Annotated in this window: 101 protein-coding genes, 1 tRNA gene and 4 pseudogenes (1 of these 106 running past the window's edge); 50 read left to right on the top strand and 56 right to left on the bottom strand. The window is 67.4% G+C overall.

Going from position 1 to position 115,343, the window contains the following annotated elements:
- Window positions 1-1,522, top strand: partial view of an ATP-dependent DNA ligase gene (locus BN973_RS24790; RefSeq protein WP_051641476.1) — the 3' portion only. It extends 758 nt beyond the left edge of the window; 1,522 of the gene's 2,280 nt are visible here — the last part of the coding sequence; its start codon lies beyond the left edge, outside the window; its stop codon occupies window positions 1,520-1,522.
- Window positions 1,519-3,453: a fumarylacetoacetate hydrolase family protein gene (locus BN973_RS24785; protein ID WP_036471369.1), complete on the top strand. Its 1,935-nt coding sequence runs from the start codon at window positions 1,519-1,521 to the stop codon at window positions 3,451-3,453. The genes BN973_RS24790 and BN973_RS24785 overlap by 4 nt, the downstream gene beginning before the upstream one ends.
- Before the next feature lie 60 nt (window positions 3,454-3,513).
- On the opposite strand, the pseudogene BN973_RS31830 reads toward BN973_RS24785, so the two are convergent.
- Both BN973_RS31830 and BN973_RS24780 read right to left on the bottom strand, forming a co-directional pair.
- Window positions 3,514-3,677 (bottom strand): annotated as a pseudogene (locus BN973_RS31830) (IS30 family transposase); the annotation flags it as partial.
- A 99-nt stretch (window positions 3,678-3,776) separates the two neighbouring features.
- Window positions 3,777-4,592, bottom strand: a pseudogene (locus BN973_RS24780) (SAM-dependent methyltransferase); the annotation flags it as partial.
- A gap of 81 nt (window positions 4,593-4,673) precedes the next feature.
- Here BN973_RS24780 and BN973_RS24775 point away from each other — a divergent pair.
- Entirely contained in the window at window positions 4,674-5,474 is an 801-nt protein-coding gene (locus tag BN973_RS24775) for an enoyl-CoA hydratase/isomerase family protein (RefSeq protein ID WP_198048997.1), read from the top strand.
- A 4-nt stretch (window positions 5,475-5,478) separates the two neighbouring features.
- On the opposite strand, the gene BN973_RS24770 is transcribed toward BN973_RS24775, so the two are convergent.
- The 4 genes from BN973_RS24770 to BN973_RS24755 all read right to left on the bottom strand — a co-directional run bounded on the left by BN973_RS24770 (window position 5,479) and on the right by BN973_RS24755 (window position 9,601).
- Window positions 5,479-6,345, bottom strand: a complete 867-nt coding sequence (locus BN973_RS24770) for an LLM class flavin-dependent oxidoreductase (RefSeq protein ID WP_036471366.1) — start codon at window positions 6,343-6,345, stop codon at window positions 5,479-5,481.
- Between the two features lie 97 nt (window positions 6,346-6,442).
- Window positions 6,443-7,216, bottom strand: a complete 774-nt coding sequence (locus BN973_RS24765) for an STAS domain-containing protein (protein ID WP_232232142.1) — start codon at window positions 7,214-7,216, stop codon at window positions 6,443-6,445.
- Window positions 7,217-7,475: 259 nt separating this feature from the next.
- Window positions 7,476-8,690, bottom strand: coding sequence for a DUF4873 domain-containing protein (locus BN973_RS24760; protein ID WP_084163538.1), 1,215 nt, complete (start codon window positions 8,688-8,690; stop codon window positions 7,476-7,478).
- Window positions 8,687-9,601, bottom strand: coding sequence for an AurF N-oxygenase family protein (locus BN973_RS24755; protein WP_198048958.1), 915 nt, complete (start codon window positions 9,599-9,601; stop codon window positions 8,687-8,689). The genes BN973_RS24760 and BN973_RS24755 overlap by 4 nt, the downstream gene beginning before the upstream one ends.
- 86 nt (window positions 9,602-9,687) lie before the next feature.
- Here BN973_RS24755 and cobF point away from each other — a divergent pair, with 86 nt between their 5' ends.
- The 4 genes and pseudogenes from cobF to BN973_RS24740 all read left to right on the top strand — a co-directional run bounded on the left by cobF (window position 9,688) and on the right by BN973_RS24740 (window position 12,187).
- Entirely contained in the window at window positions 9,688-10,437 is a 750-nt protein-coding gene (cobF, locus tag BN973_RS24750) for a precorrin-6A synthase (deacetylating) (RefSeq protein WP_036471362.1), read from the top strand.
- 43 nt (window positions 10,438-10,480) lie between these two features.
- Window positions 10,481-10,723: pseudogene (locus BN973_RS32045) on the top strand (DNA-formamidopyrimidine glycosylase family protein); the annotation flags it as partial.
- Window positions 10,724-10,873: 150 nt separating this feature from the next.
- The gene (locus BN973_RS31820) at window positions 10,874-11,344 is read left to right on the top strand and encodes a zinc finger domain-containing protein (RefSeq protein WP_232232230.1); all 471 of its coding nucleotides are present in this window, start codon (window positions 10,874-10,876) and stop codon (window positions 11,342-11,344) included.
- A 93-nt stretch (window positions 11,345-11,437) separates the two neighbouring features.
- On the top strand, window positions 11,438-12,187 hold the full coding sequence (locus BN973_RS24740) for an SDR family oxidoreductase (RefSeq protein WP_036471358.1): 750 nt from the start codon (window positions 11,438-11,440) through the stop codon (window positions 12,185-12,187).
- A 3-nt stretch (window positions 12,188-12,190) separates the two neighbouring features.
- Here BN973_RS24740 and pgi read toward each other — a convergent pair whose 3' ends face one another.
- A complete protein-coding gene (gene pgi / locus BN973_RS24735; protein ID WP_036471356.1) occupies window positions 12,191-13,855 on the bottom strand; it encodes a glucose-6-phosphate isomerase in 1,665 nt (554 codons plus the stop codon).
- 109 nt (window positions 13,856-13,964) lie between these two features.
- Entirely contained in the window at window positions 13,965-14,351 is a 387-nt protein-coding gene (locus BN973_RS24730; RefSeq protein WP_407067542.1) for a chorismate mutase, read from the bottom strand.
- 236 nt (window positions 14,352-14,587) lie between these two features.
- Between BN973_RS24730 and pcrA the strand changes: the two genes are divergently transcribed.
- A complete protein-coding gene (pcrA, locus tag BN973_RS24725) occupies window positions 14,588-16,930 on the top strand; it encodes a DNA helicase PcrA (protein ID WP_036471354.1) in 2,343 nt (780 codons plus the stop codon).
- Window positions 16,931-17,025: 95 nt separating this feature from the next.
- On the opposite strand, the gene BN973_RS24720 is transcribed toward pcrA, so the two are convergent.
- A complete protein-coding gene (locus tag BN973_RS24720; protein WP_407067541.1) occupies window positions 17,026-17,589 on the bottom strand; it encodes a hypothetical protein in 564 nt (187 codons plus the stop codon).
- Window position 17,590: 1 nt separating this feature from the next.
- Entirely contained in the window at window positions 17,591-18,688 is a 1,098-nt protein-coding gene (locus BN973_RS24715; protein WP_036473019.1) for a M23 family metallopeptidase, read from the bottom strand.
- A gap of 264 nt (window positions 18,689-18,952) precedes the next feature.
- Here BN973_RS24715 and sucC point away from each other — a divergent pair, with 264 nt between their 5' ends.
- From sucC to BN973_RS24700, 3 genes are all read left to right on the top strand, one after another.
- On the top strand, window positions 18,953-20,116 hold the full coding sequence (gene sucC, locus BN973_RS24710) for an ADP-forming succinate--CoA ligase subunit beta (RefSeq protein WP_036471352.1): 1,164 nt from the start codon (window positions 18,953-18,955) through the stop codon (window positions 20,114-20,116).
- A 12-nt stretch (window positions 20,117-20,128) separates the two neighbouring features.
- Window positions 20,129-21,043 (top strand): succinate--CoA ligase subunit alpha, encoded by a 915-nt coding sequence (gene sucD, locus BN973_RS24705; protein WP_036471351.1) that lies wholly within the window; start codon window positions 20,129-20,131, stop codon window positions 21,041-21,043.
- Between the two features lie 116 nt (window positions 21,044-21,159).
- Window positions 21,160-22,683 (top strand): acetyl-CoA acetyltransferase, encoded by a 1,524-nt coding sequence (locus BN973_RS24700; RefSeq protein ID WP_036471350.1) that lies wholly within the window; start codon window positions 21,160-21,162, stop codon window positions 22,681-22,683.
- A gap of 88 nt (window positions 22,684-22,771) precedes the next feature.
- Here the strand turns inward: BN973_RS24700 and BN973_RS24695 are convergent, their stop codons facing one another.
- Window positions 22,772-23,620: an LLM class F420-dependent oxidoreductase gene (locus BN973_RS24695; RefSeq protein ID WP_036471349.1), complete on the bottom strand. Its 849-nt coding sequence runs from the start codon at window positions 23,618-23,620 to the stop codon at window positions 22,772-22,774.
- A 285-nt stretch (window positions 23,621-23,905) separates the two neighbouring features.
- Between BN973_RS24695 and BN973_RS24690 the strand changes: the two genes are divergently transcribed.
- The 6 genes from BN973_RS24690 (at window position 23,906) to BN973_RS24665 (ending at window position 32,007) form a co-directional block, all read left to right on the top strand.
- Complete coding sequence (locus tag BN973_RS24690) at window positions 23,906-24,757, top strand: DUF5336 domain-containing protein (RefSeq protein ID WP_036471348.1); 852 nt, start codon at window positions 23,906-23,908, stop codon at window positions 24,755-24,757.
- Window positions 24,758-24,796: 39 nt separating this feature from the next.
- Window positions 24,797-26,221: a cell division protein PerM gene (locus BN973_RS24685; RefSeq protein ID WP_036471347.1), complete on the top strand. Its 1,425-nt coding sequence runs from the start codon at window positions 24,797-24,799 to the stop codon at window positions 26,219-26,221.
- Between the two features lie 137 nt (window positions 26,222-26,358).
- Window positions 26,359-26,988 carry a phosphoribosylglycinamide formyltransferase gene (purN, locus tag BN973_RS24680; protein WP_036471346.1) on the top strand — a complete coding sequence of 210 codons (630 nt, stop codon included), beginning with the start codon at window positions 26,359-26,361 and terminating at the stop codon, window positions 26,986-26,988.
- Window positions 26,985-28,568: a bifunctional phosphoribosylaminoimidazolecarboxamide formyltransferase/IMP cyclohydrolase gene (gene purH, locus BN973_RS24675; protein WP_036471345.1), complete on the top strand. Its 1,584-nt coding sequence runs from the start codon at window positions 26,985-26,987 to the stop codon at window positions 28,566-28,568. The genes purN and purH overlap by 4 nt, the downstream gene beginning before the upstream one ends.
- A 63-nt stretch (window positions 28,569-28,631) precedes the next feature.
- Window positions 28,632-30,026, top strand: a complete 1,395-nt coding sequence (locus BN973_RS24670) for an ATP-binding protein (protein ID WP_036471343.1) — start codon at window positions 28,632-28,634, stop codon at window positions 30,024-30,026.
- Window positions 30,019-32,007: a vWA domain-containing protein gene (locus BN973_RS24665; RefSeq protein WP_036471341.1), complete on the top strand. Its 1,989-nt coding sequence runs from the start codon at window positions 30,019-30,021 to the stop codon at window positions 32,005-32,007. Before BN973_RS24670 ends, BN973_RS24665 begins: the two co-directional genes overlap by 8 nt.
- On the opposite strand, the gene BN973_RS24660 is transcribed toward BN973_RS24665, so the two are convergent.
- From BN973_RS24660 to BN973_RS24620, 9 genes are all read right to left on the bottom strand, one after another.
- Entirely contained in the window at window positions 32,004-33,383 is a 1,380-nt protein-coding gene (locus BN973_RS24660; protein WP_036471339.1) for a WS/DGAT/MGAT family O-acyltransferase, read from the bottom strand. The two genes, BN973_RS24665 and BN973_RS24660, sit on opposite strands and share 4 nt — an antisense overlap.
- A gap of 3 nt (window positions 33,384-33,386) precedes the next feature.
- Entirely contained in the window at window positions 33,387-34,868 is a 1,482-nt protein-coding gene (locus BN973_RS24655) for a condensation domain-containing protein (RefSeq protein ID WP_036471337.1), read from the bottom strand.
- A 341-nt stretch (window positions 34,869-35,209) separates the two neighbouring features.
- A complete protein-coding gene (locus BN973_RS24650; RefSeq protein WP_084163536.1) occupies window positions 35,210-35,812 on the bottom strand; it encodes a DUF1707 SHOCT-like domain-containing protein in 603 nt (200 codons plus the stop codon).
- A 74-nt stretch (window positions 35,813-35,886) separates the two neighbouring features.
- The gene (locus BN973_RS24645) at window positions 35,887-36,693 is read right to left on the bottom strand and encodes an enoyl-CoA hydratase family protein (protein WP_036471333.1); all 807 of its coding nucleotides are present in this window, start codon (window positions 36,691-36,693) and stop codon (window positions 35,887-35,889) included.
- Window positions 36,693-37,859 (bottom strand): acyl-CoA dehydrogenase family protein, encoded by a 1,167-nt coding sequence (locus BN973_RS24640; RefSeq protein ID WP_036471331.1) that lies wholly within the window; start codon window positions 37,857-37,859, stop codon window positions 36,693-36,695. Before BN973_RS24640 ends, BN973_RS24645 begins: the two co-directional genes overlap by 1 nt.
- On the bottom strand, window positions 37,856-39,838 hold the full coding sequence (locus tag BN973_RS24635) for an acetyl/propionyl/methylcrotonyl-CoA carboxylase subunit alpha (RefSeq protein ID WP_036473018.1): 1,983 nt from the start codon (window positions 39,836-39,838) through the stop codon (window positions 37,856-37,858). Before BN973_RS24635 ends, BN973_RS24640 begins: the two co-directional genes overlap by 4 nt.
- Before the next feature lie 5 nt (window positions 39,839-39,843).
- Window positions 39,844-41,376, bottom strand: a complete 1,533-nt coding sequence (locus BN973_RS24630; protein ID WP_198048996.1) for an acyl-CoA carboxylase subunit beta — start codon at window positions 41,374-41,376, stop codon at window positions 39,844-39,846.
- Between the two features lie 59 nt (window positions 41,377-41,435).
- A complete protein-coding gene (locus tag BN973_RS24625; RefSeq protein WP_036471328.1) occupies window positions 41,436-42,584 on the bottom strand; it encodes an acyl-CoA dehydrogenase family protein in 1,149 nt (382 codons plus the stop codon).
- Window positions 42,581-44,302 carry an acyclic terpene utilization AtuA family protein gene (locus tag BN973_RS24620; RefSeq protein WP_036471326.1) on the bottom strand — a complete coding sequence of 574 codons (1,722 nt, stop codon included), beginning with the start codon at window positions 44,300-44,302 and terminating at the stop codon, window positions 42,581-42,583. The genes BN973_RS24625 and BN973_RS24620 overlap by 4 nt, the downstream gene beginning before the upstream one ends.
- Window positions 44,303-44,551: 249 nt before the next feature.
- Between BN973_RS24620 and rpmF the strand changes: the two genes are divergently transcribed.
- The 5 genes from rpmF to BN973_RS24595 all read left to right on the top strand — a co-directional run bounded on the left by rpmF (window position 44,552) and on the right by BN973_RS24595 (window position 49,270).
- On the top strand, window positions 44,552-44,725 hold the full coding sequence (gene rpmF, locus BN973_RS24615) for a 50S ribosomal protein L32 (protein ID WP_036471323.1): 174 nt from the start codon (window positions 44,552-44,554) through the stop codon (window positions 44,723-44,725).
- Between the two features lie 120 nt (window positions 44,726-44,845).
- On the top strand, window positions 44,846-45,529 hold the full coding sequence (gene mprA, locus BN973_RS24610) for a two-component system response regulator MprA (protein WP_036467912.1): 684 nt from the start codon (window positions 44,846-44,848) through the stop codon (window positions 45,527-45,529).
- A complete protein-coding gene (locus BN973_RS24605) occupies window positions 45,529-47,088 on the top strand; it encodes a HAMP domain-containing sensor histidine kinase (protein WP_036471321.1) in 1,560 nt (519 codons plus the stop codon). Before mprA ends, BN973_RS24605 begins: the two co-directional genes overlap by 1 nt.
- Window positions 47,089-47,162: 74 nt before the next feature.
- Window positions 47,163-48,710 (top strand): S1C family serine protease, encoded by a 1,548-nt coding sequence (locus BN973_RS24600; RefSeq protein WP_036471319.1) that lies wholly within the window; start codon window positions 47,163-47,165, stop codon window positions 48,708-48,710.
- Complete coding sequence (locus BN973_RS24595) at window positions 48,710-49,270, top strand: MogA/MoaB family molybdenum cofactor biosynthesis protein (protein WP_036471317.1); 561 nt, start codon at window positions 48,710-48,712, stop codon at window positions 49,268-49,270. Before BN973_RS24600 ends, BN973_RS24595 begins: the two co-directional genes overlap by 1 nt.
- Window positions 49,271-49,293: 23 nt before the next feature.
- On the opposite strand, the gene mscL is transcribed toward BN973_RS24595, so the two are convergent.
- From mscL to BN973_RS24575, 4 genes are all read right to left on the bottom strand, one after another.
- Window positions 49,294-49,755, bottom strand: a complete 462-nt coding sequence (gene mscL, locus BN973_RS24590) for a large-conductance mechanosensitive channel protein MscL (RefSeq protein ID WP_036471315.1) — start codon at window positions 49,753-49,755, stop codon at window positions 49,294-49,296.
- Between the two features lie 64 nt (window positions 49,756-49,819).
- The gene (locus BN973_RS24585) at window positions 49,820-50,500 is read right to left on the bottom strand and encodes an SAF domain-containing protein (protein ID WP_036471313.1); all 681 of its coding nucleotides are present in this window, start codon (window positions 50,498-50,500) and stop codon (window positions 49,820-49,822) included.
- 66 nt (window positions 50,501-50,566) lie between these two features.
- Window positions 50,567-50,899, bottom strand: a complete 333-nt coding sequence (locus tag BN973_RS24580) for an FmdB family zinc ribbon protein (protein ID WP_036471311.1) — start codon at window positions 50,897-50,899, stop codon at window positions 50,567-50,569.
- Between the two features lie 74 nt (window positions 50,900-50,973).
- Window positions 50,974-51,579, bottom strand: coding sequence for a 5-formyltetrahydrofolate cyclo-ligase (locus BN973_RS24575; RefSeq protein WP_036471309.1), 606 nt, complete (start codon window positions 51,577-51,579; stop codon window positions 50,974-50,976).
- A 76-nt stretch (window positions 51,580-51,655) separates the two neighbouring features.
- Between BN973_RS24575 and BN973_RS24570 the strand changes: the two genes are divergently transcribed.
- The 5 genes from BN973_RS24570 to BN973_RS24550 all read left to right on the top strand — a co-directional run bounded on the left by BN973_RS24570 (window position 51,656) and on the right by BN973_RS24550 (window position 55,978).
- A complete protein-coding gene (locus BN973_RS24570) occupies window positions 51,656-52,570 on the top strand; it encodes a UTP--glucose-1-phosphate uridylyltransferase (RefSeq protein ID WP_036471307.1) in 915 nt (304 codons plus the stop codon).
- 97 nt (window positions 52,571-52,667) lie between these two features.
- Window positions 52,668-53,960, top strand: a complete 1,293-nt coding sequence (gene glp / locus BN973_RS24565; protein WP_036471306.1) for a molybdotransferase-like divisome protein Glp — start codon at window positions 52,668-52,670, stop codon at window positions 53,958-53,960.
- A 21-nt stretch (window positions 53,961-53,981) separates the two neighbouring features.
- Window positions 53,982-54,635, top strand: a complete 654-nt coding sequence (locus BN973_RS24560; protein WP_051641475.1) for a GNAT family N-acetyltransferase — start codon at window positions 53,982-53,984, stop codon at window positions 54,633-54,635.
- Window positions 54,636-54,847: 212 nt separating this feature from the next.
- A complete protein-coding gene (sepX, locus tag BN973_RS24555; RefSeq protein ID WP_051641637.1) occupies window positions 54,848-55,855 on the top strand; it encodes a divisome protein SepX/GlpR in 1,008 nt (335 codons plus the stop codon).
- Window positions 55,856-55,905: 50 nt separating this feature from the next.
- Window positions 55,906-55,978 (top strand) — tRNA-Ala (locus BN973_RS24550).
- A gap of 14 nt (window positions 55,979-55,992) precedes the next feature.
- Here BN973_RS24550 and BN973_RS24545 read toward each other — a convergent pair.
- On the bottom strand, window positions 55,993-57,225 hold the full coding sequence (locus BN973_RS24545; RefSeq protein ID WP_036473014.1) for a cytochrome P450: 1,233 nt from the start codon (window positions 57,223-57,225) through the stop codon (window positions 55,993-55,995).
- 106 nt (window positions 57,226-57,331) lie between these two features.
- Between BN973_RS24545 and BN973_RS24540 the strand changes: the two genes are divergently transcribed.
- Entirely contained in the window at window positions 57,332-57,532 is a 201-nt protein-coding gene (locus BN973_RS24540; protein ID WP_036471304.1) for a hypothetical protein, read from the top strand.
- A gap of 4 nt (window positions 57,533-57,536) precedes the next feature.
- On the opposite strand, the gene BN973_RS24535 is transcribed toward BN973_RS24540, so the two are convergent.
- The 7 genes from BN973_RS24535 to BN973_RS24505 form a co-directional block, all read right to left on the bottom strand.
- The gene (locus tag BN973_RS24535; RefSeq protein WP_036471302.1) at window positions 57,537-59,075 is read right to left on the bottom strand and encodes a molybdopterin-dependent oxidoreductase; all 1,539 of its coding nucleotides are present in this window, start codon (window positions 59,073-59,075) and stop codon (window positions 57,537-57,539) included.
- A complete protein-coding gene (locus BN973_RS24530; protein WP_036471299.1) occupies window positions 59,072-60,175 on the bottom strand; it encodes an NAD(P)H-dependent amine dehydrogenase family protein in 1,104 nt (367 codons plus the stop codon). Before BN973_RS24530 ends, BN973_RS24535 begins: the two co-directional genes overlap by 4 nt.
- Window positions 60,176-60,204: 29 nt before the next feature.
- On the bottom strand, window positions 60,205-61,443 hold the full coding sequence (locus tag BN973_RS24525) for a thiolase family protein (RefSeq protein WP_036471297.1): 1,239 nt from the start codon (window positions 61,441-61,443) through the stop codon (window positions 60,205-60,207).
- A 92-nt stretch (window positions 61,444-61,535) separates the two neighbouring features.
- On the bottom strand, window positions 61,536-62,552 hold the full coding sequence (locus BN973_RS24520) for a cation diffusion facilitator family transporter (protein ID WP_051641474.1): 1,017 nt from the start codon (window positions 62,550-62,552) through the stop codon (window positions 61,536-61,538).
- On the bottom strand, window positions 62,549-62,947 hold the full coding sequence (locus BN973_RS24515) for an ArsR/SmtB family transcription factor (RefSeq protein WP_036471296.1): 399 nt from the start codon (window positions 62,945-62,947) through the stop codon (window positions 62,549-62,551). Before BN973_RS24515 ends, BN973_RS24520 begins: the two co-directional genes overlap by 4 nt.
- A gap of 120 nt (window positions 62,948-63,067) precedes the next feature.
- Window positions 63,068-63,907 (bottom strand): mycofactocin-coupled SDR family oxidoreductase, encoded by an 840-nt coding sequence (locus BN973_RS24510; protein ID WP_036473011.1) that lies wholly within the window; start codon window positions 63,905-63,907, stop codon window positions 63,068-63,070.
- Window positions 63,904-65,844, bottom strand: coding sequence for a heavy metal translocating P-type ATPase (locus tag BN973_RS24505; protein WP_051641473.1), 1,941 nt, complete (start codon window positions 65,842-65,844; stop codon window positions 63,904-63,906). The genes BN973_RS24510 and BN973_RS24505 overlap by 4 nt, the downstream gene beginning before the upstream one ends.
- A gap of 96 nt (window positions 65,845-65,940) precedes the next feature.
- On the opposite strand from BN973_RS24505, the gene BN973_RS24500 reads away from it, so the two are divergent.
- Together BN973_RS24500 and BN973_RS24495 are read left to right on the top strand one after the other, a co-directional pair.
- Window positions 65,941-66,294, top strand: coding sequence for an ArsR/SmtB family transcription factor (locus BN973_RS24500; protein WP_036471292.1), 354 nt, complete (start codon window positions 65,941-65,943; stop codon window positions 66,292-66,294).
- A 110-nt stretch (window positions 66,295-66,404) separates the two neighbouring features.
- Entirely contained in the window at window positions 66,405-66,656 is a 252-nt protein-coding gene (locus BN973_RS24495) for a hypothetical protein (RefSeq protein WP_036473009.1), read from the top strand.
- On the opposite strand, the gene BN973_RS24490 is transcribed toward BN973_RS24495, so the two are convergent.
- Window positions 66,653-67,396 (bottom strand): class I SAM-dependent methyltransferase, encoded by a 744-nt coding sequence (locus tag BN973_RS24490; protein WP_036471291.1) that lies wholly within the window; start codon window positions 67,394-67,396, stop codon window positions 66,653-66,655. The two genes, BN973_RS24495 and BN973_RS24490, sit on opposite strands and share 4 nt — an antisense overlap.
- Before the next feature lie 142 nt (window positions 67,397-67,538).
- Between BN973_RS24490 and BN973_RS24485 the strand changes: the two genes are divergently transcribed.
- From BN973_RS24485 to BN973_RS24465, 5 genes are all read left to right on the top strand, one after another.
- Window positions 67,539-68,501: a permease gene (locus BN973_RS24485; protein ID WP_051641472.1), complete on the top strand. Its 963-nt coding sequence runs from the start codon at window positions 67,539-67,541 to the stop codon at window positions 68,499-68,501.
- Window positions 68,498-69,202: a TIGR03943 family putative permease subunit gene (locus BN973_RS24480; RefSeq protein ID WP_036471288.1), complete on the top strand. Its 705-nt coding sequence runs from the start codon at window positions 68,498-68,500 to the stop codon at window positions 69,200-69,202. The genes BN973_RS24485 and BN973_RS24480 overlap by 4 nt, the downstream gene beginning before the upstream one ends.
- A 166-nt stretch (window positions 69,203-69,368) precedes the next feature.
- Window positions 69,369-70,370, top strand: coding sequence for a GNAT family N-acetyltransferase (locus BN973_RS24475; RefSeq protein ID WP_139830290.1), 1,002 nt, complete (start codon window positions 69,369-69,371; stop codon window positions 70,368-70,370).
- A gap of 26 nt (window positions 70,371-70,396) precedes the next feature.
- Entirely contained in the window at window positions 70,397-71,068 is a 672-nt protein-coding gene (locus tag BN973_RS24470; RefSeq protein ID WP_036471286.1) for a DUF5642 family protein, read from the top strand.
- Window positions 71,069-71,096: 28 nt separating this feature from the next.
- Window positions 71,097-71,756: a DUF5642 family protein gene (locus tag BN973_RS24465; RefSeq protein ID WP_036471285.1), complete on the top strand. Its 660-nt coding sequence runs from the start codon at window positions 71,097-71,099 to the stop codon at window positions 71,754-71,756.
- Here the strand turns inward: BN973_RS24465 and BN973_RS24460 are convergent.
- A complete protein-coding gene (locus BN973_RS24460) occupies window positions 71,753-72,391 on the bottom strand; it encodes an alpha-ketoglutarate-dependent dioxygenase AlkB (protein ID WP_036471284.1) in 639 nt (212 codons plus the stop codon). The genes BN973_RS24465 and BN973_RS24460 overlap by 4 nt on opposite strands.
- Window positions 72,392-72,477: 86 nt before the next feature.
- Here BN973_RS24460 and arcA point away from each other — a divergent pair, with 86 nt between their 5' ends.
- Entirely contained in the window at window positions 72,478-73,689 is a 1,212-nt protein-coding gene (arcA, locus tag BN973_RS24455) for an arginine deiminase (RefSeq protein ID WP_036471283.1), read from the top strand.
- Between the two features lie 101 nt (window positions 73,690-73,790).
- On the opposite strand, the gene BN973_RS24450 is transcribed toward arcA, so the two are convergent.
- A complete protein-coding gene (locus BN973_RS24450; protein WP_036471281.1) occupies window positions 73,791-75,359 on the bottom strand; it encodes a dolichyl-phosphate-mannose--protein mannosyltransferase in 1,569 nt (522 codons plus the stop codon).
- A 24-nt stretch (window positions 75,360-75,383) separates the two neighbouring features.
- On the opposite strand from BN973_RS24450, the gene rsmI reads away from it, so the two are divergent.
- A complete protein-coding gene (gene rsmI / locus BN973_RS24445) occupies window positions 75,384-76,220 on the top strand; it encodes a 16S rRNA (cytidine(1402)-2'-O)-methyltransferase (protein WP_036471279.1) in 837 nt (278 codons plus the stop codon).
- On the opposite strand, the gene BN973_RS24440 is transcribed toward rsmI, so the two are convergent.
- The 4 genes from BN973_RS24440 to BN973_RS24425 all read right to left on the bottom strand — a co-directional run bounded on the left by BN973_RS24440 (window position 76,217) and on the right by BN973_RS24425 (window position 80,494).
- Window positions 76,217-77,470 carry an aminodeoxychorismate synthase component I gene (locus BN973_RS24440; RefSeq protein ID WP_036471278.1) on the bottom strand — a complete coding sequence of 418 codons (1,254 nt, stop codon included), beginning with the start codon at window positions 77,468-77,470 and terminating at the stop codon, window positions 76,217-76,219. The two genes, rsmI and BN973_RS24440, sit on opposite strands and share 4 nt — an antisense overlap.
- Window positions 77,471-77,514: 44 nt before the next feature.
- Window positions 77,515-78,408 carry an RNA polymerase sigma-70 factor gene (locus BN973_RS24435; RefSeq protein ID WP_036471277.1) on the bottom strand — a complete coding sequence of 298 codons (894 nt, stop codon included), beginning with the start codon at window positions 78,406-78,408 and terminating at the stop codon, window positions 77,515-77,517.
- Window positions 78,405-79,583: an NAD(P)/FAD-dependent oxidoreductase gene (locus BN973_RS24430; RefSeq protein ID WP_036471276.1), complete on the bottom strand. Its 1,179-nt coding sequence runs from the start codon at window positions 79,581-79,583 to the stop codon at window positions 78,405-78,407. The genes BN973_RS24435 and BN973_RS24430 overlap by 4 nt, the downstream gene beginning before the upstream one ends.
- 116 nt (window positions 79,584-79,699) lie before the next feature.
- On the bottom strand, window positions 79,700-80,494 hold the full coding sequence (locus BN973_RS24425; protein WP_036471275.1) for an FkbM family methyltransferase: 795 nt from the start codon (window positions 80,492-80,494) through the stop codon (window positions 79,700-79,702).
- 215 nt (window positions 80,495-80,709) lie between these two features.
- Here BN973_RS24425 and BN973_RS24420 point away from each other — a divergent pair, with 215 nt between their 5' ends.
- The 4 genes from BN973_RS24420 (at window position 80,710) to BN973_RS24405 (ending at window position 87,020) form a co-directional block, all read left to right on the top strand.
- The gene (locus BN973_RS24420) at window positions 80,710-82,266 is read left to right on the top strand and encodes a hypothetical protein (protein WP_036471274.1); all 1,557 of its coding nucleotides are present in this window, start codon (window positions 80,710-80,712) and stop codon (window positions 82,264-82,266) included.
- A gap of 135 nt (window positions 82,267-82,401) precedes the next feature.
- Window positions 82,402-84,261: a putative bifunctional diguanylate cyclase/phosphodiesterase gene (locus BN973_RS24415; RefSeq protein ID WP_036471273.1), complete on the top strand. Its 1,860-nt coding sequence runs from the start codon at window positions 82,402-82,404 to the stop codon at window positions 84,259-84,261.
- Between the two features lie 7 nt (window positions 84,262-84,268).
- Entirely contained in the window at window positions 84,269-85,954 is a 1,686-nt protein-coding gene (locus tag BN973_RS24410) for a hypothetical protein (protein ID WP_036471272.1), read from the top strand.
- A 22-nt stretch (window positions 85,955-85,976) separates the two neighbouring features.
- Window positions 85,977-87,020, top strand: coding sequence for a glycosyltransferase (locus BN973_RS24405; RefSeq protein ID WP_036473007.1), 1,044 nt, complete (start codon window positions 85,977-85,979; stop codon window positions 87,018-87,020).
- 12 nt (window positions 87,021-87,032) lie between these two features.
- Here BN973_RS24405 and BN973_RS24400 read toward each other — a convergent pair whose 3' ends face one another.
- The 9 genes and pseudogenes from BN973_RS24400 to BN973_RS31195 all read right to left on the bottom strand — a co-directional run bounded on the left by BN973_RS24400 (window position 87,033) and on the right by BN973_RS31195 (window position 99,463).
- On the bottom strand, window positions 87,033-88,571 hold the full coding sequence (locus tag BN973_RS24400; protein WP_232232228.1) for an O-antigen ligase family protein: 1,539 nt from the start codon (window positions 88,569-88,571) through the stop codon (window positions 87,033-87,035).
- A gap of 29 nt (window positions 88,572-88,600) precedes the next feature.
- Window positions 88,601-90,004, bottom strand: coding sequence for a tyrosine-protein kinase domain-containing protein (locus BN973_RS24395; protein ID WP_036471270.1), 1,404 nt, complete (start codon window positions 90,002-90,004; stop codon window positions 88,601-88,603).
- Window positions 90,005-90,095: 91 nt separating this feature from the next.
- Window positions 90,096-92,051 (bottom strand): hypothetical protein, encoded by a 1,956-nt coding sequence (locus BN973_RS24390; RefSeq protein ID WP_036471269.1) that lies wholly within the window; start codon window positions 92,049-92,051, stop codon window positions 90,096-90,098.
- Window positions 92,052-92,294: 243 nt separating this feature from the next.
- Window positions 92,295-94,304 (bottom strand): glycosyltransferase, encoded by a 2,010-nt coding sequence (locus BN973_RS24385; RefSeq protein WP_036471267.1) that lies wholly within the window; start codon window positions 94,302-94,304, stop codon window positions 92,295-92,297.
- A complete protein-coding gene (locus BN973_RS24380) occupies window positions 94,301-95,764 on the bottom strand; it encodes an oligosaccharide flippase family protein (RefSeq protein WP_036471266.1) in 1,464 nt (487 codons plus the stop codon). Before BN973_RS24380 ends, BN973_RS24385 begins: the two co-directional genes overlap by 4 nt.
- 10 nt (window positions 95,765-95,774) lie before the next feature.
- Window positions 95,775-97,280: a sugar transferase gene (locus tag BN973_RS24375; RefSeq protein WP_036471265.1), complete on the bottom strand. Its 1,506-nt coding sequence runs from the start codon at window positions 97,278-97,280 to the stop codon at window positions 95,775-95,777.
- A gap of 203 nt (window positions 97,281-97,483) precedes the next feature.
- Window positions 97,484-98,011: pseudogene (locus tag BN973_RS24370) on the bottom strand (dTDP-4-dehydrorhamnose 3,5-epimerase family protein); the annotation flags it as partial.
- Window positions 98,012-98,096: 85 nt separating this feature from the next.
- Complete coding sequence (locus BN973_RS24365) at window positions 98,097-99,290, bottom strand: PPE family protein (RefSeq protein WP_036471264.1); 1,194 nt, start codon at window positions 99,288-99,290, stop codon at window positions 98,097-98,099.
- Window positions 99,287-99,463 (bottom strand): hypothetical protein, encoded by a 177-nt coding sequence (locus tag BN973_RS31195; protein ID WP_156959188.1) that lies wholly within the window; start codon window positions 99,461-99,463, stop codon window positions 99,287-99,289. The genes BN973_RS24365 and BN973_RS31195 overlap by 4 nt, the downstream gene beginning before the upstream one ends.
- A 334-nt stretch (window positions 99,464-99,797) precedes the next feature.
- On the opposite strand from BN973_RS31195, the gene BN973_RS24360 reads away from it, so the two are divergent.
- Together BN973_RS24360 and BN973_RS24355 are read left to right on the top strand one after the other, a co-directional pair.
- Complete coding sequence (locus tag BN973_RS24360; RefSeq protein WP_036473003.1) at window positions 99,798-100,478, top strand: TetR/AcrR family transcriptional regulator; 681 nt, start codon at window positions 99,798-99,800, stop codon at window positions 100,476-100,478.
- Between the two features lie 118 nt (window positions 100,479-100,596).
- On the top strand, window positions 100,597-101,298 hold the full coding sequence (locus BN973_RS24355) for a TetR/AcrR family transcriptional regulator (protein ID WP_036471263.1): 702 nt from the start codon (window positions 100,597-100,599) through the stop codon (window positions 101,296-101,298).
- A gap of 142 nt (window positions 101,299-101,440) precedes the next feature.
- Here BN973_RS24355 and BN973_RS24350 read toward each other — a convergent pair whose 3' ends face one another.
- Both BN973_RS24350 and metG read right to left on the bottom strand, forming a co-directional pair.
- Window positions 101,441-101,806, bottom strand: coding sequence for a PAS domain S-box protein (locus BN973_RS24350; protein ID WP_084163657.1), 366 nt, complete (start codon window positions 101,804-101,806; stop codon window positions 101,441-101,443).
- Window positions 101,807-101,940: 134 nt separating this feature from the next.
- Entirely contained in the window at window positions 101,941-103,497 is a 1,557-nt protein-coding gene (metG, locus tag BN973_RS24345) for a methionine--tRNA ligase (protein ID WP_036471261.1), read from the bottom strand.
- An 18-nt stretch (window positions 103,498-103,515) separates the two neighbouring features.
- Here metG and BN973_RS24340 point away from each other — a divergent pair, with 18 nt between their 5' ends.
- The 3 genes from BN973_RS24340 (at window position 103,516) to rsmA (ending at window position 106,531) form a co-directional block, all read left to right on the top strand.
- Entirely contained in the window at window positions 103,516-104,376 is an 861-nt protein-coding gene (locus tag BN973_RS24340; RefSeq protein WP_036471260.1) for a TatD family hydrolase, read from the top strand.
- Window positions 104,377-104,558: 182 nt separating this feature from the next.
- A complete protein-coding gene (locus BN973_RS24335; RefSeq protein ID WP_051641471.1) occupies window positions 104,559-105,647 on the top strand; it encodes a resuscitation-promoting factor in 1,089 nt (362 codons plus the stop codon).
- Window positions 105,611-106,531: a 16S rRNA (adenine(1518)-N(6)/adenine(1519)-N(6))-dimethyltransferase RsmA gene (gene rsmA / locus BN973_RS24330; protein ID WP_036471258.1), complete on the top strand. Its 921-nt coding sequence runs from the start codon at window positions 105,611-105,613 to the stop codon at window positions 106,529-106,531. The genes BN973_RS24335 and rsmA overlap by 37 nt, the downstream gene beginning before the upstream one ends.
- A 10-nt stretch (window positions 106,532-106,541) precedes the next feature.
- Here the strand turns inward: rsmA and BN973_RS24325 are convergent, their stop codons facing one another.
- Window positions 106,542-107,072 carry a glycosyltransferase gene (locus BN973_RS24325; RefSeq protein ID WP_051641470.1) on the bottom strand — a complete coding sequence of 177 codons (531 nt, stop codon included), beginning with the start codon at window positions 107,070-107,072 and terminating at the stop codon, window positions 106,542-106,544.
- A complete protein-coding gene (locus BN973_RS24320; RefSeq protein ID WP_036471257.1) occupies window positions 107,069-107,524 on the bottom strand; it encodes a glycosyltransferase family protein in 456 nt (151 codons plus the stop codon). Before BN973_RS24320 ends, BN973_RS24325 begins: the two co-directional genes overlap by 4 nt.
- Before the next feature lie 121 nt (window positions 107,525-107,645).
- On the opposite strand from BN973_RS24320, the gene BN973_RS24315 reads away from it, so the two are divergent.
- The 4 genes from BN973_RS24315 (at window position 107,646) to BN973_RS24300 (ending at window position 112,654) form a co-directional block, all read left to right on the top strand.
- Window positions 107,646-108,758 carry a Gfo/Idh/MocA family protein gene (locus BN973_RS24315; RefSeq protein WP_036471255.1) on the top strand — a complete coding sequence of 371 codons (1,113 nt, stop codon included), beginning with the start codon at window positions 107,646-107,648 and terminating at the stop codon, window positions 108,756-108,758.
- Window positions 108,755-109,657: an aldo-keto reductase family protein gene (locus tag BN973_RS24310; protein ID WP_036471254.1), complete on the top strand. Its 903-nt coding sequence runs from the start codon at window positions 108,755-108,757 to the stop codon at window positions 109,655-109,657. The genes BN973_RS24315 and BN973_RS24310 overlap by 4 nt, the downstream gene beginning before the upstream one ends.
- A gap of 66 nt (window positions 109,658-109,723) precedes the next feature.
- Window positions 109,724-110,677, top strand: coding sequence for a 4-(cytidine 5'-diphospho)-2-C-methyl-D-erythritol kinase (locus BN973_RS24305; protein WP_036471253.1), 954 nt, complete (start codon window positions 109,724-109,726; stop codon window positions 110,675-110,677).
- A 339-nt stretch (window positions 110,678-111,016) separates the two neighbouring features.
- Window positions 111,017-112,654, top strand: a complete 1,638-nt coding sequence (locus tag BN973_RS24300; protein ID WP_036473000.1) for a fatty acyl-AMP ligase — start codon at window positions 111,017-111,019, stop codon at window positions 112,652-112,654.
- Window positions 112,655-112,795: 141 nt separating this feature from the next.
- Here BN973_RS24300 and pth read toward each other — a convergent pair whose 3' ends face one another.
- The 4 genes from pth to BN973_RS24280 all read right to left on the bottom strand — a co-directional run.
- Window positions 112,796-113,371, bottom strand: a complete 576-nt coding sequence (gene pth / locus BN973_RS24295; protein ID WP_036471252.1) for an aminoacyl-tRNA hydrolase — start codon at window positions 113,369-113,371, stop codon at window positions 112,796-112,798.
- A 12-nt stretch (window positions 113,372-113,383) separates the two neighbouring features.
- Window positions 113,384-114,046, bottom strand: coding sequence for a 50S ribosomal protein L25/general stress protein Ctc (locus BN973_RS24290; RefSeq protein WP_036471251.1), 663 nt, complete (start codon window positions 114,044-114,046; stop codon window positions 113,384-113,386).
- Between the two features lie 141 nt (window positions 114,047-114,187).
- Window positions 114,188-115,057, bottom strand: a complete 870-nt coding sequence (locus BN973_RS24285; RefSeq protein WP_036471250.1) for an oxidoreductase — start codon at window positions 115,055-115,057, stop codon at window positions 114,188-114,190.
- Between the two features lie 56 nt (window positions 115,058-115,113).
- The coding region (locus BN973_RS24280) for an LpqN/LpqT family lipoprotein (protein ID WP_198048957.1) at window positions 115,114-115,343 on the bottom strand (230 nt) is incomplete at its 5' end.

The raw sequence follows: 115,343 nt of genomic DNA, 5'->3' as shown, positions 1-115,343 counted from the left end.
CCGCACCTGGGAGGAACTCGACGACCCGGCGCTGACCCAGTTGCGCTACGACGAGGTGCTGGCCCGAGTGGCCCGTGACGGCGATCTGCTGGCGCCGCTGGACGCCTCAGAAATCGGAGCGCCGGTCGCGGACCGGCTGACCAAGTACCGCAGCATGCGCGACGCGGCAAAGACGCCCGAACCCGTACCGCACGCTAAACCCACCGCGGGCCAGGGCAATACGTTCGTCATCCAAGAGCATCACGCCCGCCGGCTGCACTACGACTTCCGGCTGGAGCGAGACGGCGTCCTGGTGTCGTGGGCGGTGCCGAAAAACCTGCCCGAGACGACGTCGGTGAACCATCTCGCGGTGCACACCGAAGACCATCCCATGGAATACGGCACGTTCGAGGGCGTCATTCCCAAGGGGGAATACGGCGCGGGCAAGGTGGTCATCTGGGATGCCGGAACGTATGACACCGAGAAGTTCAATGACTCCGCCGAAAAGGGGGAGGTGATCGTGAATCTGCATGGCAGCCGAATTTCCGGGCGCTACGCGTTGATTCAAACCAGCGGTGACCAGTGGCTGGCGCACCGGATGAAGGACCAGAAGGTCTTCGAGTTCGACGAGGTCGCCCCGATGCTCGCCACCCATGGCTCGGTGGCCGCGCTCAAGGCCGGACAGTGGGCGTTCGAGGGGAAGTGGGACGGCTACCGGCTGCTGATCGAGGCGGACCGCGGCAAGGTGCGGGTGCGGTCGAGGAGCGGTCGTGACGTCACCAAGGAGTATCCCCAATTAGCCTCGCTCGCAGAAGATCTCGCCGATCATCATGTGGTGCTCGACGGCGAGATCGTGGCGCTGGACGAATCGGGTGTGCCCAGCTTCAACGAGATGCAGAACCGCAACCGCGCCACCCGCATCGAGTTCTGGGCGTTCGACCTGGTTTACCTGGACGGTCGCTCGCTGCTCCGGGCAAAATACTCCGACCGGCGCAAACTCCTGGAAACCCTCGGCAGCGCAAGCAGTCTCATCGTCCCCGAGTTGGTGCCCGGCGAGGACGGCGCGCAGGCTCTCGAGCATTCCCGTGCGCACGGCTGGGAGGGCGTGGTCGCCAAAAAGCGCGACTCCACCTATCAGCCGGGCCGACGATCGGCATCCTGGGTCAAGGACAAGCATTGGAGCACACAGGAAGTCGTCATCGGTGGCTGGAAGGCCGGAGAGGGTGGGCGCACCAGCGGCATCGGCTCACTGATGGTCGGCATTCCCGGCAGCGGCGGGCTGCGCTTCGTCGGCAGGGTCGGCACCGGCTTCACCGAACGCGACCTGGCCAATCTGAAAAAGACGCTGGCGCCGCTGCACACCGACGAATCGCCCTTCGACGCGAGGCTGCCCACCCGCGATGCCAAGGGTGTGACGTTCGTCGAGCCGGTTCTGGTCGGCGAGGTGCGCTATAGCGAGTGGACACCGGATGGCCGCTTGCGCCAACCGAGTTGGCGTGGAATGCGACCTGACAAGAAGCCAAGTGAGGTGGTGCGCGAATGAAATGGGTGACCTTTCGAGGAGCCGACGGCGAGCGGACCGGGCTGCTCTCCGGTGATGCGATCCACCCGATGCCGCCGGGGGTGACGCTGCTCGACCTGATCGGGCGCGGCGCCGAGGGGCTGCGTCAAGCCGGTGCGCAGGCACGGCGTTTCGACCCGGTAGGTCTGGATGACGTGACGCTGCTGGCGCCGATCCCGCGGCCTCCGTCGATCCGGGATTCGCTGTGCTTCCTGGATCATATGCGCAATTGTCAGGCCGCCGTGGGCAACGGACGGGTCCTCAGCGATACCTGGTATCGCATCCCGGCGTTCTACTTCGCTTGTCCGGCAACTGTTCTGGGACCATACGACGACGCGCCGATGGCTCCCGGCAGCGCGTGGCAGGACTTCGAATTGGAGATCGCCGCGGTCATCGGAACCTGCGGCAAAGACCTGACGGTCGAGCAGGCCGAACAGGCCATCATCGGCTACACCATCTTCAACGACTGGTCGGCGCGCGACTTGCAGCAGCTGGAAACCCAACTGGCGATCGGGCAGGGCAAGGGCAAGGACAGCGGAGTCACGCTGGGGCCGTACCTGGTGACGCCCGACGAGCTCGAGGAGTATCGCCGTGACGGCAAGCTCGACCTGCAGGTGACCGCGTTGGTCAACGATCGCGTGATCGGGTCGGGCTCGACGGCCCAGATGGATTGGAGCTTCGGCGAAGTCATCTCCTACGTCTCGCGCGGCGTGCAGCTCACGCCCGGCGACGTCGTCGGCTCCGGCACGGTGCCCACCTGCACGCTCGTCGAGCACCTCAGCATGACGGAGCCGGAATCCTTTCCGGGGTGGCTGCGCGACGGCGACGTCGTCACGCTGCGGGTGCAGGGCCTGGGGGAGACCCGGCAAACCGTGCGGGCCAGTAGCCCGCCGCACCGGCTGGCGCCCCGGCCCAATCCGGAGGCCGCACCCGCGCCGAACCGCGTCAACCGGGCGCCCGCCCGGGTGCCCTACACCCGCGGGCTGCACGAGGTCGCAGACCAGGTGTGGGCGTGGACATTGCCGGACGGCGGCTACGGCTGGAGCAACGCCGGTCTGGTCAGCGGCGACGGTGCCTCACTACTGGTCGACACCCTGTTCGACCTGGCGCTGACCCGCGAAATGCTCACCGCCATGCAGCCGTTCACCGAACGCGCGCCGATCACCGACGCGCTGATCACCCACTCCAACGGCGACCACACCCACGGCAACCAACTGCTCGACCCGTCGGTGCGCATCATCGCCGCGCAGGGCACGGCCGACGAGATCGAGCACGGGATGGCACCCGAAATGTTGGCGATGGTGCAGACCGCCAATCTCGGCCCGGTCGCGACGCCGTACACGCGAGACCGGTTCGGGCCCTTCGACTTCAGTGGCATCCGGGTACGCAACGCCGACCAGACGTTCGACCGCGAGCTGTCCATCGAGGTCGGCGGGCGCCGGATCGAGCTGCTGAATCTCGGTCCCGCGCATACCGCCGCCGACTCGGTTGTGCACGTGCCCGACGCCGGAGTCCTGTTCGGTGGCGATCTGCTGTTCATCGGCTGCACCCCGATCGTGTGGGCGGGCCCGATCGCCAATTGGGTCGCGGCCTGCGACGCGATGATCGCCCTGGACACGCCGACGGTGGTGCCGGGGCATGGCCCGGTGACCGATCCGGACGGAATCCGCGCGGTACGGGGCTACCTCGTGCACGTTGCCGAGCAAGCCAAGGCCGCCTATGACAAGGGACTGTCGTGGGCCGAGGCCGCCGACACCATCGACCTCGGCGAGTATGCGACCTGGCTGGACGCGGAGCGGGTGGTCGTCAACGTCTATCAGCGCTATCGCGAACTCGATTCGGACACACCGCAATTGGAGACGATGGCGTTGCTGGTGATGCAGGCCGAGTGGCTGGCCAAACGCTCGGCGTAGCCGCGAAACTGTAACTGGCAACACATTTCCCGACTCAAAGTCAAGTGGTGGATGCAACATTTAAGCGGCTTGGCTGATCAGGGTGGTGAGGCGTTGTGCGGGTGTGTCGAGGTCGAGGGTGGTCGGGGTCGGTTGTTGAGTTTGTCCTGAACTCGTTTGAGGTCGGCCTTGGAGTAACCCGATAGGTCGGTTCCCTTTTCGAACCAGAACCGCAGTAGCCGGTGTAGAGACCAAAGCACAGCGGTTGCGAAGCCGACGTTGGTCGCGGGGCCCGTCTCATCGGCCGTCTCCAGTTCCGGCAGCCCGGCGGCGGTCAAGAGGTCGTGCAGCCGGTACCGGATCACGTCCCACCCGCGGTCGCGCAGATGTGCGGCGACATCGGTGTGTTCCCCGGGATAGATCAACTCGGCGTAATCCAACTCGAATCCATGCCGCGCCAGGCTGTCCGTGATCTTCTGGGCCTGTTCCAGGGAGTCCTCCGAAGATCCGATGACCGAACCATGATCGGCGGCCAGGCGGCTGCCTTGGGCGCTCAGCGCAATAACGTTGTCCAGCAGCCGAACCTCGGCCTGCGGCGGCAGGAATCCGATCAGTACTCCCTCGGCGAGCCACGCGGTGGGCTGGGCAACGTCGAAACCGGCGGCTTGCAGCGCGGCCGGCCAATCCTCGCGAAGGTCGATACCGACGGTGCGGCGTTCGGTGGTGGGCTTCGCCCCGATCTTCGACAGCGTCGTGGTCTTGAACTCGATCACCTCCGGCTGGTCGATTTCGTAGACGGTCGTCCCGGCCGGCCAGGAAAGCCGATAGGCGCGGCTGTCCAGCCCGGCCGCAACGATCACGACCTGCCGTATGCCGGCGTCGGCGACCTGCGCGAAATACTCGTCGTAAAACCGGGCGCGGGCGGCGAACATGTCGGTCATCCGCGGGATGCCCAGCGCGCCGTCGTCACCCTCGAATTCGCCGGTGGCCACCCGGGTGAACAGGTCGATACCGACGGCGCGGACCAGCGGTTCGGCGAACGGATCGCTGATGACTGGGTGCGGCCGGTTGGTCGCGGCCGCGCGCGCGGCGGCGACCAGCGTGGCGGTGGCCCCCACACTGTTGGCCAGGTCCCAGGTGTCGCTCTCGCTGCGCGCCATGTCTCTCCTTCGATATCGAGTCAATTGCGGTATGCCCGCTAGGTAAACAACGACGTCGCATACGGTTTCGATATGCCTGCAGTGGAACTGGAAACTCTCGAGGACAACATCGCCTGTATCACGCTGAACCGCCCCGAGCGTCTCAACGCGATCGACGGGTCGCTGATCGACGGCGTGGACGCCGCCCTGGACGTGCTCGGCAGCGGCCAATACCGGGTCGCGATCATCACCGGCGCCGGACGCGGATTCTGCGCCGGCGCCGATCTGAGCGGCACCGGCCAGGCCTGGACCCAGCCCGCCGGTCCGGCCACTCCGCCGTTCAAGGTCAAATACGACGCCCAGGTTCGGCTGGCCAACCTCTACACCCGGATCTACGAACTGGACATCCCGGTGATCGCCGCGGTCAACGGTGTCGCGGTCGGGGGTGGCTTGGCCTTCACGCTGGTCAGCGATATCCGGGTGGCGTCCGAACAGGCCCGGTTCGGCTCGGTGTTCATCAAGGCCGGCTTCTCGTCGATGGACATGGGCACCAGTTACCTGCTGCCGAAAATCGTCGGCGCCGGCGTGGCGCGCGAGCTGATGCTGACCGGCCGCATCATCGACGCCGACGAGGCCTACCGGATCAAGCTGGTGCACGAGGTGGTCGCGCCGGACGACCTGATGCCGGCGGCGGTGCGCAAGGCCCGCGAGATCGCCGAGAACAACGCTTACGGCGTGTGGCAGACCAAGATTGGCCTCAACGCGGCGCTGGACGCGCCCAGTTTGCGGCACGCGATCGAGATCGAGAATCGCACTCAGATCCTAAGCGGTTTCACCAACAACCCGGTCGAGGCCGCCAAGGCGCACATGGAGAAGCGGGCGCCCAAGTGGGATCCCCTGTGAGGCGTTAGACCTTCGCGATGACGTTCTCGGCGAACATCTCGAGGTTGCGGATCTTGCTCTCCAGCGGCTCGGTGTCGTTGCCCTTGATGTAGGGGATGCGGAATCCGACGATGGCGTCGGTGACACCCTTGTCCTCCAGCCGCTTGATGCCGTCGACGGTGTAGGCATCGGCCGAGATCACGTGAATCTGGAACGGCCCGGTCTTGCCCGCCTCTTCGCGGTATTGCTTGAGCTTGGCGAGCAGCCCGTCGAGTTCTTCGGGGTCGCCGCCGCCGTGCATCCAGCCGTCCAGCCGGGCCGCGCGGCGCAGCGCGGCGTCGGCGTGCCCGCCGATCAGGACCGGGATCGGCTCGGTCGGAGCCGGCGTCATCTTCGTCTTGGGGATGTCGTAGAACTCGCCGTGGAATTCGAAGTAGTCACCGCTGGTGAGGCCCTGGATGATTTCGATGCACTCGTCCATGCGCTTGCCGCGCCGGGCGAACGGCACACCTAGCAGTTCGTAGTCCTCCGGCCACGGGCTGGTGCCGACCCCGAAGCCCACCCGGTTGTTGGTCAGCGCGGCCAGCGATCCGATCTGCTTGGCCACCAGCGCGGGCGGCCGGATGGGCAGCTTGAGAACGAAGAAGTTGAAGTGCAGCTTCGTCGTCACCGCGCCCAACGCCGCTGTCAGCACGAAGGTTTCGATGAACTCCTTGCCGTCCAGGAATTCGCGGTTGCCGTCGGGCGTGTACGGATACTTCGAGTCGGACTCGAAGGGGTAGGCGATGCTGTCGGCGATCGTCATCGCGTGGTACCCGGCCGCCTCGGCGGCTTGGGCCAGCGGGATGTAGTACCGGTGGTCGGTCATCGCCTCTGCGTAGGTGAACCGCACGTCATCCGCCTTCCTTGTGGGGGCCGTCACACGACACTAGAACGTGTTCTAGTTTGGCTTGCGAGCGGGTCCCCCGCAGCGGGATGAGGCGACCCGGCTAGAGCTGGTTTTCGGGGCCGATAACGGCCCACACCGTCTTACCCGATGGGGTCGGCGTGCTGCCCCACGCGCGGGACAGCGCATCGACAATCGCCAGCCCCGACACGTCGATGCCTTTGTCCGGCGACGGCAGCCGCACGGCGGCCGCCGTGCTCTCGTCGGATACCGCGATCGTCGCGGTTTCGCCGTCGGTCTCGATCCGCATCTTCGGGACGCTACCGGTGTGCTCGAGCACGTTCTCCACGAACACATTGACGACCACCAGCGCGACCGGGATGAGCCCGGATTTCTTCCAATCGGTTAGCCACTCGCGCACCAGCCGGCGTGACTCACGCAGACTGGTCAGGTTCGCGGGCAGCTCGGCATCGGCGCGCTGGATGGTCTGACGGGTGAGCTTGCCCAGCGCTTTGATGGCCCCTTTTTCCGTCGAGTAGACCGGCATGAAGCGCGAAACCTCGCTGCGGGTGATCGCCTCGCGGGTCGTGCGGTGCGCACTGACCAGCACAATCGGGACCTTCGTCTTGGTGCCGAGCCCTAGATGGGCACTGATGAAGGCCGACCATGCCGACTCCGCGGGCACCTTGAGCTCGCTGATGTTGACGATGACGGCCGTCGGCTCTTGCAGCGTTGCCTTGGAGATGCTCTCGCGCAGCGCCCCGGAGTTGCTGGCGTCAAGCACACCGCCGACGGTCAGGACGGCGATCGAATCGTCCGTCCGCGTCGCAACGGCCAGCGAACTCGGCGACTCGGCTACCGCACTCACGCTAGGCACTCCTTTCCGTCTAGGACATTATCCCTGCTTATAGCGCTTCGCGATGCAGCGGTTTGTGGGGCGCGTGTCCTAATTGCGGTTAGGGCACACGAATCCTAGCCCGGTCGGAAAGCAACCGAACGTATCGATCCGGCATTCCATCTCCTGCTCCTCGAATTCCCATCCGGCAAACCAAATGAGGAACCGCCCCCCGGCGGCAGAGACTTCTCACGTTAGTTCAGTGGCATCGATGCCACCAGCGCACAGAATTCCGGGCCGTTCAGGATTGCGTCATCGCATAGGGGGGAGCGCCCACGCCGGCGACCGCATGCGTGCCCCAGGGCGTCTGTTCGACAATGCGGGCCGCCGCGCTGTGGTCGCCCACCGTCAGCGTCGCCGTTCGGGCCTGCTTGAGCGCGTCGTCCGGCAGGGGCTGGCCCGGGGAGCCAAAAAGCGTGCCCTGCCAGTGGTAGCGGCCGTCGATCGGGTCGAGGCGTCCGGCCAGCCGCACCCGCACCTGAAGGGACATGCCGGCGATGGTCAGTGTCGCGATGCCGTCATAGATCTCGTCGTCGCCGGGAGCACCGGCCGACAGGTCGAACGCCGATGCGACCCGGAATGCCGGAGCGGCTTGCAGATGGGCGCGCTCGTTGAAGACCTGCTGACTGCTGCGCAACACCTCGATTCGAGTGCTGCCGCTGCGTTTCATCATCTTGAGACATTCGACGACGTAGCGAGTTTGCGCATCGACATCGGGCCCGGTGATCGAGAAGTAGTTGGGGAACCCGTGCATCGCGACGCCCAGAAAGGGTTCGGTGCCGTCGACCCAGGCCTGTTTGACGGACACCCCGCCGGTGCCGATCAACTCGGCAGCCGCGTCGGCGATCCTGAACCCGGTGCCGTAGATGATCGCGTCGGCTCGGTGATCGACACCGTCACGGGTGCGGATGCCCGACGCGGTGATGGCGGCGATCGGCGAGGTCACCAGCGCTGGCCGAGAAGGCCGGCGGCCCAGCGCCGCTCGAGCCTGGCGGCGCAGCCAGCGCTTGACACGGGTTGGCGGCAGTGGCAATTCGGCGACGATGCGGCGCGGCGGGTGCGCGAAGACGGTGACCGAGGCCGCCGCGGCGGTCAGCGGTGGCAGGTGGTAACCGGCGGCGGAGTCGGTACCGATGACCGCGACGTGCTTGCCGGTCGGATCGAAATCGGCGTCCCACTGCGCCGCGTGAAACGATGCGCCGTGAAAGTCGTTGCGACCAGCCAGCTCTGGTGTCCATACGGCGAGCATCGGCTGCTGGGCGGCGATGACCGCCGAGCCGTGCAACGTCTCGCCGGCGGCGGTGCGTGACTCCCAGGTGTGGGTCTCGTCGTCGAAGCGCGAGTGGACGACCGGTGATTCATCGAGGACGACGATGTCGGTGATGCCCGCCGTCAGTAGTTCGGTTGCGACGCCGCGGCCCCGGGCTCCGATGACGATGACCTGCGTCGGGCTCACAGAAAGTTGGTGCGCTTCCAGCCGCGACGCGCGATCGGCCCCAGCAGGCCTATCTCGTTCAAAAACGCTGCGAGCGGGGTGAATCCGGCCGTCTGCATCTCGTGGCGGTGCGGGCTGCTGCGCGCGATCGCGCGCGCCCGTTTGGGGTCCAGCCCGACCCGCGCGTAAGGGATCGGATTGCTGAACAGGAAACGGAAGAAGTACCCGCCGAGTCCGTTGAAGTTGGCCATGAACAATTTGTTGAACCGCGGCATTGTCTGTGCCCGCTTGCGGGCGCCGTCGCGGGCGAACTGGATGTGGCGCGCCTCTTCGGTGACATGAATCCGCATGAGCCGCTGAATGATTGGCTGCAATTCGGGGTCGTCCATCATCTGCCGTTGCAGCGAATCGAAAATCTCTTCGCCGATCAGGGCGGCAATCCACAGCATGGAGCCGCGCTGGAAAATCAGCGGAAGCGTGTTGATGATGTAGCGGTGCAGCCGTCGCGGCTGTATCGGCTTGGCGCCGATGCGCTCGATGGCCTTGCCGAACATCACCATGTGCCGGGTCTCGTCGCCCAGCTCGGTCAGCTTGTAATGCGTCGACCGGCTGGTCGGGTCCTCGTGCAGAATCGTGCGCAGCAGTGACTGGTTGAGCATGTTCTCGAACCAGATTCCGGCCGACAGCGTGTTGACCAATTCCTGGCGGGACAGCTCGATCTGTTGCTCGCGGGTCATCTCGTCCCACATCGGCGTGCCGTACAGCGACACCAGCCGGGGCGGCAGATAGAACTTGTCCGGGTCCAGCGGGGCATCCCAGTCGATGTCGACGATCGGTTCGTAGGACTTCTTGACCGAACCCTTGAGCAGCCGCTCGGAAAACTCTTCACGACTCGGCCCGCCTGGCCTCACCGCAATAGTCACGGTACCCATGGTACCGGGTACTTGGGGGTCCCGACTAGATGTTGGAGGTTGCGATTCGGCAATCTGACGGTGGAACGACTGTCAGGAGGTAGCGGGTGAGTCGGCATATCCACGTGATCGGCATCGGCGCCGGGGACCCCGACCACGTGACCGTGCAGGCGATCGAGGCGCTCAACGACACCCAGGTGTTCTTCGCGATGGACAAGGGCGAGGCGAAGAGCGACCTGATCGCACTGCGGCGGGAGATCTGCACCCGGTTCATCCGCGAACCGGGCTATCGCTTCGTACAGTTGCCCGACCCGAAACGCGCGAGCGAAGGCGACTACCGGGAGGTGGTCGCCGACTGGCACGCCGAGCGCACCAAGATCTGGGCGCGGGCCATCGCGACCGAGCTGGGTCCCGACGGCGTCGGGGCCTTTCTGGCCTGGGGCGACCCGTCGCTGTACGACAGCACGCTGCGGATTCTCGACGCCATCGGCAAACAGGCGGCCGAGGTCGAGTTCACCTACGACGTCATCCCGGGCATCACCGCCGTCCAGGCGCTGACCGCCCGGCACCGCATCCCGCTCAACGACGTCGGGGAACCGGTGCTGATCACCACCGGGCGCCAGCTGCGCAGGCACGGGCTGTCCGGCTCGGCGGTGGTGATGCTCGACGCCGACTGCACGTTCGCGACCTGCCCGGCCGACACCAGGATCTGGTGGGGCGCCTACCTGGGTACCGACGACGAGCTGCTGGTGGCGGGCACCGTCGGCGAGGTCGGCGCGCGCATCGCGGCGCTGCGTTCGCAGGCCCGCGAACGGCACGGCTGGATCATGGATACCTATCTATTACGGGCGCCGTGAGCCGCGATGGACACTTCACAGTCGCGATCGGCAAACTGAAGGGGTGCCCGAACTGCCCGAGATCGAAGCGCTGGTCGACCACCTGCGGCGTCATGCCGTGGGTTCGACCATCGGTCGCGTCGACGTCGGGGCACTGTCGGTCCTGAAAACCTTCGATCCGCCGATCAGCGCGCTGCACGGCCAGACCGTCACCGGAGCCAACCGGTGGGGTAAGTACCTGGGGCTGCAGGCCGGGAAGCTGCTGGTGATCGCGCACCTGTCGCGCGCGGGCTGGCTGCGCTGGTCGGACAACCTCGCCGCCGCGCCGTTGCGACCGGGCAAGGGGCCCATCGCGCTGCGGGTGCACCTCGGCACGCCGGGGCAGGCCCCGGGCTTCGACCTCACCGAGGCCGGCACCCAGAAACGGCTGGCGGTGTGGCTGGTCGACGATCCGGAGCTGGTGCCGGGGATCGCCGCGCTGGGCCCCGACGCCCTGGATCTGAGCGCCGACGACCTGGCCGGGGTGCTGGCCGGCAATACCGGGCGGATCAAGACCGTCATCACCGACCAGAAGGTGATCGCCGGGATCGGCAACGCCTACAGCGACGAAATCCTGCACGTCGCCAAGATCTCGCCGTTCGCCACGGCCGGGAAGCTGACCCGCGAGCAGCTCGTCACTCTGCACGACGCGATGATCTCGGTGCTGACCGACGCGGTGAACCGTTCGGTCGGCCAGGGCGCGGCGACGCTCAAGGGCGAGAAGCGGTCGGGGCTCCGGGTGCACGCGCGCACCGGGTTGCCCTGCCCGGTGTGCGGGGACACCGTGCGGGAAGTGTCGTTCGCGGACAAGTCTTTTCAGTACTGCCCGACCTGTCAGACCGGCGGCAAGGTGCTGGCCGATCGGCGCATGTCACGGCTGCTGAAATGAGCTTGGGCCCGAACGTCGAGTTGTCGCGCTAGTCAACGGGCGGATGTTCCCCTCGATCGTCGCGAACTTGACGCCTGTCGATATGCTGCCCGGGTGACTCGCCAGAAGATCCTCATCACCGGCGCCAGTTCCGGCTTGGGCGCCGGCATGGCGCGCAATTTCGCCGCCAAAGGTCGCGACCTGGCGCTGTGCGCCCGTCGCACCGACCGGCTCGATGAGCTGAAAACCGAGCTCTCGCAACAGTATCCAGCGATCAAGATCGCGGTCGCCGCGCTGGACGTCAACGATCACGAGCAGGTGCCGAAGGTCTTCGCCGAACTGCGCGACGAAATCGACGGCCTCGACCGCGTCATCGTCAACGCCGGTATCGGCAAGGGCGCCAAGCTGGGCTCGGGCAAGTTGTGGGCCAACAAGGCGACCATCGAGACCAACCTGGTGGCCGCGCTGGTGCAGATCGAATCCGCGCTGGAGATCTTCACCAAGACCGGTTCGGGGCACCTGGTGCTGATCTCGTCGGTGCTCGGCAACACCGGCGTGCCGGGTGTCAAGGCCGCCTACTGCGCCAGCAAGGCGGGACTGAAGTCGCTGGGCGAGTCGCTGCGTGCCGAGTACGCCAGGGGTCCGATCAAGATCTCGACGATCGAGCCGGGTTACATCGAGTCGGAGATGACCGCCAAATCGGCGAGCACAATGCTGATGGTGGACAACGAAACCGGCGTTCGGGCGCTGGTCGACGCCATCGAGCGCGAGCCTGGCCGGGCGGTGGTGCCGCGGTGGCCGTGGGCGCCGCTGGTGCAGCTGATGCGGGTGCTACCGCCGCCGCTGACCAAGCCGTTCGCCTGAGCCCTAGCTGACCCGCCCGCGTTCGGTCCGGTAACGACGGACCAGGGCATCGGTCGAACTGTCCGACTGCGGGGCCGGGGAGGTGTCGCTGGTGAGCACCGGAAGCAACGCCTTGGCCTGCGTCTTGCCCAACTCGACGCCCCACTGATCGAACGAGTCGATTCCCCACACCACGCCCTCGGTGAACACCTGGTGCTCGTACAGCGCGATCAGCTGTCCCACCACCGACGGCGTAAGCCGTTCGGCCAGAATCGAAGTCGACGGCCGGTTGCCGGGCATGACCTTGTGCGGCACCACGTCGGCGGGCGTGCCCTCGGCGGCGATTTCTTCGGCCGTCTTGCCGAACGCCAGCACCTGCGTCTGCGCGAAGAAGTTGCTCATCAACAGGTCGTGCATGCTGCCGGTGCCGTCGGCGGTGGGCAGGTCGTCGGTGGGCTGGCTGAAGCCGATGAAGTCGGCCGGTACCAGCTTGGTGCCTTGATGGATCAATTGGTAGAACGCGTGCTGGCCGTTGGTTCCCGGTTCGCCCCAATAGATTTCACCGGTTTCGGTGGTGACCGGTGTGCCGTCGGCGCGCATCGACTTGCCGTTGGACTCCATGGTCAGCTGCTGCAGATACGCGGCGAAGCGGGCCAGGTCGTTGGAGTAGGGCAGCACCGCCCTCGACTGCGCGCCCAGGAAGTTCGAGTACCACAGGCCGATCAGGCCGAGCAGCGCCGGCGCGTTGGACTCCAGCGGGGCGGTCTTGAAATGTTGGTCGACGATGTGGAACCCGGACAGGAAGTCGGCGAACGCTTCCCGCCCGATGACGGCCATCACCGACAGGCCGATCGCCGAATCGACGGAGTAGCGCCCGCCGACCCAATCCCAGAAGCCGAACATGTTGTCGGTGTTGATGCCGAATTCATCGACCAGGCGCTTGTTGGTCGAGACCGCGACAAAGTGCTTGGAGACCGCGGCGTCGCCGAGCGCATCGGTCAGCCAGCGGCGCGCGGCCGTCGCATTGGTCAGGGTTTCCAGCGTCGAGAACGTCTTCGACGCGACGATGAAAAGCGTTGTCGCCGGATCCAAATCGGTCAGCTTTGCGACCAGGTCCGCGGGGTCGACGTTGGACACAAACCGAGCCGAAATTCCCGCGTCGGCGTAGTGACGCAACGCCTGATACACCATCGCCGGACCCAGATCCGAACCGCCGATCCCGATGTTGACGACGGTGCGGATTCGTTCCCCGGTGGCCCCGGTCCATTCGCCGGTGCGCAGCCGATCGGTGAAATCGCCCATTGCGTCCAGCACGCTATGGACATCCTCGACGACGTTTTGGCCGTCGACCACCAACTCGGCATCCCGGGGCAACCGCAGCGCGGTGTGCAGAACCGCACGATCTTCCGAGGTGTTGATGTGCACACCGGAGAACATCTGATCCCGACGCTCTTCGAGATTGGCCGCCCGCGCCAGATCGATCAGCAGCCGCAACGTCTCGCGAGTGACGCGGTGCTTGCTGTAGTCGATGTAGAGATCCCCGACCGTAACCGTCAGATCGCGGCCACGGTCGGGGTCGTCGTCGAAAATTTGGCGCAGGTGGGTCTCGCCGATTTGCTCGTGATGCCTACGCAGGGCGTCCCACGCCGGGGTGGCGGTGATGTCGGGGATGGTGAGCACGGAGGTCATGGTTCGACCCTAGTGCCGACTCACGGAGCACAGCCACCGCTACCGGACAGCACGATCTGCCGCGGCAAAACAGAAATTGGCGGTAAAGACTCCTCGGCTTCGAGGATTGTCAGTGACCGAGCCGGCCCCTGCCCAAGCGCAGCAGCAGCATCGCCAGGTCCTTACCCTCCGGACCGAGTTCGCTGTAACGCTGGATGACCTTCATTTCACGGCTGTGCACCAGGCGCGTCCCCCCGGACGCCATCCGAGCGCGGCCGATCTCCCGCGAAACTTCGGCACGCCTTCGGACGGCCGCAAGAATCTCGGCATCCAACCGGTCGATCTCGAGGCGCAACTCTTCAATGTTCGCCAACTGTTCAATGTCGATCATCTCGACGCTCATCCCTGCTACCCCCGTGTTGTTTTGATGTTGTTCTTTTCGTCTTGTTCGCTTTTGGGCCTGCAAACGTTTCGCGCTCTGGAAAAAGGTCGAGCCCTGAATCCGGAAGCGGACCACAGGGCTCTAGCAATCACAGCTAGACCATGGGCACCGCGGGGCGATACCCACAGAAAAATCGGCGACGCCACTCGAGGATCGAGAGGCGGCGATGGAGCTGCGTATTGTCCATGTAACGAGTGTGCCACACCCACGGACACGCGGGAGCAAAACGAAAAGTTGACCCCACACGACCCTGCTATGGGGCCGTGGCCTGGGCACTTGCCGTCGGTGGTCGGCGGTAAATTGAGTCAGACATGACTGTGCACGCTACCGATGCCAAGCTCGCCGCCGAGATAGACCAGCTGCTCGACGGACTGAATCCGCAACAACGCCAAGCCGTCGTACACGAGGGCTCGCCCCTGTTGATCGTGGCCGGCGCGGGTTCGGGGAAGACCGCGGTGCTGACGCGGCGGGTGGCCTACCTGATCGCCGCGCGCGGCGTTGGGGTCGGACAGATTCTGGCGATCACCTTCACCAACAAAGCCGCAGCTGAGATGCGTGAACGGGTGGTGCGGCTGGTCGGAAACCGTGCCCGCGCGATGTGGGTGTCCACCTTCCACTCGACCTGCGTGCGCATCCTGCGCAACCAGGCCACCCTGATCAAAGGCCTCAATTCCAACTTCTCCATCTATGACGCCGACGACTCGCGTCGGTTGCTGCAGATGATCGGGCGCGACATGGGTCTGGACATCAAGCGGTACTCGCCGCGGCTGCTGTCCGTCGCGATCTCCAACCTCAAAAACGAGCTCATCGATCCGGATCAAGCTGTGTCCAAACTCACGGACGAATCCGATGACTTGGCTCACACCGTCGCCTCCGTCTACGGCGAATACCAACGGCGGCTGCGGGCGGCGAACGCGCTGGACTTCGACGACCTGATCGGCGAGACCGTCGCGGTGCTGCAGACCTTCCCCCAGATCGCCCAGTACTACCGGCGCCGGTTCCGGCACGTCCTGGTCGACGAATACCAGGACACCAACCACGCTCAGTACGTGCTCGTGCGGGAATTGGTCGGACGCGAAGACGGCGATTCGCCCGACGGCGACGTGCCGCCCGCGGAGTTATGTGTAGTCGGCGATGCCGATCAGTCGATCTACGCGTTCCGGGGCGCCACCATTCGCAATATCGAGGAGTTTGAACGCGACTACCCGGACGCCACCACCATTCTGCTGGAGCAGAATTACCGCTCGACGCAGAACATTCTTTCGGCGGCCAATTCGGTCATCGCGCGCAACTCCGGGCGCCGGGAGAAGCGGCTGTGGACCGACGCCGGTGAAGGGGAGTTGATCGTCGGATATGTCGCCGACAATGAGCACGACGAGGCCAGATTCGTCGCCCAAGAAATTGACGCGCTCGTCGAACAGGGTGAAATTACCTATAACGATGTAGCCGTCTTCTACCGCACCAACAATTCGTCGCGGTCGTTGGAAGAGGTGTTCATCCGGGCCGGCATCCCCTACAAGGTGGTCGGGGGAGTGCGGTTCTACGAGCGCAAGGAAATCCGCGACATCGTCGCCTATTTGCGGGTGCTGGACAACCCGGGCGACGCGGTCAGCATGCGGCGCATCCTCAACACGCCGCGCCGGGGCATCGGCGACCGGGCCGAGGCGTGTGTGGCGGTCTACGCCGAGAACACCGGCGCCAGCTTCGCCGACGCGTTGGTCGCCGCCGCCGAAGGCAAAGTGCCGATGCTCAATTCCCGTGCGGAGAAAGCGATTTCGGGATTCGTCGAATTGCTCGACGAGCTGCGGGGTCACCTCGACGACGACCTCGGCGATCTGGTCGAGGCGGTGCTGGAGCGCACCGGATACCGCCGCGAGCTGGAGTCCTCGACCGATCCGCAGGAGTTGGCCAGGCTGGACAACCTGAACGAACTCGTCAGCGTCGCACACGAATTCAGCATCGACGAGGCCAACGCTGCCGCGCTCGACGAATCCGGGCAAGCCCTCGAAAACGAAGACGTGCCCGAAACCGGTGTGCTGGCGTCGTTTCTGGAGCGGGTCTCCCTCGTCGCCGACACGGACGAGATTCCCGAGCACGACGCCGGCCTGGTGACACTTATGACCTTGCACACCGCCAAGGGTCTGGAGTTCCCGGTGGTGTTCGTCACCGGCTGGGAGGACGGGATGTTCCCGCACATGCGGGCCCTCGACGACCCGACCGAGCTCTCCGAGGAGCGCCGGCTGGCCTACGTGGGCATCACCCGCGCCCGGCAGCGGCTGTATGTGAGCCGGGCTATCGTCCGGTCCTCCTGGGGGCAGCCGATGCTCAACCCGGAATCGCGCTTCCTGCAAGAGATTCCGCAAGAGCTGATGGATTGGCGGCGCACCGCGCCGGCCCCGTCGTACAGCGCGCCGGTGAGCGGCGCCGGACGGTTCGGGACCCCGCGCGCCGCGCCCGTGAGCCGCTCTGGAGGGGCGAGCAAACGTCCGCTGCTGGTGTTGGCGCCCGGCGATCGCGTGACGCACGACAAGTACGGGCTGGGCCGCGTCGAGGAAGTCTCCGGCGTCGGCGAATCGGCGATGTCCTTGATCGATTTTGGCAGCTCCGGGCGGGTCAAGCTGATGCACAACCACGCCCCGGTCAGCAAGCTCTAATTCGCTGCGCCGAGCGTGCTCTCATGGCGGAAAAATGGCGAAATCGTCTCCATGAGAGCACGTTCGGCGGAAAGATGGCGGGCGGCGAACGGGACTTACTCCTGCAGCCAGCGTTTGGTCTGCGGATGCAGCGCCAGCACCACACTGGCGATCGGCAGCAGCGGGAAGGCGTGCACGATCCACGCGACGCGGGCTCCCGCGATGAAGACGCCGCCGTAGGTCAGCACCGCGACGACTGCGCCCGTCGTGATCAGATAGCGGCCCAAGGCGCGACGCTGCAGCAGCATGATCACGCCGGAGATGGTGGCGGTCGCGAACACCAGCGCGAGAAACGCGATCGCGATGCAGAACAGGCGGTCGGTGCGCCACCAGCCGGCGATCAAATCGGTGGCCACCACCGAGGTGGCCCAGCCGCTGACGATGCTGACCGCGGCGGCCGCCGGCACCGTCCGGGGAGTGGATTCATCGACCGGGCGATCCGGCAAGGCACCGCGCGCGGACGCCCGGGTGGCTCCCTGATCGGGTGCGGCCTGCCGTGGCAGGTGCGTGGTCGGGCTTTCCGGGATCGACGGCATCGGCCCGCTGGGGGCACGCCGAATGATCCGGGATCGTGATTCGGAGGGTGGGTCACTAGATGCGGGGTCGTTCGGCGCGGTCACCTCAACCAGCGTAATTGCCGACGAAAATTCCTCGCTTGGCCAGCCACGGGACCGGGTCGATGCGTTCGGTGCCGCCTTGCAGCACCTCGAAGTGCAGGTGTGGGCCGGTGGAGTTGCCGCGGTTGCCCATCGTGGCGATCTGGTCGCCGGCCATCACGCGCTGACCGACGCTGACCAGCGTGGTGTTGATGTGGCCATACAGCGTGACGGTGCCATCGGCGTGCAGCAGCTTGACCCACATGCCGTAGCCGGCGGTCGGGCCGGCGTCGATGACGACGCCGTCGGACACCGCCACGATCGGCGTCCCGATCGAGTTGGCGAGGTCGATGCCGGCGTGCAGCACGCCCCACCGATAGCCGAAGTTCGACGTGAAGATCCCGTGGGTGGGCATGACGTACAGCGGCTGCTGCAGGCGCGCCTCGCGCTGGGCGCGGTCGTTGGCGAAGGCCACGCCCTTGGCGAGTTCCTGATTGTGCAGGGTGTTGGCCGCGGGCTGGACGGCGATCACCTGGGCACCGCGGGTCGCGTTGCCGCCCGATCCGCCGGTCAGCGCCGACGCGTTGGCGGTCAGCACGGTCTCGGCCTTGGTGGTTTCGGCTTGACTGGTCGCGGTGTGCGCCGCCGCGGCCGCGGCGCCGGCGGCCATCGCCGAGATCAACACGCGGCCCTTGGCCGCACTTGTCGGTTGCTTGCGGTGCTGCCCGCTGCGGCGGGCCACACCCGCCACGTCGATGTCGTCAGAGCTAGGGTCGGCGCCGAGCTTGAGGGCGAGCTGGACCAGGGATTCGTGGGGGTCGGCGGGGGCGGTGGCGAGGGGGGCGGGTGGCGCTAGCGGCAGCGGGGTCAGGTCGTCGATCTCGTCGAGGTCGTCGAGTTCGGGTGCGAGCAGCACCTGCGCTTCGTAGTCGAACGTCGAGTCGTTGCTGAGGTCCAGGTCGTCGAGCTCACCGAAGTCCGCGAAGTCCAGGTCGTCGAAGTCGAAGCCGTCCAACGGCAGAATTTCGGTGACTTCGTTCTGGTGCGGTTGCGCCCACTGGTCGCGGTGATGGCGACCGGCTCCCGACAACGCAGGAGTACGCGCGAGACGGTGTTGGGACAAGCTGAGATGTCCTCGTATCGTGACCATAACGTTATCTGGACTTAAGGACGTTATCCGTTCACGGATCCGACTGGCAACCTCGGGGACCGATTGTGAACTGGATCACGTTTAGCCGTTCCCGGCGTGTCGTGACCTGCGCCACATGGGTGGATGCGGCGGTCGCGGCTATTCGGCGGGTGGTTACAGTTCCACCGTGCGAGTTGCCGATACCGGCACCGCCGAGCTGTAGGCCTTGCAAATAACTCGAGCGAAGACAGTGAGTTCATGGACCTTTTCGAGTATCAAGCGAAAGAACTGTTCGTTAAGCACAACGTACCTACTACGCCCGGTCGTGTAACCGACACCGCTGAGGGCGCAAAGGAAATCGCGACCGAGGTGGGCGCCCCGGTGATGGTCAAGGCGCAGGTCAAGGTCGGCGGCCGAGGCAAAGCGGGTGGCGTCAAATTCGCCGCGACACCCGATGACGCCTACGAGCACGCCAAGAACATCCTCGGCCTGGACATCAAGGGCCACATCGTGAAGAAGCTGCTGGTCGCCGAGGCCAGCGACATCGCCGAGGAGTACTACATCTCGTTCCTGCTCGACCGCGCCAACCGCACTTACCTGGCGATGTGCTCGGTCGAGGGCGGCATGGAGATCGAAGAGGTCGCCGCCACCAAACCCGAGCGGCTGGCCAAGGTCCCGGTGGACGCCGTGACCGGTGTCGACCTGGCGACCGCCCGGTCGATCGCCGAGCAGGGCCACCTGCCGGCCGAGGTGCTCGACGCCGCGGCGAACACCATCGCCAAGCTGTGGGAGCTGTTCGTCGCCGAGGACGCCACGCTGGTCGAGGTCAACCCGCTGGTGCGCACGCCCGACGGCCAGATCCTCGCCCTGGACGGAAAGGTCACCCTGGACGCCAACGCGGACTTCCGGCAGCCCGGCCACGCCGAGTTCGAGGACCGCGACGCGACCGATCCGCTGGAGCTCAAGGCCAAGGAACACGACCTCAACTACGTCAAGCTCGACGGCTCCGTCGGCATCATCGGCAACGGCGCGGGCTTGGTGATGTCGACGCTCGACGTCGTCGCTTACGCCGGCGAGAAGCACGGCGGGGTCAAGCCGGCCAACTTCCTCGACATCGGCGGCGGCGCCTCGGCCGAGGTGATGGCCGCGGGCCTCGACGTCATCCTGAACGACAAGCAGGTCAAGAGCGTGTTCGTCAACGTGTTCGGGGGCATCACGTCCTGCGACGCCGTCGCCAACGGCATTGTGACCGCGTTGAACATGCTCGGCGACGAGGCCAACAAGCCGCTGGTGGTCCGGCTCGATGGCAACAACGTCGACGAAGGCCGCAAGATCCTCGCCGACGCCAACCACCCGCTGGTGATCCAGGCCGAGACCATGGACGCCGGTGCCGACAAAGCCGCCGAGCTGGCGAACAAGTAAGGGAGTCAAGAAATGTCGATCTTCCTGAACAAGGACTCGAAAGTAATCGTCCAGGGCATCACCGGCGGTGAGGGCACCAAGCACACCGCGCTGATGCTGAAGGCCGGCACGCAGGTGGTCGGTGGCGTCAACGCCCGCAAGGCCGGTACCACCGTGTCGCACGTCGACCCGGTCGGCAAGGACGTCGAACTCCCGGTGTTCGGCAGCGTCGCCGAGGCGATGAAGGAGACCGGCGCCAACGTATCGGTCGTCTTCGTGCCGCCGAAGTTCGCCAAGGACGCGATCATCGAGGCCATCGATGCCGAGATCCCGCTGCTGGTGGTCATCACCGAGGGAATTCCGGTGCAGGACAGCGCATATGCGTGGGCCTACAACCTAGAAAAGGGTGGATCAAGGGCCCCGAAGACGCGGATCATCGGGCCGAACTGCCCGGGCATCATCACGCCGGGTGAGGCGCTGGCCGGCATCACCCCGGCGAACATCAGCGGGCCCGGTCCCGTCGGCCTGGTCTCCAAGTCCGGCACGCTGACCTACCAGATGATGTACGAGCTGCGCGATTTCGGCTTCTCGACCTCGATCGGTATCGGCGGTGACCCGGTGATCGGCACCACCCACATCGACGCGATCGAAGCCTTCGAGAAGGATCCCGACACCAAGGTCATCGTGATGATCGGCGAGATCGGCGGTGACGCCGAGGAGCGGGCGGCCGACTACATCAAGGCCAACGTGTCCAAGCCGGTCGTCGGCTACGTCGCGGGATTCACTGCGCCGGAAGGCAAGACGATGGGCCACGCGGGCGCGATCGTGTCCGGCTCGTCGGGCACCGCGGCCGCCAAGAAGGAGGCCCTGGAGGCCGCCGGGGTGAAAGTGGGTAAGACGCCGTCGGAGACCGCGGCGCTGGCCCGGGAGATCCTGCAGAACATCTAGTGCTTTGCCGAGACTGCGGTCAGGTCGCGCTGTCACTTAGGCGACTTGGCCGCAGTTTCGTTTCGGCCCCTGCCATCGGTTAGCCTGTCGAACTAACAGTTGCCAGGAGGTTTGTCATGCCGGTGGATCCGCGCACCCCGGTGCTCGTCGGCGTCGGCCAGTTCACCGAGCGCATCGACGACCCCGACTATCGGGGCATGTCGGCGGTCGACCTCGCGACGGCAGCGGTGCGGGAAGCGCTTGCCGACACCGGCGTCAAAGGCGTTGCGCAGGCCGTCGACACGGTCTTCGGGCTGCGGCAGTTCGAGATCTCCGGGCCGATGCCGGCCGCGCTCGGCAAGTCGAACAACTACCCGCGCTCGGTGATGAACCGTCTCGGCGGCAACCCGGCCCGCGTGGTGCTCGAACCCGTCGGTGGGCAGGGTCCGCAGAAGCTGGTCACCGAGGCCGGCAACGCGATCGCGGCGGGCGGCGCCGACGTCGTGCTGATCATGGGCTCGGAGCCGGGGTCGACGGCGCGCTACTTCGCCAACCGCGACGATAAGCCCGACTTCACCGAACACGTCGAGGGTCAGCTGGAGGATCGCGGCCACCAGATCTTCAGCTACATCGACGATTACACGATTCAGCACGGTCTGACCGGGGCGCCGGTCCAGTACGGGCTGCTGGAAAACGCCCGCCGCGCCCGTCTCGGTCACAGTGTGGCCGGCTATCGGCGCGAGATGGCCGAGCTGTTCGCCCCGATGTCGAAAGTGGCTGCCAAGAACCCGTTTTCGTCATCGCCGCTGGAGCGGACGGTCGACGAGATCATCACCGTCACCGACGACAACCGGATGATCTGTGACCCGTACCCCCGGCTACTCGTCGCCCGGGATCAGGTCAATCAGGGCGCCGCGGCGGTGCTGATGTCGGTGCAGGCCGCGACCCGCCTCGGGGTCGCCGAGGACAACTGGGTTTATCTGCACGGCCACTCGGACATGGTCGAGCAGGCGATGCTGGACCGCGTCGACCTCGGCGCCAGTCCGGCTGCGGTCCATGCGGCCCGAGAAGCATTGCGGGTAGCCGGAATTGGCGTCGACGACATCGCCACATTCGATCTGTACAGCTGCTTTCCGTTTCCGGTGTTCGTGATCTGCGAGGCCCTGGGCATCGACGGGGACGACCCGCGCGGGCTGACGCTGACCGGCGGGTTGCCGTACTTCGGCGGTCCCGGGAACAGCTACTCGCTGCACGGTATCGCCGAGACGGTCCGGCAAATGCGGGACAGGCCAGGGCAATTCGGGTTCGTCGGCGCCAACGGCGGCATCATGAGCAAGTACTCGGTCGGCATCTACTCGACCACACCGGTGGACTGGCGTACCGACAACTGCGCGCAGCTGAAGAAGGAGATCGACGCGCTGCCGAAGGTCGACGTCACCAAGACGCCCGACGGCGCGGCGACGATCGAGACGTACTCGGTGCGCTACGACTGGCCGATCCGCACCGGCATCATCGTCGGCAGGCTCGCGGCGGACAACACCCGATTCATGGCGACCACCGACGACGACGACCTCGTCGCGTTGATGAGCGGCGGCGATCCGCTCGGGGCCGAGATCTCGGTGTGGACGACCGACAACGGCAACCGGGCCTCGCTCGCGTAGCCTCGCGACACTTAAACCACGCACACGACACCTTCGTAAAGCCTCGCCGTGGTTTAAGTCTCGGCGGGCGACGGCGTACGACGGGGGACTAGACCATCGAGGAGAGCTTGCCCGCCAAACGCTCCACGTAGGCGGTGACCTCGTCCTCGGACTTGTCCGGCAGACCGAACAGCACCTCGGTCACCCCGAGCTCGGACCAGTGCGCCAGCTTCTCGGGCACCGGCTTGAAGTCCAGCGCCACGATTTGCGGGGCGCCGTCGCGCCCCGCCGCCGCCCAGGTGTCCTGCAACAGCTTCACCGGCTCGTCGATGTTGAAGTCGCGCGGCGTGGTGATCCAACCGTCGGCGCTGCGGGCGATCCACTTGAAGTTCTTCTCGTTGCCCGCGGCACCCACCAGCACCGGAAGGTGCGACTGCACCGGCTTGGGCCAGGCCCAGCTGGGCCCGAACTTGACGAACTCGCCGTCGTAGGAGGCTTCCTCCTGTGTCCACAGCGCGCGCATCGCTTCGAGGTACTCGCGCAGGCAGGTGCGGCGTCGTCCGGCCGGCACGCCGTGATCGGCCAGTTCGTCGGTGTTCCAACCGAATCCGACGCCCAGGCTGACCCGGCCACCGGATAGGTGGTCCAGCGTGGCGATGCTTTTCGCCAGCGTGATCGGGTCATGCTCGACGGGCAGGGCCACCGCGGTGGACAGCCGCACCCGCGACGTCACCGCGCACGCGGCGCCCAGGCTTACCCACGGGTCCAGCGTGCGCATGTACCGGTCGTCCGGAAGCGACTCGTCACCAGTGGTCGGGTGCGCCGCCTCCCGCTTGACCGGGATATGCGTGTGTTCTGGCACGTAGAACGTCTTAAAGCCGTGGTCGTCGGCGAGTTTGGCGGCGGCCGCCGGAGTGATGCCACGGTCACTGGTGAAAAGCACTAGCCCGTAATCCATGCACAGAATTAGAACGTGTTCTACCTGCGCCGGGCAACCCGCCCCCCGGCCAAGCGTCTCCAAGACGGGGTGCCGCGACGATCCGCCCTGGTTGCGCGCGGGGGCCGGTCGCTCCGGCACGGCCGCCCGAACGTGCGCTAGCGTGGTTGATCGATCGCGCGTAACGCAAGCGCGGGCACGTCTTGGCGTTTGAGTACGGCGGGCCCTGGAAGCACAGCGTCGCACCGCAACGCCTGCGTGGCGCCTGTCGAGGTCTTGAAGGCACTGGAAGCAACAGGAGGAGTCATGACCTACTCGCCCGGGAGTCCCGGCTATCCGCAAGCGCAGCCCGGCGGCTCCTACCCCGGTGCCACGCCGTCGTTCGCGAAGACCGACGACGGCGAGAGCAAGCTGCCGCTGTACGTCAACATCGCCGTGGTCGTGCTCGGCCTGGCGGTTTACCTGCTGAACTTCGGACCGACCTTCGTGCTCAGCGCCGACCTGGGTCCGGCGTCCGGCGGCCGCGCCGGTGACGCCGGGACCGCGGTGCTCGTCGCCGTCCTGGCGACGCTGCTGGCCGGACTGAGCCTGCTGCCCAAGGCCAAGAACTACGCGGGCGTAGTGGCGGCCGTCGCCGTGTTGGGCGCGCTGCTGGCGATCGCCGAGGTCATCAACACCCCGGCCGGATTCGCCGTCGGCTGGGCCATGTGGCCGCTGGTGGCGGCCAGCGTGCTGCAGGCCGTCGCCGCTGTCGTCGTGCTGCTGCTCGACGCCGGCGTCATCACCGCGCCGCCGCCGCGGCCCAAGTACGACCCCTACGCGCAGCAGTACGGCCAATACGGGCAGTACGGGCAGTACGGAGGCCAGCAGCACGGCGGCTACTACGGTCAGCAGGGCCCGCAGCAGCACAACCCGCAGTCGGGGTACGGATCGCAATATGGCGGCTACAACCCTTCGAGCCAGGCCCCGACCCAGAGCGCGATCCCGACCGGCGGCTTCGGCGCTCAGTCCCCGCAATCCGGGCCGCAGCCGGCGGCGCAGCAGCAGGGTCCGACGACGCCGCCCACCGGTTTCCCGAGCTTCAGCCCGCCCCCGTCGGTCGGCGGTACGGGTGCCTCCGAGCAGCCCGGCGACCAGACACCCTCTGCGCCGGCCTAACCGCGGGCTCTCGCGCCTCGTCGGGCACGTGCGCCAAGAGTGAACAGGGTGGCAGAAAGCGAGAACCGGCCAGCGGGTGCTCGTCAGGCGCGCGACCTCGTCCGGGTCGCGTTCGGCCCCGCGTTGCTGGCGCTGGTCGTCATCGCCGCGGTCACGCTGCTTCAGCTGCTGATCGCCAACAGCGACATGACCGGCGCGCTCGGGGCGATCGCCAGCATCTGGCTCGGCGTGCACAAGGTGCCGATCTCGATCGGCGGTCGCGAGCTGGGCGTCTTGCCGCTGGCGCCAATCCTGTTCATGGTTTGGGCGACCGCGCGAACCACGGCGCGGGCCACCACCCGCTATTCGTCCTGGCTCGTGGTCCGTTGGGTCGTCGCCTCGGCGCTGGGTGGGCCCCTGCTGATCGCGGCGATCGCGCTGGCCGTCATCCACGACGCATCCACGGTGCTCACCGAGCTGCAGACACCCAGCGCGCTGCGCGCGTTCGCCAGTGTCTTGGTGGTGCACGCGATCGGTGCCGCGATCGGGGTGGGTTCGCGGGTCGGCCGACGGGCAATGACGGCGGCGTCACTGCCCTTCTGGCTGGTCGATTCGCTGCGTGCCGCGACCGCCGGCGTGCTGGCGCTGGTCGGACTGTCGGGGTTCGTGACGGCGGGGTCGCTGATTGTGCACTGGGCGACGATGCAGGACCTCTACGGGATCACCGATTCCATCTTCGGCGAGTTCAGCCTCACCGTGCTTTCAATGCTCTACGCGCCCAACGTGATCGTCGGCACGTCGGCGGTCGCGGTGGGATCCAGTGCTCATATCGGGTTTGCGACGTTCAGTTCGTTCACCGTTTTCGGCGGTGACATTCCGGCGCTGCCCGTCCTGGCCGCAGCGCCGGCGCCGCCGCTGGGGCCGGTGTGGGTCGCACTGCTGATCGTCGGGGCGTCGTCGGGTGTGGCGGTCGGCCAGCAATGCGCCCGGCGTCCGCTCCCGCTGCTTCCGGCGCTGGCCAAGCTGCTGGTTGCCGCTGTGGTCGGGGCGCTGATGATGTCGCTGCTGGCGTTCGGCAGCAGCGGCCGGCTGGGCAACTTCGGCGACGTCGGGGTGGACCAGGGCGCGCTGTGGATCGGCACCTTCTTCTGGTTCGCGGTGATCGGCTGGGCCACGGTGGTGATGGCCGGCGGGATCAGGCCCGTCAGGTTCAGAAGGCCCCGGCGGCCCAAACAAAAGCGCGCGCCCGCGCCGCCCGCCGCAGAACCGAAGGACTTCGCGGAGGCGTTCTCCGAGCCAGCCGCCCACGACCTGCTGCTCGACGACGCCGAGGAGTTCGCCGAGCCCTCGCTGGACGAGCCGTTGCCCGGGGAGCCCGTGCCCGGGGAGCCGCCGCCCGACGAGCCCGCCGCCGCAGCGCCGGAGGAACCTGAATTCGAGGCCGGGCCCGACGAACCGGAGCACCGGGCGACCGAGCGGGACTAGCCGCTCTATCCCTTCGCGAGCGCCCGGTCAGCCGGGCGCGGGACCGCGAGCGCCCGGCTGACCGGGCGTCGGCGTCGGTGCCATTGCCCGACGCGGCGCGCGACGACGCGGATTGTCGTCGGGATAGGCTTCGCGATGTGGTCGAACCGCTCCGCGTGCCCCCGAGTGCGCCGGCGCGACTGGTGGTGCTGGCGTCGGGCACCGGAACGCTACTGAATTCTCTGCTGGACGCCGCCGTCGACGACTACCCGGCCCGGGTGGTCGCGGTGGGGGTGGATCGCGACTGCCGGGCCACCGAGATCGCCGCGGCCGCATCGGTGCCGACCTTCACCGTCCGGCTTGGCGACCACCCCAACCGCGAAGCCTGGGACGCCGCCATCACCGAGGCCACCGCCGCACACTCGCCCGATCTGATCGTCTCGGCAGGTTTTATGAAAATCCTTGGACCGCAATTCCTTTCACGATTCTGCGGACGCACGCTGAACACGCATCCGGCGCTGCTGCCGGCATTCGCGGGGGCGCACGCGGTTCCCGAAGCGCTGGCTTACGGTGTGAAGGTCACAGGCTGTACGGTGCACCTGGTAGACGCCGGCATGGACACCGGGCCGATATTGGCGCAGGAGCCCATTCCGGTGCTCGACGGCGACACCGAAGACACACTGCACGAGCGCATCAAAGTCATCGAACGGCGACTGCTGGTGGACGTGGTAGCCGCGATAGCGACCCGCGGCGTGACCTGGACCGGACGAAAGGCGACCATAGGATGAGCACCGACGAGTCAAGAAGAGCGATTCGCCGCGCGTTGATCAGCGTCTACGACAAGACCGGCCTGATCGAACTCGCGCAGGGGCTGAGCGCGGCCGGCGTCGAGATCGTCTCGACCGGATCGACCGCGAAGACCATTGCGGGCGAAGGGATTCCGGTAACACCAGTGGAGGAGCTGACCGGCTTCCCCGAGGTACTCGACGGCCGGGTCAAGACACTGCACCCGCGAGTGCACGCCGGACTGCTGGCCGATCTGCGCAAGCCCGAGCACGCCGCGGCGCTCGAGGAGCTCGGGATCGCCGCCTTCGAGCTGGTCGTCGTCAACCTGTATCCGTTCAGTCAGACCGTCGACTCCGGTGCGGGCCTCGACGAATGCGTCGAGCAGATCGACATCGGCGGGCCGTCGATGGTTCGGGCGGCCGCCAAGAACCATCCGAGCGTGGCGGTGGTCGTCGACCCGCTCGGCTACGACGGCGTGCTCGCCGCGACCCGCAATGGCGGATTCACCCTCGCCGAGCGCAAGAGGCTGGCGTCGTTGGCCTTTGCGCACACCGCCGAGTACGACATCGCGGTGGCGAGCTGGATGGAGTCGACGCTGGCGCCCGAGCATCCGGAAACCACGTTCCCGCAATGGTTCGGCCACAGCTGGCGCCGTTCGGCGATGCTGCGCTACGGCGAGAACCCGCACCAGCAGGCGGCGCTCTACGTCGACCCGGCAGCGTGGCCGGGCCTGGCCCAGGCCGAGCAGCTGCACGGAAAAGAGATGTCCTACAACAACTTCACCGACGCGGACGCGGCCTGGCGGGCGGCCTTCGACCACGAACAGACCTGTGTGGCAATCATCAAGCACGCCAACCCATGTGGCATCGCGATCTCGTCGGTTTCGGTCGCCGACGCGCATCGCAAGGCGCACGAGTGCGATCCGCTGAGCGCCTTCGGCGGCGTCATCGCCACCAATACCGAAGTCAGCCTTGAGATGGCGGAATACGTCAGCACCATCTTCACCGAGGTGATCGTCGCCCCGGCCTACGCGCCGGATGCCCTCGATGTGCTGACGCGCAAGAAGAACATCCGGGTGCTGGTGGCCTCCGAGCCGCTGGCCGGTGGCTCCGAGCTGAGACCGATCAGCGGGGGACTGCTGATGCAGCAGCGCGATCAGCTCGACGCGCACGGCGACAACCCCGCCAACTGGACGCTGGCGACCGGGTCACCGGCGGACCCGGAGACGCTGAGCGACCTCGTCTTTGCCTGGCGTACCTGTCGCGCGGTCAAGTCGAACGCGATCGTGATCGCCGGCGGCGGTGCGACCATCGGTGTCGGCATGGGTCAGGTCAACCGGGTCGACGCCGCCCGGCTGGCTGTTGAAAGAGGGAATGCACGCGGCGGCGAACGAGTCGCCGGCGCGGTGGCCGCTTCCGACGCGTTCTTCCCGTTCCCCGACGGGTTGGAGACGCTGACGCGCGCCGGAGTCAAGGCCATCGTGCACCCGGGGGGCTCGGTGCGCGACGACGAAGTGACCGCGGCCGCTGCCGAAGCCGGCGTCACCCTGTACCTCACCGGGGCTCGTCACTTCGCGCACTGAAACTTCCCGGCCGCGGTAAAGCCGGTGCGCATGACGCACATATATGGCGGGACGTAACTTGGAGTGGTGACATCACCGAGCAATCTGCCCCGAACCGTCGGCGAACTGCGTGCCTCCGGCCATCGCGAGCGTGGAGTCAAGCAGGAAATCCGCGAAAATCTGCTGACGCGCCTCGCCGACGGCGCGGATGGCGAAGCCATCTGGCCGGGCATCCTGGGATTCGAGGACACCGTATTGCCCCAGCTGGAGCGGGCACTGATCGCGGGTCACGACTTCGTCCTGCTCGGCGAGCGCGGCCAGGGCAAAACTCGGCTGCTGCGCGCGCTGGTCGGGCTGCTGGACGAATGGACGCCGGTGATCGGCGGCGCGGAGCTCGGCGAGCACCCCTACACGCCGATCACACCGGAGTCGATCCGGCGCGCGGCGACTCTGGGCGACGACCTGCCGGTGGAGTGGCGGCACCGCGGCGAGCGCTACACCGAGAAGCTGGCCACCCCGGACACCAGCGTCGCCGACCTCGTCGGTGACATCGACCCGATCAAGGTGGCCGAAGGGCGCAGTCTGGGCGACCCGGAGACCATCGCCTACGGCCTGATCCCGCGCGCGCACCGCGGCATCGTGGCCGTCAACGAGCTGCCCGACCTCGCCGAGCGCATCCAGGTCTCGATGCTCAACGTGATGGAGGAACGCGACATTCAGGTCCGCGGCTACACGCTGCGCCTGCCGCTGGACGTGCTGGTGGTCGCCAGCGCCAACCCCGAGGACTACACCAACCGGGGTCGCATTATCACCCCGCTCAAGGACCGCTTCGGCGCCGAGATCCGCACGCACTACCCGCTGGAGCTGGACGCCGAGGTCGGAGTCATCGTTCAGGAAGCACACCTGAGCGCACAGGTGCCCGACTACCTGATGCAGGTGATCGCGCGGTTCGCCCGCTACCTGCGCGAGTCCAACTCGGTCGACCAGCGATCCGGCGTATCGGCACGGTTCGCCATCGCCGCCGCCGAGACCGTCGCCGCCTCCGCCCGCCACCGCGGCGCATTGCTCGGCGAAAGCGACCCCGTCGCCCGAGTTGTGGACCTGGGCACCGTGATCGACGTGCTGCGCGGCAAGCTGGAATTCGAATCCGGTGAGGAAGGCCGCGAGCAGGCGGTGCTCGAGCACCTGTTGCGCCGCGCGACCGCCGACACCGCGTCGCGAGCGCTCGGCGGCATCGACGTCGCGCCGTTGGTCGCGGCGGTGGAAGCCGGATCCGCGGTGACGACCGGCGAGCGGATCTCGGCCAAGGACGTGCTGGCCGCGGTTCCGGGCTTGCCCGTCGTGGAGCAGATCGCCGACCGGCTGAACGCGGAATCCGAAGGTGAACGGGCCGCGGCACTGGAACTGGCACTGGAAGCGCTGTACCTGGCCAAGAGAATCGACAAGGTATCCGGGGAGGGCCAAACTGTCTATGGCTAAAGGGCATTCGTCGCGATACTCGGCGTACACCGGCGGGCCCGACCCGCTGGCTCCGCCGGTGGATCTGCGCGAGGCGCTCGAGCAGATCGGGCAGGACGTCATGGCGGGTGCCTCGCCGCGCCGGGCGCTGTCCGAGCTGATGCGACGTGGTACCGAGAACATGCGTGGCGCGGACCGGCTGGCGGCCGAGGCGAACCGTCGCCGACGGGACTTGTTGCGGCGCAACAACTTAGACGGAACTCTGCAGGACATCAAGAAGCTGTTGGACGAGGCGGTGTTGGCCGAGCGCAAAGAGCTGGCCCGTGCGCTCGACGACGACGCCCGCTTCGGCGAACTGCAGCTCGACGCGCTGCCGTCCTCACCGGCCAAGGCCGTCCAAGAACTGTCCGAATACAACTGGCGCAGCTCCGAGGCCCGCGAAAAGTACGACCAGATCAAGGATTTGCTCGGCCGGGAGATGCTCGACCAGCGCTTCGCCGGCATGAAAGAAGCCCTGGCGGGCGCCACCGACGAGGATCGCCAGCGCGTCACCGACATGGTGAACGACCTCAACGACCTGCTGGACAAGCATGCCCGCGGCGAGGACACGCAGCAGGATTTCGACGAGTTCATGGACTCCCACGGCGAGTTCTTCCCGGAGAACCCGCGCAACGTCGATGAGCTGCTGGACTCGTTGGCCAAGCGCGCCGCCGCCGCGCAGCGCTTCCGAAACAGCCTGAGCCCGGACCAGCGTGCCGAGCTTGATGCCTTGGCGCAGCAGGCTTTTGGATCTCCGTCGCTGATGCAGGCGCTGAACCGGCTCGACTCGCACCTGCAGGCCGCGCGGCCGGGCGAGGACTGGATGGGTTCTGAGCAGTTCTCCGGCGACAACCCGTTCGGCATGGGTGAAGGCACCCAGGCCCTGGCCGACGTCGCGGAGCTCGAGCAGCTGGCCGACCAGCTTTCGCAGAGCTATCCCGGCGCCACGATGGATGACGTCGATCTCGACGCGCTGGCGCGCCAGCTCGGCGACCAGGCCGCCGTCGACGCGCGGACCCTGGCCGAACTGGAACGGGCCCTGGTCAACCAGGGCTTCTTGGACCGCGGCTCCGACGGCCAGTGGCGACTGTCGCCCAAGGCCATGCGCAGGCTCGGCGAGACGGCGTTACGTGATGTGGCACAACAGCTTTCGAGCCGTCGGGGGGACCGTGAGCTGCGCCGCGCCGGGGCGGCGGGCGAGTTGACCGGTGCGACCCGGCCATGGCAGTTCGGTGACACCGAGCCGTGGAACATCCCGCGCACGCTGACCAACACGGTGCTGCGGCAGGCGGGGACCGCGACGCTGGACGGCCCGGACGCGCGGTTGAAGATCACCGTCGACGACGTCGAGGTGTCCGAGACCGAGACGCGCACCCAGGCCGCGGTGGCGCTGTTGGTCGACACCTCGTTTTCGATGGTGATGGAGAATCGCTGGCTGCCGATGAAGCAGACCGCGCTGGCGCTCAACCATCTGGTCTGCACGCGGTTCCGCTCGGATGCCTTGCAGATCATCGCCTTTGGCCGCTATGCCCGGACCGTGACCGCCGCCGAGCTGACCGGTCTGGAGGGGGTCTACGAGCAGGGCACCAACCTGCATCACGCGCTGGCGCTGGCCGGCCGTCATCTGCGCCGCCACCCCAACGCGCAACCCGTAGTGCTGGTGGTGACCGACGGGGAACCGACCGCACACCTCGAGGATGTCGACGGTGAGGGATTGGGTTCTGCTGTGTTTTTTGATTACCCGCCCCATCCACGGACCATCGCCCACACCGTGCGCGGGTTCGACGACATGGCGCGGCTGGGCGCGCAGATCACCATCTTCCGGCTGGGCAGCGACCCCGGGCTGGCGCGGTTCATCGACCAGGTCGCGCGACGGGTAGAGGGACGCGTCGTGGTGCCCGATCTCGACGGCCTGGGCGCCGCCGTGGTCGGCGACTACCTGCGGTCTCGGCGCCGGCGCTAACGCGTCACGGGGCTGGCGGCGCGCCAACCCGTTGTAGCGGTCAGCGAGAACTCGTTCAGCGCACTCGAAATATACTGTGCTAGCTCGTCATTCGAGTTATGCCGGCCCAGCTCGTAGGCCAGGAACGAGACGAAGACCTGGCCGTTGACTCGCCCCGACAACAACGCCAGCGCGCCGTTGGTGCGCGACATCGTCGCGGCGGTGACGCCCGGGTACAGCGACTTCATCGCGAAGCGGTCGGCGTCGGTGCCGTCCGGCCGGTTGGCCGCCGGATTGATCGCACCGAGATTGGACGACACGACCGTGGTGGCACCGCCGGTGACCATGCTGATCAGCCGGCGGAACACCGGTTTCGGGATCAGCGGAATCAGCGGCAGCAATGCCCACCGCTCGTCGGGTAGATCCTGATTGCGGATCAGCGCCTGCTTGATCGCGGCGCGGATCTCGCCGAGGCCGGTCGTCGCGGCTGCCGGTTTGACCGTGACGTCGACGTTGACCACGGCGTTGGCGCGGACGTCGCCCGGGGTGCGCTCGTTGAGCGGCATTCCCACGTTGACCGAGCCGTCCGCCGCGACCCGCCCCACCCGCTGGGCGAGGTGCGCCGCCAACCCGACGAGCAGCGCGTTGCTGGTTCCCCCGAGCGCCTGTGCGCGGGCGTCCCACTCCTCGGCGTCGAAGAAGAGCATCGCCATCGGCAGCGTGATGCCGTGGTCGGGTCCGCTGGGCGGCCGCTTTTTGGATGTGGGCGCGGCGGCCCCGTTGGCTTGCCGGGCCATTCGCGCGGCGGCCCCGTTGGCTTGCCGGGCCATTCGCGCGGCGCCGAGTGCGGCGCGCCCCATATCCGGTGTGTCGCCGACGGTTTGGCGGATGTCCTCGCGCACAGCCTGCCACCGCCGCCGCGCGGCCGCGGGTGGCCAGCTGATCGCGTCGTCACGCCCGCACGCCGCGTCGGCCAACGCTTCGCAGAGGCCGACGCCGTCGGTGAGGCAATGGGTGACGACGAAACTGAGCACCGCGCCGCCGTCGGTCAGCGGCAGCAGGGCAAGGTGCCATCCGGGACCGTGTTCGGCGTCCGGCCGGTGGCGGGCCTGCGTCTGCAGCCACGCGTCGATCTCGTCACGCGGGCGCGGCGTTGCGGCGATCTCAAGACTGGGCCGGTCGCTGGGAGTCACCCAGCGGTGGCGGCCGAACGGCAACGGGGACCGTTCGATTCGCCGCGATAGCCGGCCCCGGCCGAGATGGTGGTGGAACCGTCGCAGGCCATCGATGTCGATGGCCCGGTCGTACACCCAGATGCATTGCAACACGCTGGTGGTCGCGGTGGCTCGCTCGCCGAGAAAGAGTGTCTGGTCGGCCAGATCCAGCAGGTTGCTCATGTTCTAGGCCGCCTCATCGTCGTCCTTCGTCGGGGCACGGGCACACAGTTCATCCGAATCGGGTTCCGCGGCAAAGGTGCTCGACTGCTCGAGAGCCTTGCCCGCGACGCGGGCGAAAATCCGATTCAGAGTCTCGATGTATTGGTGCACCGACGTCCTGGCCACCTCGTTGTCCGGGAAGGAGATCGTGACCGTGGTTCGCTCGGCGTGCCGGTTGATCCACACGTTGATTCCGCCGTGGGACAGGCTGTCGCCGTAGGTACCGAAGTTCGTCTCGGCCCACAACCCGGCCAGCGGAACCTTGCGAAAGTCGAGGAAGGACAGCATCATCGGCAGCTGCGAGGGCAGCTTGATGCCCAGTTCATCGGGTGTCGCGAGTTCCAAGACCCGCTCGACGGGCACCTGAGCGAGATCCTTGGCGGCATCGAACGACTTCTGGGCCGCCCGGGCGGCCTCGGGGAACGAAACGCCGTCAGTCGGCACGATGACCGGAACCATGCTTGCGAACCAGCCCACCGTCATCGTGTCGATGCCCTGTGCCCGAGTGTCCGTTGCGGTGAAACCGCGATGAATCTCTTTGCCGGTCAATATATATTCGGCCAACGCGGTGCACGCCAGGACGCCGCCGATGAACCGGGCGCCCGCCGCGATGCAGGCGGCATCGAAGGCCTCCGTCGCGGCCGCATCCAACAACTCGACGGTCACCAAGTCGCCGGCGCTGCTGGTCCAGGTGTCGCCCAGGGGCAGCGGGAAGCTCGGCCAGTCGCCGTCGGCGTCGCGCGCGAACTCGATCCAGTCCTTGATCTCCGGCGATGACAGGGTCAGGCCCGCAACCCTTTTGCGCTGCCGCGCGGTGTAGGCGCGGTAGCTCCTGAGCTCGACGAGCGGGGCGGTCGGGCGCGGATCGGCGCCCTGCACCAGTTCTTGGTACGTCAGGTGGATGTCGAAGAAGATGATGCCGGCCGACAGCCCGTCGATGTGCAGATGATCGACACCGGCGTAGAAGGTGAAGTAGTCGGTGTGCTGGACGATACCGAAACTGAAGCAACCCCATTGCAGCGTTTCGCGGGTCGTCGTCAGGACGTGGGTACGAACTTGATCGGGGGTCATATGTCCCCACGACACGGGCACCAAGTCGATGGCTTCAGGGTCCTCGATGGTGCGGCGCACGATCGTGCCGTCGTCGAATTCGAACCAGTTGTGGTAGGTGTCGTGCCGGCGGACATGGGCGTTGACCGCCGTGGTCATCGCCGGAATGTCGCAGGTGCCCGGGATGTCCCACGCCACGATCATCAACCGCGGCAGCTGCCTGTTCAGCGCCTTGCCGTGGTACGCGGCCCAGAGATGTTGCGCCTGCTGGTAACTCGGGGCAAGGTCACTTCGGCGCGCGGTGCGGGCCGCCTCGTGCGCCGTTGGTACGGCGGTCCACATGGTGAGCGGACCGGGTGGCGGTTGCCATTCGTTGATGTTCCCGAGTGCGACCATATCGAGCCTCGCTGTGCGTGGTGCCTACATTTCGTGGGCGGCTCGTACAGAGGTGGAAATGCTACTGACGCATCGTTTTTCGCGCAGCACAAATACACCTTCGCGCTGGAATTCTTGCGACGCACGTCCCGATACGCCCGTGTCCAACCCCGTGGCGTCGCTTGCACCCCCTGAACCGCTGGTCTGGACGCTAGTCGAGGGGCGGCACATTTTCGCGGTTTTGCGAAGATACGCAATCCCACTCGTTTTCAGCGCGATGCCAGTAGCCTTACTTCCTCAATCGGGCGTGGCCCGTGAGTGCCGGGGGCCGACCGAGGTAGCCCAGTGCTGCTCGGGTGGGTTTACCCGTGGGGCCGGCGCGCTTTGCGCTTGATGCCCACACCGCCCCACAACGAGAAGCCGTGGATATTGACTTTCGGGGCGCCGGGAGTGCCTTGCCCGACGATTTTGCGATCGAAGCCGCCCATTACCCCGCGGCCGTGGATTTCGACATTGACCTCGGGTGGCAACAGGATGTTCTGCGCACCCATGATCGAGACCACGTGGATATCGACTTCAGTGGACGTGAAGTCGGCGTAGCGCAGATCCACCACCCCGCTGCCCCACAGGGTGAACGTGGTCAGCTTCTTCGGCACGTTCCAGCGCCCGCGCCGCTCGAATCCGCTCAACAGCGCAAGCAGCAGCGTGGAGGGCGCCGGATTCGGTTTGCCGCCCCGGCGCGGGCCTATCGGCGTGCCGGGCAAATCGGCCCGCAGCCGATCCAGTTCCTCGTAGGTCGTCGCCGCGTACGCCCTGGCCAGACGGTCTTCATAATCCTTGAGTTGCAGGCGCCCCTGCTCGGCGGCATACGCCAGCAATTGTGCGATTTGTATGCGATCGGTATCGGCCGCACGCGAGAAATCCTCGCGCGCGTCCTTCGCATCATGTTGCGCCGAATCGCTCATCATCCACGAGCGTACGACGTCGGGGACTTGCTGCAAGAGGGTTGGCTAAATCGCAACCATCCTCCTACGCACGCCTAATTGCGGCCGGCATCGTCGATAGCGGCGGGCGGGGCCCAACTGGGCGGACGTTTTTGCAGGAATGCGAGCATGCCTTCGCGCGCTTCGTCGGAGACGAACAGCCGGGCGGATTCCTCGGCGAGCCGCTCGGCGTCGCGGTCGAATCCTTCGAGCACGGCCGCCGTTGTCAGTGCCTTTGATGCCGCCAGGCCCTGGGGCGACCCACGGCCGATATCGGCGGCCAGTTTGGCCACCGCGGCGTCGACGTCGTCGGTCGCGATCGTGACCAACCCGATCTCCGCGGCCACGGCGGCATCGAACGTCTCGCCGGTGAGGTAGTAGCGGGCGGCCGCACGCGGCGACAGCTTCGGCAGCAGGGTCAGCGAGATGATCGACGGGGCGACGCCGATGCGCGCCTCGGTCAGCGCGAAGGTGCTGCGCGGCCCGGCCACCGCGATGTCGCAGGCGCCCACCAAGCCGAACCCGCCCGCGCGGACGTGACCGTTGACGGCGGCGATGACCGGAAGCGGCGAGGAGACGATGGTGCGCAGCAATGCGGTCATCTCCTTGGCCTGCGCCGCGGCCAGGTCGAACGGGTCCCCGCCACTGGCCGCTGAATTCTCCGAGAGGTCGGCGCCGGCGCAGAACGTGCCACCGGTGTGCCCGAGCACCACCACCCGCACCGCCGGATCCTGCGCCGCGTCGCGCAGGCCCTGGTGCAACTGGGTGACCAGCGTGGTCGACAGCGCGTTGCGGTTGTGCGGCGAGTTCAGCGTCAGTCGGGCCGACGGCCCCGAGACGGAGTATTCGACGAGTGCGTCCATCAGTAGCTTCGCGGCAGGCCCAGGGATGTCTGCGCGACGAAGTTGAGCACCATCTCGCGGCTGACCGGCGCGATCCGCCCCAGTCGGGCCGAGGTGAGCATCGCCGCGACGCCGTACTCCTTGGTCAGCCCGTTGCCGCCCATCGACTGCACGGCCTGATCCACCGAACGGTTAGCGGCCTCGGCCGCAGCGTATTTGGCCATATTGGCGGCCTCCGCCGCGCCCGCGTCGTCGCCGCTGTCGTAGAGCGTGGCAGCCTTCTGCATCATCAGCTTGGCGAGCTCGACCTCAATGTGGCACTGCGCCAACGGATGCGACAACCCCTGGTGCGCACCGATCGGGGTCCCCCATACCTGGCGGGTCTTGACGTAGTCGGCGGCCTTCTCCAATGCGAAGCGGCCCATGCCCACCGAGCTGGCCGCGCCCATGATCCGCTCGGGGTTCAGGCCCGCGAAAAGTTGTGCGATCGCGGCGTCTTCGGCTCCGACCAACGCATCGGCGGGCAGCCGAACGTCGTCCAGGAAAACCTGGAACTGACGCTCGGGGCTGATCAATTCCATCTCGATCGGCGTGTAGGTGAAGCCGGGGGAGTCGGTGGGCACCACGAACAGCGCGGGTCGCAGCTTGCCGGTTTTGGCCTCTTCGCTGCGAGCCACCACCAGCACGGCCTGCGCCTGATCGACACCGGAGATGAAGACCTTCTGGCCCTTGAGAATCCAGTCGCTGCCGTCGCGGCGCGCCGTCGTGATGATCTTGTGCGAGTTGGACCCGGCGTCGGGCTCGGTGATCGCGAACGCCATCGTCAACGTGCCGTCGGCGATGGACGGAATCCAGCGCTTCTTCTGCTCATCGGTGCCGAACTTGCTGATGATGGTGCCGTTGATCGCGGGCGAAACCACCATCAGCAGCAGCGCGCTGCCCGCGGCGGCCATTTCCTCCATGACCAGCGACAGCTCGTACATTCCGGCGCCACCGCCCCCGTATTCCTCCGGCAGGTTCACGCCCAGGAAGCCGAGTTTACCTGCCTCGGACCATAATTCATCGGTGTGCTGGTGTGCGCGGGCCTTTTTCAGGTAGTACTCGCTGCCGTAGTTGGACGCCCACGCGGCCACCGACTTGCGCAGCGCCCGGCGCTCCTCGCTTTCGATGAAGCTGGTATCGGTCACTGTGGATCTCCTTCTGATTCGACACGGGCCAGGACGGCACCGACTTCGACTTGTTGGCCGGGCGCGACGCTGAGTTCCGCGAGGACCCCGTCGGCCGGCGCGGTGATCGTGTGTTCCATCTTCATGGCCTCCAGCCAGATCAGCGGTTGGCCGGCCGTCACCGTGTCACCGGCCGCGGCGCCCAGCCGAATCACGTTGCCGGGCATGGGCGCGACCAGCGATCCCTTCTCGACCGACGATCCGGGCTCGGGGAATCGGGGCACCGCGTGCAAGTGAACCGGCCCACGCGCCGAGTCTACGTAGACGTCGGGGCCGTAGCGGGCGACCGCGAAGCGGCACGCCACCCCGTTGGCATCGGCCAGCACCACCTCGTCGGGCTCTGACGAGACCAGCTGCACCGGCTCATCGCCGGCCAGTACCAATCCGGTTCTGGCGAACCGGTATTCGACCCGGTGCTCGTTGTCCTGGTCGTCGCGGTACGTCTTGACCTGATAGCCCGAGGCCAGGTTGCGCCAGCCGCTGGGCAGCGAGCCGAAAACGGTGGCGGACGCGCGATTGTGCGCGGCCTCGGCAAGCGCCGCGGCGATCGCCGACAAGCGGACGACGCTCTCGTCGCCGAGCGGTGCCGACAGCCGGTCCAGGCCATGTGTGTCGAAAAACGCGGTGTCGGTCGCACCGGCGAGAAAAGCCGGATGCCGCAGCACGTTCACCAACAGCTCGCGGTTGGTGCGCAGGCCGTGCAGTCGGGTCCGGGCCAACGCGTCGGCCAATACCAGCGCGGATTGCCGGCGGGTGGGTGCGTACGAGATGACCTTGGCCAGCATCGGGTCGTAGTGGATCGAGACGACCGATCCGTCGACAATGCCGGAGTCCAACCGGATTCCGGTGCGCTGTCCCAGCGAGCTGAACTCGGTCCGGGTGCCGGGCACATCGAAGGTGTGCACCGGGCCGGCTTGCGGTTGCCAGCCGCGCGCGGGATCTTCGGCATAAAGCCGGGCTTCAATCGAATGGCCCTGGGCCGCGGGAGGTTCGACTCCGAGACGCACGCCGTCGGCCACGGCGAGCTGCAGTTCGACGAGGTCGAGCCCGGTGATCTCTTCGGTGACCGGGTGTTCGACCTGCAGCCTGGTGTTCATCTCGAGGAAATAGAACTCACCGTCTTGCGAGTTTGGGTCGGCGAGGAACTCCACGGTGCCGGCGCCGGCGTAGCCGATCGCGCTGGCGGCCAGCCGGGCGGCGTCGAACAGCTTGGCCCGCATGCCCGGAACGCGCTCCACCAACGGCGACGGAGCCTCTTCGATGATCTTCTGGTGGCGCCGCTGAATCGAGCATTCCCGCTCGCCGACCGCCCATACCGTGCCGTGGTTGTCGGCGAGCACCTGAACCTCCACATGGTGGCCGGTCGGCAGGTAGCGCTCGCAGAACACGGTCGGATCGCCGAAGGCGGACTGCGCTTCGCGCCGAGCCGCGGCGACTTCGTCTGCCAGAGCGGACAACTCGCGGACTACTCGCATGCCGCGGCCGCCGCCACCGGCGGACGCCTTGACCAGCACCGGCAGAGACGCCTGCGTGACCGAATCGGGGTCCAGTTCGTCGAGCACCGGCACCCCGGCCGAGGCCATCAGCTTCTTGGACTCGATCTTGGAGCCCATCGCCCGCACCGCGTCCACCGGTGGACCGATCCAGGTCAGGCCCGCGTCCTGGACTGCCGCCGCGAAGTCGGCGCTCTCCGAAAGGAATCCGTAGCCGGGATGGATGGCATCCGCGCCCGCGGCGCGCGCGGCGGCTAGCAAAGCCTCGGCATTGAGGTAGTCGTTGGTGTTGGGCAGGCGGACCCGCGCATCGGCCTCGGCGACATAAGGTGCCGCGGCGTCCGGGTCGGTGTGGACCGCGACGGTGCCCAGGCCGAGGCGGCGGCAGGTGGCGAAGACCCGGCGGGCGATCTCGCCGCGGTTGGCAACCAGTACTCGAGTAACCATCGGGCTCACATCCGGAAGACGCCGAAGTTCGACGTCCCCTTGATCGGTCCATTCGCGATGGCGGACAGACACATTCCCAATACCGTGCGGGTATCGCGGGGATCGATCACCCCGTCGTCGTAGAGCATCCCGGACAGGACCATCGGCAGCGACTCCGCCTCGATCTGGCCCTCGACGGCGGCGCGCATCGCGGCGTCGGCGTCCTCGTCGACCTGCTGACCGCGGGCCTCGGCGGCCGCGCGGGCCACGATCGACAGCACGCCGGCCAGCTGGACACCGCCCATCACAGCGGATTTGGCGCTGGGCCAGGCGAACAGGAATCGGGGATCGTAGGCGCGTCCGCACATCCCGTAGTGGCCCGCGCCGTACGACGCGCCGATCAGCAGCGAGATGTGCGGGACGGTCGAGTTGGATACGGCGTTGATCATCATCGACCCGTGTTTGATCATGCCGCCTTCCTCGTAGTCCTTGCCGACCATGTATCCGGTGGTGTTGTGCAAGAACAACAGTGGCGTGTCGTAGCGGTTGGCCAGCTGGATGAATTGGGTGGCCTTCTGCGACTCCTCGCTGAACAGCACACCGCGGTGGTTGGCCAGAATGCCGATCGGGTAACCGCACAGCGTCGCCCAGCCCGTCACCAGCGACGAGCCGTACATCGGCTTGAATTCGTCGAATTCGGAGCCGTCGACGATGCGCGCGATCACGTCGCGCGGGTCGAACGGGATGCGCAGGTCCGAGGGCACGATGCCGATCAGCTCCTCGGCGTCGAACAGCGGCTCGGTCACCGGCCGCGGCGCCGGTCCGAGCTTGCGCCAGTTCAGCCGGGCCACCACGCGCCGCCCGATGCGGATCGCGTCGAGCTCGTCGACGGCGAAGTAGTCGGCCAGACCCGAAGTGCGGGCGTGCATTTCGGCGCCGCCGAGTGACTCGTCGTCGGATTCCTCGCCGGTGGCCATCTTCACCAGCGGGGGACCGGCCAAAAACACCTTGGAGCGTTCCTTGATCATCACGACGTGATCGGACATGCCGGGGATGTAGGCACCGCCGGCCGTGGAGTTGCCGAAGACCAGCGCGATGGTCGGAATGCCCGCCGCCGACAGCCGGGTCAGGTCGCGGAACATCTGCCCGCCGGGGACGAAGATCTCCTTCTGGGTGGGCAGGTCCGCGCCGCCGGACTCCACCAGCGAGATCACCGGCAGCCGGTTCTGCAGCGCAATCTGGTTGGCCCGCAAGATCTTTTTCAGCGTCCACGGGTTGCTGGTGCCGCCCTTGACGGTCGGGTCGTTGGCGACGATCAGGCATTCCACACCCTCGACGGCGCCGATGCCGACCACCACGCTGGCGCCCAGGGTGAAGGAACTGCCGTAGGCGGCCAGCGGGCTCAGCTCGAGGAACGGCGAATCCGGGTCGACCAGCAGCTCGATGCGCTCGCGTGCGGTGAGCTTGCCGCGGGCGTGGTGGCGCTCGGTGTATTTCGCGCCGCCGCCGGCCAGCGCCTTGCCGTGCTCGGCGTCGATCTCGGCGAGCTTGGCGATCATGGTCTCGGCCGCGTCGACGTAGGTATCGGCCTTCGGGTCGAGGGTGGACTGCAATACCGTCACGATTGATACCCCAGGAGTTTGGCGGACAGCGCGGTCAGAATTTCGGTGGTACCTCCGCCGATACCGAGGATTCGCATGTCCCGATATTGGCGTTCGACTTCGGATTCGGCCATGTAGCCCATGCCGCCGAAAAGCTGAACGGCTTGATTGGCCACCCATTCGCCGGCCTCGACGGCGGTGTTCTTGGCGAAGCACACCTGCGGGATCAGATCCGTTTCACCGGCGAGCTGGCGTTCCACCACGTTGCGCGAGTAGACCCGGGCGACGTCGATGCGCCGGGCCATCTCGGCCAGGGTGTTCTGCACCGACTGGCGGGAGATCAGGGGGCGGCCGAACGTCTCGCGGTCACGGCACCAAGCCGCGGTGATGTCCAGGCACCGCTGCGCACTCGAATACGCCTGTGCGGCAAGGCCGATCCGCTCGGAGACGAAGGCCTGCGCGATCTGAGCGAACCCGCTGTTCTCGGCGCCGACCAGGTTGGCAACCGGGACCCTTGTGTCGACGTAGGACAGCTCGGCGGTGTCAGAGGAGCGCCAGCCCATCTTGTCCAGCTTGCGGCTCACCTCGAATCCGGGCGTGCCCTTTTCCACCACCAGCAGCGAAACCCCCGCTGCGCCAGGGCCTCCGGTGCGCACCGCGGTGACGACATAGTCGGCGCGGACCCCGGAGGTGATGTAGGTCTTGGCGCCGTTGACTACATAGTGGTCGCCGTCGCGCACGGCGCTGGTGCGCAAGTGCCCGACATCCGAACCGCCGCCGGGCTCGGTGATGGCCAGCGACCCGATCTTCTCGCCGGCCAGCGTCGGCCGGACGAACTCCTCGATCAGCCGCTGATCGCCGGAGGCGATCATGTGCGGCACCGCGATGCCACAGGTGAACAGCGACGCGAAAACGCCGCCCGGTCCACCGGCCTGGTGAAACTCCTCGCAGATGAGCACCGCGTCGGCGCCGTCTCCGCCACCGCCGCCGACCGCTTCGGGCAGTCCCGCGCCCAGCAGCCCGGCCGTCCCCGCGCGCCGATGCAACTCGCGCGGCAGATCGCCGGTGCGTTCCCACTCGTCGACGTGCGGCAGGATCTCGCGTTCGGTGAACGCGCGCACCGTCTTTCGCAGTTGCTCGCGTTCCGGGGTGGTCCAAATGCTCATAGCAGGCTGTCCGGGATGTCGACGTGGCGGCTGCGCAGCCATTCGCCCAGCCCCTTGGCCTGGGGATCGAACCGCGCCTGGTAGGCGACGCCCTGGCCGAGGATGCCCTCGATCACGAAGTTCACCGCGCGCAGGTTGGGCAACACGTGCCGGGTGACATCGCAGTCCGCGGCCTCGGGCAGTAGTTCCTTGAGCAGCTCGACGGTCAATGTGTTGGCCAGCCAGCGCCATTGGTCCTCGGTACGCACCCAGACGCCGACGTTGGCCGAGCCGCCCTTGTCGCCGCTGCGGGCGCCCGCGATGCGGCCCAGCGGTGCGCGCCGGGTCGGGCCGTCGGGCAACGGTTCCGGCAGCGCCGGTTCAGCAGCGGCCGTGAGTTCCAAAGTATCTGTGGCACATGGGATGTCGATGCGGGTGCCGTCGCTGTGCACCGCGACGTGCGGCACGGTGGCGGCATCGACGTAGCCCGCGCTGAAGACGCCGTAAACCTGACCGTCGCCGGGCGGGGCGGTGACGTGGAAGCCCGGGTAGCTGGCGAGCGCCAATTCGACCGCCGCCGAGGAGAACTGGCGTCCGACATTGGCGGGGTCGGGGTCGCGGACCACGCAGTGCAGTAGCGCGCTGGCGGCTTCCTCGGTGTCGGCGTCGGGGTGATCGGTGCGGGCCAGCGACCACTGCAGCTCCGCGGGTTTGACGGTGAGCCCGGCCTCGAGTTGGCGGCGCACCAGCTCGGCCTTGGCCTCGATGTCCAGCCCGGTCAGCACGAAGGTCATCGCGTTGCGGAAGCCGCCGATGCTGTTCAGCGAAACCTTCAGCGTGGGCGGTGGCGGTTCGCCGACCACGCCACTGATCCGCACCCGGTCGGGCCCGTCGGTGGACAGCTGGACGGAGTCCATCCGCGCCGTGACATCCGGGTTGGCGTAACGGGCGCCGGTGATCTCGTAGAGCAGCTGCGCGGTGACGGTGTCGACGCTGACCAGCCCGCCGGTGCCGGGGTGCTTGGTGATCACCGAGGATCCGTCGGCGTTGACCTCGGCCAGCGGGAAGCCCGGGTAGGACAGATCAGGAACTTCGGTGAAGAACGCGTAGTTGCCGCCGGTGGCCTGCACGCCGCATTCGATGACGTGCCCGGCGACCACCGCGCCGGCCAGCGCGTCGTAGTCGGTGCGGCCCCAGCCGAAATGCGCGGCCGCCGCCCCGACGATCACCGACGCGTCGGTGACCCGGCCGGTGACGACGACGTCGGCTCCGTCATTGAGGCAGTCGACGATGCCCCACGCCCCCAGGTAGGCGTTGGCCGTCAGCGGCGTGCCCAGCCCGAGTTCGGCCGCGCGCGGTGTCAAGTCGTCGCCTTCGACGTGGGCGACCCGGGCGGGGACGCCCAGCCGCTCGGCAAGGGCGCGGATCGCGTCGGCCAGCCCGGCGGGGTTGAGGCCGCCGGCGTTGGCGACGATGCGCACCCCGCGGTCACGGGCCTCGCCCAGACAGTCCTCGAGCTGGGTCAGGAAGGTCTTGGCGTAGCCGCGCTCGGGGTGTTTCATCCGGTCGCGGCCCAGGATCAGCATGGTGAGCTCGGCCAGATAGTCGCCGGTGAGGTAGTGGACCGGATCGCCTGAGCCGCCGGTCAGCATCTCGCGCATGGCCGCCAGCCGGTCGCCGTAGAACCCCGAGCAGTTCGCGATCCGGACAGCACCGGACCGGCCATAACCCGAGGCCATTGGCGTCCTCCATTCGGGAATTACCGGCGCTCCACCAACCAACCACCCGGTAGGTTAGCGGGTACCGCCGGTGTCACGTCAAGGATGCCCGTCTCGGCGCTGCTGTCATAGTCGCGCAGGCCGCACGGCCCATTTTGGCGACCAGCAGGTCACCGACTATTCTTGAGGGCAATCGTCGCCGTCGGCCGTCCCGGCCCATGCCGCGCGACGCACGACCCGAAGCCCCCACACAAGGAGTAAGGCCCGACCATGGCCACACCCAAGCGCAGGATGTCGCGCTCGAACACCCGTAGCCGCCGCTCGCAGTGGAAGGCCGAGAAGACCGAGCTCGTCGGTGTGACCGTGGCCGGCCAGAAGCACAAGGTGCCGCGTCGACTGCTCAAGGCGGCTCGCCTGGGGCTGATCGATCTCGACCGACGCTAGCCGGATTGTCCGACTCCTCTGCGGGCCGTGCCGGCCCGCATCGTCGTCAGACAGGGATCTCGGCAAATACGCGGCGCGCCTCTCAGCCCGCTCTCAGGCCCTAGGGCGAAACTAGTGGCCGTGCGCATTCTTGTCGTCGATGACGATCGCGCGGTCCGCGAATCGCTACGCAGGTCGCTTTCCTTCAATGGCTACTCGGTCGAGTTAGCCCATGACGGAGTCGAGGCGCTGGAGATCATCTCCAGCGACCGGCCCGACGCCGTCGTGCTCGACGTCATGATGCCGCGGCTGGACGGTCTCGAGGTCTGCCGGCAGCTGCGCAGCACCGGCGATGACCTGCCGATCCTGGTTTTGACCGCCCGCGATTCGGTGTCCGAGCGGGTCGCCGGCCTGGACGCCGGCGCCGACGACTACCTGCCCAAGCCGTTCGCCCTGGAAGAGCTGCTAGCCCGGATGCGGGCGCTGCTGCGCCGCACCAAGCCCGAGGACGCCGAGTCGGTCGCCATGACGTTCTCCGATCTGGCCCTGGACCCGGTGACCCGTGAAGTCACCCGCGGACATCGCCGGATCAGCCTGACCCGCACCGAGTTCGCGCTGCTGGAGATGCTGATCGCCAACCCGCGCCGGGTGCTCACCCGCAGCCGCATTCTCGAGGAGGTGTGGGGATTCGACTTTCCCACCTCGGGCAATGCGCTGGAGGTCTACGTCGGGTACCTGCGCCGCAAGACCGAAGCCGACGGTGAACCGCGCCTGATCCACACCGTGCGGGGTGTGGGCTATGTCCTTCGGGAGACGCCGCCCTGATGATCCGGTTCCAACGACGTCGGCGCGCACCACTGCGAGCCCCCAGTTCGTTGTCGCTGCGGTGGCGGGTGATGTTGCTGGCGATGTCGATGGTGGCGATGGTCGTCGTGTTGATGGCGTTCGCCGTGTACGCGGTGATCGCGGCCGCGCTCTACAGCGACATCGACAACCAGCTGGACAGCCGCGCGCAGCTGCTGATCGCCAGCGGTTCGCTGGCCGCCGACCCGGCGAAGGCCATTGAGGGCACGGCGTATTCGGACGTCAACGCGATGCTGGTGAACCCGGGCCACTCGATCTACACCGCCCAACAGCCGGGCCAGACCCTGCCGGTCGACGCGCCGGAGAAGGCGGTCATCCGCGGTGACCTGTTCATGTCCCGCCGCACCGCCGCCGATCAGCGCATCCTGGCGATCCACCTGCCCAACGGCAGTTCGCTGCTGATCTCCAAGAGCCTGCGGCCCACCGAGGCGGTGATGACCAAACTGCGCTGGGTGCTGCTGATCGTCGGCGGTATCGGGGTCGCCGTCGCCGCGGTGGCCGGCGGCATGGTCACCCGGGCGGGGCTGCGGCCGGTGGCCCGGCTCACCGAAGCGGCCGAACGGGTCGCGCGCACCGACGACCTGCGGCCTATCCCGGTGTTCGGTAGCGACGAATTGGCAAGGCTCACTGAGGCATTCAACTTGATGCTGCGAGCACTCGCCGAGTCCCGGGAGCGCCAGGCCCGACTGGTCACCGACGCCGGACACGAGCTGCGCACCCCGCTGACGTCGCTGCGGACCAACGTCGAACTGCTGATGGCGTCCATGGAACCGGGGGCGCCACGGCTGCCCGAGCAGGAGATGGTCGACCTGCGTACCGATGTGCTCGCGCAGATCGAGGAATTGTCCACTCTGGTAGGCGATTTGGTGGACCTCACCCGCGACGACGCCGGCCAGGTGGTGCACGAGCCGGTCGACATGTCCGAGGTCATCGACCGCAGCCTGGAGCGAGTCAGGCGGCGGCGCAACGACATTCACTTCGACGTCGACGTGATTGGATGGCAGGTCTACGGCGACAATGCCGGGCTGTCACGGGCGGCGCTGAACCTGATGGACAATGCCGCCAAGTGGAGCCCGCCGGGCGGCCGCGTCGGTGTCCGGATGCGCCAGCTCGACCCGTCGCATGCCGAGCTGATCGTTTCGGACTTGGGCCCGGGTATCCCACCGCACGAACGGCGCCTGGTGTTCGAGCGGTTCTACCGGTCGACGACGGCGCGGGCCCTGCCGGGCTCGGGTCTGGGGTTGGCCATCGTCAAGCAGGTGGTGCTCAACCACGGCGGACTGCTGCGCGTCGAAGACACCGTTTCGGGCGGCCATCCCCCGGGAACATCGATCTACGTGCTACTTCCCGGCCGGCCGCTGCCGGTGTCGACGTATCCGACGGCCGGGTCCGAGGGTGGGGCCGACGCCGACAGCGAAGCCAAGACCGACCCCGCGGTTCCGATGGAGGGCGACGCAGCGAACTCTCGGGAATCGACGAACGTTATCTCAGTGGACTCTCAGTCCGCACGCGCAAGGTAGATGCAGTTAGTGTTGGAAATCGAGCCAAGTCGAGCTCGATAGCACCCCAATTAGAGGAAGAGCGACTTAGCGACATGACGAATGACCCGAGGTATTCGCCACCGCCGCAGCAACCGGGATACCCAGGCGCGCCTAACCAGCCCTTTGAGTCAGGTGGAGCTCCCGCGTATGCCCAAGGGCATCAGCAACCGTACAACCAGCCTTACGACTGGCGGTACCAGCAAGGGCAGCAGTCACAGCCGTCGCAGACCTCGCAATACCGGCGGCCCTACGAGCCGTTCGGGGACACCGGGGCGGGTTCGATTGCCGGCGGCACCGGGCCGGGCCGGATCCCCGGCACCGGCGCGGGCCCTATCCCCGGCGGCACCGGCGTGGGGCCGATTCCCGGGAGCACCGGGGCGGGTCCGGTGCCCGGCATGCTGCCCCCGATGGGGCCACCGCGGCCCGAGAAGCGATCCCGGGGCGGCCTGCTGGTGGCCGGCGCGCTGGCGATCGCGGTGGTGTCGGCGGGTATCGGTGGCGCCGCGGCAACGGTCGTCGAACTGGGCACGCACTCGACGACCGCCAGCAGCGGCAGCGGACCGTCGGGGGCCACGCCCGGCGTGCCGGCGGCCAACATGGCGCCCGGCACCGTCGAACAGGTCGCGCAGAAGGTGGTACCCAGCGTCGTCATGCTGGAGACCGACCTCGGCCGCGCGTCCGAAGAGGGCTCCGGCGTCATCCTGTCGTCCGACGGGCTGATCTTGACCAACAACCACGTCATCGCCGCGGCCGCCGCCCCTCCCAAGGGGCCGGGCGGGCCGATACCCGGTAGCCCCACGCCCGGCAGCCCGGCGCCCGGGGGGCCGGGTGGTCCGGCACCGAAAACGACGGTGACCTTCTCCGACGGGCGCACCGCACCGTTCACGGTGGTGGGCGCCGACCCCACCAGTGACATCGCCGTCATCCGCGTCCAAGGTGTGTCGGGGCTGACGCCCATCGCGATGGGCTCGTCGTCGGATGTGCGGGTCGGCCAGCCGGTGCTGGCGATCGGTTCCCCGCTGGGCTTGTCCGGCACGGTGACCACCGGAATCATCAGCGCGTTGAACCGGCCGGTGTCGACGACCGGTGAGTCCGGCAACCAGAACACGGTGCTGGACGCCATTCAGACCGACGCCGCGATCAACCCGGGGAACTCCGGCGGGGCGCTGGTCAACCTGAACGGCCAGCTGGTCGGCATCAACTCCGCGATCGCCACCCTGGGCGGCGATTCGCCCGACGCCCAGAGCGGTTCGATCGGGCTTGGGTTCGCGATCCCGGTCGACCAGGCCAAGCGCATCGCCGACGAGCTGATCAGCACCGGTAAGGCCTCACATGCCTCGCTGGGCGTGCAGGTGACCAGTGACAAGAGCACGCCGGGGGCCAAGGTCGTCGACGTCGTGCAGGGTGGCGCGGCCTCGAACGCCGGAGTGCCCAAGAACGTGGTCGTCACCAAGGTCGACGACCGCCCGATCAGCAGCGCCGACGCCCTGGTGGCCGCGGTGCGGTCCAAGGCGCCGGGCGACAAGGTATCGCTGACGTTCCAGGATCCCGGCGGCGGCAGCCGGACCGTGCAGGTCACCCTCGGCAAGGCGGATCAGTGATGAGAGTCGACGAGCCTCTGAACGAGCCACTGTCCGAGCTCGGATATACGGTTGCACCCATGGAATCGGGTGCGGAATTGGTGGTCGGCCGGGCTCTGGTCGTGGTGGTCGATGATCGCACCGCCCACGGGGACGAAGAAGACCACAGCGGGCCGCTGGTCACCGAGCTGCTGACCGAGGCGGGATTCGTCGTCGACGGTGTGGTGGCGGTGGCGGCCGATGAGGTCGAGATCCGCAACGCGCTCAACACCGCGGTGATCGGTGGGGTCGATCTGGTGGTCTCGGTCGGCGGGACCGGAGTGACCCCGCGCGATGTCACCCCGGAGGCCACTCGCGAGATTCTGGACCGCGAAATCCTCGGCATCGCCGAGGCCGTCCGCGCGTCCGGGCTGTCCGCGGGCATCATCGACGCCGGGTTGTCCCGGGGTCTGGCCGGCGTGTCCGGAAGCACGCTGGTGGTCAACCTCGCCGGTTCCCGCTACGCCGTCCGCGACGGCATGGCGACGCTGAATCCGCTCGCCGCGCAGATCATCGGGCAGTTGTCGAGCCTCGAGATCTAAAGTCGCCCGAGCAGCCGGTCGTGTTACTGCGACTCGGCGTCCGCACGCGGCCCGAAATCGGGCGGCGGCGTGGTGCCCGGCCCACCGTGGCGGCCCGACGAGCCGTTTCCGTTGGTCTGCGCCAGCAGGTCGCGGATCTCGGTCAGCAAGACGATCTGGGCGTCGTCGGCCTGCTCGACCTCGCCGCGCTTGCGGAAAGTGTTGTAGGGCAGCACGACCAGGAAGTAGACCACCGCAGCGACGAGGACGAAGTTGATCGCGGCCGATACCAGAACGTTCAGGTCGATGGTCTGGCCGCCGCCGATGCCGATCTTCAGGATGCCGACGTCGGACTGCTGGTTGACGCCGATCCGGTTGATCAACGGCGTGATGATGCTGTCGGTGAACTTGGTGACCAGTCCGGTGAATGCCGTACCGATGACTACCGCGACGGACAGGTCGACGATATTGCCGCGCGCGAGAAACTCCTTGAACCCCTTGAGCATTCGACGTCCTTTCTGGGCTGGACACGGTTTGCTGCGGGTTCTGTGGCGAACCGCTGCCAGGTTCTCAGTGCAGGGTGAGGGTCACGGCCTGCCCCAGGACCGAACCTGCCACCGTGTTCGCCACGCGAGCCGGCAGCGCAACTAACACTACGCGGTCACCGTCTGCGGCCTGGACTTTCTGCTTGGGCGACACGAGGACGACGACGGCATCGGTGGCCACCACCTTGCTGGTCGCCTGCGCGCCCGGCTGCGCATCGGTGGGCGGTGCGGCCAACACGTCGACGACGTCGCCGGCGCGAACGAGGTCGATCAGCGCGCTGTCGGCCAGATGCAGCGGCACGATGCGCGCACCGGGCCCGGCCTTCGCGGCAATCGCGGCCTCGGCCAGCCGGCTGCCCAGCAAGCGGACATCGGTGAGCACCTCGCCGCGGCGCGTCGGACCGGCCAGCATCGAACCGACCACGGCGCCCAGATCTCCTTGTGAGCCGTCGGGAATTGTTGTTGCCGAACGCTTTTCGACTCGAACATCGTCTTGTGTCAACGCGGCTCCGGGGCTGAGGTCGCGGGTGGCGACCACCACGTCGACGCGATCACCGTCCGGATTCGAGCGCACCGCGGCGACCCCGGCCAATACTACGAGCCCGCCCGCCGCCACTCGCCGGGCCAGCACGGTCCGGGTCCAATCCGGTCGCAACGACGCCAATATCCGGTGCAGCAGCGCTGGATTCAGCGACGATTCCCCCACGCCGCAACGGTAAGCGCAGCGCGCTGCCGAAAGTTCCCGCGAGGGATGCGTTCTGTGGATAACTCGCTAGCTGGAAGCGGTCGCGGTCGACTTCTCGCTGGACGTGGACTTGTCGGAAGAGCTGGACTTCTCGCCGGAGCCGGATTTGTCGCTCGAGCTGGAGCTCTCGCTGGAGCCGTTGGTCGAAGAGCCGTTGCTCGAGCTCGACGATTTCTTGCCCGACTCGCGACTGTCGGTGCGGTAGAAGCCGCTGCCCTTGAATACGACGCCGACGGAGTTGAACAGTTTGCGCAGCCGGCCCGAGCACTTCTCGCAGGTGGTCAGGGTGTCGTCGGTGAAGGCCTGCACCACGTCAAAGCGGTTGTCGCATTCGGTGCACGCGTAGCTGTAGGTCGGCACTGAAGAAACCTCCGTTAGATAAGCTTGTTAGCACTCTACAGTGCCTGAGTGCTAAAACAGCCATGAAATCCGTCTCATTCCCGGGCCCCGTCGTCGGCGCGCAGCGCGATCACGCCGCGCCCCGGGGTGATCGCGTGGGTCATCGGCACGTCGTGCGGATCGGCCGGCAACTCGTCGACGAACTCCTCGTCGCGCACCATCGCGACCACCCGGGCCTGCGGGTTCCGGGCGTCCAGGGAGCGGTCGTAGTAGCCCAGTCCCCGGCCCAGCCGGGTGCCCCGGCGGTCGACGGCCAACGCCGGCACCACCACCATTTCGGCTTCGGCCAGCGCCGACTCCGGTAGCCACGGCTCGGGCGGTTCGAGCAGCCCCCAGCGACCGCGGACGAGTTCGCCCGGCCGGTACTCGGCCCAGCGCAGCCGCATCGGGGTGCCGTCACCGGTGGTACGCGCGACGGGCAACAGCACGCGGCGCGAGTGCTGCAGCAACATGTCGAGCATCGCGACCGAGCCCGGCTCGGTGCCCACCGGAACGTAGGCGCAGACGGTGCTGCCGCTGCTCACCGTGAGCGCGAGCTGCTCGTTGAGCATGCGCGCCTCGGCGGCCCGAACGTCGTCGGCAACTAGACTTCGGGCCGCCAGCACTTGCTCGCGCACGGCGGCCTTGGTCGGAGTCGTCATGCGTCAACGATGACAGTATGGGTATTCGGCCTGCCATGCAGCGGCGGCAACCCCTCTGAGCGCTATGGTGTGAACGATGTCACGGCCAGATGAAGTCCCGATCCCATACACGGCGATCGTCCCCGCAGCCGGTCTGGGCACCCGTTTCCTGCCGGCCACCAAGACGGTGCCCAAAGAGCTGTTGCCCGTCGTCGACACGCCGGGCATCGAGCTGGTCGCGGAGGAAGCGGCCGCGGCCGGCGCCGAGCGGCTGGTCATCATCACCTCCGAGGGCAAGGACGGCGTCGTCGCGCACTTCGTCGAGGACCTGGTGCTGGAGGGCACGCTCGAAGCGCGCGGCAAGAAGGCGATGCTGGCCAAGGTGCGTCGCGCGCCCGCGCTGATCAAGGTCGAGTCGGTGGTGCAGGCCGAGCCGCTCGGACTGGGACACGCCATCGGCTGCGTGGAGCCCACCCTGACGCCCGACGAGGACGCCGTCATGGTGCTGCTGCCCGACGACCTGGTGCTGCCGACCGGCGTGCTGGAGACGATGTCCAAGGTGCGCGCCGAGCATGGCGGCACGGTGTTGTGCGCCATCGAGGTCACGCCGGAGGAGATCAGCGCTTACGGTGTGTTCGACGTCGAGGCCGTCCCGGGTGCCGGCAGTTCCGACGTCCTCAAGGTCAAGGGCATGGTCGAAAAGCCCAAGGCCTCCGACGCCCCGTCGCTGTACGCGGCGGCCGGCCGGTACGTGCTCGACCGCGCCATCTTCGACGCCCTGCGCCGCATCGATCACGGCGCCGGCGGCGAACTACAGCTCACGGACGCGATCGCGCTGCTGATCAAAGAGGGCCACCCGGTTCATGTCGTCGTGCATCGCGGATCTCGACACGACTTGGGAAATCCCGGCGGCTACCTCAAGGCTGCGGTTGACTTTGCATTGGATCGTGACGACTACGGCCCGGAATTGCGGCGGTGGTTGGTGGCGCGATTGGGCCTGAACGAGCAGTAGCCGGCCGCCATGCCGGGCCCGGTGAACGACCGGGCGATCGGGCTTGGTCCGTTCACCGGGCCCGATACGGCGTGTTGACGGCAGAGAGGCGCGGCTGATGCGTTCGGTTGAGGAGCAGCAAGCCCGGATAACGGCGGCCGCGGTAGCACCGCGCCCGATACGTGTCGCGATCGCGGAGGCGCAGGGATTGTTGTGCGCCGAAGAAGTGGTGACCGAGCGGCCGCTGCCCGGCTTCGATCAGGCCGCGATCGACGGCTACGCCGTGCGCAGCGTCGACGTGCTGGGCGTCGGCGAAGTCGGCGGCGATCTTGCGCTCGACGAGACCGGCGAGCCGATGGCCGACGAGGACAGCGCCGGCGGGCTGGTGCTGCCGGTGATGGGGACCATTGAGGCCGGCGCCCGGACGCCGAGCCGGTTGCAGCCGCGGCAGGCCGTCCGGGTGCAGACCGGTGCGCCGTTGCCGACGCTGGCCGACGCGGTGCTGCCGTTGCGCTGGACCGACGGCGGCACGTCGAAGGTGCGGATCCTGCGCGGGGCGCCGTCGGGCGCCTACGTGCGGCGCGCCGGCGACGACGTCCAGCCCGGCGATGTGGCGGTGCGGGCCGGGACGATCATCGGTGCGGCGCAGGTGGGCCTGCTCGCCGCGGTCGGCCGGGAGCGGGTGCTGGTGCATCCGCGTCCGCGGGTGTCGGTGATGGCGGTGGGCGGCGAGCTGGTCGACATCTCGCGGACCCCGAGCAACGGGCAGGTCTACGACGTCAACTCCTATGCGTTGGCGGCGGCGGCCCGGGATGCCGGTGCGGAGGTCAACCGGGTCGGCATTGTGCCCAACAACCCGGCAGAGCTCGGCGAAATCGTCCAGGGCCAGATCAATCGCGCCGAGGTCGTGGTGATCGCCGGCGGGGTCGGGGGTGCGGCCGCCGAGGCGCTGCGGGTGGTGCTGTCCGAGCTGGGCGACATGGAGGTCGTCCGGGTCGCCATGCACCCCGGCTCGGTGCAGGGGTTCGGGCAGCTGGGGCGCGACGGTGTGCCGGTGTTCCTGTTGCCTTCCAACCCGGTCAGCGCGCTGGTGGTCTTCGAGGTGATGGTTCGGCCGCTGATCCGGCTGTCGCTGGGCAAGCGCCAGCCGATGCGCCGGATCGTGCAGGCGCGCACGCTGTCGCCGATCACGTCGGTGGCCGGCCGGAAGGGTTACCTGCGCGGCCAGCTGATGCGTGACCAGGACAGCGGTGAATATTTGGTGCAGGCGCTGGGCGGAGGCCCGGGGGCGTCGTCGCATTTGCTCGCGACGTTGGCTGAGGCAAACTGTCTAGTTGTGGTTCCCAGTGGGGCCGAACAGATCCGGACCGGTGAGATCGTCGACGTCGCGTTCCTGGCCCAGCGCGGCTGACGTAAACGGCTGCGCACGCTCGTGAACCTCTTGCGCTCCCACGCCCGTCATCCCGGTTGGCCCTCGTCGGTGGGGCCGCTGCGGGTCGCCGCCGGTGTGGTCCGGTTGCGGGCGGTGCGGATGCGCGATGGCGCCCAGTGGAGCCGGTACCGGTTGGCCGACCGGGCGCATCTGGAGCCGTGGGAGCCGACTTCCGACGGTGACTGGGCGATGCGGCACACCGTCGCGGCGTGGCCGGCGCTGTGTTCGGGCCTGCGTGCCGAGGCCCGCAACGGCCGCATGCTGCCGTACGTGATCGAGCTGGACGGGCAGTTCTGCGGACAGCTGACCATCGGCAACGTCACCCATGGCGCGTTGCGCTCGGCGTGGATCGGCTACTGGGTGCCCAGCGCGGCGACCGGCGGCGGGGTGGCTACCGGCGCGTTGGCGCTGGGGCTGGACCATTGCTTCGGGCCGGTCATGCTGCATCGGGTGGAGGCCACCGTGCGTCCGGAGAACCTGGCGAGCCGGGCCGTGTTGGCCAAGGTCGGCTTCCGCGAGGAGGGGCTGCTGCGGCGTTACCTCGAGGTCGACCGGGCGTGGCGCGACCATCTCCTAATGGCCATCACGGCCGAGGAGGTCTACGGATCGGTCGCGTCGACGCTGGTCCGCGCCGGGCACGCGCGCTGGGCGTAGGTCCTTGGCGCTTCGTTTCGGCGCTCGACGACCCGCCGCCGAGCCGCCGCCGTGCGGAAATCGCAATAAATCTGTGGCTGGCGTGACATATGTGGCGTGTGATGCTTGATTGAGGCAAATTACAGGTGTGTAATTGCGCTGGTCACAGGTCCCGGCCGCGCGGGTCAACGATCGGCCTCGTGGGGGATCCCGACCAGAAGGAGCAGGTCATCATGCCAAGCATCCCGCAGTCGTTGTTGTGGATCTCGCTCGTGGTGCTCTGGCTGTTCGTGCTGGTACCGATGCTGATCAGCAAGCGCGACGCCGTGCGACGCACCAGCGACGTGGCGCTGGCCACCCGGGTGCTCAACGGCGCCGGTTCCCGCCTGCTGCGGCGCAGCGGTCCGGCCGCGGGCCACCGCAGCGATCCGGACTGGAAACCGGAGGACTCGGCCGCCGAGGACTTCGACGACGCGGAGCACCGCGACGACCACGCCGAGGCCGACGACGAGCCCGATGCCGAGACCGAGGAGCTGCGCCCCGCCCGTCCGGTGGTGATGCGGATGGCGGCCACCGAGCCGGCCGAGCCCGACTACCTGGACGTCGACGTCGTCGAAGACTCGGACGCCCTGCCGGCCGGAGCCGGCGCCGCGGCCGTCGAAACCCCGGTGGACGAAGGGGAGCACGACGAGGATCACCTCGACGACGAGTACGAATACGTCGAGGACTCGTCCGGTTTGGAGCCCGAGGCCGAGGACGACGACCCGGGCGTGCGCGAGCGCGTGGTGCCGTCGAGCGCCCGGCGCCGGCGCCGCTTCGACACCAAGACCGCGGCCGCCGTCAGCGCCCGCAAGTACGCCTTCCGCAAAAAGGTGCTGATGGTGATGGCCGTCATCCTGGTCGGCTCGGCGACGGCCGCCTTCGAGATCAGCCGCACCGCCTGGTGGGTGTGCGGTGTGGCCACCGCGATCACCGTGCTCTACCTGGGCTATCTGCGCCGACAGACCAGGATCGAGGAGAAGATCCGTCGCCGCCGCACGCAGCGGATGGCCCGCGCGCGCATGGGCGTGGAAAACGCGCGCGACCGCGACTACGACGTGGTCCCGTCGCGGCTGCGCCGCCCCGGCGCGGTGGTGCTGGAGATCGACGACGAGGACCCGATCTTCGAGCACCTGGACTACGCGATGCCGCAACACCACTACGGCTGGCCCCGGGACCTGCCTCGCGCCGTCGGCCAGTAGCGCCTGTTGGTGCTGGCGCTGTCGCGGAACTGGTAGCCTGCTAGCGGTCAGGGGCTATGGCGCAGTTGGTAGCGCGACTCGTTCGCATCGAGTAGGTCAGGGGTTCGATTCCCCTTAGCTCCACAAAGTTCGCTCGCTCAGGTGTCGAAGGCGATGGGCATGCTCGATGGCCCGCTCAGCCCGACAAACGGCTTCCAGGGCGATGGCCCAGTCTTGCGCGGGTTCGCTATCCGGCGCGTCACCGTTCGCAGCGCCTCGGCGATTTCCCGGCGGGCGAGGTTCGCGCCGAGGCAATAATGCATGCCGGCGCCGAAGTTGAGCACCGGCGGCAGGCCCTCGCGGGTGATGTCGAATCGGTCGGGATCGTTGTAGATCGCCGGATCACGGTTGGCTGCAGCGGTATTCGCGAAAATCATCGTGCCCTCGGGAAAGACGACCCCGGCGAGTTCGACGTCCTCGGCCGCGACACGCACCAATGAGTTGGCGATCGGGGCGTGCCGCATGGTCTCGTCGACGGCGGTCATCGCCAGCTCGGGCGTGTTTCGCAGTAGCTGCCACTGGTCGGGGTGATCGCAGAGCACCTCGATGGACGCGGCCACCTGGTTGCGCGTGGTGTCCGTGCCCGCGAGCAGCAGCGCGGCGGCGAGCATACGCAGTTCTTCGTGGTTGAGCCGGTCCCCGTCGTGCTCGGCGCGGATGAGGTCGGAGAGCAGGTCGTCGGTCAGGGTGAGGCGACGGCGGGCAATCATGTCGTCGACGTAGTCGTCCAGTTCGCCCCAGGCGCGCATCACGTCGGGCACGTCGTCGGCCGTGAAGGTGAAGTTGAACGCCTTGAAGATGTCGTCTGCCCACAGCGAAAACTGTTGCCAGTCTTCGCGCGGCGCGCCGAGCAACGCGCAGATGACGGGCACGGGGTAGGGCCGCGCGATCTCGGTGACGACGTCGCAGTGACCCCGGCGGCTGAGCGGTTCGACGAGTTCGTCGATGACGTCGACGATCGTGGTGTGCAGGCGCTCGACCGCGCGCGGGGTGAATGCCTTCGACACCACGCTGCGGACCCGCTGGTGCCTGGCGCCCTCCATGCCCAGCAACGAGTTGACGACCTTGTCCCACAGCGGACCGGAGGTGATGCCTTGGACGGTGAGAATATATCCGGGCGGAATCTGGAATCGATTGTCGCGCAGAATATTTCGAGTAAGTTCGTAGGAGACGATCTCGGGTCCGTACGGTCCCAGCGCGATCGGTGCCACCCGCTGTGCGGCCTGGAATTTTCGGTACACCTGCGCGGGTATGGCAGTGGTGACGTCGTACTCGATGGTCGGCAAGCCCGCGTCGAACACGCTCGGGTTAGCGGTGTTGACGGGCGTCATCGCCCCTCCCATCCGGTTCGAGAAAGCTCTAACCGGCAGTCGACTGCCAGTCCGACCTTAGGGCTGGCGGGCGCGCCAGTCAAACACCTGCGCCTAGGATCCTTGTATGAGTAGGGCTTTCGTCGTCACGTTCGCGGTCGGCTTGCTCCTCGCGGTGTTCGGTTTGATCTGGGCGTTGCAGGGGTTCGGGGTGCTCGGGGGCAGCCCGATGAGCAACACCACAACCTGGTCCATCATTGGCCCGATCACGGCGGTGATCGGCATCGTGATCGCGGTCTTCAGTTGGCGCAAAATTAGGTCCAAATAGTCCGCTAGGCCTCTGCCACGCTGAAGTCCACCGTGTGCCAGCCGGTGGCGCCGTCGGGGACGCTGCCAACCTGATCCTCAGTCTGGGTGGCTCCGGTGTCGTCGGTGGCGCGCACCGTAATGGTGTGTTTGCCAAGGGTTTTCGCCTGCCAGGGGAAGCTCCACAGTCGCCACGTCGCGGCGGAGTAACTCGCGCCCAGTTCGGCGGGCTGCCAGCTGCCATCGTCGATGCGGACCTCCACGGCCCGCACCCCACGGTTCTGCGCCCACGCGACACCGCCGAACAGCACGGATCCCCTCGGTATTTTCTGGCCGGCTTTCGGCACGTCGATGCGCGACTCGGTTTTGATGGGCGCCCGCGCTGCCCAGCCGAAGCGCGTCCAGTACGCCTTTGCCTTGTCGAAACGCGTCAGCTCCATGTCGACGACCCACTTGGTGGCCGACACATACCCGTAGAGCCCGGGCACCACCAGGCGGGCCGGGTAGCCGTGCTCGATCGGCAGCGGCTGACCATTGAGGCCCACCGCCAGCAGTGCCTCGCGGTCGTCGGTGAGGGCCTCCACCGGCGTGCCGGCGGTGAATCCGTCGATCGACGTGGAGAGCGCCATGTCGGCGTTCGCGTGCACACCGGCCGCCGCCAACAGGTCGGCCACCCGGTAGCCCGTCCATACTCCCGTCGAAATAAGGTTTCCCCCAACAGGATTCGACACGCAGGTCAGCGTTGTTACCATCTCGACGGCCTCGAAGCGGGCTAGGTCGTCGAACCCGTAGGTGGCTTCGCGGTCCACCATGCCGTGGATGCGCAGCCGCCAGTCGCCGTGGCTGAGTTGAGGAACGCTGAGCGCGGTGTCCACCCGGTAGAAGTCGCTGTTGGCGGTGATAAAGCTCGGCAGTGCGACGCCGCTCGGTTGCACATCGGCGGGTATCGGCGGGGCGGCTACCCGCGGGGTGGGAACGGTGACGGTGCTGCGGTCGCCGGCCACCGAATGCACCAGTCGCGTGATGGTCGCACCGACCACACCGCTCACCACACCGAATCCGAGCAATCCGTACACCAACAGCCCGCGCCTGCGTGCGTCCGGACGGTCGCCGGCGTCGTCGGCCGGATCTTTCGGCCAGAGCCGGCGGGTGAGAAAACGCAGAGTCGCCACGCCGCAGACGGTGCCCGCGATCGTGGGGATCGTGTCGAGCACGGTGGCGCCCTGCCGCGACAGCACCGCGGCGCAGCCGAGGACACCCGCGGCGGCGATGACCGCGCTGCCGACCGGACGGCGGTGTGTTTCGAAGCTGCCGGCGATCGCCGCGATCGTCGCGATCACCACCAGCACGACGACCGACAAGAAGATTTTGTCCAGCGAGCCCAGGGTCTGAATCGCCCATTCTTTGACCGTCCCCGGGGTCAGGTCGACGACCACCGAGCCGATCGCGGCACGCGCATCAGAGCGCGCACCGAACGGGATGCCCACCAGCGCAGCCACCCCGAGCGCGACGGCCGCGCCGGCGACCCCAGTGATCATCCGCTCATTCGACGGGGCGTCGGTCATCGGAGTTGGGATGCAGCCCGTATATTCCCGAACCCGACGTGGCTGCGGATCAACGGAAGAGTGGCCGCGGTGGCGAAGCCCGGTGGGGCTGCACAGATCGCGGGTACGGCGTTGAGCACCTGCATGCCGGTGGCCACACTCGCCGAGCGCACGTGTTCTTCCATGCTCGCGGCGCGGCTGAAGCTCGCCAGGCAGAAGAAGTGTGTCCGCATCGACGGGTCACCCTCGATCGTCAGCGTCCAACCGTCCTGGGGTTTGGGCCAATGACCCGGGTACTCACCACCGACGGTCCACAGCGTCTCGATCTCCACGAGCACCTCGCCGCCCCGACGCCCCGACCACTTCCATCGTTGCCCCGCAGTGGTTCCCGCGCGCAGCACGTGGTCGAAGACCTGATGGTCCTCGCGCGCGGGAACCGCCTCCACGGTCGCGGTGACCTCATCGATGCCGGCGTTCAGCGCGTCCGCCAACAACCACACCTGCTCGCTGAAGATCCCGCTGTTGAAGGCCAAGAACTCGCTGGCTTCCGGACTGATCTGCTCGACTGGTTGCCCAAAACACATGTTGTCGAACGTGATTGACGTGCTTTCGTAGACCGACCAGTCGGCGCGTTCCTGCAGGGTGATCTTGTCGATGGTGCGGCACATGCCCGACAGGGCCAGCGGCAGCGCACCGGAGAGGTTGCCGGGGTTCAACCCGCTGCCATGGACTGTGGTGCCGCCGGTCTCACATGCCTGGAGCACCTTGTCGCGGTCGGCGGGTGTGATGCGGCGCGGATGGAACAGGAATGCCGTTGTCGCAACGTTTTTCCCGCTGGCAAGCAGCGCGCATACCTCGTCGAGGTCGGTGTTACGCGGGGTATAGAGCACGCAGTCCGCGTCGAGCCCCATGATCTTGTCGACGTCCGTCGTCGCGGCGACGCCGATCGGGTCGCGGCCCACCAGGGTGCCGACGTCGACGCCATCCTTCGAGTCGGAATACACCCGGGCGCCGACGATCTCGATGTCGGTCCGGTGGTCGACGATGGCCGTGACCATCTCGGCGCCCACCGTGCCGACACCCCAGGCGATGACGCGCAGCGGCGGATTACCATCTGTCATCTGCGCCTCCCTGGTTCGGTGCCGTCAGATTACGCCGCGCCGGGGTTCTCCAGTACGACGGCCACGCCTTGGCCCGATCCGATGCACACGCCGATCACGCCGTAGCGGGCGCCGCGCTCGCGTAGTTCGGTGGCCAGGGTGAGCACGTAACGGGTTCCGGTGGCACCGAACGGATGTCCGATCGCGACGGCGCCGCCGTTCGGTGTCAGTTTGTCGTCCGGGATCACGAATCCGTCGAGCTGGTTGGGGAGTTCGCGCAAGACGCCGAGCGCCTGGGCGCTGAACGCCTCATGGACTTCCCAGACGTCGATCTGCTCTGGCGTCAAACCGGCGCGGCGGATCGCCATGGGAATGGCCCACGCCGGCGCCAATCCCATGATGAGCGGGTCGATCCCGTACACCGCGCTGGACACCACCCGAGCGAATGGCTCGACGCCGAGTTCGGCCGCCCTCTCACCGGACGCGACGACGACCGCGCTCGCGCCGTCGGTCAGCGGAGTGGAGTTGGCCGCGGTCATCTGCGTGGTGCCGGGTTGGACAGGCAGGGCCGCCAGCGTCTCGGCGGTGGTGTCGTCGCGGATGAATTCGTCGTGCTCGGCCAGGCGCGCGGGAGTCTTCTTTGTCGCGGGTATCGGCACGCTCATGATCTCTTTCGCGAACCGGCCGCGGTCGCGTGCGGCCTTGGCGTGCTGTTGGGACCGCAGCGCGAAAGCGTCGATCTCCTCGCGACTCAGCGAGTACCGGTCGGCGACGTTCTGCGCGGTCTCGATCATGCTGATGTAAGCGTTGCGGGCGAGCAGGGCCGGGTTGGGCGGACCCCCCGCGCCCGACCACATCGTGTCGAGCATCAGCACCGGCCCGCGGGGGCTAAACGGTGCTTCGCCCTTCATCAGCGCCCACCCCGACCGGGACATCGATTCGACACCGCAGGCGATCCCGACGCCCAGATCGCCGGCCTTGATGGCATGGCTGACGCTGACCAGCGCGCTGAGCGACGATCCGCAGTACCGGTTGAGGGTGGCTCCGGCGACGCTGTCGGGGAATCCCGCTGCGAGCGCGGCCCAGCGGGCGATGTCGCCCATTCCTTCGTGCGCTGGATTCACGCAGCCGGCGACGATGTCTTCCACCGCGTCCAGGGGCACCCCGACGCGTTCGCACGCGCCCTTCATGGTCATGCCGAGCAGCTCGTCGGTGCGGATTCCCGACAGCGTGCCGCCGTAGCGGGTGAATGGGGTGCGCACTCCACCCAGGACGTAAGCCTGCGTCATCGTTGGCCTTTCGGATAGCTCGGAAGCCCTTTGTGCATCTTCACGATTGGGTGATGTTAGAGAAGTTTAGGCTCATTCGTGCCCCGGCCGGGTCAAGGATGAGTGTGTGACCCGGCGCTCTCGCGATGTTGCTGTGCCGCATTGATTCCGCCGGCCGGATAGGCGTGGATCATCGCCGTGGTCAGCTTCGGTACCGCGTGAATCAGATCGTGTTCGGATTCGTGCGCGATTTGATGTGCGGCAGCCAAACTCAGCGCGGGGTCGATGTCGAGCTCGGCATCGGCGTGCAGCCGGTGCCCAATCCAGCGCATCCGCACGCTGCGCACCGACCGCACCCCCGGCCGGGCGGCCAGCGCGGCTTCGGCGGTGTCGATCAGCTTCGGATCAACACCGTCCATCAGCCGGCGGAACACATCTCGCACGGCGGTACGCAGCACCGCCAGAATGGCCACCGTGATCATCAGGCCGATGATCGGATCGGCAAGCGGGTAGCCCAACGCCACGCCGCCCGCGCCGATCAGCACCGCCAGCGAGGTGAAGCCGTCGGTGCGGGCGTGCAGGCCGTCGGCGACGAGTGCGGCCGAGCCGATACGGCGTCCCACCCGAATGCGGTAGAGGGCCACCCATTCGTTTCCGATGAACCCCAGCAGCCCGGCCACCGCGACCCACGCGAGGTGCTCGATGGGCCGTGGAGTGATCAGCCGCTCGATGGCCTCATAGCCGGCGCCGATCGCCGACAGCGTGATCATCGCGACCACGAACAGTCCGGCAAGGTCTTCGGACCGGCCGAACCCGTAGGTGTAGCGGCGGGTTGCGGCCTTGGTGCTCAACGCAAACGCGATCCACAGCGGTACGGCGGTGAGCGCGTCGGAGAAGTTGTGGATGGTGTCGGCGGCCAGCGCGATGGAGCCGGAGAGCACCACGACGACGATCTGCGCGGCGGCGGTCACACCCAGGACCAGCAAGCTGATCTTGACCGCACGGATGCCGTCGGCGCTGGATTCCAGCTCGCTGTCAACGTTGTCGGCGGCGTCGTGGGAATGCGGCGCGAAAATTTCCTTGATCGCGCCCCGCAATCCCTTCGGGTGCTCGTGCTCGTGATCGCTCATCGCGCCTTGGCCTTTCGCGCCCGGCGCTCGGTGGTGATGCCCCGCACGTTCGGGTCCCCGCGGTGATGGGACGGCACGCCGGGACCGGCGTGCTCGGCGTTGAACACCGCGTCGATCACCAATTGACGGACGTGCTCGTTTTCCAGGCTGTAGAAGATCGTGGTGCCGGCCCGGCGGGTGCGGACCAGGCGGGCCATGCGCAGCTTGGCCAAATGCTGAGATACCGACGGCGCGGGCTTGTCCACCTTTTCGGCAAGGTCGTTGACCGACGACTCGCCCTCGGTCAGCGCCCACAACACCCGAATCCTGGTGTGGTCGGCCAACATTCGGAAGACTTCGACGATCAGGCCGACCTGATCCTCGGCGAGCGGCGCTGCAGCGTTATCTGCATTCATACGTAGATAATAGCGGAAGGTCGGCCTGCGCGGCTCCGCCGACCATCAGGCGACTTCGGAATGCGATATCGCAGCTGTGAATCGTCTCATGGTCCGCGCGAGTTACGCGTGTGACCGGCGTCAGAACTTCGCGACGGCCCCCGCGTCGATCGGCAATGCCGCCCCGGTGATGTACTGCGCCTCGTCGGAAGCGAGAAACAGCACGGCATTGCTGACCGCACGCGCCTCGATCACCGGTACCGGCAGCATGTGGAAGTGGCCGAGCACGGCGGCCGTGTCGTCCATCGTGGGGTTGGGCAGGTCCGGCCGCAACGTGCGGTGGAACGGCTCGTTGTCGATCATCGGCGTCCGCACGTTGCCGGGGTGGATCGAATTGACTCGAATCAACTGCGGTGCAAGCTCATTCGCGAGCGAATTCATCAAGCCGACCACACCGTGCTTGGCCGAGGCGTAGTGCGCCATGTACCCGCCGCCGCGCAGCCCCAACATGGAGCTCACCAAGATGATGGATCCGCCACGGCCGTCGGACATATGCGGCACCGCCACCTTGATGGTGTGCCAGACCCCGGTGAGATTGATGTCGAGCATCGTCTGCCAGGCCGCTTCTTCGAGCAGCGCGGCCGGCGCGGGACTGCCGCTGATGCCGGCGTTGGCAACGACCACATCGGGCCGGCCCAACTCGTCGATGCCCCGCTGCAACGCATCGCGCAGGCCCGCGAGGTCTCGGACGTCGGCCGTGGCGGTCACGACGCGCCGGTCCAGCTTCTCCACCAGCGCCGCGGTTTCGTCGAGATCGGCCTCCGTCGCTCCCGGATAGATGACGCCCTCGACGTCGCTACACAGATCGACGGCGATGATGTCGGCGCCTTCTTCGGCGAGGCGGACCGCGTGCTCTCGACCTTGGCCGCGCGCGGCGCCCGTGATGAACGCGACCTTGCCGGCCACCCTGCCGTTTGTCATGGTGACCACGATATCGCTGACCGCCACGCCCGCCCGCTCAGGAGACGCAAACCATTGAGCGCGACGATGACTGTCGACCCCTCGTGGCCTGCCACGCCGAGGGGCAGCGGCAGGTGGCCGAACAAGTCCCAGGCGACGAGCCCGGTGATGAAGGTCGCCGCGATGGCCAGGTTGGCGATGACGACCCGGCGGGCGCGACGGGCCAGCGTAACGACCGCCGGGATGGTGGCGAGTTCGTCGCGGACGGTGACGGCATCGGCTGTTTCCAGCGTCAGGTCGGCTCCGTTGCGGCCCATGGCAATTGAGGAGTGGGCCGCGGCCATGGCGGGTGCGTCGTTGATGCCGTCGCCGACGAACAGCACGCGGTGCCCGTCGGCCTGGAGCCCCCGCACGGCGGCGACCTTGCCGTCGGGCAGCAGGTCGGCCCGAACGTCGGTGATGCCGACCTGTGTGGCCAGCTGCTCCGCGGCCGGCCGGGTATCCCCGGTCAGCAGGACCGGGGGGCCCGCGGTGATCGCGGCGATCTCGCGGACCACCGCGTCGGTGCCCTCGCGCACGGTGTCGTCCAGTCCGAGCACACCCACCGGCGCACCGTCGACGATGACGAGAACCGCGGTGCTGCCCCGGCGTTCGAGGCCGCCGGCCGCGACCGGGTTGCCGGAAAATGCGCGCGGGCTGAGCACCTCGATGGTCCGGTCCGCGAGACGTGCCCGCACGCCGCGACCCGGAAGCGCCTGAAAGTCGGTGGCTTCGGCAAAGGCGAGTCCGCGTGCACGGGCGGCCGCGACGACCGCACGCCCGAGTGGATGTTCGCTGAATTGCTCTGCGCTGGCGGCTATTCGCAGCACGTCATCCTCGGAAGAGCAGCCATCGATCACGGCGATGCTGGTAAGTCGCGGCGCACCGGTCGTCAGGGTGCCGGTCTTGTCGAGGGTCACCGCAGTGGTGTCCGCCAGGTGCTCCATCGCAACCGCCGACTTGACCAGCACACCGTGGCGTCCGGCGTTGGTGATCGCCGAGAGCAGCGGCGGCATGGTCGCCAACACCACCGCGCACGGCGACGCCACGATCATGAACGTCATTGCCCGCAGCAGTGTGGTCTGCAGTTGCGCCCCGAGAATCAGGGGTACCGCGAACAGGGCGAGGGTGGCCGCGACAACGCCGACGGAATAGCGTTGCTCGACCTTCTCGATGAACAGCTGTGTCTTGGCTTTAGTGGCCGACGCTTCGGTGACGAGGGCAACAATGCGGGCGACGACGGTGGCGGACGGGTCCTTGGTGACGCGAACACGAAGTGCCCCAGCACCATTGAGCGTGCCGGCGAAGACCTCGTCATCGCCTGCCTTGCCGACCGGCATCGGCTCCCCGGTGACCGAGGATTGGTCGACATCGGAGGCGCCGTCGACGACGACACCGTCGGCGCAGACGCGCTCACCGGGGCGCACGCTGACGACGTCACCGACCCGTAGGTCGGCGGCGTCGACCTCTTCCTCGAACCCGTCGGCGTCGATGCGGACCGCGCGATCGGGTGCGAGGTCGAGCAAGCCCTTGACCGAGTCCTCGGTGCGCTTGGTCGCCGCGTCCTCCAACGCACCAGACGTGGCGAAAATGACGATCAGCAGGGCGCCGTCGAAGATCTGCCCGATGACCGCGGCACCGATGGCGGCCACCACCATCAGCAGATCGACGTCAAGCGTGCGAGAACGCAACGCCTGCAAGCCTTCCCAGGCCGGCGCCCAGCCGCCGGTGAGATAGCACGCCAGGTAGAAGACCCACCAACCCCACGACGGAGCGCCCAGCAACCGGGCCGCGAGTCCGGCCGCGAACAGCACCAGGGCGACGGTCGCCCACCGGACGGATGCGACCGCCCACAGACCCGAAACGCTTGGCCGGCGTATCACCGGCGTGCGTGTCGGCTGCACCGTGGTGCACGTCATCGAAGCGTTCCTCCCTCGCAAACCCAAGCATCCATGTATACATGTAAAGCTCTACATGTGTCATACCAGTTTGTGGGTGCGTGCTTCAATTGAGAGATGGGACACGGAGTCGACGGCAGGGTGACGCCACCGGCCACGCTCGACTCGGTGTCGGCCGTCAAGATCGCCGAGACGCTGCAGGCGCTGGCATCACCCAACCGGCTGATGATCCTGACCCGGCTGCGGCAATCGCCCTGCTCGGTCGGTGAGCTGTCGACGGCGGTCGGGATGGAACAGCCGGCGGTGTCTCACCAGTTGCGGCTGCTGCGCGCGCTCGGGCTGGTCGCCGGTGACCGCAACGGCCGCAACATCGTCTACCGGCTCTACGACAACCACGTCGCTCAATTGCTCGACGAAGCCGTCTACCACATCGAGCACCTGCGTCTCGGTGCGACCGACTCGACGGCGTAGCCGCCGCCAACAACCCGATCCTGACGCGGTCGGAAAAATTTAGCTGAACATTTGATAAGACAGTGTTTCGGCGTGGGATTAGATACGCTGTCGGCTCTAATGTGATGGGGATGAGTATCGAGTACTACCTGCAGAAGGTCCCGGTCGAATCCGTCGAGCCGGGCTTCTCGCTGGCCATCGGGGAAGACGGTGACTACCGGCTGTTCCAGGTCGAATGCACGCAGAGGTCGCATCGGATCGGCACGCCGGTCATGTTCAGGCTCACCTCCGAGCCCGTCAACGGCGGCGAACCCTGGGTCCTGGAGTGCGAAGAGGGCACGCCGGTCGTCCGGATCCTTGGCGTCGCAAAGGCCGCGTCCTAGCGCGTCGGGTTTGCCGCGACGACGAACTGCACGGCGCGCTGCGTCTGTTGCTCGATGTCGACGAGGCCGGCCGACGAGAACAGATCGACGAAGTCGCCCCGGCCGAACACCCTGAGTCCGATGCTGCGCGCGATCGCCGTCATCGGCCGACGCACCGCAGCGGCTTGCGGGGCGTAGCTGGTCAGGATCGCGATCCGACCTCCGGGCTGCAGCACCCGCACCATCTCGCCGGCCACCCGAAACGGCTCGGGCATCAGGTACAGCGCGCCGAAACAGCACACCGCGTCGAAGGTTTCGTCGTCGAACGGCAACGTCCGGGCATCGCCGCGGACATAGCAGGTGTGCGGCCCGCTGTTGTCGGCGACCGCACGCGTCAGCATCGATTCGGAGATGTCGAATCCGACCGCCAGGCCGTCGTCGGGCAGGTCCGCGGCCAGGGGAGCGGTGAAATTGCCTGGGCCACAAGCGACATCGAGTAACCGTTGAGCACTCGACAGCCGCAGCGCCGAGGCGGCGCGGCGCTGCTCGGCCCGGTGGGTGAGGCCGCTGGCGGCGTAGAACGCGCTCGGCCGCCACACCCGTTCGTAAACCGTGGCGACGAACGTGCTGTTCATGGCGCGTTGCGCGACGGTCGGAACGGGTGCACTGGTCGATTCGCCCAACACGTCGAGAAACCCGTGTCGCAGCTCGGCGGTCTGGCTCAGCAGGCCGCGGGTCAACTCGACCGGATCCTGGCTCATTGCCTTGCAGGCTAGCCGACATGCCGGTGGCCCGGCTGCGGGCCGACGGTCCGTCACAGTGATAATCATTTTCATCAATGGTCATGCGATTCCAGTCCGGGTGTATTAGGTGAGGGCCGAGCGTCGACCGCGTTTCGGGTCGATGGAAGTCCTGGTCTTCGGTTTGGTGGGGTTCGCGATCGCCGGGACGTGGCTGCGGACCGTCGTCGTGAACAGCAACGCCCTGTCCACCGCGGGCACCGTGTTCTGCGGCGTTTTCGTGCAGGCCCTGCCCTTCCTGGGCCTGGGCGTGGTGGTCAGCGGATTGATCGCGGTCTTCCTGCCTCCCGAGCGATTGGTGCGCTGGTTGCCGCGCCGGGCCGGCACCGCGGTGCTTGCCGCCGGTGTCGCCGGGGCGGCGCTGCCCGGATGTGAGTGCGGCTCGGTGCCGGTGGCCCGCCGGCTCTTCGGCGACGGCGGGGCGGCCGGAGCGGCGGCCCTGACGTTCATGCTGGCCGCCCCCGCCATCAACCCCGTCGTCGTGGTCGCGACGGCCGTCGCGTTCCCGGGTCAGCCGAAGATGGTCATCGCCCGGGTCGCCGCGTCGTTGCTGACCGCGGTGGTGATGGGCTGGGCATGGTCACGGTGGGGCCGCACCGAATGGATCACCCGACGACTCCCGCCGCGCCACTCCCATGGCCCCGACGGACAGTCGAAGTGGCTGCTGTTCTGCGAAGTGGCCCGGCATGATTTCCTGCAGGCGGCGGCCTACCTCGTCGTGGGAGCCGCGGCCGCGGCGGCCCTACACGTGCTGGTGCCGCCGCGGATCTTCGAAAACGTCGGCGCGCATTTGGTTCTGGGCGTCGTCGTGATGGCCGCGCTGGCCGTCACCCTGGCGGTGTGCTCGGAGGCCGACGCGTTCGTGGCGTCCAGCCTGACGATGGTTCCGCTGGTGCCGCGGCTGGTGTTCCTGGTGGTCGGGCCCGCCGTCGACGTCAAGCTGCTGGCGATGCAGTCCGGCATGTTCGGGCGCGCGTTCGCCGCCCGCTTCGCTCCCGCGACGCTGATCGTTGCCACCGTGGTGGCCACCGGAGTCGGGGTGCTGTTGCTGGGCAGTCCCCGATGAAGCGCGAAACCGAGAACACGATCCTGCTGCTGGTCGGCCTGAGCATCGGGCTGATCGTGGCGACCGGCGTGTTCACCCGGTACGTCAAGCCCTCGCTGCTGCCGTGGCTGGTGCTCACCGCCGCGCTGCTGATCGGGCTCGCGCTGGTGTCCATCGTCGGCGACGTCCGTCGCGGGGGCCGCGATGTCGAAGCCGGGCACGCCCACCGCGGCGGTGTGGTGTGGCTGCTGGCGGTGCCCATCGTGGTGCTGTGCTTTGTGTCGCCCCCGCCGCTGCGGCCCCAGGCCGCCACATCGGTGACAAATGTCTCCAATGATGTTCTGCGCGTGGCGTTTCCGCCATTGCCGCCGGGGCGGGCGCCGGAGGTATCGCTGGCGGAGGCGGTGGTGCGGGCGGCCAACGACAGCACCGGGTCGCTGAACAACCGGCTGATCACGGTCACCGGCTTCGCCCTCAACGAACCCGGCGGCGTCGACCTTGCCCGCATCGTCATCATCTGTTGTGCCGCCGACGCCCAACTGGCTCGCATCCATCTGCGCGATCACGACGGCGTCAGCGCAATTCACTTCCCCGACAACACCTGGCTGCGGGTGGAAGGCGTGATAATCCCCGCCCAGCGCCAACCTCATACGCCGCCGATACCGACCCTGCGGGCCGTCTCGGCCACGCCGGTCCCCGCCCCGGCGAACCCCTACGCATAAGCGCACGTCCTTGCCGCGGCCAGCAGCCAGCTCCTAACCTGAGCAACATCCGACCGTGTCCAGCTGTCCCGTGTGGGCGCGGTAGACGACGGCAGCGCAGGCGGGCGGTCATGGCAGATCGAGCATCGCGAGTCGAGGGCCGGTGCCGCCACGGCGGGACGCGTGGATTGCCGCCGTGGCCGAATTGATCGGTGCGCGGACGGAACAACTCGCCGCGATGGACATCTTCTCCGGATGCGCCATCGAAGACTTGGAGCCGTTGGCGGCCAGCCTGCAGCCGCTGCGCGCCGCGGCCGGACAGGTCCTGATGCGCCAAGGCGAGCAGGCCGTGTCTTTCCTGCTCATCTCCTCGGGCACCGCCGAGATTCGACACACGAGCGTCGACGGCGCGGTGGCCATCGGCCAGACGGCCGCCGGCGCGCTCATCGGCGAGATCGCGCTGCTGCGCGACAGCCCCCGCATCGCGACCGTCACCACGCTCGAACCGCTGACCGGGTGGATCGGCGACAACGATGCGTTCACCCGGCTGGTGCACATCCCGGGCATCATGCCCCGGCTGCTGCGGATGGTGCGCCAGCGACTGGCCGCGTTTGTCACGCCCATCCCGATCCGGGTGCGCGACGGGACCCGCCTGCTGCTGCGGCCGGTGCTGCCCGGCGACGACGAGCGGACCGTGCACGGGCATATTCAGTTCTCCAGCGAGACGCTGTATCGGCGGTTCATGACGGCCCGGCTGCCGTCGCCGGCGCTGATGCAGTACCTGTCCGAGGTCGACTACGTCGACCACTTCGTGTGGGTGGTCACCGACGGCGACGACCCGGTGGCCGACGCGCGCTTCGTCCGCGACGAAAAGGATCCGACGGTCGCCGAGATCGCGTTCACCGTCGCCGACGCCTACCAGGGCCGGGGGATCGGGAGCTTCCTGATCGGCGCGCTGTCGATCGCCGCCAAGGTCGACGGGGTCGAAAGGTTTTCCGCGCGAATGCTTTCCGACAATCTGCCGATGCGCACGATCATGGACCGCCACGGCGCGGTCTGGCAGCGCGAAGACGTCGGGGTCATCACCACCGTCATCGACGTGCCGCGCCGGCGCGAGCTGGGCATCAAGCGCGAGTTGGCCGACGAGATCAAACGCGTCGCGCGCCAGGTGATCGAGGCGCTCGGCTGATCGGCCTCTCGTGGTATCAACTCCGCATGCGGCCGTTCTGGTTTGGTGCGGTGCTCACGTTGTTGGTCGCTGCCTGTGGCTCACCCGCGCCGGCACACCGGCCCTCGGCGACGTCCTCGACGTCGGCGCACGGCACCGTCGTCGACCCCGCCAACATCAAGCGGGTGATTCGCGACCTGCCGCCGAATTACGAGGCCACTCCCGGCATTCCGAGCGCGGCCTCGCCGCGGGTGATCTGGGGCCTGGGCCCCGACGCGACGTCTGCCCCCGCTTCCTGCGCCGCACTCGCCGACCCCGGCAAGGGCCGCGACCAATCCGCGCAGGGTTTCTCGGCCTCGGGTCCCGGCGGCATCGTCACCGTGGCGGTGGTGGCTTTGCCAGATATCGAGCTGGACCCCGGCGTCGTCGACACCTGCGGCCACTGGGTCATGACCGCCGAGCACACCACGGCCAGCGTGCGGCTGACCGATCCTCCGCACATCGACGACGCGCAAACGGTCGGCATGGTCGTCGAGATCAAGTCCGCCGCCGAGTCGGGCACCGAAACCGATTCGCGGGCATACACATTCATCGCATACCTGGGCGACTACTACGCCTTCACCACGGTGACCACCGATCCGGGCTCGGCGCTGCCGGCATTGCCGCCGCATTTCGCCGCCGATCTGCTGGTCAAAACGGTGTCCACGTTGCGCAGCTGAACGCCCGCCGTTGGGTAGATTAGCCACGGTGTCCAAGCTGGTTCGCGTGCTCGCCGCCGTATGCGTGCTCGCCGGTTGCTCGTCGAATGCCACCACCGCCTCGCCAAACGCCGACATCGCCAAGGTCGTCGCGGTGAAGTCGAGCTTCGGACCCGAGTTCAACGTCACCGACATCTCCGAACGGGCGATCGACCCCAAGCTGCTGTCCGCCCGCAAGCTACCCGATGGCCTGAAGTTCGATCCCGCCAACTGCGCGAAGCTGGCGTCGGGCCCCGACATGCCGCCGGACGTGCAGGGGAACATGGCCGCGGTGTCGGCCGAGGGTGGCGGCAACCGGTACGTCGTCATCGCGGTCGAAACCTCCAAGCCGCTGCCGGTCAGCGACCCGGGCAAGGACTGCGCCAAGGTCGCGTTCGCCGGCACCGGGGTGCGCGGCGGTCTCGAGGTCATCGACGCGCCGACCATCGACGGGACGCACACGTTCGGCGTGCACCGCGTCCTGCAGGCGCTGATCGCCGGTGGCCCCCGCACCGGCGAGCTGTACGACTACTCCGCGCAGTTCGGCGACTACCAGGTGATCGTGATCGCCAACCCGCTCGTGATCCCGGACCAGCCGGTCGCCAAGGTGGACACGCAGCGGGCCCGCGACCTGCTCGTCAAGGCGGTGGCCACGATCCGCACGTCCTAGCGCACGTCGCGGGGCCGGAACTGGATGCTGACCCGCGGGCCCTTGCGCAGAGCCGTCTTCGGAACTGCGTGTTCCCAGGTGCGCTGGCAGGATCCGCCCATCACCAGCAGGTCGCCATGCGCCTGCGGCAGCCGCAACGACCGCCCGCCGCCGCGCGGGCGCATCGCTAACGTTCTGGTGGCGCCGAGACTGATGATCGCCACCATGGTGTCCTCGGTGCTGCTGCGGCCGATGGTGTCGCCGTGCCAGGCGACGCTGTCCGAGCCGTCGCGGTAGTAACACAACCCGATCGTGGTGAACGGCTCGCCGAGCTCGCCCGCGTAGATGTCGTTGAGCCGCCGCCGCAGCCGCCCCAGCAGCGGGTGGGGCGGGTCCTCGACGGTCAGATCGTGAAAGCTCACCAGCCGCGGCACGTCGACCACCCGGTCGTACATCTGGCGGCGCTCGGCCCGCCACGGCACGGTGGAAAGCAGCGCGTCGAGCAGCTCGTGCGAACCGGATGGGTCGTCGGCGAGCCAGCCTGCGCGGACCTCGATGAAAGCGCCGTCACCGAGTTGCCGCCGCTGGGTGTGCTCGAACAGCGAGCCCTGTACCCCTGATATCCGGGTCCCCACGCCGGACAGTTTATCGCACATTAGTTCGATCGATCCGGACTCGCCCGGCCACCAGCGCGCCCCGGGTGTGACGCGACGGTCCGGTATCGCGCGGCTACGGTTTAGCTGTGGGTGTTATTGAGCTGAGCACCAATTCCGAGGTCGGCGCGCTGCGGATCGCGATCTTGCACCGCCCCGGGGCCGAGCTGCGACGACTCAACCCCGGCAACAACGACCAGCTGCTGTTCGACGGGCTGCCATGGGTCGCTCGGGCGCAGGAGGAACACGACGAGTTCGCCGGGCTGCTGCGCGCCCGCGGGGTGGAAGTGCTGCTGCTGTCCGACCTGCTGACCGAGGCACTCAACCACAGCGGGGCCGCCCGGATGCAGGGGGTGGCCGCCGCGGTGGATGCGCGCCGGCTCGGAGCGCCGCTGGCGCAGGAACTTTCGGCATACCTGCGCGGCCTGGACCCGGCCAAGCTGGCGCACGTCCTGATGGCCGGCATGACGTTCAACGAGCTGCCGCCCGACACCCGGACCGACGTGTCGCTGGTGCTGCGCATGCACCACGGTGCGGATTTCGTGATCGACCCGCTGCCGAACCTGGTGTTCACCCGGGACTCGTCGATCTGGATCGAGCAGCGGGTGGTGATTCCCTCGCTGGCGTTGCGCGCGCGGGCCCGGGAGACGTCGCTGACCGATCTGATCTACGCCCATCACCCGCGGTTCACCGGGGTGCGCAAGGCCTACGAGTCGAGGTCCGCGCCGGTCGAAGGCGGCGACGTGCTGTTGCTGTCACCCGGCGTCATCGCGGTCGGGGTGGGGGAGCGGACCACGCCCGCAGGTGCGGAAGCGTTGGCGCGCAGCCTCTTTGACGATGACCTGGCGCACACGGTGCTGGCCGTGCCGATCGAGCAGCGGCGTGCCCAGATGCACCTGGACACCGTGTGCACGATGGTCGACACCGACACCGTGGTCATGTACGCCAACATCGTCGACAACCTGTCGGCGTTCACGCTTCGGCCCACGCCCGACGGGGTGAACATCAGTGATGAGGCTTCCTTTCTAGAGGCGGCGGCCAACGCGATGGGCATCGACAAGCTGCGCGTCATCGACACCGGTCTGGACCCCGTCGTCGCGGAACGCGAACAGTGGGACGACGGCAACAACACGCTGGCGCTGGCGCCCGGCGTCGTCGTCGCCTACGAGCGCAACGTGGAAACCAACACGCGCCTGCGGGACGCCGGTATCGAGGTGTTGACGATCGCGGGCTCCGAATTGGGCACCGGCCGCGGTGGGCCGCGCTGCATGTCGTGCCCGGTCGCCCGCGATCCGCTCTAGTTTTCCGCCGCGAGACTGTAAGTGGCAACGCGTTCCACGAGTAGTAGTGCCGTCGCTAGGTACAGTCTCGCGGCGAGCTGGTGATCAGCAGCCCAGAAAAGCTAGCGCCAACTGGGCAGCCAGATCTCCATGTCCCAGGTCTGCTGCGAAATGGGCATACCGGTGAGCACCGGGAACAGCCAGGCGAAGTTGGTCACCACCAAAGCGACGTACGAACTCACGACGATGAGTCCCAGGGTGCGGCGTTCGGCGGTTTGGCCCGGGCGATAGAGAATGTCGCCGCCGATCAGCGCGATGCCCATCACCAGGAACGGCGCCATCGTCGCCGCGTAGAAGAAGTACATCTGCCGGTCGATGTCGGCGAACCACGGCAGCCACCCGGCGCAGTAGCCGACCAGGACGACGGCGTAGCGCCAGTCGCGCCGGACGATCGCTCGCCACAGGGCGTACACCAGCACCGGCACCGCCAGCCACCACATCGCGGGCGTGCCGACCAGCATCTCGGCCTTGACGCACGACTGCGCGCCGCAACCGCTGACGTTCTGCTGGTCGATCGCGTACAGCACCGGCCGCAACGACATCGGCCAGCTCCACGGCTTGGACTCCCACGGGTGGTAGTTGCCCGCCGAATTGGTCAGCCCCGCATGGAATTCCAGCGCCTTCGCGCTGTAGTGCCACAGCGAACGCAGCGCGTCGGGGAACGGAAAGTTGCTGTGCGGGCCGATCGTCTGGCCCACCTCGTGCCGATCGATCGCGGTCTCGGACGCGAACCACGGCGCATAGCCGGCCAGGTACACCGCGATCGGGATCAGACCCAGCGCGTATCCGGTCGGGACGAGGTCGCGCCGCAGTGTGCCCAGCCACGGCCGGTTCACCTGATACTGCCGCCGGGCGGCCACGTCGAACGCCAGCGACATCACGCCGAAGAACACCACAAAGTAGAGGCCGGACCACTTTGTCCCGCAAGCCAACCCGAGCATGACGCCGGCCAGGAACCGCCACCAGCGCACACCCAGCCGCGGACCCCACTCGGTTGCGGCGTTGCGGCCTTCGGCCAGCGCGACGTGCATTCGCCGTCGCACTTCGTCGCGGTCGACGATTAGCGCGCCGAACGCCGCGACCACGAAGAAGGCGAGTATGCCGTCGAGCAGCGCGGTGCGGGAGGCGACGAAGCTGACGCCGTCGCAGATGCAGAGCACCCCGGCAATCGCGCCGACCAGCGTCGAGCGGCTGATCCGCCGCGCGATCCGCATCACCAGCAGCACCATCACGACACCGAGCAGCGCGCCGGTGAACCGCCAGCCCACCCCGTTGTAGCCGAAGATCGCCTCGCCGATCGCGATCAGCTGCTTGCCGACCGGAGGGTGGACCACCAGGCCGAACCCGGGGTTGTCCTCCACGCCGTGGTTGTGCAGCACCTGCCAGGCCTGCGGCGCGTAATGCTTCTCGTCGAAGATAGGGGTGCCGGCGTCGGTCGGCGAGCCCAGGTTGACGAACCGGGTGATGGCCGCCAGCAGGGTGACGATGCCGGTGACGACCCAGCCGCGGATGTGGTCGGTCGGCCCGAAATCCGCGACCGGAATCAACGGCCCCGGGCTGACGACGGGCACGGCGCGCTCCTCGACGGCGTCCTCCACCTGCACGGCGGCGTCGCTGGGCGGGGCGGTCATCAGGTCGATCGTAGGCTGTCCGTCATGTCCCGTGGTCGACTGTTGCTCGGTGCGACCCCGTTGGGCCAGCCGTCGGATGCCTCACCGCGGCTGATCAAGGCGCTGGGCGAGGCCGATGTGGTGGCCGCCGAGGACACCCGGCGGGTGCGGACGCTGGCCAAAATGCTCGACGTGCGCATCACCGGCCGGGTGGTCAGCATGTTCGACCAGGTGGAGGCCGCGCGGGTGCCGGCGCTGGTCGACGAGATCAAGGCCGGTGCGACGGTGCTGGTGGTCAGCGATGCCGGAATGCCGCTGATCAGCGACCCCGGGTACCGGATGGTCGCGGCGTGTGTCGAGGCCGGGGTCGACGTGACGTGCCTGCCCGGGCCGTCCGCGGTGACGACCGCGCTGGCGGTGTCCGGTCTGCCGTCGGAGAAGTTCTGCTTCGAGGGCTTCGCGCCGCGCAAGAGCGGGGCGCGCAAGACCTGGCTGGCCTCGCTGGCCGGCGAGCGGCGCACCTGTGTGTTCTTCGAGTCGCCGCGGCGGCTGGCGGCGTGTCTGCTCGATGCCGTCGAACAGCTCGGTGGCGACCGCCAAGCGGCGATCTGCCGGGAGCTGACCAAGGTGCACGAGGAAGTGGTGCGCGGAACGCTGCAGGAGTTGGCGGCCTGGGCGGCCGACGGCGTGCTCGGCGAAATCACCGTCGTGCTGGCCGGCGCGAGCCCGCCCGCCGACGTGCCGTCCCTGGTGGCCCGGGTGCAGCAGCTCGTCGCCGACGGGGTCCGGGTCAAGGACGCCTGCACCGAGGTGGCCGCGGCCCATCCGGGCGTGCGCTCGCGTCAGCTCTACGACGAGGTGCTGAAGACGCGCGGTGACTAACCGACCGAGGCCGCGGCCGCGGAGCACGGCACACCGACGACGGGCGCGGCCTTGTGCAGGCATTCCTCCCATTCGGCGTCGGGGTTGGAATCGGCGGTGATGCCGCCGCCGACGCCCAGCACCGCGGCGCCGGCGGCATCGAACTCCACGGTGCGGATCGCGACGTTGAGCTCGCACCCGGCGACGGGCGATGCCAAACCGACTGTGCCGCAATATATTCCGCGACGATGCGATTCCCACTGTGAAATCAGTTGGCGGGCACGGTGTTTGGGGGTGCCGGTGACCGAGGCGGGCGGGAAGGCGGCGTCCAGCAGTGCCGAGGTGGGCAGCTCGACGGGCACCTGCGCCGACACCGTCGACACCAAATGCCATACACCCGGTGCGCGCCGCACGACCAGCAGTTCGGGCACCTTGACCGTGCCGGTGACCGCCACCCGGCCCAGGTCGTTACGAACCAGGTCCACGATCATGATGTTCTCGGCCACCTCTTTGGGCGAGGCGCGCAGCGCCGACGGCCAGGCGTCCAGCGGCAGCGTCCCCTTGATCGGGCTCGACATCACGACCGCGCCGTGGCGGCGCAGGAACAGTTCGGGCGACAGCGACGCGACCGCACCCCATTCGCCCGCGACGTAGGCCGCGCGGGCCGGCGACGTGCGCGCGACCCCGTCGACGAAGAAGTCCAGCGAGGACCCGGCGACCGTTCCGGTGAACCGGGTGCACACGCACGCCTGGTAGACCTCGCCGGCGCGGATGGCCTCCAGGCAGGCCAGCACCGCGCCGCGGTGTGCCTCCCGGTCGGCCGCATCCCAGTCGATCCGGCACTCGCGCGCCGGGCCCGGGGTCGCGGCCAGCGCGGCGGTCAGCCACTGCGGCATCGGCGCCCCGGACAGGCTCTCGTACCACCACTGCCCGTCCCGGTCGCGGCGCAGCACGCAGTCCGTCCAGCCGCCGGCGGCTTCGGGGATGCGAGGCGCCCCCCCGTCGGCGCCGGCGTCCGGATAGGACAGGTAGCCGACCCAGCCCCCGCCCACCGCGGGGGAGTGATGGGCCTGCGAGCCCAGCCGGACGGCGAACGCGTCGGCCGGATCGACCGGTCGCACCGCCAGGCTCGGCGCGATGACGGCCAGCGCGCCGAACCATTCGCCGGTCAGCGCCGCGGGCGGCGGCAACCCGAGCCGGCGAGCGGCATCACCGATCGCGCGCAGCACACCGGGTGCCTCGCCGAGGTTGCCGAGCCGGTCAATTCGCACTTCCCTAGCTTGACAGAAGGGTGAACATTCGCGCCCTCCGGCGCTCAGCCGCGGCTGATGTCCCGGGTCCTCGCCAGCGCCGTCAGCTTGTCCGGGTTGCGCATCACGTAGAAGTTGGTGATCTTGTCGTCGATGATCTCCAGCGTGATCACTCCCTCGAGCTGATCGCCGAGGTAGAGCAACACCGCCGGGGCGCTGTTGCAGGTCACCATCTCCACCCGCAGCACCGCCGCGGCCTTGCGCATCAGCCCGGCGACGGCCCGGGCCACCTTGTCGGCGCCGACCACCGGCCGCCGGGCCGCGGACACCTTGCCGCCGCTGTCGGCCATCCAGGTGGCGTCCGGCGCCAGCATCGCCATCAGCCCGTCCACGTCGCCGCTGGCCGCGGTGGCCAGGAACTGCGCGGTGATCTCGGCGTTGCGCGCCGGGTCCGTGTCGAAGCGCTTGCGCCGCGCCCGCACGTGTTCGCGGGCCCGGTGGGCGACCTGGCGGACCGTCGCCGCTGGTTTGCCCACCGCGTCGGCGATCTCGCCGTAGTCGAAACCGAACACCTCGCGCAGCACGAACACCGCCCGCTCGTCGGGACTCAGCGTCTCCAGCAGCACCAGCATGGCCATCGAAACCGATTCCGCCAGAACGACATCGGTCGACGGGTCCTGGTCGTCGAGCAGCAGCGGCTCGGGCAGCCACGGCCCGACGTACTCCTCGCGGCGCCGGGCGCCGGCCCGCAGCGCGTTCAGCGCCTGACGGGTCACCAGCTGGGCCAGGTACGACTTGGTGTCGTGCACCGCCGACAGGTCGACGTCCGCCCACCGCAGATAGCTGTCCTGCAATACGTCGTCGGCCTCGGTGGCCGAGCCCAGGATTTCGTAGGCGATGGTGAACAGCAACGGGCGCAGCAGCGTGAACCGTTCCGCGTGCTCGCCGGTCGCGATCATTTGATCGCGACCTGCTCGTCGGCGGCCGGTTGAGCGGGCCGGTTACCGCCCTTGAGCCAGAAGTACGAGCCCGGCTTGGCGGCCTCGCGCCGAATCGCCCACAGCGTGCCCCGGCAGATTCTCTCCTTGATCGCGGCGGTGGTGCGCCCGCCGAGCGCCAGGTTCACCGGGGTGTCGTCGGTGCGGGCGAACTGCAGCGTGCCGCGGCTGCGGCCGATGCTGATGCACTGCCCGACGAACGCCTGCTTGACCGCCGCGGGGTCCTCCCCGGCGATCCGGGCGAGCACGGTTTCGGCGGCCTGGGCGCCCAGCGGCTCGGCGGCCTGGCAGCTCATCCGCAACGGCTGGCCGGACGGCGCGGCGGCGTCACCCGCGGCGACGATGCGATCGTCGTCGAAGCTGGTCAGCGTCTCGTCGGTGAGCAGCCTGCCCAACTCGTCGGTGCGCAGCCCGCTGCGGGTGGCCAGGTCCGGCACGGTGAAGCCGGCGGTCCACACGGTTGCCGCGCTGGGCAGCACCGCGCCGTCGCTGAGCACCACGCTGTCCCAGCGGACCTCGCTGACGGCGACCGTTTCGGCGATGGTGACCTCGAGCCGGCGCAGTTGCTTGGCCACCGAACGGCGGCCCCGTTTGCTCAGCGACGTCCCGAGGGTGCCACCGCACACCAGCGTCACCGGACGACCCTGCTCGGCCAGCTCGGACGCCGTTTCGATACCCGTCAACCCGCCACCGACCACGGTGACTGGTGCGTTCAGCGGCAGGTCGGCGAGTGCATAACGCAGCCGCTGCGCACTTTCCAGATCGCAGACCGAGTGGGCGAATTCGGCGGCGCCGGGCACCGCGTCCTGGGCGGGCACCACGCCCGTGCTGCCGACCGCGTAGATCAGGTAGTCGTAGGCCAGCGCGGTGCCGGAGGTCAGCAGCAGCCGCCGGTCGGCGGTGTCGATCCGCTCGACGGCGTCGACGACGAGCTGGATGCCCTCACCGAGCAGCGTGCCGTAGTCGGCGGTCGCGGCGCCGGTGTCGGCGACCAGCTGGTGCAAGCGAATTCGTTCGACGAAGACCGGACGGGGATTCACCAGGGTGACCTCGAGGTCCGGCCGCTGCCGCAGGCGATTGGCCGCCAAAGTGCCGGCGTATCCACCGCCGATGACGACCACACGAGTGTTGCTCATTGCTGTCTCCTTATTCTCTTCGGGACGTGTGCCCTTGAGACACCGCAGCGCGGCCAGGCGTGACAATTCGGTCGGGATTGTGAGCTGTATCACCGGCGCTCACGGCTCGGCGGACCTTACGGGGTTTCGGGAACGAAGGTGAAGTTGTTGACGTAGATGCCGCGGTCCGTCCAGCCGTTCTCGCGGCTGCCGACGTTTGCCGGATTCTGATGACGTGCCGGGTCGAACTCTGCGATCGGCCGCCGGGCGTCGTCGAGGTCGAAGTAACCGGCGTAGCCGAGCCCAGCCAACAGCCTGGTGATCGCGGCTACGGCGTCGGGGTGATGGCGTTCCTCGGCTTCCACCACCACCGCCGGCCGGTTGCGGGTGAGGGTGTCCGCGGCGCCGCGCAGCACGGCCAGTTCGTGGCCTTCCACGTCGATCTTGATCAGGCCGACGTCGTCGAGGTGCAGGTCATCGAGCCGTTTGACCGGCACGTCGATGCTCTGAATTTCGCCGCCGGCCACGTCGCCAAGGCTGTTGTCGGTGTCGATCGTGCTGCGGCCCGGCTCGGACTCGACCACCCGCATGGTCATCACGCCGGGTTTGTCCGATAGCGCCACCGCTTCCACCCGGACCTCGGCGCCGACCGCGTCGAACATCGAGGCCAGGGCGCGGGCCTGGGCAGGCCGGGGTTCGAATGCGATCACCGCCCGCGACGTCGCCAACATCGCGACCGTGAACTCGCCGACGTCGGCCCCGATATCCAGGGAGACCCGGTTGGGATCGCACAACGACGCCGCCAGCTGCACGTCCGGGCGAGATTGGCCCAGACGTTGCAGGGCGCGATACTTGCGCCGCCAGAACAGTTGTGGGGCAAGGGCCTTGGCCGCCGGCACGAGCCAGCGTTTGGCCGAGCGTGCGACGGGCATTGTCGAGTCTCCAGAGGCGGTCTTCCGGCGACCGCACGCTCGACGGGACCGGACGCTGCGGGTCGCGGCAAATTGGTCAGCCGTCAGCCTAGTCGAAGCGGCGGTGCCGTCCGTCGGCCAGGCGCCCGGTGATTGTGATCTGGGTCACTGGCTGCGGCCCGGTGGGGCGGAGCCGGCACTCACACCGAGGCGCGGATCCCTCTAGCATCGCAACGATGGTCCGGACACTGAGGCGAAGCGCGGCGGCTGTTGGCGCCTGCGCGGGATTGGTGTTGAGCGGCTGCGGTGGTCACGTCACGCCCGGACCGCTGTCGGCCATGGTCAGCCCGCCCATTGCGCCCAGCGCCGCGGACATCCCCAACCCGCTGCGCGGCCAGTACGAAGACCTGATGAATCCGCTGTTCCCGCAAGGCAATCCCGCGCAGCGGCGGTACCCCGCGTGGCCGGCGTCGCACGACGCCAGCATGCGTATCTCGTGGCGGCAGTTGCAGCCCACCGATCCGGCCACGCTGCCCCCCGACGCGCCCGACGACCGCAAGTTCGACTTCAGCGCGATCGACGACGCGCTGAACAAGCTGGCCAGCCGCAACATGCGACTGGCCCTGCGCGTCTACTCCTACAGCTCCGATCCGAACGGCACCGGCATCGCCGTTCCCGAGTGGGCGCGGCCGCTGACCACCAGCAACCCGCCGCCGCCGAACAGCCCCGGGGTGCCCCAGGTGGTGCCGAACTGGGACGACCCCCGCTACCTCGACGCGTTCGGCCAGCTGATCGCGGCGCTGGGCCGCCGCTATGACGGCGACGAGCGGCTCAGCGTTTTCGAGTTCTCCGGGTACAGCCAGTTCCGGGACCAGAACATCAGCGCCGCGTCGATCCGGCAGCTGGTCGCGGCCAACGTCAACGCCTTTCCACACACCCAATTGGTGGTGGCGCCGCAGCACCCGGAGATCGTGCGCGAGTTGTTCTCCGACGACGTCACCAAGAAGCTGTCCGCCCCGGTCGGCATCCGCTCGGATTGCCTGGGCGTCCAGTCGCCGCTGCCCGGTTGGGCAGAGTCGGGTGATTCCCAGTACGTCCGCAACAACGATGCGCTGGTCAACACGCTCAAGCAGCGACTGCGCTCGGCGCCGGTGATCACCGAATGGTGCTCGTTGCCCGGTGGGGCCGCCCCGTTGGGCTACTACGAAAAGGGCGTGCACGACGTCGTCAAGTACCACGTGTCGATGACGTCGAGCGCGAACTTCCCGGACCGGGATGCGACATCGGCGATGGACCCCAAGCTGTACGCGCTGTGGGCGCAGGCCAATGCGGCGGCGGGATACCGGTATTCGGTGGAGGCGAAGCCCGGATCGCAATCGATTCAAGGCCAGGTCGCGGCCATCTCGGTGGAGTGGACGAACTACGGCGCGGCGGCTACCACCGAGCAGTGGGCACCCGGTTACAAGCTGGTGGACAACACCGGTGCGGTGGTGCGCACGCTGCCGGCCACGGTCAACCTGAAAACCTTGGTCCACGACGATTCCAGCCCGTCACGCGAGGAGGCGGTCCCGGCGTCGTCCACCGAGACCGTGCACGTCGACCTGTCCGGGTTGGCGCCGGGCCACTACACGCTGCGCGCCTCGGTGGACTGGCAACAGCACAAGCCGGGCGCCTCGCATGTGGTGAACTACGTCCCGATGGCACTGGCGCGCGACGGACGAGACGGATCCGGGTTGTACCCGATTGCGACCCTTGACATCCCGCGCGACAACACGAACTCGACCAACGGTTGACACGGTCCGCCGACGCTGGTCGTAAGCCCGGAGGAAAAGGCGTCGTGCATGATACGGTTCTCTCACCAATATGATCCGTGACCTGCTCAAATCTGGCCGCTCGGCCGTGACATTCGCCCCACATCGGAGGTCTCCATGCCGCGCAGCCTGGACCTGGTCGTAACCTCCGTCGCCACTGCGCTGATGGAAGCCACGGCCTCCACGGCGACCGAGGTGAGCCAAAAAGTCCTCGCGCGGCTGGTCGAGCAATTCGGTTTGGACGCCGGCTTCCTGCGGCACCGCGACGAGCTGTCCCGTGCCTCGGTGCTGGTCGCGGAGTGGCCGCCGCGCCTTGAGGTCGCGGATTCGGACGCGACGGACGTCCTTCCCTACGCCGGCGCCGACGCGCTGCTGACCGAATGCGAGCAGGGCCGCAAGCCGGTGGTCATAGCGCCCGGTCGGCGTTCGTGGCGGCGCTGGCTGACCGGGGCCACACGGCCCAGCGCTCCCTCGGTGGCGGCCGCGCCGCTGCTGTCGGGCGAGGCGACGACCGGTGTACTCGGTTTCGTCAGGTTCGGAGACCACAAGTGGAAGCAAACCGAGATCAACACGCTCGAGGCGGTCGCCGCCCTGTTCGCCCAGCTGCAAGCGCGTCTGGCCGCCGAGCAGAAGCTTCGGTACCTGGCCGAGCACGACGACCTGACCGGCTTGTACAACCGCCGGGCGCTGGTCGCGCACTTGTCCGAACGGCTCGCCGCCGGAAAGCCGGGACCCGTCGCGGTGCTGTATCTCGACCTCGACCGGTTGAAGCCGATCAACGACTACCTTGGCCACACCGCGGGCGACTGGTTCATCAGGGTCTTCGCGCAACGCATTCAGATGTGCGTCGGCTCGCAGGCGATGATCGCCCGGCTGGGCGGCGACGAGTTCGTCGTGGTGCCGGAGCAGTCGATGTCGCCGGAGACCGCGGAATCGTTCGCCCGGCGGCTGGCGAAGATGCTCTGCGAGCGGCTGGCCATCGGCGGTCACATGATCAGCCGCACCGTCAGCATCGGGCTGGCGGTCGGGATGCCGGAGCGCGACAACTGCACCGCGTTGTTGCGCCGCGCGGACGAGGCCGTGCTGACCGCCAAGCGCGCCGGCGGCAACCAGATCGCGGTGTTCACCGACGACATGTCGTTGAAGAGCGCCTTCCGCAACGACATCGAGCTGCACCTACAGGGCGATATCGGCAGCGAGGCGCTGCTGCTGCATTACCTGCCCGAGGTCGACTTGTGGACCGGCGCGGTGGTCGCTGCCGAGGCGCTGGTCCGCTGGCGGCACCCGATCTGGGGCTTGCTGCTGCCCGACGCGTTCATCGGAGTGGCCGAGTCGACCAACCTGGCCGGCGAGCTGGGCCGCTGGGTGATGCGCACCGCCTGCGCCGAGTTCAGCCGCTGGCGCGCCAACGGCGTGGGCCAGGGCGCGATCTTGCGCGTCAATGTCTCACCCGTGCAGCTGATCACCCGCGGCTTCGTGCGCAGCGTCGCCGAGACGATCGAAGAGTTCGGCATCGACGCCGAGTCGTTGTGCCTGGAGATCACCGAGCGCGCCGTCGTGCACGACATCGAAACCACCCGCAACACCCTCGCGGAGCTCAAAGAGGTCGGCGTGCAGCTGGCCATCGATGACTTCGGGACCGGTTACGCGGTGCTGTCACACCTGAAGTCGCTGCCGGTCGACATGCTGAAGATCGACGCCGGCTTCGTGCGCGATCTGGGGACCAACGCCGGCGACCTGGCCATCGTGCGCGCCATCATCGGGCTCGCCGAGGCATTCGGTCTGCAGGTTGTCGCCGAGGGAGTCGAAACACCCGCTGCCGCATTGACTTTGATGCAGCACGGGTGTCACCGCGCACAAGGGTTTTTGTTGTCGAAGCCCGTCCCCGGCGATGCGATGGAGGCATTGCTCTCGGCGCGTTGGATGCCGATGCCGTTCCTGGCCGATCATGAGGCCTTGTCGCAGGGCGCCATCTGATTCCAGAATGGTCGAAAAAATTAGCAAAAAGGTGCTGGCTGTTGCCATGTTCGCGATGTTGGTGCTCAGCGGGTGCGGTGGTCAGAAGCAATCCGGCCCGTTGAACGCGATGGTCAGCCCGGCCATACCGTCGAACACCCAGGAGATCTCCAACCCCCTGCGCGGTCAGTACGAGGATCTGCTGGAACCGCTTTTCCCACAAGGTAATCCCGCGCAGCAACGCTATCCGGCATGGCCGGCGTCCCACGACGCCAGTCTGCGTCTGTCATGGCGGCAGATCCAGCCCGTCGACCCGCACACGTTGGCACCCGACGCGCCCGACGATCGCAAGTTCGACTTCAGCCCGATCGACAACGCACTGGCGAGGCTGGGCGAGCGCGGCATGCGGATGACGCTTCGGGTGATGGCCTACAGCTCCTGCTGCGACGACTCGTATCCCAACAACACGAACATCGGCGTTCCCGACTGGGTGCGTGCGATGCCGGGCGCAACCACCAGTTACCCGAATCCGCCGACCGGTCCCGGGGCCGGGGTGATCCAGGTCGTGCCGAACTGGAACGACCCCAACTATCTACGGGCATTTCAGGATCTGCTCGCCGCGCTCGGCCGCCGCTATGACCGCGACGAACGACTCAGCGTGTTCGAGTTCTCGGGCTACGGGGATTTCAGCGAAAACCACATCTCGTACCTGCGCGACGTACTCGGCGCGCCGGGTCCCGAGCCCGACGACAGCGTGGCAAAGCTGGGGTATTACAGCCAGTTTCGCGATCAGAGCATCACCATCGCCTCGATTCGCCAATTGGTTGCGGCGAACGTAAACGCTTTTCCGCATACCCAATTGGTGACCGCGCCGGACAATCCGGAGATCGTGCGCCAACTGCTCGCCGACGACGTCACGAAGAAGCTTTCGGCGCCGGTCGGTATCCGCGCGGACTGCCTCGGCGTCTACGCACCGCTGCCGACGTGGGCCGAGTCCAAAGACTCGCAATACGTGCGGTCCAACGATGCGGTCGTCAACGCGATCAAGCAGCGGCTGTCCTCGGCGCTGCTGATCACCGAATGGTGCCAGCTGCCCCCGGGAACCGACCCGCGGACCTACTACGAAAAGGGCCTGCACGACGTCGTCAGCTACCACGTGTCGATGACGTCGAGCTTCAATTTCCCTGACCGGGAATCGAACGCGGCGATGGACCCCAACCTGTACCTGCTGTGGGCTCAGGCCAACGTGGCGGCCGGGTATCGGTATTCGGTCGAGGCGCGCCCCGGATCGCAATCGGTACAGGGCAAGACGGCAACCATTTTGGCGGTATGGACCAACTATGGAGCAGCCGCCGCCACCGAGAAGTGGGTGCCCGGTTACAAGCTGGTGGATTTCTCCGGAGCGGTGGTGCGGACGATACCGGCGACGGTCGATCTCAAATCGCTGGTCTCCGACGACACCAGCCAATCACGCGAGCAGGCGGTGCCGACGTCGGCCACCGAGACGGTTCATGTCGACCTGGGGGGCTTGGCGCCGGGACACTACACGCTGCGCGCCACCGTCGAGTGGCAGCAGCACAAGCCGGATGCTACCCACGTGGTGAACTATCCGCCCATGCAGCTGGCGCGCGATGGCCGTGACAACTCAGGGCTGTATCCCATTGCGACGCTGGACGTTCCACGCGACACGCTGATCGCCGACATTGGTAAGTAACGTGTCACGGCGCGACCTTCGGGTGCTGTGGCTTTCGCCGTGGCTGCGGCCGTTGGCGCGGGTCCAAGTGGAGGCGTTGCACCGGCGCGGCGCCGACGCGTTGCTGGTGACATCCGACCTGCACCCAGAATCCGACGCGCCGCGCGATTACGAACTGGTGCTCGATCCCCGGTTTCGTACCGCCGCGACCTGGCCCGCCGCCGTCGCGGCGTGGCGGCGCATCCGCCGGTATCGGCCGCATGTCGTCGTGGCCGAGCTGGTCCGCGATCCACGGTGGATCGCGCTGGCCGGAAGGGTTCCGCGCGTTCAGTTGGTGCACGACGACCGTCCCCATGATGCGATCGAAGAGCTCCCGGCCGCCGAGCGCGCGGTGTTCGATCGGTGGGGCGCCCGCTCGGCAGCCACGATCGCCTACAGCGACTATGTCGCGAACGCCATCGCCGACCGGCGCGACGTGCGACGCACCCGCGTCCACGTGCTGCCGCTCACCAGCGACCTCGATCCCGCCCTGGTTCCCCCGTTGGCGGGGCCCGAAGAGCGTCGCGACTTCACCGTGATCGGTCGGCTGCACCCGTACAAGAACCTCGAGGTGGTGCTCGAGGCATGGCGACAGCATGTGGCCGGCGGCGGCTGGCGCGGTGACGACCTGGTGCTCATCGGCGACGGATCATTCGACACCGGCACGCTGCCCGAACACGCGCGGCGGCGCACCGGCAGCTACCGCTACGCCGACATCGTCACCACGCTGGCGGCGGCGAAGGGTTCGGTCGCGCACTACCGGCGCGCGTCGCAAAGCGGTGTGCAGGTGTTGTCGATGCAGCTGGGCGTCACGCCGATCGTTTCCGCGGTCGGCGGCCTGCCGGAATACCAACCGCCGGGCTGCCCGGCGATCGGTGTCGACGACGTCGCCGGGCTGGTCACCGCATTCGACGAGCTGGCCGATCCGTCCGTCGCCGCGCAGCGCGGAGCCGCCGCGGCTCGTCACTACGCCCAGCGCTACACCGTCGACCGCGTCGCGGATCGCATGATGGACGTGCTGGGCGAGGTGGGTGCGGATCGGCTCTGACGCGGTGCGGCGTCAGAACGGCTGCGTCGAGTGCTTGGCCCGCCGGGGAGCGGCGGCGGCCGGGCCCCCTACCAGCAGCGGAATCGGTTCGGTGATGTCGTCGGTCGCGCCGTCGTCGGGACCCGCGCTGTCGGGGTCATCCGGCCGCCGGCGGGCCAGGTTGGCGAACCCCATCGCCGAGCCCAGGACCATGCCGTACACCACCGAATCGGGGGTGTCTTCGATATTCGGACCGACGATGTTCAACACCAGCAGGCCGACACTGACCGCGCCGGCGATCTTCGCCGGTGTCGACACGCTGCGCAGGGCCCGAACCACCGGCCGCAGCGCGAACCACGCGAAGACCACCATGCCCAACGCCCCGGCTTTGACCAGCCACCACAGGTAGAAGTTGTGCGCGTAGGTGGTGCCCAGCAGCACGGTGAAACTGTCGAACCCGAATGCGTCGCTGCCGGATCCCTCGTCGCCGAAGGGCAGTCGGTACGCATAACCCAATCCGTGGCCGAACACCGGTGCCTTGGCGATTTCACGGCCGAGGTCGGCATTTTCGACCAACCGGTATTGCGTCGAGTCGTCGACGGCGAGCGCACTGGCTTTGACACCGCCCAGCACGCGGTAGTTGAAGCCGGCGAGCTGATGGCCCAGCCATGCTCCAGCCTTCGAGTGCTGCAGCAGGAACATCGCAACCGGCAGCATCGCTGCCAACAGCGCCGCACTGGTGACGGCAAACACGGCTGCGCGCCGCAGCGTTTGCCAGGAAGGTTTGGCGAAGAACGCAACGACCCCGGCCAGCCCGATCACGATCAGCGTGCCGCGGGAGAACGCCACCAGTGAAATGATCAACGCCGGGACGCCCAGGGCGAAAAACGTTGCGGGCCTTACCCGGCCGAGGACCTTGGCGGCCATCAGCGCGGCCAGCACCGCGATCGCCGGCGCGGTGGTGGGGACGATCAGGCGGGTGACCGAGCCACCGGTGGTCGATTCACCGATGGTTTCGAAGCGGCCGGTCAGGCGCAGGCCCAGTGACGAGCTCAGAATGACCATCACCGCCGAAAACCACAGCGTCAGGATCAGTGTCTGCGTCGCTCCCTTGATGTAGTCGCCGTAGACGATCAACAGGGCCAGCAGGTACCCCGCGAGCATTTCGCACAGGCACGCCACTTCGTGCAATATCGCCTCGGCGGAGTGTCCGTTGGCGAATCCGATCGCGGTGAAATACAGGATGGTCAACAGCAGGATGGCCGGTGGTAGGTAATCGGAGAACCGCGGCCGCACCAGTTGGATCAGGTAGGCGATCGCCGTCAGCAGCACGACGTGCCAGACGAAGATCGTCACCGGGCCGAGGACTTTGCCGACATACAGACCGATCGGCAGCGCGCCGAACGTGTAGAACAACGCGATCCATACCATCAGCTCGGGTTTTGCCCAGTACACGACCAGGGCGAACATCGCGCCGACGGGGACGACGCCGACATATGGGTCGCGCGTCGCGGCCACACCGAACGCGAAGCACCCGAGCAGGAACCCGCCCATAACCACTACGGACAACACCAAGCGTTGGCGAGTCCGCAGGTACCTGATCACGTCGATCCGCCGAGTTTCGCCCGGTAGGTCCGGGCGGCGGCCCGGGTGTGCTGGGACACTCGGGCGTTGGTCAGCACGGTGCCGATCACCCGGGCCCCGGCGGCCTGCAACGCGGTCAGCGCATCGGCGAGTTCTTCCTCGGTGGTGCGCCGCGCCCGGACCACCAACACGGTGGCGTGCACGGTGCCGGCCAGCATGCCGGAGTCGGCCGTCGCCAGCACCGGCGGGCCGTCGATGACCGTTCGGGTGAACGTGGCGGACAGCTCCTGCATCACGTTGTCCAGCACCTCCGGCAGGTACGCGCTGGAGGGCAGCGTGTCGCGACGGGCGGCGCGCGGCGCAAGCATGAACAGCTTGGCGATCGGGGTCGGCTTGACGATTTCGACCGCGATTTCGGGGTTGGCCAGCGCGCTGGCCAGGCCTTCGCCCGATTCGACTTTCAGCAGGCCCGCGATCACCGGTCGACGGGTGTCACCTTCGACGAGCAGAACGTCCTCGCCCGCTTCGGCGGATGCCTTCGCCAGGTTCAGCGCGGTGGTCGTGGTTCCCTCGCCGCCGAACGGTGCCGTCACCAGCACCCGGGTCGCTCCGGGTCCCGCCGCCCTGAGCAGACGCGCCCGGAAACCTCGGACCGCGTCGTCGAAGGAGATGTCGGTGCCGAATCGTGGTGCGGTGCCGCGCGTCCCCGGCAGCTCCGCCAAGGTCGGCAGCTTGGAAAGCCGCTCCAGCTTCTCGCGATCGCGAACGGTGTGATCCGTGGCCTCGCGGGTCAACGCCACCGCGATCCCCAGCAGCACCCCGGCCACCAGCCCCAACCCCATGTTGCGGATCGGCACCGGACTTACCGGGACACGCGGCACCGTCGCCGGCTCCACCACCGACGCCCGGGCCAGGATGGTCTCGGGTTGCTGAGTTTGTGCGGGGGGTTGGTCGCCCGTCTGCTGCGGTGGCGCTCCCTTCGGGGGCGCACCCAGTGACCCGACCACCGTGACGAACTCATCGGCCATCGCTTCGGTGAACGCCGCACTGCGATGGGCGTCGGTATCGGTGACGCTGATGGTGAACAGCAGCGACTTCGGGACGTACTGGACGTGCGTCTTGCTTGCCAGCGCGTCGGCGCTGATCGGGAGGTCGTAGTGGGCTACCGCGCGCTCGGCCACCGAGCGTCCGCCGGCGATCGCCGCGTACGAGGACAGCCGCTCTTGCACGGCCTGGGTCCCGTAGTACAACTGCGAGGGGTCGGTCTGCCCGGGAAACGAGATGAGCACGGTGGCCGACGACTGATAGACCCTCGTCTGGAACATGGTGACCGCCGCGGCGCCGGCCACACAGGCCAGCACGGCCGCGGTCAACAGCTTCCAGTGAACGCTGAGAGTCCGGGTAAAGGTGCGGAAATCCATCGAGTGATACCTCTCTATGCCCTACCCGGGCACTCTCTTGCCAACGCGCGCCTGGATCCGCTGCTGCTTCTGCTCATTGCCGCTTCGCCGATCAGACTGAGTTTCTGCGGGCCCGGTACAGCAGCACGCCGCCGCCGACGGCGGCTACCACCACCCAGCCGGCGACCCACCACACCCACGTGTAGTGGTCCTCCTGCGTCGGCGGCTTCACCACGACGTCGCTGGGCGGATTGGCCACCGTGATGGGTTCACTGCCCGGCACGGAGATGATCTCGCGGCCGTCCAGTTGCGACCACCGGCCCGGCTCCGCGGCCAACCAGCGCAGCAATTCGTCGAGCTGACCGGGCGCCCCGTTGGAGGTCGCGATCAAAAACGAGCGGTGACCGTCGTACGCGGTCTGTAGCGAGCCGAAGTGGATCGACGGATCCAGTGTCAGCGACACCGATTCGCCGCCCGCGTCGGCGCCCTCGATCGTGATGCTGCCCTGTTCCGCGTTGAAAGGCAGCGGGATCGTCTGGACCGGCCAAGCGCCGGCCGATATCAGGACCGCCGGGTCTCGGCTATCGATCGCCTGCTTGAGACTGGTGACCTTGGTCGCCAACGGCACCACGCTCAGCTGCTGCAGGCCGACCATGATCTGGGCGGCGCGCACGGTGTCGTTGAACGCGTCGTCGGTGATGCCGATTTGGATGCGCGGCATCAACGACTGGGGAATCGACGGAAAGCCTTTGGGGATAGGCGGATTGGCGCGCGAGGTCTGAACCTCGCTCTTAGGGTCGATCTTCAGGGTGATCGGAAGGTACTCGCCGCAATGCCCGGCGTCGCCGGTGGTGTGCACCTTGATCGACAGGCTGGTGGAACGGCTCAGCAGCCGATCCGGTATGTCGACCCAGCGATCGATCGTGCCGTTTGCTTCGGCCGGCCATCGGTTGATCGTCTGCCCGGCGACCGAGGCGAGGACCTCGCCGCCGAAATTGTTGGGAAGCGGTGTGTGCGAACCGATCACATGCACTCGAAGGTGTTGCAGTGAATGTCCCCACCGGGTCTGGTCCAGGCTGATGCTTACGTCGGGCCACAGGTCCTCGGCGCTGAGCGAATTCTGGTTCAGCTGTTCGAGCGTGGTGGTATCGGCGGCGAGCTTCTGCTTGTTCGGCAGCGGTCCGCCCACCGCGGAGGGGCCGAGCGCGAATTTCACGGAAGGATCGGTCAGCAGGCGGGTTTGGTTGGTGAGCTCGTCACCGGCGCCCGAGATCAGCAGCGCCGGAACGCCGTTGCTGCCCTGCAGCGAAAGACCTTTGTCCGGGCCCTCTTTGATGATGATCTGCCGTTCCAGGGGCTGGGACGGATCGACCACGGTGCTCCCGCGGTCGTAGAGGGCTTCGACGGCCACTTGCGGATTCTCGGCGCCGTAGTGATCTTCCAACGCCGCGGCCAATTGCACTGCCGCATCGGATTCTTGCTGTGTCGGCTTCGGCGGAACGAAGATGGTCAGCTTGCGAATCACGGGAGGCAGGAAGTCGGCGACGGTCTTCGGCGCGACTTCGCCGCCGGCGAACGTGATCGATCCGTTGACGAGTCGTATCGGGGTCAGGGGATCCCAGCAATAATTGTCGAGCGGCAGCAGCGTCGCGGTTAGGGTAAGGCTCACCGAGTTGCCGGTGACTTTCGTTCCGGCAAGGGGAATGACCAACGGGGTCTGGTCTTTGGTCGGCAATTCCATCCGGCTGATCGTGCGGTCGTCCTGGGTCACCGTCAGGTTGCCGTACCGGAGGTTGACCGGGCTTTCGAGAATCGCGTTCAACGACACCGGGTTCAATCCCGCGGGCACCGAAAAGGTCAGCCCGGTGACGGACAGCTCGCGATGTGGATAGAACTCGATCGCGCTCGGCCCACCCAGATTGGGCAGCGGGATGGTCGGTGCTTCGATGACGGCGCCGCCATTGCTCGCCGGGTCCGCTGCCGCGTGCGGCGCCGGCGGCGCCGCCAAGATCAGCATCGCGACCAGCCCCGCAAGTGCTGCCAGGCGGCGCGGCAGGCTGGGTTTCATCGCTGCATTGTAGGCAGCGGGGCCGCCCCCGGCGGCCGTGCCGTGCGGGCGTCGCCGGGAGTAAAGGACTTCTCGTAGTCGATGAGTGCCGCGGCTGGCCTCCAGCTCGCGGATCTGCTTGCCGCTGATCTCAATTCCCTTCGGGTGCTCGGTTGCCGCGAGGCCAAACCGTGTTGATTCCGTCGCCGACGGTGAAAGTTGGGGCGCTGCGCTCCAATTGCGCGGGCTGAGCATTCGGTGCGTTCACAGTATCGCGTCTATCGCGTCGAGGTAGGCATCCGTCATCGCTTCCACGGTGTAGTGCTTGCGCATCCGCTCATAACCCTGCATGCCCACCGACGGCAGCGCGTCGGGATCCGCCAGTATCTCGGCCAACCGCTCCCGCCATCCCTGCGCCGTTACCGGCTCGACGAGGAAGCCGGCCCCGCCGAAGTCCAACATTTCCGGGACCGCGCAGATCGCAGACGCCGCAACCGGTATCGCCCGGCTCATCGCCTCGAGAATGACCAACGGGAACGCCTCTAAGCGGCTGGGCAGGCACAACAGATCTGCCCCGGCCAGCGCGTGCTCGGGGCCTGGCGACCAGCCCCGCCAATGCACTCGGTCGCGTAACGCGGCCGGGGTGCGCGCCTCGAGGCGCGCACGGTCGGGGCCGTCGCCGAATATCGATAGCGCCCATGGCAATTCCGTGAGACCGCTGAGCGCCTCGATCAGCAGATGCGGGTTCTTGTGCTCGACGATTCGGGAGAGGACCACCAGATGCACCGGAGCATCGGCGGGACGCACCCGCTGGCTCGGCCGGCCCTGGATCGGGACGCCGTTGGGTGCCACGAAGCGCCGTCCGGTCAGCCGATGGTGTTCGGCCAGCATCTCCCAATGCCGTTGCGCCAGAACGAGAAAGCCATCCGCCCGGGACATCGCGGCGGCCAGTGGGCGCGAGTAGATCGGCCGGTCTTCCTCCGGCGGAGTGTGCGGTGCGACCAGCCATCGCCGCTCGCGGCCGGTGGCCCGCCACAGCGTGCCAAACCCCGTCTCGGTGTTGGTGTCGCCGCTGATCAACACCGACGGGCCGGCGGGTAGGTCGACGGCCGGCGCCCACCATGGTTGACGCACCACGCGCACACCGGTCGGGATCTCGTTGATCATCGGGCCGAACCGCTGCACGCAGACGATGGTCACCGGGTAGCCGCGGCGGTCCAATTCGGCTGCCAGCAAAGCCTTCTGGCGCTCGGCTCCTCCGTATACCAGGCGATTGGTGGCGATCACGATAGCCGGCAGGCTGCTGCTCCGGCTGCGCGGTGCCGTGCGGCGGGCAACCCGCTTGGCGCGCTGTATTCGGTCCAAAACCGTTGTCCCGGCCAGGTATAAATCCGCGTGGTGAACGCTGATCTGGTGCTCGAGCACCAGGGCGGTGTCGCCCCGCAACAGGTCCTGATCGCGGCGACGGTCGTCGGCGTGGCCGGGTGGCATCGTGTCGGCTCCGAGCGCACCGAAGTCGGCCACCGGACTACGGTGGTCGACGCCGAGTTCGTTGGCGAGCAGAACGCGCCAGCCTGCCGCGCGTGCGCGGGCCTGCCAGTCGATGTCCACGCCGTACCCGACGAACTCCTCATCGAAGCCGCCGATGGTGTTCCATGCCGCGCGGCTGATTGCCAGGCAGCCCCCAGCGACGTAGCCGCCGATGCTTTGCGATTCGGTCGGCGGTTGGTGGTAGCGGGGCGAAAGAGGGGTTCCGCGTAGCGAATTCGAGCGGCCGGTGGCGGCCAGCAGCGCACGCAGCAGGGTGGGCCGGCGCATCGCGGTGTCCCACGGCGCGGCATCAGACGAGGCCGCGATGCGCGCCATCGGCGACACCGCCGCTACCGCGGGCTGACGTAGCAGTTCCCTGGTCCGCGTCAACGGGCTGTGCAGCTCGGCGGCGGGATGCAACAGCAGCAGGTCCGATTCGCTGGGCACGCGCTCCACCAACACGTTCACGGCCTGCCCGACGCCTAGGTGGGTGGACCCCAGAACCCACTGGACCGTCCGATGGCGAGCGGCCAGCTGCCGGCGACCGGAAGATCCGTCATCGCTGTTGTCGTAGACATAGACGGGTAGCCCGGGTAGGTGCTTGGCGACGCTGTCCAGACATTTGTCTGCCAGTACTTGGTTGTCGTCCGTCACGATCATCACCGCGAGCGGTCGTTCCGAGGGCAGCGTGGCCACATCACCGATCGGGCGTCTCAGATACGCCCGATCTGTTTGACGGATCATGCCGGCATCGCTTTCCCGGTCAGCGAAGCCAGCATCGACCACTTGAGGGGGCCGATCGTCATGTTCACGGTCAGGTAGACGGCGGCCGCGAGAATGAGGACCAGCACGACGTGCAGCCCGGGAAGCACTAGCACGATCGCGACGCTGGCCGCGGTCGGCACGAGCAACCGCAGCAAGAATGTCGTCGGCTCGCGGTAGCCGCACCGGCGTCGCAGTCGCCAGCTCGCGGCCAGCATGCTGAACAGCTCCGTGCACACCAACGTGACACCGGCGCCGACGGCGCCGAACCGGCCCGCCAGCACAAGATTCAGCATGATGTTGAGCGCCAGCGTGACGACCCAGACGCGGAACAAGAACTGCTGTTGATGTGAGGCGAACAAGCCCTGGCCGAGGGTGCTGGCGATGCACCGCAGCGCGGCCGCGACCAACAGCAATGCCAGCGTCGGCGTTCCGCGCGCGACGAAGGCTCGATCGCCGAGCAACCCGATCAACGGGCCGGCCAGCAACCCGCCGACCACCGCGACCGGCACCATCATGAAATACATCAATTCGACGCTGCGGCGCATGAATTCGGCGAAAGCGCCGACATCGCGCGCGAACAACTCGGTGGCCGTCGACAACGACGACTTGAGGAAGAAAAGTGCCAACACCTCGGTATTGAACGCAAGCGTGTAGGCCAACCCGTAGACCCCGACCTCGGATTGGGTGCTGAGCAGCGACAGGATGAACCCGTCGGCGCGCCAGTAGACGAGTGCGACCACCATGACGCCCATCAGCGGCAGGGTCTCCCGCAACAAATCGACGGTCTCCCCGGGCGCGAAGATGGGCCGCAGCGAGACGTGTCGCGCCGCGGCGGTGCCCTGGATCAACAGTTGCAGTGCCGGGGGGATCAGCTGGACCACCGCGAACCAGATCACGTCCGCGTGGCCGGCCACCAACCAGCAGACCGCGCCCAGCACGCCGATCCGGCCGGCGACGTCGGAGATGGCCACCGCGGAGAACTTGACGGTGGCCATGAAGACCGGCTCGAAGCGGGTGATCATCGTCATCATCAGCAGCTGCCCGGACAGCACCACGAGCATCACCCGCACGTCATGGTCGCGGTAGATCAGCAGCCCGGAGACTACCGCCATCGCCGCCAGCGGAAGGCAATACATCAGGGACAGGCCGCTGTTGACCCGCACGAGGCGGTCGAGTTCGCCCCGGCCGGACGTGACGCGGCGAACGATGACGGTGCCGATGCCGAGATCGGCCAGGCTGGACCACATCCCGATGAAGACGACCGCGATCATGAGTTGCCCGTAGGGCCCCGGGCCCAGGTAGCGGGCCGTCATCGCCACCGACACGACCGACGCCATCATCCCCAGTGCCCGGCAGACCAGCTGGATCGCGTAGGCGTGAGCGATCCGCGACAGCGGGACCGACGGCGCGACCGCAGGGTCGACCACCGGTTCTGTCATCGCTGTTTCATCAGTAGGCTCCGTCGCCTACCAATACGGCCTTGAGCGTCTTGGCGACGATCATCAGATCCCCCGCCATCGACCAGTTATCGACATAGAACAGATCCAACCGGACCGAATCTTCCCAGGAAAGGTCCGAACGGCCGCTGACTTGCCACAATCCGGTGACTCCCGGTTTCACCAGCAGCCGGCGTTTGGCTTCGACGTCGTAGTTCTCCACCTCGCGACGCAGCGGCGGGCGTGGGCCGACGACGCTCATATCCTGCCTCAGCACGTTCAGGAATTGCGGCAACTCGTCGAGGCTGAGCTTGCGCAATACCCGGCCGACGGCGGTGACGCGGGGGTCCCGGCGAATTTTGAACAACATGCCGCCGGCGCCCTCATTGCGCGGCAACAGATGCTCGACTTGCGTGTCGGCGCCGTCCACCATGGTGCGGAACTTGAACATCGTGAAGGGCTTGCCCTCGAGGCCGATGCGTTCGGCTCGGTAGAGCACCGGTCCCTTGCTGGTCAGCTTGATCGCGATCGCGCAGACCAGCATGACCGGCATGGTCACGACGAGCGCGGCCAGGGCGAAACAGAAGTCGAACGCCCGCTTCTGAAAGCGGTTGGTCTCTTCGTATTGCGGCTTTTCCACGTGCAGCAGCGGGAAACCCGCGTAAGGCCGCAGAGCCAGTCGGGCGCGAGCGACGTCCATCACTCCGGGCGACACCACGAGGTCGACGTCGGTGGATTCCAACTGCCACATCAACTCTCGGATGCCCTGCACACCCAATTGCTCGGTGCGGGCCACCGCGACGGTGTCCGCGCCGCAGCGCCCGGCCGCGGGCACCGCATACGTGTCGTCACCGAGAATCGGGATCGCCTGCTGATGAACCCACAGCGTCTCGCCGCGGGGTGGGCCGTAGCCCGGGATGCAGACACCGAGCACGGCGTAGCCGTCTTTCGGGTTGCGCAGCAGTTCCTCCGCCAGATGTGCGACCCCGGAACGGTCGCCGATCGCCAGCACCTTCGTCTGGTATGCGCCCTGCGCTCGTTTCCGGCCGATGTAGCGGCGCCACATCTTACGGCTGACCAGCAGTCCCAGCGTGCCGACGGGAAGCGCGACCGCCAGGTAGCCGCGGGCCAGATCGATCTTGGCGAGCAGGGTGAGGATCGCGACGATCCCGAAGGTCTGGAACGACGCGTGCGCGATGCGCCGGTATTCGTCGAGGCCTCCGCCGAGGACTCGCGGCGACCGTGTCTGAAAGATTTCCAGCGACGACAGCCAAAGCACCGCGAACAGCGCCGAGAACAGCGTCATCATGGCGCCGGCATAACCGGAGGAAGACGGCGAATCCCCGAACCGGGCGAGCTGCGCCAGCGTCACCGATCCGGCAACGATCGCCGCATCGGTCATCTGCACGCCGTGGGCGTATTTGCGTTGCCAACGACGGAGGTCGCGGCCACCGATCGGCGGCGAGGCGGGCACGGCTGTCGGCGCGCCGGGGACCTGGCTGTGTAGCAAGGCGGTCATGCCGACCCGCTCTCTTGGCGACGCGCCCGCGCATCAGAGCCGAATCGTGCCCCCGATGGCGTGGCGCATTCGCTGAGATGGACCGCGTGGCGTACCGGCGGCGCGATAGCGGCCGGAAGCGCGGACGAGTCATGGGTGCAACGTTCGGCCAGCAGTCGGTTGACATCCATCATCACGACGACGTCCTCGTCGATGCTCTCGACGCTGTCCGACTTCGGCCAGGTCGCGTCCTCTTCGGAGATGACTGTGACCGGCAGCGGCCACTTGATGCCGAATTCCGGCTCGTTGAACCGGAAACCCTCTTGGCCGGCGGGCGCCTGCGAACCGCTGATCTGGCAGCTGACTTCGGTGTCGTCCACCAGGGTCTGGAAACCGTGGGCGAGATAGGGCGGCACAAACAGCGCTCGGTGGTTGTCGGCGGTCAACTCCACCATGACGTGCCTGCCGTAGGTGGGCGACTCGGGGCGAACGTCCACCGCGACGTCGGCGATCGCGCCGCGGGTGCACCGAATCAGCTTGGCCTCCGGGTGCGGCGGGGCCTGACGGTGCAAACCCCGCACCGTGCCGCGGGTGTAGTTGAAGGAGATCTGTGTCTGCACGACATCGGCGATCAGGCCGATCTCGGCGAACTCCTGGGCGCAGAAGGACTGTGAGACAAAGCCGCGGTGGTCGCAGCTGGGCTCGATGTCGACGATCGTGACCCCAGCGATGCTCGTAGGCGTGTATTTCACTGACGTTTCCTTCCGGAACAGACGCTCGTAGGGGTCGGGTGGTCGGCGCTGCTGCGCATGCCGTAACCGGCGGGAATCACGGTGGTTATCCGTATCCGGCGGCCGGTGGCTGGGCCATGACGGTGGGCACCAGCCCATAGCGCGGACCGGGAGAGGACCCCGCCCCGGACTTCGGGCCCTGTAGCGGCACTCCGCCCAACATGCTCGGTGTCGAGGCCGCACCGGCCCCGGCGCCGTTGGGCAGCGCTGAGAGGGCGCCGCCCACCGGTGACGGCGGAATGACGCTGGTCCAGCCCTGCGGCACCGACATGGGCCCCAACGACGCCGCCGAGCCCATGCTGCCGAGCGCGCCCGCGCCCGCGTTCCCGAGCTCGGCCGCGCCGGATGCGGCCTCGGCCGCACCCGCCGCGGCCGCCGCTCCGAGGTCGGTCCCGACGGTGCCGGCGGCCATGGCCATGGACTGGCTGGTCTGGGCGATTCCAAAAAGGCTGGACAGCGCGTACAGCGGGGTGGGCAGCGCCATGATCCAGATCGCCGATATGTCGCTGAGAGTGGAGACGGCTCCCGAGTCGAGCGAAAATCCCGACACCGCGTCGCCCAGCGCATTTGTCGACATGTCTGCGAGCGGTGTCGAGAACGCTTCCAACGTCGAGGGAACGGTGTTGATCAGTCCCTTCAGCGCCGCTTGCTGCCCGCCCGAAATGCCGGTGGCCTTGGCGACCGCGATTTCTTGCGAGGCCAACCCGCTCTGATCGGTCACTTCCGGCGCATCGGTGAACGGCGTCACATCGGTCGCGATCGCGGAATTCGCGGCATATTGGTACATCGCCGCAGCGTCCTGGGCCCACATCTCGCCGTATTCGGCCTCGTTGGCCGCGATCGCCGGCGAATTCTGGCCGAAGAAGTTGGTGGCGGTCAGCGAGGCGAGCTGAGCCCGGTTGGCGAAAACCGCCGGCGGCGGGACCGTCATCGCGAAGGCGGCTTCATATACCTCTACCGCAAGCCGTGCTTGGCCGGCCGCCTCGGCCGCCCGCGCGGCCGCCCCCGTCGTCCACGCCACGTATGGCCCGAAGGCGGATGCCATGGACAGCGACGACGGCCCGAGCCACCGTCCGGTGGTCAAACCCGCGATCACCGTTCGGTAGGAACTCGCCACGAAATGCAATTCGGCGGCGAGATTCTCCCAGGCAACGGCGGCAAGCGACAGGGATACCGGGCCGGGACCGGCATACATCCTGGTGGAGTTGATCTCCGGTGGTAACGCGCCAAAATCGATCACGTCGAACCCGCGCGTCGGTTGGCAGCGGCCGCGTTGGCGGCGCGTGTGGAGGAAATGATGACGTCGAGCGAAGCTGGCGCGGCGCAGCATCCGCCGCTGATCGCCGCGTCGTCACCCGCAAATGTGCTGGCCAGTGTGGTCCGCGCACCGGGTTGTGTGGTGACCAGCGACATTGATTCCCCTTGACGGACGTATCAAACTGACTCCCCTATAATAGCCCACAAAACATACCTTTAGTTCACATAACTTGTATGATCTGCACTACAGGTATCTGAGGCCCTGGCTCGCGGACTCACGGATGGGGTCCCCGGCGGCTGCTAACGTCAGTAGTGGTCAAATGTCGCTTGAGACACACGGCGAGTGTTTGCTCTGGATCGGGGAGAAGCGAGGTGCGTGCCCTGCTTGACGGCATCAATATCTCGGGGGGGATCCACGCCACCCCGGACAGCGGCCTCGCCGACGGTCGTGAGCGATGCACGGCATCGCAAAGGTGAGTTCTTCGAACCGATGACTGTGCAATCCCACGATGGCCGCGCGGATGCGACGCGGCGACAAATCTTGCGAGCGGCCTCGCATCAGTTCGCGCGACGGCCCTACCACGACGTCGGCCTCGACGACATCCTCGCCGAGGCGGAACTCACCAAGGGGGCGATGTACTTTCATTTCAAGTCGAAGCACGCGCTCGCGGTCGCGATCATCGAAAAGCAGACCGCCACCGGCGCCAGCGCTGTGCAAAACCTGATGAAGCGCGGACTTTCGGGCCTCGAGACCCTCATCGACTTCTCGTATCTGATAGCCGTCGGGGACATCAAGACCGATGCCGTGCGCGCGGGGCTCAACCTCATCGAATCGGTGGGCCGGACGCAAGGGCTGCAAGAGAAGTTGATGGGCAACTGGGTCGACGCCCTGGCCGGCGTCGTCGAGCAAGCCATTGCCGAAGGTGACATCGATAATCGGTGCGATCCCCATGACGTGGGACGGTTGTTGGTGTCCATGCACATGGGACTGCGACAAACGAGCACGCTGGATCAACCGGAACGGTTCTTGCTCGATGTGCAGAAGTGTTGGACCTTCATTTTGACGGGCGTTCTACAACCGGACCGATTCGAGTATTTCGGGCAATTCCTCAAGCGGCGCGCGGCGCTCGCGATCAATTCGACGTCGACTGACGTGGAGTCGCCGCAATAAGAACACGGCGGGCTGGCCCATCGGAACGGCCGGACCGCCTGTTAATCTGCTTGCGAGGCAATGTGAGACGAGATCAGCAGAATCTGCGCACCCACGAGAGTCCGGAGGCATAGCGGCGATGGCGCGCCAGGTTCGGTCTGAAGCGACCCGGCGAAAGATCCTCGCCGCCGCGATCGACGTGTTCGGCGAGGTCGGGTACGCGGCCGCCGGATGGAGTGTGATCATCGAGCGGACCGGCATGACCAAGGGCGCCCTCTATCATCACTTCGATTCGAAAGAAGCGTTGGCGTTAGCCATCATTGAGGAAGGCTCCGACAAACTGCTCAGCGCGTTCCAAGACGTGTGCGGGTCGTCATCGCCAGGGCTGGAGAACTTGCTGCACGGCACCTTCACGATCGTCAAAGTGCTGAGCTCCGACGAAATCGCCAGCGCGGCTGAGCATTTGATCGCTGCGCTGAGCGGGTTCAATCCGGCTGCCGGGCGTTTCTGCACGGGCCTGGTCGCGCTGATGGCCGCCGAGGCGCAGCGGGCAATCGCCGAAGGAGACTTGCGGAGCGACGCCGATCCCACCGTGATCGGCGAGTCGATCGTCGGAGCCATCTTCGGCATGCGCTTGCTGTCGAACGCGACATCTGGGCCTCACAAAAAGCGAGCCGCCGACGGGGACGACATCAAGCGCCTGACTGAGATATGGGGACTCCTTCTCCCCGGGATGGTCTCGGAAACGTCGCAGGGGTACTTCAGGCAGTTCCTCAGTCGCGAAGCGATGCGCCATGCCCGGCTCGACGCCACGCCAGTGGTACAGCCGGAAATAAGTTAGCCGCAGAATTTTTTTGCCAGGTCATCGAGGTAAATTTCCAGCGCCCGCCGGAAGGCAGAACATACCGTTGGTATCGATCAGGCCTTGTTTCAGACCCATGGTCTGCGAGTCGCGGTGCGGTCAGCGAATGGTGACCCGGCCGTCAACGCTCTTCGTCCCACAACTGCTCGGTCAAATCCTGGAATGTCGCCAGGGCGAATCGGTCGTCGGCCCGCATCCCCACCGACTTGCTCATCAGCGCGCGCACCACGGAGCCGTCCTTGTGTGCCAATTCGACGACCATGTTCGCCAGGGCATGCACGACCGACAACAGAGAGGATTCCGAGTCGGGGGCCTGGTGGAATACCTCCCCGAAGCGCAGCGCCAGAACTTCTTCGGGCTCATAGCCCACCATTTCCGCGAATGCGGTGTTGGTGAACAAGATCGCGCCGTCGTCGCCGACCGCCAGCACCGGGACCGGAATCCGTTCCAACACCACCAGCGCAGGCAGCTGCTTCAGGGTGGTCATCGGCGATTCGTTGTGCTGGTGCCGATTCTGTCGTCGCTCCACAGGCCGATTATGGTCTATGCCAGAGGTCATGTCGGACATATTTCCTAACGCGCGGCCGGTCGGCGATTGCTGCCATTTCTTTTCGCATTCGTTTAATCGTCGTCGGAAGTTGGCTGATACCGCGGAAAAACGCCGGTGGGTGCCGGCAGCGTCGAGCCGGGGATCAGCCGGACGCCGATCGCGCTAAACGTCCGCTGATCGTCGGCCTGCCCGAGCAGGTCCAGCAGCTTGGCGGCGGACTCCGGCATGACGGGCTGCACCAGTAGTGCCGCGATGCGGACCACCTCGCACGTGACGTAGAGGACGGTGCGGAAGCGCACCTGATCCGCCTCGGATTCGCTCTTGCGCAACACCCACGGCTGCTGCGCCGAAAAGTACTTGTTGGCCTCGCCCAGCATCAGCCAGATCGCTTCCAGCGCCAGGTGCATCGCCTGCTCGTCGAAGCTGGCGCGCACCCGATCCAGCAACGCGTCGGCGGTCGTGAGCAGCTCGGCGTCGGCGGCGGTGAACTCGCCGGGTTCGGGCATCACCCCGTCGAGGTTTTTGGCGATCATCGACAGCGACCGTTGGGCCAGGTTGCCCAACTCGTTGGCCAGATCGGTGTTGATCCGGTTGATGATGGCCTCTTCGCTGTAGCTGCCGTCCTGGCCGAACGGCACCTCGCGCAGCAGGAAATAGCGCAGCTGGTCCACGCCGAACGCGCCGGCCAGCGCCACCGGGTCGATGGTGTTGCCCACCGACTTGCTCATCTTCTCGCCGCGGTTGTGTAAGAACCCGTGCGCGAAAACCCTTCGCGGCAGCTCGATTCCGGCCGACATCAAAAATGCCGGCCAGTACACCGCGTGGAACCTGATGATGTCCTTGCCGATCATGTGCAGATCGGCGGGCCAGTAGCGGCGGAACAACTGCGAGTCCGTGTCGGGGAATCCGGCGCCGGTGAGGTAGTTCGTCAGCGCGTCGACCCAGACGTACATCACGTGGTCGGGGTGCTCGGGCACCTGCACGCCCCAGTCGAAGGTGGTGCGCGAGATCGAGAAATCGGTCAGCCCACCGGAGACGAAGCTGACGACCTCGTTGCGCCGCACCTCGGGTCGGATGAAATCGGGGTTGGCTTCGTAGTGGGCCAGCAGCCGGTCGGCGTACGCCGAGAGCCGGAAGAAGAACGTCTGCTCCTTCTCGCTCCAGGTCACCGGGGCGCCGGTCTCGGTGGCGATGCGGATGCCGTCGACCACCTCGGTCTCCGAGTCGGAGAAGTACCGCTCGTCGCGCACCGAGTACCACCCGGAATAGGTCGCCAGATAGATGTCGCCGGCCGCCTGCATGCGCCGCCAGATCTCCTTGGACGCCTCGTGGTGGTCGGCGTCGGTGGTGCGGATGAAGCGGTCGAACGAGATGTTCAGCGCTTCCTGCATCCGTTGGAACACATCGGAATTGCGCCGGGCCAGTTCGGCGGTGGGCACCCCGGCGGCGGCCGCGGTCTCGGCGACCTTCTGGCCGTGCTCGTCGGTCCCGGTCAGGAAGCGCACGTCGAAACCGTCGAGCCGCTTGAAGCGGGCGATCGCGTCGGTCGCGATGTATTCGTAGGCGTGACCCACGTGCGGCGCACCGTTTGGATACGCGATCGCAGTGGTGACGTAATAGGGCCTCATCGAGATTCACCCTATTGTGTGCGCGTGAGCTCCAGCCGACCTGGTAAACGAGAAGCGCCGCCCGCCCCGGAGCCGTTGGCGCCACTGATCGATGCCCACACCCACCTCGACGCATGCGGCGCCCACGACGCCGCCGGTGTGCGGGCCATCCTCGACCGCGCCGCGGCGGTCGGAGTGGGCGCGGTCGTCACGATCGCCGACGATCTGGACTCGGCGCGCTGGGTGACCCGGGCGGCCGGCTGGGACCGGCGCGTGTACGCCGCGGTGGCGTTGCACCCGACGCGCGCGGAGGCACTCGACGACGCGGCCCGCGCCGAAATCGAGCGGCTGGTGGCCGATCCCCGGGTGGTGGCGGTGGGGGAGACGGGCATGGACCTGTACTGGCCCGGCCGGCTGGATGGCTGCGCGGCACCCGAAGTGCAGCGGGAGGCCTTTGCGTGGCATATCGACCTGGCCAAGCGGTGCGGCAAGCCGTTGATGATTCACAACCGGGACGCCGACGCCGCGGTGCTCGACGTGCTGGACGCCGAGGGCGCGCCCGACGTCGTGATCTTCCACTGCTTTTCGTCGGACAGCGCCATGGCCCGGCGCTGCGCCGACGCCGGGTGGTTCATCAGCCTGTCCGGGACGGTGAGCTTCCGGAATGCGCGCGCACTGCGCGAAGCCGTGCCGCTGGTTCCGGCCGACCAGCTACTGGTCGAAACGGACGCGCCCTTTTTGACTCCACATCCTTATCGTGGCGCACCCAACGAGCCGTATTGCCTTCCTTATACTGTCCGTGCCATCGCAGAGCTGCTCGATCGTCCGGCGGAAGAACTGGCCCGAATCACCACGAGCAATGCCGGGCGGGTCTACGGACTCGTCGAATCGGGCGGGTGATTTCCACAACACATCCGTGCCGGAGTTGCTCCAGGTTGACCGGTTCGTTACCGTCTTGTGATCGAATCGTTGGTTTGTTGCACTGTTGTCGAATGCTGCCGGGTAGGTCGTTAAGTGGTTGCTGAGGTCGGGGTAGACGCGCGTTGACTGTATTGAGAAGGCTTCATCAGACCCCATCGCCGATGTTGCGGCTCGTCGTTTCGGGGCTGCTTTTGGTACTCGCTTTTGCCGGCGGTTTCGCGGTCTCGGTATCCAAGACGGTCACCTTGACCGTCGACGGTATCGCGATGCGGGTGACGACGATGAAGTCGAAAGTCATCGACATCGTCGAAGAGAACGGCTACGTGGTCGATCAGCGCGACGACCTGTACCCCGCCGCCGATGTCGAGATTCACAATGCCGACAAGATCACGTTGCGCCGCAGCCGGCCGCTGCAGATCTCACTGGACGGCCACGACACCAAGCAGGTGTGGACGACGGCCTCCACCGTCGACGAGGCACTGGCCCAGCTCGCGATGACCGACACCGCCCCCGCCGCCGCCTCGCGCGGCAGCCGGGTTCCGCTGGCCGGCATGGCGCTGCCGGTCGTCAGCGCCAAGAGCGTCCAGATCAACGACGGTGGCAATATCCGCATGGTGCACCTGCCGGCGCCCAACGTCGCGGGGCTGCTCAATGCCGCGGGTGTGCCGCTGCAAGACAGCGACCAGGTGGTGCCTCCCGCGACCGCGCCGATCGTCGACGGCATGCAGATCCAGGTGACGCGTAACCGCATCGAGAAGGTCACCGAGCGAATCCCGTTGCCGCCCAACGCTCGCCGGGTCGAAGACCCCGACATGAACATGAGCCGCCAGGTCGTCGAGGACCCGGGCAGCCCGGGTACGCAGGACGTGACCTACGCGGTGGCCACCGTCAACGGTGTGGAGACCGGCCGACTGCCGATCGCCAACATCGTGATTGCGCCGGCCCGCGACGCGGTGGTGCGGGTGGGCACCAAGCCCGGTACCGATGTGGGCCCGGTGACCGATGGATCCATCTGGGACGCCATCGCGAGCTGCGAAGCCGGCGGAAACTGGGCGATCAACACCGGCAACGGGTATTACGGCGGCGTCCAATTCGACCAAGGCACCTGGGAGCGCAACGGCGGGCTGCGGTTTGCCGCCCGCGCCGACCTGGCCACCCGCGAGGAGCAGATCGCGATCGCCGAGGTCACCAGGGAGCGCCAGGGCTGGGGCGCGTGGCCGGTGTGCAGCGGAAGAGCTGGTGCGCGCTGACGATCCGGCTGCTGGGACGCACCGACATCAGGCGGCTGGCCAAAGAACTTGAATTTCGGCCACGAAAATCGTTGGGCCAGAATTTCGTTCACGACGCCAACACGGTCCGGCGGATAGTTTCGGCATCGGGAATCGGCCGTGCCGACCACGTCGTGGAGATCGGCCCGGGTCTCGGCTCGCTCACGCTGGCGTTGCTCGACCGCGGCGCCACGGTCACCGCCATCGAGATCGACCCGGTGCTCGCCGGGCGGCTGCCGCAGACCGTCGGCGAGCATTCCCACAGCGAGGTCGGGCGGCTGACGGTGCTCAACCGCGACGTGCTGAACCTCGGACGAGACGAGCTGGCCGCCGGGCCAACAGCCTTGGTCGCCAATCTGCCCTACAACGTCGCGGTCCCGGCGTTGCTGCATCTGCTCGCCGAGTTTCCGTCCATTGCGACCGTTACCGTGATGGTGCAAGCCGAGGTGGCCGAGCGGCTGGCCGCCGAGCCGGGCGGCAAGGAGTACGGCGTGCCCAGCGTCAAGGTGCGCTTTTTCGGCCGGGTTCGGCGCTGCGGCATGGTTTCGCCGACCGTGTTCTGGCCGGTGCCCCGCGTCTATTCGGGGCTGGTCCGGATCGACCGCTACGACACCGCGCCGTGGCCCACCGACGACGCGTTCCGGCGGCAGGTCTTCGAGCTGGTCGATATCGCCTTCGCGCAGCGGCGCAAGACGTCGCGCAACGCGTTCGCCGAGTGGGCCGGCTCGGGCAACGAGTCGGCAAATCGATTGCTGGCAGCCAGCATTGATCCCGCCCGCCGCGGCGAGACGCTGAAAATCGACGACTTCGTCCGGCTGCTGCGCCGCTCGGGCGACCCGGCCCAACCGCAGGCTTCCGGAAGCTGACCGGAGGTACTCAACGGTGACGCGGACCGGCCGACCGACGGCCGCCACCGCGATCCCGGGAAAGCCCCTGCCAGTACGCCTGCAGCCACTCGGTCAGCTCGCGGGCCCGATCCAGCGCCCCGCCCGGTGCCGAACGAGATCGCGCCGCGGCGATGGCCGCGGATAGTTCCGTCATCTCTCGGACCACGATCGCCGACCCGTCCGCCTCCAGCTTCGCGGCGAACGGCAGCTGGTGCTCGTCGACGTGCTCTCCGTAGGACGAGCGCCGGGGCACCATCACCGGGCACTTGCCCTGCTCGATGCACAACAGCGTGGATCCCGCGCCGGCGTGAGTGATCGTCACCGAGGCACGCTGGACCTGCTCGCAGACGTCGCCGAACGACAGAAAGCGTTCGAATCGGGCGTGCCGCGGTTCGTAGCTACACGTTCCCAGCTGCACGAAGAAGTCCTCCCCGAGATCGCCCGTCCGGGCCAGCTCGTCGACCGCGCGCGCCAATCGATCGAAGGGATGCACCTCCATCCCCATGATCACGAAGATCACACGATCCTCCCGTGATACTCGGTGCCGGGAGTCCGCTCGACCAGCTCGGGCCACTGAACCAGGAAGCGGGAGGCGAACGGCTTCACCATCCGGGCGGTGAGCGAGAGCTCGGTGATGCGGGTGATGGACTCGACGAAGACGGTGGGGATCCGGAGTAGCCAGGCCAGCCAGAGGAACGGGGCGGCTACGCCCGAGCCGGTGGTCAAGATCATGGCGGGCCGGTGCCGGATCAGCAGCCGCAGCGCCAGCACCATGTTCCGCAAGAGGTTGGGGATGCTGCGGACGGTGGGGTGCGCCGCCCAGTACACCTCAGGTTCGTCACGCAACAGGTAGCGGGCATCGGCGGTCGGAAAGCTCACCCAGTACCGATCCTTGTCCTGCCAGAATTCCCGCAGGCAAAACATCTCGTAGATGTGACCGCCGGACGAGGCGATCAGGAGTAGGCGACCCATGGCTGCCATCTCAGGCGCTCGCGACCGTGCCAATGGCGTTGAAATACTTGCGCGCGTGCGGCATGCGGGGATAGTAAATGGTCCGGTGCTGGACTCGAAACCAGACTGAGAGGCGCAGACGATGATTCGAACGGCCATAGTCGGCCTGGGGAAGATGGGGTTGTCGCACCTCGCGATACTTCGTACGCACCCAGACCTCGACGTGGTTGGTATCTGCGATTCGACGGGCTATGTGCGTGACGTCCTCGCCAAGTACACCGGCCTGTCGTGCTACGACGACTTCGATCGGATGCTCGCGGAGACCAAGCCCGATGCGGTGGTCGTCGCGGTTCCGTCCAGGCTGCACGCGTCGATCGTCGAGCGGGCGCTGACGGCCGGGGCGCACGTCTTCTGCGAAAAGCCGTTCGTCCTCGATGTGCCGGACGGTGAGCGCTTGGTGGCCTTGGCCGAACGCGGTCAACTCGTGACCCAGGTCGGCTACCACTGCCGCTTTGTCGGGGCGTTCCAGGAGGCGGCGCGGATCGTCGCATCGGGCGCGCTCGGGCGCGTGCATCACGTGCGCGCGGAGGCGTACGGGCCGGTCGTGCTGCGGGATAAGGGAAGCACGTGGCGCGGGGTGAAGTCTGAAGGCGGCGGGGCCCTCTACGACTACGCGTGCCACGCCATCGATTTGGTGAACTTCATTGCCGGTGTGCCCGATTCGGTCGACGGCGTCGTCCGCCACAGCGTTTTCTCCCGCGACGTCGACGACGAGGTCTACTGCACGATGCGCTACGCCGACGGCGCAACCGGCCAACTGTGCGTGAACTGGAGCGACGAGAGCTTCCGCAAGATGTCGACGAAGGTGTCGGTGTGGGGAACGAATGGCCGCGTCATCGCCGATCGGCAGGAGTGCCAGATCTATCTGCGTGCGGCGCACGCTGCACTCCCCGAGTTCGATCCGGGATGGACGATCCGGTACACGACAGACCTCACCGAGGAAGTCTGGTATTACCTTCGCGGCGAGGAGTATTCGGCCCAGATCAACTATTTCGCCGAGAGCGTGCAGAAGAACCGGCTGGATGGCGAGAACACATTTCGGTCGGCGCTCGACGTCGATCGGGTGGTGGGCATGATCACCGGCGCCGCGCTGGTCGCCCGCCCCGCAGCGCCCCCGCGACCGGCACGGCGTGGCTCACCGGGCCGCGGGCTCGTCGCCCGCATCAAAAATCTCATCACCCCGAAGGCATCGTGACCATGGACCGAGTCCTGTTCGGAGACAACCAATTCTTCGGCGTCAACCACATGTCCGAGGAAAAGGCGCGCGCACAGGCGATACGGTTCCAGCACCTCCCGCCCGTGCTGGCCACGCTCGACGCCGCGTATCAGGAGGGCATCCGCACGTTCGTCTGCACCACCCATGACCGGGTCGGCGAGATCTGCGATCATTTCCGGGCCAACCAGGCGCAGTACCCCGACTACGTCTTCTACCCGTGCATGCCGTATGCGCACAAGTATGCGAACGCCGTGACCGAGTTCGGGATCGTCGACGCGCTGCGGAGGTTTCTGCCGGACACCGGGGCCGTCAGGTCGATGTTCAAGGGTGGCGTCGCCCTCGCCGGCAAGGACATCGAGCCGGTCATGCAGCTGTTGGTCGATGCCGAGATGAAGATGTTCGCGGGGCTTTCCACGCCGATCATCTTCGTTCAGAACGTCGTCACCGACCTACTTCTCGGCCTCGGAATGGAAGAAGCCTTTCGGTATTTTGCCGACCACGTGCAGCGCAGGTACAACGCCGAGCCGGGTTTCATCACGATGAACCTGCCGCGCCTGCTCGATGTGCTCGAGCGGCAAGGGATCGAGAATCCGATCGTCTGCACCAATTTCAACAAGATCGGCTTCCGGATGTGCGGCGGCATAGGGCTTTACGAGCAAGCGATCCGCGAACGCCCATGTCGGGTGATCGCGATGTCGGTGTTGGCTTCGGGTGCGATTGCGCCGCGCGAGGCGATCGACTACGTGTGCGCACAACCGCAGATCCAGTCGATCGTGTTCGGCGCGTCCAACCGCGCGAACATTCGCGAGACGAAGTCGCTCATCGACGAACGTTGGCAGGCGCGTGACCCGGGGCAACCGCAGCCTTCCGGCGGCTGACCCGGGCGCCGTTGCGTGTAGTTGGCGTGCCGCAGCGATAGTCTGCTGCGGTGACGGTGGCTGGAAATGTCTGACGGCAACACCGCTGCACAGTGGGTGCCCACCGGGTCTGTCACCGTTCGCGTGCCCGGGAAGGTCAACCTGTACCTTGCCGTCGGCGACCGCCGTGACGACGGCTATCACGAGCTGACGACGGTGTTTCAGGCCGTCTCGCTGCTCGACGAGCTGACGGTGCGCAATGCCGATGTGTTGTCGCTCGAACTCGTCGGCGAGGGTGCCGACACGCTGCCCACCGACGAACGCAACCTGGCGTGGCAGGCCGCCGAGCTGATGGCCGAGCACGTCGGCCGCGCGCCCGACGTGTCGATCATGATCGACAAATCCATCCCGGTCGCCGGCGGTATGGCCGGCGGTAGCGCGGATGCCGCGGCGGTGCTGGTCGCAATCAACTCGCTGTGGGACCTCAACGTGCCGCGCCGCGATCTGCGCATGCTGGCCGCGCGGCTGGGCAGCGACGTGCCGTTCGCGCTGCACGGCGGCACGGCGCTGGGCACCGGGCGTGGCGAGGAGTTGGCCACGGTGCTGTCCCGCAACACCTTCCACTGGGTGCTGGCCTTCGCCGACGGCGGGCTGCTGACCCGCAAGGTGTTCGGCGAACTGGACCGGCTCAGGGAAACCGCGAACCCGGCGCGGCTCGCCGGGCCCGGCCCGGTGCTGGCCGCGCTGGCCGCCGGCGATCCCGAGCAATTGGCGCCGCTGCTGGGCAACGAATTGCAGGAGGCCGCGGTCAGCTTGAATCCCGCGCTGCGGCGCACCCTACAAGCCGGCGAGAAGGCGGGCGCGCTGGCCGGCATCGTGTCCGGCTCGGGCCCGACGTGCGCGTTTCTGTGCACGTCCGGGCCCGCGGCGGTCGACGTCGGAACCCAGCTGTCGGGGGCCGGCGTGTGCCGGACGGTGCGGGTCGCCAGCGGTCCGGTGCCGGGTGCCCGCGTGGTGCCGACACCAATGACCGACGACTGAACAACCTGTGAAATCCGACTCAAATCGCCGAAATGGTGGGTTGTTACTTAAGAGGAGTTTAAGATATCTCGCGGTGACGACTATCGATCAGCTCGAGCATCCGGGTTGGCCGCCCGCCGGCAGTCGCGGTGGACGGCCGATTCATCGATGCCGGTCGGGCGGGACGGGCCGGGGTCGTCGTACTGATCGGGCAACCGGACACGGGGTTGCTGACCAATCACTATTTCGAGATCGAACCGCTTCCCAACTGTGCTCGCGCGCCTGCTGCAAAGTGTCGCCCGGCGAGCGGAACATGAAAATCCGGGTCTTGGGGAAAGCGCCGGAACCGAGGAGGTTTGCGTGAGCAGGTTTACCGAGAAGATGTTCCACAACGCCCGCATCTCGAAGAAGGGCATGGTCACCGGTGAACCCCACGAGCCTGTTCGCCACACCTGGGGCGAGGTTCACGAGCGCGCGCGCCGTATCGCGGGCGGCCTGGCCGCCGCGGGCATCGGCCTCGGTGACGCCGTCGGCGTGCTCGCCGGCTACCCGGTAGAGATCGCCCCGACCGCGCAGGGCCTGTGGATGCGCGGGGCCAGCCTGACCATGCTGCACCAGCCCACCCCGCGCACGGATCTGGCGGTGTGGGCCGAGGACACCATGAACGTCATCGGCATGATCGAGGCCCAGGTCGTCATCGTCTCCGAGCCCTTCCTGGTCGCGATCCCGGTGCTGGAAGAAAAGGGCATCAAGGTCCTCACCGTCACCGACCTGCTGGCGTCGGAGCCGATCGACCCCATCGAGGTCGGCGAGGACGATCTGGCGCTGATGCAGCTGACGTCGGGTTCGACGGGCTCGCCGAAGGCCGTCCAGATCACGCACCGCAACATCTATTCCAACGCCGAGGCGATGTTCATCGGCGCCCAGTACGACATCGACAAAGACGTGATGGTCAGCTGGCTGCCCTGCTTCCACGACATGGGCATGGTCGGCTTCCTCACCATTCCGATGTACTTCGGCGCCGAGCTGGTCAAGGTCACGCCGATGGACTTCCTGCGCGATGCGCTGCTGTGGGCCAAGCTGATCGACAAATACCAGGGCACCATGACCGCGGCGCCGAACTTCGCCTACGCGCTGCTGGCCAAGCGGCTGCGCCGGCAGGCCAAACCCGGCGACTTCGACCTGTCGACGCTGCGCTTCGCGCTGTCCGGGGCCGAGCCCGTCGAGCCCGCCGACGTCGAGGACCTGCTGGATGCGGGTAAGCCGTTCGGCCTGAAGTCCTCGGCGATCCTGCCGGCCTACGGCATGGCCGAGACGACGCTGGCGGTGTCGTTCTCGGAGTGCAACGCCGGTCTGGTCGTCGACGAGGTGGACGCCGACCTGCTCGCGGCCCTGCGCCGGGCGGTGCCCGCGACCAAGGGCAACACCCGCCGGCTGGCCACGCTCGGCCCGCTGCTGAAGGACCTCGAGGCCCGCATCATCGACGAGCAGGGCAACGTGATGGCCCCGCGCGGCGTCGGCGTCATCGAGCTGCGCGGCGAGTCGCTGACCCCGGGCTACCTGACCATGGGCGGCTTCATCTCGGCCCAGGACGAGCACGGCTGGTATGACACCGGTGACCTCGGCTACCTGACCGAAGAGGGCCACATCGTGGTCTGCGGTCGCGTCAAGGACGTCATCATCATGGCCGGCCGCAACATCTACCCGACGGACATCGAGCGGGCCGCCTGCCGCGTCGACGGTGTCCGTCCCGGCTGCGCCGTGGCGGTCCGCCTGGACGCCGGCCACTCGCGCGAGACGTTCGCCGTCGCGGTCGAGTCGAACGCCTTCGGCGACCCGGCCGAGGTGCGTCGAATGGAACATGAGGTCGCCCGCGAGGTGCTCAAGGAGGTCGACATGCGGCCCCGCAACGTCGTGGTGCTCGGTCCGGGGACGATCCCGAAGACACCGTCGGGCAAGCTGCGTCGCTCCAACTCCGTCACCCTGGTCACCCGGTAGCTCGTTTGCGCCGTTGCCTCGGGTGTGCTGACGGCGGCGAGTGTGCGCTGACGGATTTCAGTGTGCGCTGGCGGGGGCGACGCCCCGGTCGGCGCCGCCCTGGACGCACACGGGAAGCCCTGGTCGCACACCCGCCGCGAACTACCAGGCGTGCACGCGATTCTGCGCGGGCTCTAGCCCCAGTTCGATCAGCAGCTCGGTGGCGTCGGCCGCCTGCTCGCAGATCGTGGGAACCTCCGGCCGCTCCCCGGCGGTGAAAGTCTCCAGCACGAACGCCGCCGGGTCTTTGCGTCCGGGCGGACGCCCGATCCCGATGCGCACCCGCTGAAAGTCCTTGGTGCCCAGCGCCGAGGCCACCGAACGCACCCCGTTGTGGCCGCCTTCACCGCCGCCGAGCTTGAGCCGGATACGACCGAAGTCGAGGTCAAGTTCGTCGTGCACGACGATGATGTCGGCCGGCGGCACGGAGTAGAACTTCGCCAGCGGGCCGACCTGGCGGCCGGACTCGTTCATGAAGCAGCGCGGCTTGGCCACCAGCACCGAGTGCCCGGCGAGCCGGCCGCTGACCACCTCGGCGCCGGAACGCTTGTGCACCTTGAACTTTGAGCCCAGCCGTGCGGCGAGCAGGTCGGCGACCAGGAACCCGAGGTTGTGCCGGGTGCGGGCGTAGTTGTCTCCGGGATTGCCCAGGCCGACCACGAGAAGCGGTTCGGCCACGTCGCCGGCCGCCTACTCGGACGCTTCTTCGGAGGCCTCGGCCTCGCCGGCCTCTTCCTCCACCGCGGCTTCCTCGCCCTCGGCGGTCTCGCCGGCGCCCTCTTCCTCGAGGTCGGCGGCGGTCGGCGAGTTGACGACATTGACCACCAGCATCTCCGGGTCGGAGATCAGGTTGACGCCCGACGGCAGCGCGATCTGCCCGGCGGTGAACTGGGTGCCGGGCTCGGCGCCCTCGACCGACACCGTCAACTGCTCGGGAATCGACAGCGCCTCGGCCTCGATCTCGATGGTGTTGGTCTCCTGGGTGACCAGGGTGTCCGGTCCGGCCTCGCCCTCGATGACGACGCTGACCTCGACGACGACCTTCTCACCGCGACGCACCACCAGCAGGTCGGCGTGCTGAATGTTGCGCCGGATCGGGTGGATGTCCAGCGCTTTGGTCAGCGCCAGCTGTTCTTTGCCCTCGATGTCGAGGGTCAGCACCGCGTTGGTGCCCGAGTGGCGCAGCACCGCCGCGAACTCATGCCCGGGCAGCTCCAGGTGCTGGGGGTCCGCGCCGTGGCCGTAGAGGACGGCGGGAATCTTGCCGTCGCGGCGGGCTCGCCGGGACGCGCCCTTGCCCGTCTGGCCACGGACCGTGACCGAGAGTTGGTTGACCGCGGATTTCTTCGCCATCGTGTCGCTCCTGTGTGCTCTATACCTAAGTTTCCAGGCACGGCCAGGGTCGCGACATATGTCGGTCTCCGTCGATAACGGTGCTGGCTAGCCGCCTGCCACCCTCGCCGTGACGCCCGGCCAGGGTAGCGCATCGGCACCTCAGAGCGGAAATTTGGTGCCGGTGAGCTGCTCGGACAGCTCCCACAGCGCGGTCGCGGTGGTCGGATCCTGAGCGTGCCGGCTGCGGCTGACGGGCTGGGTTCGGCCGATCCAGCCGAACTTTGGGCCGATGAACGTGTCGCCGGGCAGATCCTGCGAGGCGGCGTACAGCGTTTGCTGCGCGCCGAAATCGGCGCTGGTGGCGACCACCCGGGTGGCGGCCGACATCAGCGCGTCGCCCAACTTGCGGCCGGTGGCGCCCTGCAGGTTGGTGTGCGAGTAGCCGGGGTGGGCCGCTATCGAGCGCAGCGGCGATCCGGCCAGCCGCAGGCGGCGCTGCAGCTCGCTGGTGAACAGCAGGTTGGCCAGCTTCGATTGGCTGTAGGCCAGCCAGGCGGAGTATCGCCGGTTCTTCCAGTTGATGTCGTCGAGGTCGATCCGGCCGGGCCAGTGCGCCATCGACGTCAGCGTCACCACCCGGTCGGTGAGCTTGGAAAGCAGCAGGTTGGTCAGCGCGAAATGACCGAAGTGGTTGGTGCCCATCTGGCTCTCGAAGCCGTCGGCGGTCAGCGCGAACGGCACGGCCATGATGCCGGCGTTGTTGATCAGCACGTCGGCCTTATCGACCTGCTCGGCGAACAGGTGGATCGACGTCAGAGCCTGCAGATCGAGTTGGCGCACCTCGACCTGGCCACGCATGTCGCGAGCGGCCTTCTCTCCCTTGCGCGGATCGCGGACCGCCATGATGACCTTGGCGCCGACTCGGGCCAGCTCGCGGGCCGTGATGGCGCCCAGCCCACTGTTGGCGCCCGTGACGATCACGGTGCGCCCGGCGAATGACGGCAGATCGGCGGCGGTCCAGTCGGTCATGACTGATAACCCTAGTGAACTGCCGCTTCGACAGCGCGGCCATGGTGCACCGGCCGCTACTTAGCGGCGACGACGAATCCGTGGATGATCATGTCCACGTCGGCCGACTGCGCGGCGGCCTGGTCGGCCAGGCCGGTGATGGTGAGCTGAACGAAGTAGCGCTGCCTGGCCGGCGGCGACCCGGTGGGCAGCACGATCCGGTTCCAACTGTGCAGTCGGGTGCCGTTGTCGCCGTTGTAGCTGCCCTGGATCATCGCCGAGGGGAACCCGTTGTAGGGCGCCAACG

It is taken from the genome of Mycobacterium triplex (genome assembly GCF_000689255.1).
GTDB lineage: Bacteria > Actinomycetota > Actinomycetes > Mycobacteriales > Mycobacteriaceae > Mycobacterium > Mycobacterium triplex.
This window is presented reverse-complemented; position numbering and strand designations above follow the sequence as displayed.

Coding starts and splice junctions, on each gene's coding strand:
- BN973_RS24690 (WP_036471348.1), top strand. CDS start 23,906: ATGACCTACTCGCCCGGGAGTCCCGGCTATCCGCAAGCGCAGCCCGGC.
- BN973_RS24290 (WP_036471251.1), bottom strand. CDS start 114,046: ATGGCGAAGAAATCCGCGGTCAACCAACTCTCGGTCACGGTCCGTGGC.
- BN973_RS24620 (WP_036471326.1), bottom strand. CDS start 44,302: ATGGCCTCGGGTTATGGCCGGTCCGGTGCTGTCCGGATCGCGAACTGC.
- BN973_RS24635 (WP_036473018.1), bottom strand. CDS start 39,838: ATGGTTACTCGAGTACTGGTTGCCAACCGCGGCGAGATCGCCCGCCGG.
- BN973_RS24595 (WP_036471317.1), top strand. CDS start 48,710: ATGAGAGTCGACGAGCCTCTGAACGAGCCACTGTCCGAGCTCGGATAT.
- BN973_RS24500 (WP_036471292.1), top strand. CDS start 65,941: ATGGGACACGGAGTCGACGGCAGGGTGACGCCACCGGCCACGCTCGAC.
- BN973_RS24335 (WP_051641471.1), top strand. CDS start 104,559: ATGTTGCGGCTCGTCGTTTCGGGGCTGCTTTTGGTACTCGCTTTTGCC.
- BN973_RS24415 (WP_036471273.1), top strand. CDS start 82,402: ATGCCGCGCAGCCTGGACCTGGTCGTAACCTCCGTCGCCACTGCGCTG.
- BN973_RS24655 (WP_036471337.1), bottom strand. CDS start 34,868: ATGGTCGCACTCGGGAACATCAACGAATGGCAACCGCCACCCGGTCCG.
- BN973_RS24520 (WP_051641474.1), bottom strand. CDS start 62,552: ATGAGCGATCACGAGCACGAGCACCCGAAGGGATTGCGGGGCGCGATC.
- BN973_RS24390 (WP_036471269.1), bottom strand. CDS start 92,051: ATGAAACCCAGCCTGCCGCGCCGCCTGGCAGCACTTGCGGGGCTGGTC.
- BN973_RS24355 (WP_036471263.1), top strand. CDS start 100,597: ATGGCGCGCCAGGTTCGGTCTGAAGCGACCCGGCGAAAGATCCTCGCC.
- BN973_RS24485 (WP_051641472.1), top strand. CDS start 67,539: ATGGAAGTCCTGGTCTTCGGTTTGGTGGGGTTCGCGATCGCCGGGACG.
- pgi (WP_036471356.1), bottom strand. CDS start 13,855: ATGACCTCCGTGCTCACCATCCCCGACATCACCGCCACCCCGGCGTGG.
- BN973_RS24605 (WP_036471321.1), top strand. CDS start 45,529: ATGATCCGGTTCCAACGACGTCGGCGCGCACCACTGCGAGCCCCCAGT.
- BN973_RS24430 (WP_036471276.1), bottom strand. CDS start 79,583: ATGAGCAACACTCGTGTGGTCGTCATCGGCGGTGGATACGCCGGCACT.
- BN973_RS24665 (WP_036471341.1), top strand. CDS start 30,019: ATGGCTAAAGGGCATTCGTCGCGATACTCGGCGTACACCGGCGGGCCC.
- BN973_RS24700 (WP_036471350.1), top strand. CDS start 21,160: ATGCCGGTGGATCCGCGCACCCCGGTGCTCGTCGGCGTCGGCCAGTTC.
- BN973_RS24505 (WP_051641473.1), bottom strand. CDS start 65,844: ATGACGTGCACCACGGTGCAGCCGACACGCACGCCGGTGATACGCCGG.
- sucD (WP_036471351.1), top strand. CDS start 20,129: ATGTCGATCTTCCTGAACAAGGACTCGAAAGTAATCGTCCAGGGCATC.
- BN973_RS24630 (WP_198048996.1), bottom strand. CDS start 41,376: ATGATCGCCAAGCTCGCCGAGATCGACGCCGAGCACGGCAAGGCGCTG.
- BN973_RS24645 (WP_036471333.1), bottom strand. CDS start 36,693: ATGGACGCACTCGTCGAATACTCCGTCTCGGGGCCGTCGGCCCGACTG.
- BN973_RS24410 (WP_036471272.1), top strand. CDS start 84,269: ATGGTCGAAAAAATTAGCAAAAAGGTGCTGGCTGTTGCCATGTTCGCG.
- BN973_RS24420 (WP_036471274.1), top strand. CDS start 80,710: ATGGTCCGGACACTGAGGCGAAGCGCGGCGGCTGTTGGCGCCTGCGCG.
- BN973_RS24510 (WP_036473011.1), bottom strand. CDS start 63,907: ATGACAAACGGCAGGGTGGCCGGCAAGGTCGCGTTCATCACGGGCGCC.
- BN973_RS24525 (WP_036471297.1), bottom strand. CDS start 61,443: ATGACGCAGGCTTACGTCCTGGGTGGAGTGCGCACCCCATTCACCCGC.
- BN973_RS24535 (WP_036471302.1), bottom strand. CDS start 59,075: ATGACCGACGCCCCGTCGAATGAGCGGATGATCACTGGGGTCGCCGGC.
- BN973_RS24395 (WP_036471270.1), bottom strand. CDS start 90,004: ATGGATTTCCGCACCTTTACCCGGACTCTCAGCGTTCACTGGAAGCTG.
- rsmI (WP_036471279.1), top strand. CDS start 75,384: ATGTCCCGTGGTCGACTGTTGCTCGGTGCGACCCCGTTGGGCCAGCCG.
- BN973_RS24785 (WP_036471369.1), top strand. CDS start 1,519: ATGAAATGGGTGACCTTTCGAGGAGCCGACGGCGAGCGGACCGGGCTG.
- BN973_RS24650 (WP_084163536.1), bottom strand. CDS start 35,812: ATGAGCGATTCGGCGCAACATGATGCGAAGGACGCGCGCGAGGATTTC.
- BN973_RS24305 (WP_036471253.1), top strand. CDS start 109,724: ATGTCTGACGGCAACACCGCTGCACAGTGGGTGCCCACCGGGTCTGTC.
- BN973_RS24695 (WP_036471349.1), bottom strand. CDS start 23,620: ATGGATTACGGGCTAGTGCTTTTCACCAGTGACCGTGGCATCACTCCG.
- metG (WP_036471261.1), bottom strand. CDS start 103,497: ATGAGGCCCTATTACGTCACCACTGCGATCGCGTATCCAAACGGTGCG.
- BN973_RS24470 (WP_036471286.1), top strand. CDS start 70,397: ATGCGGCCGTTCTGGTTTGGTGCGGTGCTCACGTTGTTGGTCGCTGCC.
- rpmF (WP_036471323.1), top strand. CDS start 44,552: ATGGCCACACCCAAGCGCAGGATGTCGCGCTCGAACACCCGTAGCCGC.
- BN973_RS24495 (WP_036473009.1), top strand. CDS start 66,405: ATGAGTATCGAGTACTACCTGCAGAAGGTCCCGGTCGAATCCGTCGAG.
- BN973_RS24575 (WP_036471309.1), bottom strand. CDS start 51,579: ATGACGACTCCGACCAAGGCCGCCGTGCGCGAGCAAGTGCTGGCGGCC.
- sepX (WP_051641637.1), top strand. CDS start 54,848: ATGCCAAGCATCCCGCAGTCGTTGTTGTGGATCTCGCTCGTGGTGCTC.
- BN973_RS24380 (WP_036471266.1), bottom strand. CDS start 95,764: ATGACAGAACCGGTGGTCGACCCTGCGGTCGCGCCGTCGGTCCCGCTG.
- mscL (WP_036471315.1), bottom strand. CDS start 49,755: ATGCTCAAGGGGTTCAAGGAGTTTCTCGCGCGCGGCAATATCGTCGAC.
- sucC (WP_036471352.1), top strand. CDS start 18,953: ATGGACCTTTTCGAGTATCAAGCGAAAGAACTGTTCGTTAAGCACAAC.
- pcrA (WP_036471354.1), top strand. CDS start 14,588: ATGACTGTGCACGCTACCGATGCCAAGCTCGCCGCCGAGATAGACCAG.
- BN973_RS24285 (WP_036471250.1), bottom strand. CDS start 115,057: ATGACCGACTGGACCGCCGCCGATCTGCCGTCATTCGCCGGGCGCACC.
- BN973_RS24450 (WP_036471281.1), bottom strand. CDS start 75,359: ATGACCGCCCCGCCCAGCGACGCCGCCGTGCAGGTGGAGGACGCCGTC.
- BN973_RS24385 (WP_036471267.1), bottom strand. CDS start 94,304: ATGATCCGTCAAACAGATCGGGCGTATCTGAGACGCCCGATCGGTGAT.
- BN973_RS24435 (WP_036471277.1), bottom strand. CDS start 78,408: ATGATCGCGACCGGCGAGCACGCGGAACGGTTCACGCTGCTGCGCCCG.
- BN973_RS24425 (WP_036471275.1), bottom strand. CDS start 80,494: ATGCCCGTCGCACGCTCGGCCAAACGCTGGCTCGTGCCGGCGGCCAAG.
- BN973_RS24320 (WP_036471257.1), bottom strand. CDS start 107,524: ATGGGTCGCCTACTCCTGATCGCCTCGTCCGGCGGTCACATCTACGAG.
- BN973_RS24480 (WP_036471288.1), top strand. CDS start 68,498: ATGAAGCGCGAAACCGAGAACACGATCCTGCTGCTGGTCGGCCTGAGC.
- BN973_RS24315 (WP_036471255.1), top strand. CDS start 107,646: ATGATTCGAACGGCCATAGTCGGCCTGGGGAAGATGGGGTTGTCGCAC.
- BN973_RS24755 (WP_198048958.1), bottom strand. CDS start 9,601: ATGGGTACCGTGACTATTGCGGTGAGGCCAGGCGGGCCGAGTCGTGAA.
- BN973_RS24460 (WP_036471284.1), bottom strand. CDS start 72,391: ATGTGCGATAAACTGTCCGGCGTGGGGACCCGGATATCAGGGGTACAG.
- BN973_RS24540 (WP_036471304.1), top strand. CDS start 57,332: ATGAGTAGGGCTTTCGTCGTCACGTTCGCGGTCGGCTTGCTCCTCGCG.
- BN973_RS24545 (WP_036473014.1), bottom strand. CDS start 57,225: ATGACGCCCGTCAACACCGCTAACCCGAGCGTGTTCGACGCGGGCTTG.
- glp (WP_036471306.1), top strand. CDS start 52,668: ATGCGTTCGGTTGAGGAGCAGCAAGCCCGGATAACGGCGGCCGCGGTA.
- BN973_RS24660 (WP_036471339.1), bottom strand. CDS start 33,383: ATGAGCAACCTGCTGGATCTGGCCGACCAGACACTCTTTCTCGGCGAG.
- BN973_RS24600 (WP_036471319.1), top strand. CDS start 47,163: ATGACGAATGACCCGAGGTATTCGCCACCGCCGCAGCAACCGGGATAC.
- BN973_RS24570 (WP_036471307.1), top strand. CDS start 51,656: ATGTCACGGCCAGATGAAGTCCCGATCCCATACACGGCGATCGTCCCC.
- BN973_RS24515 (WP_036471296.1), bottom strand. CDS start 62,947: ATGAATGCAGATAACGCTGCAGCGCCGCTCGCCGAGGATCAGGTCGGC.
- BN973_RS24375 (WP_036471265.1), bottom strand. CDS start 97,280: ATGACCGCCTTGCTACACAGCCAGGTCCCCGGCGCGCCGACAGCCGTG.
- BN973_RS24625 (WP_036471328.1), bottom strand. CDS start 42,584: ATGAGCATTTGGACCACCCCGGAACGCGAGCAACTGCGAAAGACGGTG.
- BN973_RS24530 (WP_036471299.1), bottom strand. CDS start 60,175: ATGACAGATGGTAATCCGCCGCTGCGCGTCATCGCCTGGGGTGTCGGC.
- BN973_RS24350 (WP_084163657.1), bottom strand. CDS start 101,806: ATGACCACCCTGAAGCAGCTGCCTGCGCTGGTGGTGTTGGAACGGATT.
- BN973_RS24360 (WP_036473003.1), top strand. CDS start 99,798: ATGACTGTGCAATCCCACGATGGCCGCGCGGATGCGACGCGGCGACAA.
- BN973_RS24490 (WP_036471291.1), bottom strand. CDS start 67,396: ATGAGCCAGGATCCGGTCGAGTTGACCCGCGGCCTGCTGAGCCAGACC.
- purH (WP_036471345.1), top strand. CDS start 26,985: ATGAGCACCGACGAGTCAAGAAGAGCGATTCGCCGCGCGTTGATCAGC.
- BN973_RS31195 (WP_156959188.1), bottom strand. CDS start 99,463: ATGTCGCTGGTCACCACACAACCCGGTGCGCGGACCACACTGGCCAGC.